Origin of the sequence: Halolamina sediminis, from assembly GCF_001282785.1 — an archaeon.
Taxonomy (GTDB): Archaea; Halobacteriota; Halobacteria; order Halobacteriales; family Haloferacaceae; genus Halolamina; species Halolamina sediminis.
In genome coordinates this window covers 2,437,626-2,547,331 of sequence record NZ_CVUA01000001.1, presented here as the reverse complement: position 1 = coordinate 2,547,331, position 109,706 = coordinate 2,437,626, and the positions used below count along the sequence as shown (strand labels likewise).

Here is a 109,706-nt window from a genome sequence, read left to right as displayed (position 1 = left end):
GCCGGTCGCGGAGCTTCACTGTAGCTCACCCCGGTTCTCGCCGTTGTTCGAGCGGCCGCTCCCGGCGCTCGACCGCCGCCGGAAGTAGTAGGCGAACAGCACCCCCGACAGCACGCCCGCCAGCGTCGCGGCGGTGAAATCCCACATCAGTGCCTCCTCGGCGTGGGGGCGGTCGAGAAAGCCGGTGGCGAGGTAGATGTCCGAGAGCCACTGTGCGACCGCCCAGATCCCCGCCGCCGCGGTGGTCGTGACGGCGACGAACACCACCGCGAACGTGTCGTTCATCCGGATCTGCGTGAACTGGTCCAGCAACACGGCGACGATCAACGCGACCGCGGCGACGGCGACGAACGTCATCACCCGTCCGGTGAGCGTCACCTCGCCGATCGAGCGCCCGGCAACGAACACCCGGCCGGCCATCGGCAGCGCCGCGAGCCCGAGCAGCTCCCACGGCAGCATCGCCCGCCAGTCCCGGGCGGCGGCCGCCGGCACCACCCCGAGCGCGACTACCACGAACACGAACCCGGCCCAGACGATCGCGCCCGTGATCAGTTCGATCGTCGCCGCGAGCAGGAGGAACCCGAGGACCGCCCACGCCAGCAGCGCGTTCCGCCGCTCCCCCTCGAGCAGCCCCAGTCCTCTGTCCATAGAGAGGAGTCCGGTGGCTCGGGCAAAACGTTTCGGACGCGGCGGGGTCGACACAACCCTTATTCACAGAGTCGTGCTATGATTACCCAGTATGGCCAGTTCGACGAGAGACAACCAAGACCACCCGGGCGAAATACGGCTGTGGCGCGAAGAGGACTGGTGGATCGCCACGGACGTCGAAACTGGTGTGACGACACAGGGCGAGTCACGAACGAGCGCGCTAGAGAATCTGGACGATGCGGTCGCGCTCCACGAAGGGGAAGCTGGTCGGGAGCCGACCGTCGAGGAGCTTCAGGAACTGGGTATCGACCCGGCCAAGAACACGACTGGTGACGAGGAACCGTCGGACGTACTTGATTGATGTCGAGGCGGACGTTTTCGGGAATGGAGGTCGTGAAGGTTTTAGTCAAGGCGGGTGGGTTCGAGTGGCGACGGACAACTGGTGATCACGCACAGCTGTACTACGAGCATCCAACCAACCAGGATGACCGCCGACACGTGACCGTTCCGCTACACGACGAACTACGAACAGGGACACTCCGGAGTATCGCTAAGAGTGCTGGTGCGGACGAGTTCGACGCGTTCTGTGAGTGGATCGACCGGAACGCATAGTTCGCTCCGTTAGTGGTGTCGATATTTTTCGTTGTCGAACTCTCCCGCGTCGGCCGGGGAAGGTAACCGTTAAACGTCGCCCGCCCGCTTTTCGGGACATGAGCGAAGCAGAAACGACTGGGGAGCGATCCTGCGTCTCCTGTGGCATCTCCGTCACGGGGACGAACGCGGCCCGGTTCAAGTGCCCCGACTGTGGCACCGTCATCTTCCGATGCGCGAAGTGCCGGAAGCAGAGCAACCTCTACGAGTGCCCGGACTGCGGGTTCAGGGGGCCGTAAGATGGGTGACGTCGCCGCCAAGATCAAGGTGATGCCGGAGAACCCCGAGATCGAACTCGACGATCTCGAGGACCGGCTCGAGGACGCACTGCCGGAGGGCGCGGAGATCCGCGGCTTCCAGCGTGACGACGTGGCCTTTGGCCTGACCGCGCTACTCCCGACGGTCGTCGTCCCCGACGACGCGGGCGGCACCGAGGCCGTCGAGGAGGCGTTCCGCGATGTCGAGGGCGTCGAGAGCATCAACGTCGAGTCTGTCGGCCGCCTCTAAGGCTACCGACGTTTCTCCGCCGTTCACTCGTTCCGTAGCGACAGCGCTGCTGGTCTCTCTCCCTAGCTCGCCTGCCGCTGCCCTACTCAGTCGGCCCTGTTGAAACCCATTTCCAGACACAACTGCCGGCTGAACAGCCGGCAGGTCGCTTGCGGGAATCGGTTAGTCGTCGTCGCTGCGATACGCGTCGCCACCGCGCTTTCGGATCCGTAACACGTAGAGGATCTGTTCGGTTCGGTCGGTACGACATCCGAGTCGGAACGGGCCTATTCGGAGCTTTTGATGCGGCGTCCCTTGCAGTGGTTCGAGATGCTCAGGCGGGTCTCGCCATTCGTCGGTCACGATCTCGTCGAGCTTGCTGGCGATCCGATCGCGCGCGTGGTCGTCCAGCCCGTCAAAATCACGCCGTGCAGTGTCCGTGAGTTCCCAGTCCCACTCACTCATCACTGTCGCGTGCTGTCTCCTCGAGACCGTAGGCGGCCTTCACGTCGTCGCTACTGTGGGTTCGCCCTTCACGGATCTCTGCTTCGCTGGTGAGCATCGCCTTCAGGTCCGCACGGGTGAATTTGGGATGCTTGAGCGCGTCCCGAAGCACGAACCGGATGAATTCGCTCCGGCTGTTGAACCCCTGTTCCTCCCACGTCGTATCGACGTCCTCGAGGAACGTCTCTGTCATCCGGATGTTCACCGTCGTTTTGTCAGGGGGAGACTCCGTTTCTGCCATACGTTGTGTTGAAATTGTGTATGAATAAGGATTACGGGGACAGTACTTCTGCCGGGCAGGCTCACCACAAGGTTCGCTGCTGGGGGTGTAACAGAGCCATCCAGTTCTATATTCCTGCCACTCGAACGGAACGCCAAAGTTGCCGGTCGGCGTTCCCCCGGCCATGACTATCGCCGTCGTCGTCGCCGCCGGTCAGGGAACGCGGATGCGCCCGCTCACCGAGACGCGCCCGAAACCGCTGCTCCCGGTCGCGGGCCAGTCGCTGCTCGAACACGTGCTCGACGCCTGTGCCGACGCGGTCGAACGCTACGTCGTCGTCGTCGGCTACGAGGGCGATCAGGTCCGCGACCGCATCGGCGAGGAGTACGCCGGCAGTCCGGTGGCGTACGTCACGCAGGACGAACAGCTCGGGACGGCCCACGCCGTCGAACAGGCCAGCAAGTACGTCGACGAGCGCTTCCTCGTGCTCAACGGCGACGTGGTGATCGACCCCGAACTCGTCACCGAACTCGCGGAGACGGCGGGGAGCGCGATGGCGGTCAAGCCCGTCGACGACCCGCGGAACTACGGCGTCGTCTCGCTCGACGGCACTCGGGTGACGAACGTCGTCGAGAAGCCTGCCGATCCGCCGACCGACCTTGCGAACCTCGGCATCTACGCGTTCGAGCCCGACGCGTTCGCGCATATCGAGGCGACCGAACTGAGTGAGCGCGGGGAGTACGAGATCACCGAGTCGCTGCAGCGCTACATCGACGCCGGCGGCGCCGTGACCGCCGTCGAGTACGACGGCCCGTGGCTGGACGTGGGGCGGCCGTGGGAGCTGCTCGAAGCGAACGAACACCTGCTCGACGGGCTGGAGCGCGATCTCCGTGGAACGGTCGAACCCCGTGCGACGCTCGACGGGCCGGTCGTCGTCGAGGAGGGTGCTCGCGTCCGCAACGGCGCGTACATCGAGGGACCGGTCGTCGTGCAGGCGGGCGCGGACGTGGGACCGAACGCGTACGTCCGCGGGGCGAGCGTGATCGGCCCTGACGTTCGCGTGGGGAACGCCGTCGAGGTGAAGAACTCCATCCTGATGGCCGACACCGCCTGTGGGCACCTCTCCTACGTCGGCGACTCGGTGCTCGGCGCCGACGTGAACTTCGGCGCGGGGACCACTGTCGCGAACCTCCGGCACGACGACGAGCACGTCCGGGTTCGAGTGAAAGGCGAGTCGATCGACACGGGACGGCGGAAGTTCGGCGTCGTCGTCGGCGACGGGGCGAAGACGGGGATCGATACGAGTCTCAACGCAGGTGTGAAGCTGGGGGCTGGAACGCGGACGAAACCGAACGAGACGGTGACGCGGGATCGGTTGGAGTAGCGGTATCGCCGAATTTCGTGTGCCAATTGGGTGAATAAGCGACTCCCACGGCGAGAATACGTCGGTTCTGTTTCTCGATCGCGTGCGAGCAACTACTGTCGGGCACGTCGTCGGCGTACTCGTCGAGCGCGAGTAGTCGGGACATACCCTGTGTTCGCGGATGAGGGTTCGGAAGACTTCGGCGTCCGACTTACACTCATCACCGAACTCCCGCTCTAGGTACTTGACTTGGGACTCGGTGATGTCCGCTCGCTTTTCGACCACAGTTTCACCACCATTACCGGCAGGAGTACGGCAGATGTGTGTTAAGTCTCGGCGACGCCGGGCTGTTGGAAGGTATCTCGTTTGATAGTTGTCCCGATGATGTTATATCGGGCAGGCACATCCGTTCTATTGGTCCCTGTACGGGGCCTTACCTACAACCCGGCAGTCCGGGGAATACCCCCGGCACTGTCTTTGGTAATTTGTCACATCGGGCAGTATTTTCGCTCGTGATAATTAAGCCATGCCCCTTATGTACTCCCACAAAGTAGGGAGAGTATACGCGGTGGTCGTGGGCTCGTCGATGTGCGGTATTATGCCCCTACTGCCGGGTTGCAAGGTCAATATGAAAGCGAAAATCAAAGCGATGTTAGAAGAGAAGCGTGGTGTCTCACCTGTCATAGGTGTTATCCTCATGGTTGCCATCACAGTGATTCTGGCAGCTGTGATCGGGACGTTCGTCCTGGGGCTGGGCGACAGTCTGAATCAGGCGCCGCAGAGCAGTGTGGGCGTCAGTGATTCGAGTACAGACTTCAGTGCTGGAACTGGCGCCACCGACGCGTTCGTCTTTTCTCACCAGCAAGGCGACGCGCTCGTTATGGGTGATCTGAGATTCGTTGTACGAAACGCTGACGGATCCAACGCAAAAAGTATCACAGGGACTAGTGGCGATCTGAGCCTGAATGGTGACGGCTCCGCACCTGCTGCGGATGATGAGTTCGGTGTGGGTGACACAATCACAATGCAGGATGACAAGAGTGTATCTGGCAGCCTGTCGTCTGGAACCACCTACACAGTTCAGGTGATCCACGTGCCGTCCGAAACGACGATTGTGTCGCAGGACGTCACGCTGCAGTAATACGGCACACCCACGCCGTTTTTCTTTATACACAAAACCCATACAGCCACAGCTATGCCCCCGCTCATCACTCCAAAAGCCCTCGCCCGGACGTACAACCACCCGAGCAAAGACCCGTGGACGGCCGTCGAACTCTACCGCGAAGCTGCCACGAAACCCGACGACTGGGGCGCCCAGCGCGTCGCGAGTGCGATCAATAGCGACCAATCGAACGACTTCGAGGGCATCTCCCGGAGCGAAGTCCGGGCGTGGGTGGACGACGACAGCAAGCCAGACGCCGCCCGTGCCGTCGACGTGGCACGCGAGCTTGGCTGGGATGCCGACGGCTGGACTGACACGACCGAGGCGCTCGCCGAGCTCGTGATCGGGGTCTACGCGTTCGGATCGATCGTCACCGAGAATTACGTGCCGTCATGGAGTCCCGACGATCCAGACAGTCAAGGCGCGATTGAGGATGCGCTGACGTGGGCGGGGGTCGGCTATCAGCACGTCGAGCGGGACGGCGACGCGCAAGCCGACGAGATCCGCCCGGGGCAGCAGAGCACAAAGCTCGGTCGCGTACTGGTCGTCGCCGGGGCGCCGATGGGTGACAAAAACGCCGACTCAGTGCATGGACTGCCGGACTGGGTTGCCGACGCGCCGATGGTGCTGAAGCTGAATCTCGCCGTGATACTTGTCCGTGGACGAGGCACAGAGTACGAGGGGAAAGGGACGCGAACGATCCAGACGGATCGCGGGCCGCAGTACTTCCGCGACGTGGCGCGGTTGATCGAGGACGTGACCGGAGAAACGGCGACCGCGAGCGAGCACGGCGTGACGATCTCGGCCGCTGCAGTTCGAGAGCTTGGGTTGCTTAGACCGACGCACTAAGCTAGTGGCTTAGACTACCACGCTAAGCAATCCGTCGCTCGCGGCAGGGCGCTGCGACTGCTTCAATCCGGAGTAGAAGCCTAGTAGCTGCCAATCTACACAAGCGGGGTGGAAACCCGTTAGTAGTGAGTAGATTTTTATCTCCGCTCATCCTACGATCAAACGCACGGCTCAGCCACCGCCACAACCACCGTGCACCCACACGAAAAATAGGGCGTCGAGCTTAGAACTCGACGCGGTCGAGAGCCGACGCGACTAGGTCGTGGACGATCGCGGCTGCGACGAGCGTGAACCCCGAAGGCCGGCCAGCCATCAGCAGGGTCACGCCGCCCGCCGCGATCGCCTTTTGGACTGACTTATCCATCAGTCGCTACCTTCTCAGGCAGCATTTGTTTGTGTTCCGTGGACCCGCATTAACCGCTTGGTTCCCGGGGTGTTTGGAGTAGTGCAACCGGGGTTACACTCTCGCAGATCCACGGCTCTAGACGTTCATTGCTTGATACTGCCCGGTTTCAGGCAGCATGTGGGGGTTGTGGAGCAGCATGTATAACCCTGACCGAACCCCGGTGAAAGTAAAGCCAGCCTCGCCGGCGTATTCGAGCCGATATCGAACTCTCGCTAAGCTAGTGGCTTAGACCAACACACTAAGCAACCCGCGCTTCCCGACGCGGCGCCGCGAGCGTCTCGTCGACGGCGATCCAGCCCTCGCCGGTCGGCTCGATCAGGTCGTTCTCGTCCAGTTTCTGCCGGTACTTCAGCGTCGTCGTCCGTGAGTGCGACCCCCAAGCTGTTGGTAGTGCTCGTGAATCTCGACCGGCTGCAGCGGCCCGTGCTCCCGGACCGCCCGATAGACGAGATGATGCTCACGGCCCAGGGACTCCAACTGCTGCTGTCGGATGCGCTCGTTCGCGCGTTGGAAACAGTCGTCGACGTCTTCGGACTCGACGGTTGTGTGGCCGCGCTCGATGCCGAGGTCGACCGCCGAGCGCAGGTCTTGGACGCCGAACCGCGCCGACCCTCGGCTTCGGCGATGATGCGTTCGAGCTGGGCGTCGTCGACGACGCCGCGTTTGAGCGCCACCTCACGACGCGCAGCGAGAATATCGAACAGCGCGGTCGCGTCGTAGGGGTCGAACTCCACGAGCTCCGCGAAGCGTAGTCGGTCGGCGTGATCGGGCACCTGGCCCAACGCGTTCGCTCGCTTGTGGCCGATCAGGATCAGCGAGAGCCACTCGGCGTCGGCGAGATTCGCGAGCAGTTCGGGGTCCTCCAGCGCGCCGATCCCGTCGAGGATCACCACAAACGGCTGCTCGCCGGCGGCGATCCACTCGGTGAGTTCGTTCGTGCTCGCGTTCGGGCGCGCGATCGACGTTGGGTGTTTGTCAGCGATCTTCTGGAGCGCCCCCCACCGCGTGTACGACGTGCAGGGGAGGTACATCCAGTCGACGCCCCACTCGCGAGCCTCTTTGAGGAGGAACTGCGCCGTCGACGTTTTGCCGACGCCGCTGGGGCCGATCTCCCACACCGAGCCAGCCGGCTCGCCCTCGGTCGCCGGTTCGAGCACGTCGCTGATCCGCTGGAGTTTCGGCTCCCGCCCCGGCATGGCGTTCGGGAGATAGTTCTCTTTCAGTTTGTCCGGGTCGATATTCATGGTTGTGTGGTGAATGGAGGGTGGATGAAGAACCGCTGCCGGCCCATACCGTCGCCGACGAACTCGGTGCATTGGAACCGATGGTCGCAAACCGTATCGCCTAACTGGAAGCGAGAGAGGTGCTCGCGAGCGGTGACAACGGCGGTGAACCCATTGGTGGGCCAAGCTCTCTCGCGAATTTGACCCCGATCTCGCCGCCGAACTGGCGACAGAATCGGCGGGAAGACCCACATGCAGGAAGAAATCCGCGAGTGGACGAAGTGAGCTACCTGTTCCGGTCGATCCACGAGCAAAACTCGTCGTAGTCCTCGATGTCGGCCCGTTGGACGATGTTGCGAAGCGTGCCGAAACTGATCTCGCCGTGCAGTGGGCCAGGCACGGAACGGCGTCGCTCTCGTGGTCGGCTAGTGGTCCCCAGTTTAGGACCCCGTGGTCGCTGTTGGTGCGCACCCAGTTTCAGATTCCGATGTTTACCATCATCTTCACGATCCCATATCGATGGAGTCACGCAGCGCCGTCCTCGAAAAACTCCGAATCTTCGATTGAGGCGTTTCATTGTCAGGAGACTACACCCCCAACTCGGCGATCTGGAAGCGTCGCTGGACTGCGTTCCTCCCGCTCTGCCTCTCGCTTTACACCACCAGCACGCCGCCGGCGATCGCGAGCACACCCAGCCCCACACAGACGCTCCAGAACGGGAGCTCGTCGACGATCCGCATCAGCGCGCCGATGGAGGCGTACCCCACGACGGCTGCCGCGCCGAGTGCGACCCCCGCGGCGACCAGCGACGTGTTCAGCCCCGTGTCGAGGTAGCCGAGCAGGCCCCCGCCGACGGAGGCCGGGATCGCGAGCAGGAACGAGAGCCGGAACGCCCGCGCCCCCTCGTGACCGCGGAGGAGCAGCGTCCCGGTCGTCATCCCGGAACGGGAGACGCCGGGGAGGATGGCGACGCCCTGTGCGACGCCGACGAGCACCGCGTCGAGGGGGGTCGGCGTCCGTGGATCCCCGACGAGATTCTGCGAGAGGTACTGGAACGCGCCGGTGAGCACCAGGAGGACGCCGACGAGCGCGACGAACAGCCCGCCGCCGAGCTCCGAGACGGCGTCGACGAGCGTCACGTAGGCCGCGATGCCGACGACGCCCGAGACGAGCGTCCCGATCCCGAGGAACGTGACCGTCGCGTACTCCCCCTCGGTGGCGTTGGTCGGCCGCCACGTCGGCAGCAGCGTGAGCACCGCCCAGATATCCTCCCGGTAGTATACCGTCGCGGCGAGGGCGGTCCCGAGGTGGAGAAACAGCGCGAATGCGACGCCCGCCTCCGGCGAGCGCCCGAGTGCGGAGAGGACGATCGTGATGTTGCCCTCGCTGGAGATCGGCAGCCACTCGAAGATGCCCTGCAGGATACCGACGACAAGGGCGACGACGAGGTCCCGAGCCATACAGCACGGCGGGACGGGGAGGCGTATGATCGTTCCGTTCTGTGCCAACCCCGAAACTGCGGGCATCGAAACAGTCACCTATCGCGCCCCGAGAGATAGGTCCATCATGGATGCTGTCGTTCTCGCGGCCGGGGAGGGCGAACGGCTGGCGCCGCTGACCGAGTCACGGCCCAAGCCGATGCTCCCCGCCGCGAACCGTCCGATCCTCTCGTACGTCTTCGATACGCTCGTCGACGCCGGCGTTGACTCGATCGCCGTCGTGATCGGCTACGAGCGCGACCACATTCGCGATCACTTCGGGAACACGTACCGGGATACGCCGCTCGAGTACGTCGTGCAGGAGAAGCAGTTGGGGAGCGGGCACGCACTGCTGCAGGCCCGCGACGCGGTCGATGGCCCGTTTCTCGTCCTCAATGGCGACCAGATCGTCGATCCGGGAATGGTCACCGACGTGCGGGACGCCTACGACCCCGCCCAGGAGGTCGGCGCGCTAGGCGTCATCGAACAGGCGGCTGTCGTCCGCTACAGCACCGTCTCGATCGCCGACGATGTCGTGACGACGGTCTCCGAGACCCCGGACGCCGACTCCGGCCTGGTAAACGCGGGCGTCTACGCGTTCGACGGGCGGATCTTCGACGCCATCGACGCGACGCCGCGGACCGACGGCGAACTCTCGCTGCCCGTGACGCTGGAACGAGTCGTCACCGACGACGCTGATGGGCGGCTGCGTGCGGTACGGACCGACGGCCTGTGGCTCGACGCGACGTACGCGTGGGACCTGCTCGCCGTCGCCGAACACCTCCTCGACGTCGAGTGGATCGAGGGTGTGACCGAGGACGAGGGCGTCTGGGTCGCCGACTCCGCGCAGGTGCACGACTCGGCCGTGCTTCGGGCACCGGTCGTCGTCGCCCCCGACGCGGTGGTCGGGCCGAACGCGGTGGTCGGGCCTGCAACGTCGCTCGGCCGGAACGCGACCGTCGGCGCGAACGCGACCATCTCCCGCTCGGTCCTCGACGTCGACACCCGCGTCGGGCCGAACTGCTCGCTGCACGAGGTCGTCACCGGCCGCGCGGTCGACATCGGCGCGGGGACCGTCGCACCGAGCGGTGCCGCGGACATCCCCGTCGCCGGGCAGGTCGTGGAGGGCCAGTCAGTCGGCGCGGTGCTCGCCGACCGCGTGACGGCTGCGGGCGACAACAGCTTCGCCCCGGGCGCGATCGTCGGCACCGACGCCTCGCTCGGCGTCGGCACGCACGTTGTCGGTCGCGTGTCCCGCGGCGCGGAGGTGGTGCGCTGATGTGCGGGATCATCGGCGCCGTCGGTCGCGGGGACGCGACGCTCGACACGCTGCTGGCCGGGCTCTCGAACCTCGAGTACCGCGGCTACGACTCCGCGGGCGTCGCCGTCTCGGGCGGGGAGCTGTCGGTCGCGAAGCGGTCGGGCGAGCTCGAGGCGCTCGAAACGGCGCTCGAAGGCGAATCGCTCCCCGGTACCGTCGGGATCGGGCACACGCGCTGGTCGACCCACGGGGCGCCGACCGACGAGAACGCTCACCCGCACACGGACTGCACGGACACTGTCGCCGTCGTCCACAACGGAATCATCGAGAACTACCAGTCGATCAAAGCGGAGCTCACTGCGTCGGGGCATACGTTCAGAAGTGAGACGGACACGGAGGTCGTCCCGCACCTGATCGAGACCTACCGCGCCGATGGAGCGTCCTTCGAGACGGCGTTCCGGCAGGCCGTGAGTCGGCTCGAAGGGAGCTACGCCATCGCGGCCGTGATCGAGGGGTCGGACACTGTCTACGCGGCGCGCAACGACTCGCCGCTAGTGCTCGGTGTCGCCGACGACGCGACGTACCTCGGCAGCGACGTCCCGGCGTTTCTGGAGTTCACGGATCGCGTGGTCTACCTCGAGGACGGCGAGGTGGCCGAACTCTCCCCCGACGGCTGGAGCGTGACGACGCTCGACGGCGAGCCCGTCGAGAAGGACGTCCGGACGGTCGACTGGGAGTCCGAGGAGACGGGCAAGAGCGGCTACGACCACTACATGCTCAAGGAGATCCACGAGCAGCCGCGGGCGCTCCGGCAGTGTCTGCAGGAGCGCGTCGACGAACTCTCCGGAACCGTGGATCTCGGTGACGATATCGCGACGGCAGTTCGGAGCGCCGAGTCGATCCAGCTCGTCGCCTGCGGGACCTCCTACCACGCGGCGCTGTACGCCGCGGAGCTGTTCCGCTCACAGGGCGTGCCCGCACAGGCGTTCATCGCCAGCGAGTACGTCACCTCGGCGCCGCCACACGACGAGGACACGCTCGTCGTCGGCATCACCCAGAGCGGGGAGACCGCTGACACGCTGAGCGCGCTCCGGGATGCTCAGCGCCGCGGCGTGGACACGCTCGCGGTGACGAACGTGGTCGGGAGTACCGCAGCGCGGGAGTGTGACGGCGTGCTGTACATTCGGTCGGGCCCCGAGATCGGCGTCGCTGCCACCAAGACGTTCTCCGCGCAGGTCGTCGCCGCGAACATGGTCGCGGCGGTGATGGGCAACGGCGGCACGAGCCACGAGTTCGTGAGCGCGCTGCGGGATCTGCCCGGGCAGGTGCAGACGGTGCTCGACGAGACCAACGCCGAGGCAGTGGCCGAGCGGTTCGTCGACTCGGACGCGTACTTCTTCATCGGCCGCGGCTACGACTACCCGGTCGCGATGGAGGGCGCGCTGAAGATGAAGGAGATCAGCTACAAGCACGCCGAGGGGTTCCCGGCCGGCGAGCTCAAACACGGGCCGCTGGCGCTGGTGACCGGGAACACGCCGGTCTTTGCTGTGGTGACCGGCGAGACGGGCTCGGAGAAGACCGTCGGGAACGTGAAGGAGGTCGAGGCGCGGAACGCGCCCGTGGTTGCAGTGACTGATGGACGGACTGACGTCGAGCGGTACGCGGACGAGGTGCTGGAGGTTCCGGAGACGGATCCGCGACTGGCGCCCGTGCTGGCGAACGTGCAACTGCAACTGGTCAGCTACCACGTCGCGAAGAAACTGGGTCGCAACATCGACAAACCGCGGAACCTCGCGAAGAGCGTGACGGTAGAGTAGTCGGGAGTTCCTGTCGGCGTCACTCGGAGCGGTTTCGACGCTCACGAAGCCGATCCATCGCTTCCTCGGTCTCGGCTTCCGATCAGCTTCGGAGATGGACACCCGCCAACCGTGCGTGTAGTGAATGTACAGAGCCTAGCACGCCCCAAGATTATTGTCTCGTTAGACGGAACGTGTACCGTATGACGAGACAAGAAGGCGGGCCCAACGAAACGGAGCAAGCAACCGTCGGGTTGCCGATCCCGGCTCCGGAGCCTAGCCTGTTCCGTCACACGGCTACCGACGATCTTCTCCAACTGCTGGTCGACAATCCCTACGAACAGTTCACGATCCGGGAGCTGAGTCGACTCACTGATAACGCGGCTCAGTCCGTGAAGCGGGCGGTCGACGTCCTCGAAGCCAACGGCGTCGTCGTCGCCGAGAGCGAGGGCAACCGCCGGCTCATCGGGATCAACCGAACTCGGGTGACGAAACCCGACGATCCCGTCCTTCGCATCCCGCAACCGGAGTTCCATCGCCCCGTTCGTGGGGCACTCGAACGAATCCGCGAGGGGTTGGGTGAGATTCAGGGCGTCCTCGTCTTCGGCAGCGTCGCCAGCGGGCAGGCCGACCGCCAGAGCGACATCGACCTCTGGGTGCTTGCTGACGACCGCGCCGACCAGCATCGCGCCAACGAACTCGCCAAAGAACTTGGACAGGAACGGTTCGACGGCGATCGTTACGAGTTCCAGATCCTCGTCGAGACGCCGGAGTCCGCTCGCAGCCACGCCGAGAACCTCGAAGACGTGTTCGTCGGCGCGATCACGCTGATGGACAGCGACACCCTTCGAGGCCTGAAGCACGAGGTGCTGAGCAATGCCTGACGAGCCCGACGATCTCGGTGACGCCATTGATCGGGCCGAGGATGCGTTCGCTGGGCAACTCGGCCGGCCGGACTACGAGGCGGGGCTCGATCCGAACGAACACGACGCCGACGTGATCCAGCTCCGGAAAGCGTGCCGGCTGCTCGACGCGTGTCGCCTCCTCCGCGAGCACGATGGCTACCACACGAGCGTCATCGAGATGTCCTTCGCGGCTATCGAGCGCACGTTCGAGTTCTACGCGCTCACTGCCTCGAACGACACGATCGACGACTTCCGCGAGGGACACGACCGTGCCTATGACCGCGGTGCAGAACTGAACCTCGTTTCGGAAGCGACGGCACGACGACTGAAGCAACTGTACCGCGACAATCGCGCCGCCGCGTACTACCGAGACACGGTGGCGGCTGCCCAGCAAGCCGAAGCGATGTTTGCTCTCGCGGTCGCCACCCACGACCACGTCACGGGGTTCGCACGGCTTTCGCACGAGTGCCTGTGCGGGCGCTGAGCACGACTGTCGGAGATATCTGGCTTATTGCTGCTCGTCGTCGGGCTCGCGTTTCCGCTCCCGTTCGTCGTCTGCGGGCGGCTCCGGCGGTTCGAGCAGCGCGATCAGGAGTTCGCCGACACGGGTCTCGGCAGCGCGTTCGCCGAGGGAGACAACGGCGTCGACGCCGCGTTTGAGCGTCGACGCGCGGTACCACGGTGCCGTCTTCTCGATCGCCCAGTCGAGGAGTTTGATGAACGGGCCGACCGTCCAAGTCTCGCGGAGGTCGATGACGATGACCTCCGGTTCAGGCTCGGCGGTCAGCCACCGGTAGAGCCAAGAGTTGCGGACGAACGTCGCCGTTCGGTCGCTAACCGCCTTTGCAGCGCCGACGACGCTGGAGTTGTCGATCACGCGGTTGACTCGCTCGAGCTGTGACGCGAGCGAGTCAGGGAGCCGCGAGTTCTTGGACATCTACGTTGAGAGTTCGGCAGGAGGAGTATGTCGGTTTCGGTACTGGAAGTCGTTAGCCGCCGACGCTGACGACCGTCGCCCGGACGGTGATCGTTCCGAGGTCGATGACGACTTCCGAGCCCTGTCGGATCGACTCGCCCTTGAACGTGAGCCCGGACGTCGTCTGGCGGACGCGGAGGTCGGCCGTGATCGTCACTTTTCGGTTGTACGGGTGGTCGACGACGTTGACGCTCCCGTCGTCCCCGGTGGTGACGATGAGCGAGGGTTCAGTCTCCACGCCGGTGATCTCGGCGATCGCCTCCCCGCCCGAGCGCTCGGCCATGCCCGGCAGGATGGCGTCGGCCATCACGTCGCGCACCTCGTACATCTGGAGCGTGACCGTGCGTTCGGTGACGGTGCCGCGCGGTTCGAGCGCGTCGAGGCGTTCGATCGCCCCGCCGAGTTCGTAGTTCCCGAAGTCGGCGGTGATCGCGTTGCCGCGCTGGATGGGCGTGCCGCCGAACCGCTCGCGCTCGCCGTGGGTCAGCGTCGACAGCGAGAGGCCGACGGCGACGCGTTTCCGGTCGGGGTTCCGCGTGGCGTAGGTGGTGACTGACTCGACTGTCGCCGTCTCGTAGCCGGCGACGGAGGACACGTCACCCTCGCGGATGCGCTCGGCGGTCTCCACGTCGACGACATCCTCGATCAGCACGTCGGCGCTGCCGCGTTCGAGACCAGTGCCGACGCGGTCGATCCGGCCGTTGAACGTGTACTCGTCAGCCGGGAGGGTGACCGTCTGCCCGCGTTGGACCGGCGCCCCGCCGAAGCGGCGTTCGCCGAGCTGGTGATGGGTGGTGAGGTTCGCCTCGACGATCACGCGCCGCTGGGTCGGATTGTTGGTCGCGTAGGCGGCGACGTCCTCCACGGTGGCGACGGTGCGGCCGGCGAGCCGGATCTGGTCGCCCTGGGTCACCTCGTCGGCGTTGGCGGCCGACATGGTGTCGCTGAGGACCACGGTCGTCTGTTCGGTCGTGAGGGAGTCGTTCCCGCCGACCGCGCGGATGCGGCCGCTGACCTGGTAGGTGCTCGTGGCGATGTCGAGCGCGCGCCCGAGGCGCGGGGGCGCGTCCGCGTAGTCGATGCTCTCGCCGCTTGCGAGGCCGCGGAGTTGCGCGCGGACGATGACTTGTGTCTGGTCGCCCTGCGGGGTGAGGTAGACGTCGGTGATCGTGAGCCGACTCTCCCCGCCAGCGTTGTGGGTGTCGCCCTCGTTGATGGCCGAGACGAGGTAGTCCGGCTGCGTGCCGAGGTCGAGGGTGACGTGGGTCGTGCCGACGTCCGGTTCTTCGGGGCCGGGTTGGAGGACGAACGCCGCGCCCGCGGCGACGACGGCGAGCACGAGCAGGACGACAAGGGCGTCGACGACGTTGACGACGCCGAAGAGGTTGCCGTCGTCGTCAAGGAGTTCCATAGAGTCGATCACCGGGCATGTTGGGCTTGAGTGGTCTGCAGAGCGGGAAAATGGTTCCGGAAGGGACGAGCGTCAGTCGTTGCGGTAGTAGGGGTTGGTTCGTTCGAGCTTATCTGTTAACTCCCCCACCGTACTCGCTCACGCTGGTTCGAGACGCCTCCGGCGTTTCATCATCACGAGGCGTGTCGCGTCTCTTGAACGGCCTCGCCGTTCGCTCCGTTGAGTGGTTTCGCGTGGACTCCCTTCCATTCGGTCACGTGCGACTCGTGAGAGCGGTCGCGGATCCTCGCGCTCACCGATACGTATCGACGGGGACGCCGTCGAACAGTGCGAAATCACGCGTGTTTTCGGTAACTACCGACGCGTTTCGCTCCTTGGCGACGGCGGCGATGAGGAGATCCCCCGCGAGCGCGTTGATCCGGTCTTCGTTGATGTCCGACTGCTGTCGAAGGTTCGCTTCCAGTTCGGCGGCGACGAAGGCGTGTTCGGCGTCAAACGGGACGAGTGTTACCCAGTCGAACGTGGTCAGAATCTCCGCCCGATCGAGTTTCCCCTGAAGTCGACGCCCGACCGCGATCTCTTTGAGGTTGAGCGTCGTCGTAAGAAACTCCTCGTCCTCGTGGCTCTCGAGGTAGTCGGCCGCGTCGTCCACGCCGCCCCAGTAGTGGATCAGGAACGTCGTATCAAGCAGTTTCATCCGTCTCCTCGTCGACGTTCGCGAGCGCATCGAGCGCGCACTGCTGGCGGTCTCCCAATCCTTGGCTCGTCCGGTCGCGAGACTCGGCGACCGCGTCTTCGAGCGCTTCCATCTCTCCCGTGGAGAGCGTGCCGAACCCCTCACGCCAGTCCGTGGTGGTCTCCTCGAGCAGGCGCTCGACGAGGTCGGTGAAGCTCTCGCTCTCTCGCTTGCGCGCTTTCAGCCGCTCGTAGGCGTCCTCCCGGAGGCCGATGGTCTTCGTCCCCATACGTTGTGTTTGTGTGTACAAACACAAATATTTGTTCCGGTGGAGGACCGATTCAGCCGGCACTATGCGTTCGAAACTCACCTGTCGCGGTAGTAGGGGAAGGTTCGTTTCAGGCCTTCCCGGAAGTCGAATTGAGTGATTTCGCTTACTCAGTCGTCGTTCTCGCGACGCTTCTCGCTCAGATGTTCCCAAATTTCGGTACAGCCTGCGCCATCTTCGACATCACTGAGGTGTTCGTCATCGCGTTCTTCATAGTTACTCATCTTGTGAGTAACTCTGTTCGAGGCTCGTATTAATCTATCGGTGATACGAGGTGCGCAGCGTGAGGAGTGGCGTTTTATTCGTGTACGCATCTGAAGGGGAGACAATGAGTGAAGATTCATCCGCGCTACTGTCGGCCCTCAACCTCACGGAGTACGAAGAACAGGCGCTCGAATCGCTTCTTATGCTGGGGCAGACAACCGCCCCGGACTTGTCAGAGGCGACCGGAATTCCGAAGGCACGTGTCTATGGTGTCCTTGACTCGCTAGCCGATAACGGGTATGTCAAAGTGATTCCTGGAAGGCCAAAACAATACCAACCGAAACCACCTGCGGAGATCCTCGACCGGGCAATCGAGTCGCGCCGGCAGGAGTTCGAATCGTATCGTCACGAACTTGAAGACATTCGGGAGGACTTCGTGGAGACGTTCCAGCCGCTATATGAATCTGCCAGCGAGGAAGTTACGCCCACGGAGGAGCTGTTCTACGTCGTTGATGTCGGCGAGCCTAGCGAGGAAGAGACGCGCCAGCTCTACCGGACTGCCGACAATCAGATCGACATCATCACGAAGAGCTTCGAGTATTTCGAAACGGTCGAGCCGACGTTGGTTGCAGCGCTCGAAGACGGATGTGATGTACGGATTCTATTCTTACATCCACAACATCTGTCTCCGGATAACCGAGATATCCAGCAGGAGATTGTCGAGTATATCAACGAGTCCTATCCGGCAGTAGAGACACGGTTCAGTGAGGGACTACTGCCGTGGCGGGGAACGATTATCGACCCGAGTATGGATTACGAATCGGGGGCGGCGATCATGCTCGTCGAGGAGAAGGATATCCCATTACACAAGCGCCAAGCGGCAGTTACGGAGAACGGATCGTTTGTCGCCGGACTCGAACGGTATTTCGAACTGCTGTGGACGTACGAGAGCGCTAGTTCGTATTCGTTTGAGGAGGATACCTAAGGGAACAGCGCGAATTATTCGTCGGAAGTACTGTCTTGAATGAGTGCCCGAATAGTTTCCTCAACGGTGTGCTTTGGCTCCCATCCGAGCTCGGACTCTGCCTGAGACGTGTCGACAGGGAATTCTGACACAAGCGTCTCATCGTCGCCACGCGGATTATCGACGAGTTCGACGGGAACGTGTTCCTCCCGCTCCTCGGCGGTGATGGCTTGGACAAGTTCAGCAACGGCCTGAACGCTGGGATCTTCATCGGACGCGATCTCAAACTTCTTGACTCCCGTTTCACCGTTATCGAGTTCTTCAAGGAGCTGTTCGGTACTACGGACGTAGGCCCGTGCGACATCGTCGACGTGGACGTAGTTTCGTGACTGCGTCCCCGGCTTGTAGACCGTGAGTGGGTCCCCATTGATCGCCCTACCGACGAAATAGTTGATTACGGTGCCCTTCGAGACTTCTTGGCCGTCGATTTCGTGTTCCCCGTAAAGGTTCGACTTGAGATAGAGATGAGCGGGGAACGCGTCCTCGGCGAGCCCTTCGATAGCGCGTTCTCCGAGCAGTTTCGTTCGGCCGTACCAGTTGAACGGGTCTCGTGGATCGTCGACCGTGATCGGGAAGCGCTCTGGATCCCCGAGGACGGCCATACTGAAGGGGAACACGAGCGCGGCGCCGGTCTTTCGACAGAACCACGCGACGTTGTTCGTGCCAGTGACGTTGACCTCGTAAGCGAGGTCCTGGTTTTGCTCGCAGTCGTCGACGCCGCTGATCGCAGCGAGGTGGAGAACGACGTCAGGGCCATCGAGTGCGGTCTCTAGTTCGCTGCGGTTCCGGATATCGACATGTTCGACGTCGACTTCGCCGATGCTGCGGATCTCCCCCAGATAGAAATTGTCGAGAGCAACGTACTCCCATTCCGGGTGACGGTCTGTGAGCAGTTTGACGACGCGACTCCCAATGTAGCCGGCGGCGCCCGTAATCGCGATTCGTGGCACTTGGTCAGTGTCGGTGTCGAACGAGGTCATGAATTGGTGATTTTCGATGGGGTGGTGAACTGATCAGCAAGCTCTCGGACGCCGGCCCGAAGTGAGTGTTCGAGTTCGAACCCTGTCTCGTTGAGCCGATCGAAGTTCACGTGGTAGGAGGGGCCGGGGTGTTCGTCCCGAAGATATGTGATTTCGAGGTCGTTGTTGACCTCATCTTGCACGACTTCGGCGATTTCTTTCACACGGTAGTTCTGATCGTCGGCGCCAACGTTGTACACGTCCTGTGGCCAGGCATCCGGGTTGAGGGCGGCGTGCTTGTATGCCCGTGCCGCGTCCGTGACGTGGATGAACGGTCGCCAGTTCTTGCCGTCCCCGTAGACGGTAAGCGGCCGATCCGTAAGTGCGCAGAACACGAAGTGGTTGACGACGAGGTTGAAACGAACACCGGGTGAGTAGCCGTAGTTCGTACTCATGCGAAGAGCGGTCGTGTCGAAGTCGTACTCCTCGGTTGCTTCAAGGACCCGCGTTTCGGCATCGTGTTTCGCTTCCGCGTACGGGTTCAACGGGTCGGGATCGGTGGTCTCATCGATTTCGGTGGTCGATGCACGCCCGTAGAGGTTACACGACGAGGCGAAGACGATGTTGTCGACGCCGAGTTTTCCGGCAGCACGAACGACGTTTTCGGTGCCATCGTAGTTGACGGCGAACGTCTCCTCACGCCGGTCGTGTGTACTGTCGGCACCCGTGATCGCAGCGAGGTGGATGACCGTGTCGACGTTCCGCATCGCGTTCTCGACGTCACCGTACTCGCGAACGTCACCACGCTGAAAATCGAGCCGATCACTGACACCAAGACCTGTGCCCGTGAGGTTTCGCGGGCTGCCCGCAGAGAGGTTGTCGAGGATCGTCACGGACTCGACCGTGTCTTGGCTCTCCGCAAGTAGTTGTGGGAGTAGCGCACTGCCGATATACCCACAACCGCCAGTCACTAGGAGACGCATATCACCGTCAAATGGGAGCCTCAGGGTAAAGGGTTCGAAAACCGAGTTTCGTTACTGAGCGGAAGGAGCGGCGTCGTCCTCCTCCTCTTCGAGACGATCTTCGAGGACGCCCGGGAGGAAGCGATCCTCGTGGGCTTCGATGACGTCGGCGTGATCTGTCAGCGTCGCGAAGACGTCCTGGATGCCATCCTCGAAGGTTTGAGACTGGCCGTCGATGAGGCTGGCGTAGCGGTCGTTCTCGATCTCCATCTTGTGGGTTTCGTCCTCGTCGCGGGGGTTCTCGAAGTGTTCGACGGCAACGTCGAGACCGTAGTCGTCGCCGACGTCGGCGATCGTGTTCGCGATCTCGACGATACTGATCGCGCGCGTGACCTGGTTGTAGACGACGTGGTCGCCCGGCCGGTCTTCGGGATCGTCGAGTGCGAGCTGGGCGAGCCCTTCGACGGCGTCTTCGAGACTGATGAACGGTTTGCGCTGTTCGCCCTTGCCGTAGACGGTGACGGGGTAGCCGGCGACGGCTTGAGCAGCGAATCGGTGGGCGACGGTACCGAAGTAGTAGTCGAAGTCGAACCGCGTGTTCAGGCGGTCGTCGGCGCGCGTCTCCTCCGTCTGCGTGCCGTAGACGATGGCGGTGCGGACGTCGCTGACGGGGATGTCGAACTGCTGGTGGGCGAGGCGCATATTCGCCGCGTCGTGGCTCTTGGTGAGGTGGTACCACGACCCCGCCATCGCGGGGAAGGGAACGTCGTCACGTTCGCCTTGGTTCTCCATAGTGGCGCCGCCCTCGGGGATGGGAAACTCGGGCGCGCCGTAGACCCCCGTGGTGGTGGTCTCGATGAAGTGGGTGTCCGTAAGGTCGTGTTCCTCGAGCCCCCAGAGGAGGTTACGCGTCGCCTGGAGGTTGTTGTGCTGGGTGTAGTTCGCGCGCTCGCCGTTGATCTGAGAGTACGGCGCCGAGGGTTGGGCGGCCGTGTGGACGACCGTGTCTGGTTCGTGGACGGCGAGGAGTTCGTCGACGAAGTCCTTGTTTGTGAGGTCGCCCTCCACGAACGAGAGGTTCGTGAGGCCGTGCGTCTCTTCGGCGGCGTCGAGGCGCGCCTCGATCGGCTGGACGGGGGTTGCGGATTTGGAGCCGATCTCGTCGACCCATTCGCGGCGTGCGAAGTTGTCGACGAGGAGCACGCGGTCGTCAGTTTGTTTGGCGATTCGGAGCGACGTGGGCCAGCCGATGTAGCCGTCGGCGCCGGTTATGAGGATCGTCATGGTTACTCAAGTAGTGAGTAACTGGCTTTGAGTAAATAAGTATGGGATTGTGGTGGAAGTTCAAGAGAGTATTATTTATTTGCAGAAGAGTGGGGGCGAGTTTTGAAAACCACAGAGAAACTTCAGGGAAGATCTAATACCAATATTGAATACTTTAGCAGACTATGGGCCTTGGGCCGGGTTGGATGTGAGACACCATCCTACAATTGTTACTTCCCGGTGTTTCGATACCTTACTAAAGATTCCAACACCCATCCCAGATGGCCTATCCCGGAATACTTAATCCACCGACTTTCGAATTCAAGTTGTATGGCCGAACGGGCACTATTCCTCACGCCGATATTTGAACCGTACGTTGGAGGAGCCGCCGTTCATTTTGATCAGTTGACACGAGGACTTATTGAAAATGAGACAATTAGCTTCTTTATCCTAATATCCGCGTACTCCCCAGAAGCACCAATCTATGAACCACGTCAAAACGGAATAATTCTCCGGGTTTTGTTTTCACCGAATAGTATCCATCGTGGCTGGTCGAAGCCAAAGATCATCGCAAACTACCTTATAGCAACTATTTTTTCTTTAGCTTCTATATTTTTATTCAATACTTCAATTATGCATACTCATACAAGAAACTATTTTTCTTGGGCAGTACGGGTAGCAAAGGCGGCAGGGGTAAGTGTGGTTGTCGACGGCCGTGACCTAGGGGCACCATCTTTTCCTGCGACAGGTGACGTTTTCGTCGCTATTTCCGACAACATCTACAATAAGGCCGACGACCGAGACGAGCGCCTCATCCGAATTCCGGTCGGAATTAATCCGAAAACCCTCTCAGTGAACTGTCAGGACGTGTCAACCCCGGCGGAGCCGTACTTCCTATTTGTTGGCGACATCACTGAGCGGAAGGGAGTTCCAGAATTGCTAGACGCATATGAGTCAGATCCTCGAGGCCGAAAACTTGTTTTGATAGGGGAACGCGTTAATGCAGATATAGATATTGAACGGCTTGATACGATCAGCTATCTAGGTCCACAGCCCCATAAGGAAGTCCTCTGTTATATTCGTGCTGCTGATATCGTCTTCCTCCCATCGAAGGAAGAGGGACTTCCTCGAGTGGTCCTCGAATCGGTGTTTCACGAAACACCAGTTGTCTGTCCACCCATCGTTCCGGAATTCCACCAACACCTTCCCGAGATGACGCTATCGGCCATCGATGCTAGTGAAATTCAGAATACGATAGACCGAATCCTCGACGAAGGTCTTGAACCGGACGAGTTCCCCATTAAAGAGCATTATGTATCAAACGTCGTCGATGAGTATTCATCACTATACAAATCCCTTTCTAGCCCCCCCGATACTTGACGAATCCCTCCAAACTACTGAGGGACTCGACGCGTGAATACCTGGCTGCTTTTATACTAACTGGCCCAATTTCTGATCGTGAAAGTGGCCATAGTCCGCGGACCGTTTCTCCGACCGAGTGGAGTCCGTCCTTGGGAGTATCTCCATGAGAATAGCCCTGAATTCGAGATTACAGCGTTTGCCAGCGATCCATCTCGGTTCGACACATCTTCTCTCGATATGCCTGTAGAGTCGCTCCCATGGTATGACGGGAAGCTATCTGCTCTCGGCCACGAACATTTCATTTATGACGCGTTTTGTAAGTTCAAACTCCCACGAGCCGTTCTTGGTGGTATTAAAGACCTTACTAATAAATACGATATCATCCATACGAGCGAAAATTTTAATCTATTCTCGGCACAGGCAGCCAGAGCATGTACCAACTCCGACACTGACTTTGTTTTCACTGCTGGCGAGAACATTCCATTTTATCCCCACAGCGTCCCGACGAGCTTTCATAAGTCATATGTGAACCAGCGAGCAGACGGGGCAACTGCGACGACGATACAGGGAAAGCGAGCGCTCATCCATGAGGGAGTACCTCACTCGGACATCAAGGTCGTACCGAACGCCTTAGACACCACCGAATTTGAACCGGATCCGACCACGGCAGCCGAAGTTGGATTACCAGAGATTTGTGATGAAGACTTCACATTCTTATTTGTACACCGGCTCTGTGAACAGAAGGGAACTCCGTATCTCGTTGAGGCATTTGAGCGGTTTCAGCGTGAGGCCTCCGAAGGGTCACTAATCCTCGTTGGTTCGGATTCTCTTGATAATGATAATATTCGCCAACGCATTCGAGATAACCCAGATATATATCATATAGAATATGTACCTTATGATGAGATTTCCGCTCTATATAATTTCTCTGATGTCTTTGTTCTCCCGAGCGTGACTGTCTGGTACAACGAAGAGCAGTTTGGAATGGCGCTTATCGAGGCGATGGCCTGTGGAACACCGTCAGTCGTTACGGATGTCGGCGGACTCCCACACGTTGCACAACATGGTGAAACTAGCCTCGTGGTCGATGAACGGTCTGTAAGTGCACTATACGAAGCGTTTTCTCGTCTGTATGAGGATGAGGAATTTAGAAGTGAACTCGCACGGGCATCACGTGAATTGGTTACGGAGAACTATGCGATTGATGTCGTAGCCGACCAGCTTCGTGACTTCTATGTGGACCATGTGGATGGGTGTAATTAATGAGCGTCTTACGGAAGACGGGGTCTGAAATCCTCCAACAGATCGAGCGAGCAAGAAGCACACTGGATACGTTCGTACATAGCCTTCGAAACCACGCCTTGCTTTCTCCAACGGTCATTCACGACTGCCCTATCTGTGATACCATGACTGCACGACTTCTCCGGTATCCACCGTTCGATACCCCTGGTAGGCAACTCCCAAGGCACATTAAGTATGAGTGCAAGGAGTGTAACCACGTGTCAGCTGAGTGGTTCCCAGATACCGATAAGTTGGGAGTACTCTACGAAGATTGTTATCCAAGCAAATCAGATTCGCCGAACCCTCGGATCCATTCTGAGGTTGAAATCATCAACCGTATCGTTAACCGTCTTGGTGACGGGGTTAACGTCCTTGATTTTTCATGCGGAGATAACTATCCGATACTCCAGAAGGATCTTGATGTTTCACTGCGTGCCTGCGACGTTCGAACCGGATACCCGTATGATGGTGACCGCTTTTTCAAATTTAACCCGGACTCGGAACCAGAGCAAACATTTCAAGCGATATTTTCAGTTGATGCGCTTGAACACGTTTCAGAACTTGAATCCACGTGGAGATACTTTAATCGTGCACTCACTATGGGAGGCCTCATGGCACACAGTTTTCCTACTGCGACAGCGTATCCTAAGGGTCATCACTTTTACCAGATACCATTTCATGCAAACCTATTCTCTGAAGAGTCGCTTGATCGGTGGGCAGAAAAGATGGGGTTCGCCTACACAGGGTCGGATCCACTCCCGAGCTCAGACGTAGGGTCGGTCCACTGGTTTAAAAAGGTAGGTGAGATCAAGTGATATTTCTCACAGGTGACGTGCATCAAGATATGGGGACCGATGAACAGGATCATCTTCCAGGGGATGAGCTTGATGCAGCGGTTCGCTATGCATCAATCCTTGAAGAGAATAATCTCGTTGGAACACTTTTTGTTACTGGACGGGCGATAAGAGATTACCCACAGAAAGCTAGACAATTAGCGAGGAACGAACACCTGGAAATTGGGGGACATACATGGTCTGCATTCAGGCCTAACTGGCTATACGACATAGGACAATATATTTCGGGGAGTCCATACGGACAAAAATATATTCAAAAAAGAGACATTTCTCGCACATTACAGTATTTGACATCTGATTTGGGTGTGACTCCCCGAAGTTGGCGAACCCACGCTTACCGTTCAGATGCAACAACGCGGAAATTGCTAGCCCAATCCTCTGTAGATGTGATTTCGGACCTTGTTGAACCCTCAGCACAGGTTCATAAATCTTCTATCTCAGATATTATTGAACTCCCTATTAGCACACTTCCCGATCATGAACACCTCATTCACGGTAATCGGACCCGAGAGGATGTAGATAAGTTAATAGAGAATGGATGGACGGACCCGTATACCTCAGAATCATATGAAATATCCGAATGGTGTAACATCATTCGCGACCAAATCATGAAGCGGGTCGATGCAGGCCGTACTGCAACGGTCTTAGCGCATCCGGTCTGTATGTCCGTTGCAGACGATTTTGAAGGGTTTACTTCTCTCTGTGAGTGGATCGCTGATCAAGATTATGAAACCGACTTTTGTAGAAATGCACCCAAGTATATTGATTATGATTATTAGTATCAAAATACAAATTAAACCACCTTGCCGACCACAATACTCGGTTATAGATAATGATGAGGGGCTGCTGGTCAGCTAATAGAGACGTTCAGTGTAACCGGCAATCTGATGGTAGACAGCTGAGTAGCGCGGCTAGTCTGATCCGAACAAACGACTGCGGAAACTTGTGACAGTAGTGGCCGACAACAGTGCGACGTTGAATTACAATCGTGAGACAAGAAGAAAGGCGTAATGAGGAGAAGGTTACTCTATTAAACGGCGGGAATCCGAGTGCCAACCAGCGGCCGATAGTCTAATGTCTAAACTTAGACCAACTCCACTTCCGACACGATGACCACCAATCAACAGTCGCTATTGACGACAATCCTCGGTGGTGCGGCGCTCGTGTTTGCCGGGACAGTCGTTTCAAAGGTCTCGGGATTCGCCGTTAAGTCTGTCCTCGCACACCAGTACGGTCCTGACGGTTTCGGGACACTGATGTTGGCGTACTCTACTGTCACGACAGTACTGTTTATCGGGAAACTCGGGTTTCCGACTGCACTTGCCCGTTACCTTCCGCAAACAGAAGATTGGGGCGAGCGGCGTAACTACATCGCCACGTCGATTGTAATTACACTGGCAGCCAGTGGGATGCTCAGCGGTACATTCTGGCTGGCGGCCGATAGAATCGCAACCGACATTTTTAACGACTCCTCTTTGAGTCCCTTTATCCGCGTTTTCGCCGTCGCCATCCCGTTTCTGGCACTAATTAATGTCATCTCAGGCGTGTACCGCGGAATGGTAAATGCTCGTTCGCGGACATTAATACAGGACGTACTCAAGCCACTGCTGAGACTGTCTCTAACAGGAGTCGTAGTCCTTAGCGGACTCCCCTTGCTGTGGGTGGCGAACGCGTGGCTCGCCACGTTTGTCGTAACTGCACTCGCTGCTATGCTGCTGTTGTACTCCGTAGAGCCGCGTGTCGTGGGATCACTCTCGCAGATCTCGCGAGTCAAGTATTTCAAATTCGCGTTCCCGTTGATGGTGACATCGGCGATGGGGACACTACTGGGCAACACAGACACGTTGCTCGTTGGGGGCCTATTGGGTACAGAGGCAGTCGGTATCTACGACGTGGCGTTCGCGCTAGGCGCACTGATTATTGCCATATACACAGCTTTTGGTTTCCTTTTCCTACCAGTATTCTCGGAACTCGCCAGCGAGGGTGATACCGACCAAATGAACCAAGTGTACAGTACAATCACAAAGTGGATGACTCTCCTCGTCGCGCCAGTATACCTGACCTTAGTCGGCCTTGCACCAACGGTCCTTGACGTGATGTTCGGACCAGAATTCATAGCGGGTCGCGTGGCGCTCGTCATCCTCCTCACAGGAATGTATCTCCGGACTGCAACTGGTCTCGGCGGACAAGCACTAACTGCAATCGGAAAGCCCAACGCCGTGATGGTTGGGAACATCGTCGGTGTCGTCGTTAATATTGTTCTCAACCTTATACTGATTCCAGCGTTCGGGCTAATCGGAGCTGCACTCGCGACGGCGACCGTCTCGGCCGGACTTGATGCTTCCTACTTTTTCTATCTCAACAGACGGTTCGATATCGGTCTGAAGGCCCGTGAGACCGCAGTACCACTTTTCGTTGGTGCGGCGTTCAGTATACCGTTGGTGGTAGTAGTGCGGAGACTGTCCGTAGCAGGGTTACTAAAATTACCACTTGTTGGTATTATCACCACAGTCGGGTTCCTCACAGCATTTCTCTACTTTGGACTCACAGAGAGAGATATTCAAACCTACAAGCAACTGCGAAGCAATCAGTGACTAACCATACCTGAGAACATCATTAGGGTACCATACACTCACGAGTAATGAATATCTACCCCACTACTCTGGCCCGCAGATAGCGAGCTACCATTTTCCATACCAGGGCAATTTTAATCTTGATATCTACCCTCGAAGTACGGTAGTTCTCGCCGAGTTCGGACTCCGGAATCGTCTGGGGTGAAATTGAGGGATCTCGGATACGACTAATCGCTTTGGGATATAGATGTTTAGACTCTTCGTACGCTGCCTCCTTCACCTCACGTGGTGTTATTAGGTCCGAGATGTCCACTCGGCGTTCGTAGACAAGTTCTCCGCCATCTAGTTTTTCAGTCAGTCGCTGAACCGTGAGAGTTATTTCCTTTTCATCGTGGAGGATCTGCCAGAGCCCTGGATAGCTACCTCGATACTTTCGTATGTTCCCCCAGTGGACGCTCAAGACACCTTGTTCAGTTGCATCTAGGATATCCCCCGTTAATATACCGAAATGATTTTGGATTATGATGTCACATTCTGAATTTATTTTATCTAATACATCGCATGGTATCTCTAGCCTGTACTTACCAACTTTCTTTGGTTCAACCTCAACCAGCTCAGGTTTATTATCAAATTGATCTGGTGTAACAGGGGATTTCTCAGCTGAGTTCGAGAATACCTTTTTTTTAAACGTATGATACACGTACTTTCTTATCAGAGATTCGTACGGCTGTTCTCGAGGAGTATCGTCGTCTACACACTTCTTCCTAACTATAAGACGAACTGACACATCGTCTTCTTGATTAATCAACCGCTCTATTGACGAATGGAACCACCCAGAAGATTCAGCATCGACAAGCAGGCAAATGTCCATATGTGGTCTGTTCGTCTTTGGTACAAATGTATGTCGCCCGCAGAAGGGATTCTAATGACGCCGAAGTAATTTATATCGGTGGCTAAGCTGGCTGTTATCAATAGATGCTGGAAGTAACCTCAGTTGAGGTCATAGAAACCAAGTCAACCGTAATCATAACAATTCTGTACTAGAAGTGTCTCAGGTCATTCCGTACTCCTATAAGTCTGAATAGTCTCCTCCGCAATTCGATCCCAGTTGAAACGTTCCGACTGTTCAGTAGCTAACCCAGATTCCGCAAGGTCTTGGGCGAGTTCAGGAGATAATATGAGTTCTTCGAGCGCTTTTGCTAGATCAGAGGGGGTGCTTTCACCTATAATATAGCCATCCTCCCGATGTTCGACAACATCAGTGAAACACGGCAAAGGCGACGTAATGACCGCGTTCTCAAATGCGCGCGCCAGATGGACCGCGCCGCTGGTGGTTCCAGAGAGGTACGGCAATACGACTATGTCCGCGTGGTCAAAGTATGCTGGAAGCTCTTTGTCAGGAATATACCCTGTGTCGACGTACACGTTGGGGTCCGACTTGAGCCGATTCACGGTCTCTTTCGCATCGGGATTGACAGGACCGGCGATCCACGTCGTGAACGATGTTTCGACTTCGGTCAGCGCTTCAGCGAAGATGTCGATCCCCTTGTGTCGTTTCGGGCCGAAAAACAGGACAACCGGTTCGTCGTCGATGGGAAGTGGTGGCTTAGCCTCCGGGTCCAAGTGGTCTCGGAAGAAGAGATAGTTCCCGTGTGGGAGTACCGTCGTCGGCGTCGAAACGCCGTTGGATCGAAGGTCTTCCTGTACATCCTCGGAATGGACGATTAGATGGTTACACGACTGTAGGTGGCGGTATGCGATTCGTTGCTCCCAGTCGGAGACATCACGTAGCCGTTCGGCTGTTACCTCATGGACCGTTCGGACAATTCGTGCACCAGCGATCTTTCCCAGAAGTGTTAGTACATACGTGTGATATTGGTTCCGGAAAACAGTATTAAAGTGGATGACGTCCGGTCGAGACATAATGAGATATACGGCGAACTGTACATGGTAGGATAGGGTAAAAAGTAGATTTGCTGCGAAGGAGTTCTTCGTACTAGTTGCCAGCGGTCTTATCGAGTGAGCGCCAGGAAATTTGGCATCATCATCTTCTCGAATAAAGAAAGTGTCTACCGAAGCGTCATCAACTTTGGAGAGCCCTGCGAGAAGATTCTGTGCATAGTGATAGTGTCCCATCTTTACGCCGTTCGTAATATATGAGATTTGCATCAGTATTGCCATCTTATTGACTATACAGTTAAAGAGTGTTCGGTGACTATTTATGGTGATCTGTATTCTTCACACGTAACATTATTCTTGGATATACCCAAGATCGCGTAGGTTTTCACGGACTACATCCTCTTCGACAGAAATAGATTCCACAGGATTTTCCGCATACGTGTCTCGTCTGCTTCCGTTGAGCACAAGCCACGGAACTTCTCGAAGTTTCTTGGACAAGGCATATTCTTTGTGTCCATAAATCCTACCGAAGATACCTTTAAAATCGCCTAAGGACTCAGAATGGTCAGATGTTATCACTGTCTTCCCTTCGATAGTATCGAGGAGCTTTTCCACATGCTCAAGAACCAAGCAGAGATTTTCTGCGTACACCTCACGAATCTCATCCTTGGAAATATACCCGTGTTTATACGCATGAAGTAGATTTATTTGGTCAGTGGTTGCCTCAGGATCTTCGTTATCGTTTCTCGCGTATGTGAATCGGACGTCATACTCTTCAGTTACTCTCTGCCGCAGGTCGTTAGCAAACTCACCGAGATATGGTGCATGTGGTTGCATGAAATGGACGGCAAGACGCTTATTGGGATGTTTCTCGTAAGTTTTCAGAGCGACATCGAGCGTTGTTTCGGGTAGCCATCCCTTATGGTGGTCGTGAGATTCGGAAAATGTTTTCACTACCTTGTATATAGAATCGTCATCAATTGCGCGGACATTCGGGTTGCCTGTGACATAAACAGTATCGTAATAACGGTTTCCTTTGAAATTGTTAAAAAAGAACTCAGCGCTTGACGCTCCTAATGAAGTCCGATAGGATAATTCCCCGTTGAACGGATGATATTGTTGGAAGAAGCCGGGGCGGCAAGCATCTAGAATAATGAGATTGTCCCAGTCTTCTTCCATAAAATTATCACCATCATATAAATTTTGAACTAATAAGGTCCTGAGAGACTGGTTTAGTTCATCCACTAATAAACTAGGATTCCGAATTGCATTTATCAGATTTCTGGTATTATATCGACTCCGCCTCATAGCTCAAATCTTGATTACGACACCCTATAAGTATGACTCATCCTCGGCGGCTTCATTATATGCTCCAACTTCATCAAGCACATTAAGAAATTCTTCAACCAACCGTTCTTGCGAGTAGTTCTCCACAACACGTCTCCGGCTGGCGGTTCCATAGGCTGCTCTTCGCTCTGGATCTGTAGTTAAGTCAAGTAGGTGCTGAGTGAACGCATCTGTAGATGAAGGTTCTTCAAGATAGCCAGTTTCACCAGGTACGACAGACTCTGTAATACCGCCAACATTACTCGCGACGACAGGAAGCCCGGTAGCCATCGCTTCCACGACAGTAATACAAAGCCCCTCCCGAATTGATGGCTGAAAATAGATATCCAAGTTTTCCAAAAACTCGGGAACACTGTCAACGAACCCTTCTAAAGTGACGTTACTGAGCGAATTCTCTTGTATACGTCGTTGAAGTTCGTCACGTTGTGGGCCACGCCCCGCGATACGGAACTCAATTGGTTCCTGCTTCAGGTTGGCAGCAATATCAAGAACAGCGTGCATGTTTTTTTGCGAGGTTAACCGGCCAACTGTGCCAATTGTAACCCGTTCTTTCGGACGATGGGTGACTGGGGAGTACTCACTAGGATCTATACCCGCAATTGGAACACGGCGGATTTTCTCAGCTGCTACTCCAGACTTAATAGCGCCAGACTTTGCTGCATTCGAATCAGCTAATACAGCTGTATCGAGGGGGGATAAAAGACCGAATAATCGCTGCCTTGTAGCGGTTTTGAGATTCTCGTTATGTCGCCAACTTAAAATAATGGGGACCCGTCGAAGAGTACCGAAAATGCGCCCGATTTGTGTCGCGTGATAGAGCGACGTTACAAGAACATCAGTCTCAGAGATTTCGTTCCAGACTGTCCGCAAACGAGTGATCTCAAGTGGTGACTCGATATCAAGATCCACCACTCGTACGTTCTCGGGTAGTTGTTCGACAATCCTACCGCCTCGAGTTGCCAGAGCAACAACGGTAACATCGAATTGGTCCGGTGGTAGCCCGGATAGGAGGCGGGCCATCCCTCGTTCTGCACCACCGACACTGAGCGTATTAATCAAATAGGTAACGTTCATGGCACTAATTTAGAAGACTCCGTGGTTGATGATTGTGCATATCCTAAGATGACTGCTGATAGAACTGAGAAGGCACTAATTCCAAAAATGGAATTTCCCTCAAATACCTGAATTACCAGCACAGATACTACTATTGAGTATTCTATGAAGTTTTCGCAAGTGGTTGCCGTTCGGAACCGATTCAACAGTGGTTTGATATTTATATATATGTATGTGAGGCCGCCGGCTATCCCACTCGCAGCGAATATTCTTATGTAACTATTGTGTGGGCCATACCCCTGCAGTATACTGGTTCGAATATAGGGAATCATCGAATCAGGGACATTGCCAATACCCCATCCAATCAATGGTTTGGTGATCCATGCCTGATAAGCTGCGGTCCATAATTCTGATCGATGGGTAAGACTGATATTTTGGATTATTGATGGACCTGGAACGAGCTTGAATTTTATTGATAACCCGAGGATCGCACTAACACCACCAAGTATAGTAGCTATTAATAAATATTTCCTATTGGAAACTCTATATATGGCAAATAGTATCGTTGCGACAACTAGAGATAGGATAGCAGTTCTTGATTGAGTAAAGTATACACCAGCGGAATTGATAATGAAAATGACTTTGGGTAGGTTACCACCATATGAATAATATTCCCAAAGAGCAGCAAGTGCTCCGAAGACCGCAATAGCGCCGAATGGGTTTGGATTAGCAAAGAATGACGTTAACCCATGTAATGATACTGAGGTCCCTAGGAGGTACGACTGTCCGGAATACGACGGCACTGGGCCAAATGATCCACCGAAAATAGCCGGGAATCCGATAAGAACGAAGAGTGCTGTAGTCTGAGAAAGTGATTTGAAAAAAACACGACGGGGTATATTTGCAGGTAGAATAAAAAAGTTGAATAATATTGCTAAAGGGAAAACCACGATTCGGATAACCGACTCAACACTAGGAGACATAACCACGCTGATCGCAAGTGAGACTAACAGTATCATAACTCCAACCATAACACGAAAATCTCCGATTAGTGAAAGATTGGTAGTGGTGTATAAGAAAACACACAACAGAATATATCCGACGATCGCGGATAGATAGCCAATAACCTCTGGGACTCTCATTTGGGTCATGAATATTGAGACAATAAAGATATATAAGCAAATATTGGGTATGACTTTTTCGAAGCCAGTTGAACGAGCCGTTTTCGAATACCCACTCATTTACTGTTTAGTTAGATACCGACAACATATGGAGGTTCCGAACTACTAGAACGGACATGATCAATTTTATAGTAGTTCTTAATAAGAGTTTTAAGACTAGACTGTCCTCGTAGGAAGTAGATCGGATCCGGTGATTAATAGTCACTTCGTGATATACTGACTAGTGATTGATTCAATTCTGTATAAGTTCTCTATGTATCGAGTCCCGCCAATAATGCTGAAAAGCGCTCCCGCACACTCCTGACGTGACCGGGTTACTATTCCAGTTGCCTCCGGAAACTGAGAAACGAAAGCCTCCCTCCGATAGAGATATTGTATCGGACACGATAACATATCAGTTAGAACAGCTGGGATACCTCAAATGAGTTCACATGAGATTCTACAGATAATCACCCGATCTGATTGGGGTGGTGCACCTCGTGTTGTCGAGTCGTTAGCAACCAATATTGACGATGTCACGGCCGTTGCCTGTGGTCCTGGCGGGCGATTAATTAACCGACTCAAAAAGCAGGGGGTACAGGTTCATGTTCAACCGTATTTACAGAGTACACCTCATCCAAAAGATGTACTCGCGTATCGAGACTTGCGGCAGCTTATCGCGGGAGGAGAGTTTGATCTCGTACACAGTCACAGCACAAAGGCAGGAGCACTTGCCCGCCTCGCAGCATCCAGGGTGGGGGTTCCAAGCGTTTTCACCGTCCATGGATGGGGATTTTACAACACTGAATACGGATCACTCCGTCCAATCGTAATTAAGGGAGAACGGTTCCTTGAGCGACGCACTGACGAAGTGGTCTGCGTATCTCGAAACGACCTCCGAGAGGGTAGGCGTCACGGAATTCTCTCTGAGGAGTCCGGAACCGTCATTCATAACGGGATTCCACCACTACAATATTCGTCTAATCGGAGCACTCTCTACGATGAATTCGAGATCGATCCAGACACACCAATTGTTGGCTCGATAGGAAGACTTGCGGCCCAAAAAGATCCGATAGCAATCCTCAAAACCGCGAAGCAGCTCAGAGATGACGGATACGAGATTGCAACTGTCCTCATCGGCAGCGGGCCGCTTAAGGACAAATGTATCCAATATGTCGACGAACACGGCTTAGATAGCGTCTATATGCCGGGATTCGTGGATAATGCGCTAGAATTTCTCCCGGACTTCGACGTGTTCTTGCTACCGTCACGGTTCGAGGGGTTCCCACTGACTATACTAGAGTGTCTACATGCAGGTGTACCCCTCGTCGCACACGATGTCGGTGGCGTCGCCGAGGCTATCGACGATGGGAAAACCGGTTTTGTCGTCCCTCCAGACGCGGACAACAGTCGTTTCGTTGGTCGAGTTGAAACACTCCTCAAACATCCGGAGCAACGACGAGAGATGGGAAAACGTGCACAACAGGTTGCCGTAGATCGTTTTACGGAAGACCGGATGGTCTCAGACTACCGGAGACTCTATGATTCGATCCTATAGAAGGGTTAGATTTGTGAGTCTTCTCGCAGTTAACCAACTTTCTGTTCTCCTCCGGGTGAGATAGCTGGCACCAACGTATTTCGATCGCTACCAATGCAGCCAAAACCCAGTCATTCGTCTTTGTGGCCGGGTTGAAGTACTTCCTCATTTCACCTTTAGAACTATCAAATAACTACTACTTCTGTTCGGTGGGGGCAAAGTCAATAACCCGCTTCTCTTTAGACATAGCCTCAACCGAAAGTCCACGCGATTTATCATTGACTCCAATTGCCTCCGCGAACCCGGCATCCTCGTTCCCGGGCACCGCATCCTGTACCTACCGCATCTGGGCGTATCTCAGTCCGAACTTCCTGGGCCCACTCCTCGCTATCCCGTCCAACCGATGGAACTGCTTCATCGCACACTGGTCAAGAATGGCTTCACTCTCGGCGTGTTCGAAGAACTCGTCGATCTCTGGTGAATTTAGCCCGAGCATCCCGCCGACCGAATTTCTCTTCGCGTTGAGCGCTTCGGCGACGCCGGCCCAGTCGTTCAGCGGTTCAGGAATGATGCCGATCCGGTCCCGTGCCTTCTCCACCGACTCACCACTAGACACAATCAGGCTAAATCTGGTTTAGTCCCGGACCGTACTCACCACATCCACCACCTTCCAAACCTGCCTGACGACGATCTTCACGTCCGACGTGAACGACTGCTCTTTCACGTACTGCAGATCGTACCGCAACTTCTCCACCGGGTTCGTACTCTTCACGTCGTTCACCTGCGCCAGCCCCGTCAACCCATGTTCACGAACCACCGCTTCCACCAGGTCCGCTCTTGGGCCTCCAACAGCGACTCCTCCTGCGTCCACACCGCTCGCGGACCGACCACAATCATATCCCCAACCAAGATCGACCAGAGCTGTGGGATCTCGTCGAGGTGCGTGCGCCGCAACACGCGCCCGACCCGAGTGATCTGTTCATTCTCCTCGTCCTCGACGGGTGTCGCCGACTCGCCATTGAGAGCTATCGACCCTTGAACACCTCGAACGTCTCGCCAAACACTGTCGTCCGTTCCTGCTTGTTGAGTACCTTGTCGACGGAACACTCGACACGATGGGTGAGGAAGTCGATGAACCATACTTCAGCGTTTGTTAATCGACGATCAACAGATGCGCTGACCGCTGACTACTGATCGTGGCGGATGTTTTTGTCGTCGCCAACCACAGCGATGCTACCGATGGGGCTGTACGACGACCTGCTCGTGGTTGACTGCCTCGAACTACCGAAGTTCCCCGATACCCGGAGTCCGACCGAGGTCGAGTAGCAGACGAAGCAGATCGGCCGCCCGGCGATGCAGCAGTACAAACTCACGTCGACGGGGCGATTACTGCGACGTGAACGGGAGTACCACGAGAAAACCGTCGAGGAGAAACACGAGGAGGCCACCGAGCAGGGCTTCGACTCCTGGGAAGCGTACATCTCGTTCTGCGAGGATGTGGATACCCACGACATCGTCCAGCGGGGAATCGGCGTCGGCGGCCCCGACGAGCAGACCGTCGACGAAGAGTTCTGGGTTGACCACAATATGCACGGCTCGTTCGAGGTTCACGGGAAACACGACGATATCGAAGACGGGCTCTACTGGTCGTACGAGGCACGGTTCACGCGTGGTGACCTCGACGCCATCGTCTTCCTCGGCGAGCGAGGTGGCGCCGAGCCGAGCGACTACAAACCGGATGAACCGACCCGCATTCAGTTTTGAGCTCCTTCGCTCTCACGGATCCCGCAGGACCTCCTGCATCGACGCCAGCAGTCCCTCTCACTACCGAGGGAAGCCTTAACCAACACTTGGGTGCAGATGGAGCAACCGTTGGTTAAACCCGGGTGAGAAAACGCTAGACCGAATGAAGTCCACGAGAGGTTCCTCGATCCATTCCGTCGTCGACTACTCGTCTGCTGAACCCCGCCGACCGTTCGTACTCTGTTGATCGTCGGCACCGGGTAGCGACGATGGTGCTTCCCCCGCCGGGTCGAAATCTATCACTTCCTTCTCCTTCGGCATCGCCTCAACGGTAATCCCGCGCCACTCCCCATCGACGCCGACCAATGCCTCTGCGAATCCGGCATCCTCGTTCCCGGGCACCGCGTCCTGTACGTATCGCATCTGGGCGTAGTTGAGCCCGAATTCTTGAGCCCACGCTTCGTCCATCCCGTCCAACCGATGGAACTGCTTCACCGCGCACTGGTCGAGAATCGCCTCACTCTCGGTGTGCTCGAAGAACTTGTCGACGGTCTGCGTCACAAGCCGAATCGAGAGGTTGTGATGGCGGTGATGCCGAAACACTGTCTCCAAGAACGCCAGACTCGCGGCGTCCTGCATCAGGTAGCGTGCTTCGTCGATGTAGAACACCACCTCCTTCTCGGACACTTTCGCACGCTCGTAGACCAGCGAGATTAACAACTGCATCGTCAGCGCCGTCCCACTATCCACACGCCCCTCCTGCTGCGCGAGATCCAGGTAGATCACCTTCTCGTCCCGAATGTCGAACTCGGACTCGGTTCCCAGGTTCGCGTGACGGCCACCTTCCTCGAACGGCCGGAGCTGATCAAGCAACCACGTCGCGTCCTCCTCGATTTTCGTCGCCTCTTCGTCAGCCCGGACGACGAAGTCCTCCGGTTCCTCGACCATGTCCTCAAACACGTCCAGCATATCCCGAATCGTCGGACTCTGATTCCCATGCGTCGAGATAACGTCAGTGATGCCCTTGCGCTTGTACGCGCGCTCGAGCCCGAGCTCCATTGTCGTCCGTCGATCTCCCAGCGAAATCCCCCGCAGCGCGAAGAAGTTCGTGAGAAAACTCATCGCGTCGTCGAGCTTCTCGTTGAACGGGCTCGCATCTTCCCCCATCGCCCGCTGCACACGCTCAGGCGTCTCCCGAATTTCGAGCGGATTCAGTCCGAGCGTCCCGCCAACCGTGATCCGCTTCGCGTCCAACGCTTCGGCGACGCCGGCCCAGTCGTTCAGCGGTTCGAGGATGACGCCGATCCGGTCGCGCACCTGCTCCATCGACCGGATGAAGTTCTGCTTGGAACTGAACGACTTCCCCGACCCGGTGTCGCCGACCGTGAACATCGCGTAGCCGTTGTCCCGCGCAAATGGATCGATCACGACTGGGCTCCGAGTATCTTTGTGCATCCCGAACTCGACGCCACCTTCCTCGAGGATCGTCGCGTTGTGCGGCGACGCCAGCAGCGCCCCGACGGCGCCACCGAGCACGATAGATTCCCGGCCAAACTCGTTCGCCCCGATCGGTGCCGCCGACTGCAGCGCTACCTCCTGCCGACAGATCGCCGTCTTCGGTGTGAGGTTCGCGGGCTCGTCCCGCAGCGTGCTCTTGACCTGCTGCACGTCGTCCTGTAGCGTCTCCCGATCATCGGCGCGCACCGTAACGAACACGGCCTGGTCGAACACACTTGCCCCATTCTCGACCGCCGTGTACGTCGCCACCGCCTCATCCGCCCGCTCTTGGAGATACGTACTCCGAACACTCTGTTCGAGGTCGGCATCCACCTGCAGGTCGTCGGCGATCTCCTGCAGTTCGTTGCGGGCCCGTTCCTGGTTCTTCGGTGTGATGTGGGCGGTTAGATCGAACTGCACGTCGGTCAGTTCGAACAGGTCGCTGAGGTAGCCATCACTCGGGTAGTCGGCGATGTAGAGCGTCGACGTCCACTGCTCGCCCACACAAGCAGCCCAAGTCTCCAACCCATTCTTTGACGGCGCCGTCGCGGTCTTGTGCGATTTGGCGATGCCTTCGAGGAGGTGGACACCAGCGTACCAGTTCACGACCAACCTGCTCAAGTGCCTCAACGGCCCAAATTCTGATCTTCTCGGTTCACTTGAACTGGTGGTGTGTCTCTCCGAGATATCGAACTCCCCGTTTCCGAAATCGCGATTTCCGAAATGAGGAATTCTTTCCCCGAGTCGGGGAACTGTAACTCACATCGGTGATAGCGTTTCAACCAACAATTCTCGGCAATTTCGGGAGGTACGTTGGTTAAACAGCCTTGCTGAACCACCAAAGCGCTTGTATACATCGAGTGCAATGTATACACCATGGGAACGATCTCCGCACGGGTACCCGACGAGTTAGAGGCAGAACTCGAGACGTATCTCGAAGACGAGAACCTCGACCGAAGCACGGCAGTTCGGAAACTCCTCACCGAAGGGCTCGACGAGTGGCGTCGCGAACAGGCCCTCGAGCGGCTCGCCAACGGAAAAATCTCGTTCAGCAAAGCGGCCGAGATGGCGGGGATGTCCGTCTGGGACTTTGCACAACTCGCCAAGGAGCGCGACATCACCTGGGTCGACGACGACCACGTCGACGGGGACCTCGAGGCGCTGTGAATGTGGGTGTTCGACGCGACGCCCCTCATCTATCTCGCGAAGACTGATCGACTCACGCTCGTCCAACACCTTGACGAGGAGTGCATTATCCCTAGTCGTGTCTACGACGAGGTGGTCGAAACCGGAATCGAAGAGGGGTATCCGGACGCTCGCCGTGTCGAACGGAGCGTCGATGCAGGCCACTTCGTGGTGCAACCGGTCGAATCGACGCCACTCTTCTCCCGGCTCCAGCAGAATCCCTCCCTCAGCGACGCAGACATCGCCGTGCTTGCGTATGCCGACGCACACGACGGGACTGCCGTGATGGACGAGACGTACGGTCGGGACGTTGCCGCCGCCGAAGGAATCACGACCAGAGGAACAGCGTATCTCGTGTTGAAACTCACAACGCAGGGGGCGATCAGCACTGACGACGCGCGAGATGTGATCGATTCGATGATCGAGGAAGGATGGTACTGTGCACCCGATGTCTACGCGAAGATCGCCCAGAAACTCGATTCGCTTCAAGACTGACCGCCGTTCCCGAAACCGTTACCGCAAGCACTCTCCAAAACCCTCCATCTCTATTGTGCGCCCCTTCCACGTCTCAGAAAATGATCAGCCGCCAGCCCGCGAAGGTCACTGACGCGACGATAGACATGGTTCGGAACGAACTGAACGGTTCTCTACAGACGTGAAGAAATTGATATCCTCCCGCCCCTGAAGGGATGGGCTTCCGTTCGCTACGTGTCAGTCCGACCGGCCTCACTACGTTCTTCGTCGGCGCCAGGCAGCGACGACCGTTCTTGCTCAGTCGGGTCAAAGTCAATCACTTGCTTCTCGTTGGGCATCGCCTCAACCTGAATCCCGCGCCATTCGCCATCCACCCCAATAAGCGCCTCCGCAAACCCCGCATCCTCATTCCCCGGCACCGCGTCCTGCACATACCGCATCTGGGCGTAGTTCAATCCGAACTCCTGGGCCCACTCTTCGTCCATCCCGTCCAACCGGTGGAACTGCTTCACCGCACACTGGTCAAGAATGGCCTCACTCTCGGCGTGTTCGAAGAACTCATCAACCGTCTGCGTCACGAGGCGAATCGAGAGGTCGTGATGTCGGTGGTGGCGAAACACCGTCTCAAGGAACGCGAGACTCGCGGCGTCCTGCATGAGATAACGAGCTTCGTCGATGTAGAAGACGACCTCCTTCTTCGAGACTTTCGCACGCTCGTAGACCAGTGAGATCAACAACTGCATCGTTAAGGCCGTCCCACTATCCACACTCCCCTCCTGCTGGGCTAAATCCAGATAGATGACCTTTTGATCGCGAATATCAAACTCTGAGGACTGTCCGAGATTCGAATGCCGCCCGGTTTCCTCGAAGGGACGGAGCTGGTCGAGCAACCACGTCGCGTCCTCTTTGAGCTTCTTCGCTTCCTCGTCGGCCCGCACGACGAACGCCTCGGGCTCGTCAACCATATCCTCGAAGACGTCCATCATGTCCCGAATAGTCGGACTCGGGTTGTCGTGCGTCGAGATATCGTCGGTGATGTCGTTGCGATTGTACGCGCGCTTGAGCCCGAGTTCCAGCGTCGTTCGTCGATCTCCAAGCGAGACCCCACGTAACGCGAAGAAGTTCGTCAGAAAACTCATCGCGTCGTCGAGTTTCTCGTTGAACGGACTGGCGTCCTCGCCCATCGCGCGCTGGACGCGCTCCGGCGTTTCCCGCAGTTCGAGGGGATTCAACCCGAGCGTCCCGCCGACAGTGATGCGTTTCGCATCGAGCGCTTCCGCGACACCTGCCCAATCGTTCAACGGTTCGAGGATGATGCCGATACGGCCCGTGCTCTGTTCGATCGACCGGATGAAATTCTGCTTGGAACTGAACGACTTCCCCGAGCCGGGATCGCCGACGGTGAACATCGCGTACCCGTTCTCCCTGTTGAACGGATCGATCACCACGGGGCTCCGCGTATCCTTGTGCATCCCGAACTCGACGCCACCTTCCTCCAGAATCGTTGCGTTGTGTGGCGCCGCCAGCAACGCCCCGACGGCGCCACCCAGCGCGATCGACTCGCGGCCGAACTCGTTCGCGCCGATCGGCGCCGCCGACTGCAGCGCCACGCCCTGCCGGCAGATCGCCGTCTTCGGCGTCAGGTTCGCCGGCTCGTCCCGCAGCGTGCTCTTCACCTGCTGCACGTCATCCTGTAGTGTTTCCCGATCGTCGGCGCGCACCGTCACGAACACACCCTGATCGAACACCCGAGCCCCGTTCTCGACGGCCGTATATGTCGCCGCCGCCTCGTCCGCCCGCTCCTGCAGGTACGAACTCCGCACGCTCTGCTCCAGATCGGCGTCCACCTGCAGGTCGTCGGCGATCTCCTGCAGTTCGGTCCGCGCGCGCTCCTGGTTCTTCGGCGTGATGTGGGCGGTTAGATCGAACTGCACGTCGGTCAGCTCGAACAGCTCGCTGAGGTAGCCGTCAGTGGGGTAGTCCGGATAGTCGGCGATGTACAGCGTCGACGTCCACTGGTCGCCGACACGGGCGGCACGGGTCTCCCACTCGATGGCGTCGGGTGCCGTGACGGTCTTGTGGGACTCGGCGATGTCGTCGAGCAGTTGGCCTTCGGCCTGCCCATCGGCGAGCGTCTCCTCGTCGAGGACCTCAGAGAAGTCGACTGTTTCCTCGTCGTTAGCGCGATACCGATCCCACAGCACCTTGCCACCGGCAACGACGGCGCTGACGAGCACCAGATAGAGCGCGGCCCCCTCGACGGTCGTCGGCGACGCAAGCCACTCTCGGAGCTGTCTCAAGACACCCGACTGGATGATCGCGCTACGCATCGCCTGGTCCTCCCGGCGCGAGTGGCCGACAACCGGCTGTTCACGAACAACCTCCGCAGCATCGCCGTAGTCGTCCTCGCGACCGTTCCAGAACGCCATGTTCAGGAGGAACAGCTCGACCGTGCTGAGGCGGCGGGCCGACCAGCTCGAGGCCTGCTGGATGAACTCTGTCCGCACGTCGGCAACCCGACTATCCAGCTCCTCGAACATCCGCGCCCGCCGCTCGACGTCGGTGAGGTCCTCGCGTCGGGTCACGAACGGCGTGAACAGCATACCGAGCACGGGAAGCTGCGTCAGTTTTTCGGCCGGCGTGGCCTCCTCCCGGTAGCGGTCGTACACGTCCAGCGGCGAGACCTCGACGCCGATGTAGTACTGCACCTGTTGGATCCCCCGTTCGCGCATTTCTTTCGGCCGCGTGTCCCGGTACTCCTCGAGGAGTTCTCGGAAGATCGGGTTGGCTTCGACGTCTTCGTCGTCGAGGCGGTCCTCGATCGTCTCGGTTAGCTGTTCCACCGGAAACGACCGGGTCGTCGCGTGGAACGTCAACTTCGCGTCGAGTTCCTTGTTCGCGAACGCCGCGCCGGCGTCCTGCAGTTGGGCCCAGTCCTCGGACATGGCGAAGTCCATGTTCCCCGGGTCGACCTCGATGAACGCCTCCATCGTCCCGTCGACGCGCTGTACCGCGCCGGCCCCGGGCCACGCCCGCTCGATGTTGGTGAGGTCCTGTGTCCGCTCGTCCGGTGTGAACGGCGTGTAGTTCGCGAGACCACCTTCGTTGCGCTCTGCCTCGTTGGTACTACTGTCGGCCTCCTCTGGGGCGCTAAACGTGGCCCTGGGGCGCTTGAGGTACTGGTATACGTCGGTCGTCCACGTCCATGCGTTCATGTGCTCGGGCGTGACGTAGACGACCGCCGTGCCGAACCCCGTGCCGGCGGCGATCAGGGGGAGTGCGAGTGATTCGACGCCGGTGAGACTGGCAAGGAACAAGCCCGCGATGGGGAACGCGATCAGGACGCCGACATCGCCCTCCTCGATGTTGAGGTAGGGAATACGGCTCTCCTCGCCGAACTGGTCCATGATGCGCCGTGCGGCTGCGTCGTTGTCTGAGCTCATGGATTAGTGGATCCCGCGATCGAAGTCCATCCCGTAATCGTTCGATTCGCTCCCACTCGGCTCGTTTTCAGTGCGACGGTAGGACGGCTCCCCATTCCCATCGCCGTCTTCACTTCGAGCAGCGGCTTTCTGGGCGACTGCTTGGCCCGCGGCGGCTTTGGGGCCCCATCGTGCGGCGGTCGTTGCGACGCTCGCGTTTCCGGCGTACGCACCGGCGGCGACGCCGCCGACGAGCGCTGCGCCGCGGGTGACACCGCTGAGGGCTTTCGCGGTCAGTGGAGTGGCGTACTTGAACGTCTGCCACGTGGCGTAGAGGGCGACGACGGGGAGGGAGACGGCGACGAGATACTGCAGGAACGGTGTGTTGGGCGAGAGGCCGCCCGTCGAGTAGACGATGTCGTACCCCTTGAACACGATCGCTGCCGGGAGTGGGAGGACGGTGAGCGGGACGAAGCGTTTCGCGAACCCGTGGCCGATACTCGACAGGATCGGGACGTTACCGTAAGCGACGGCGATGGCGATCGGCATCCCGTAGAGGTAGACGTAGAGCAAGATTTCGCGGATGTAGAGGAGCGCCTGCAGTGCCCACATGGAGATACCGCCGGCAAGAGCGAAGAGGAGGGAGAGGGCGGGATTGGTGATAGAGCCTCTCAAGAGATCCAGCATCAGATCGGTCAGTACCCCCACAGCGGGAAGGAGAGCAATCGTGAACCCGTCGACGAGGTAAAGCGATAGCGTTCCGACCCAGTACCACACGATAATCAGGAACGCACCAGTCCACGCATTCTTCTTGGTCTTCCGTGCCTCGTAGTTACTCCCGATATTGAAGATCCGGATTGCATGTCGCCCTTGGACACTCACCACGAGAAGGAGCAGCGCGATTAGCACGATTTCACCGCCGACAAGCGTGTCTTGGAGCTCAACCCACGGTTGGTTCGTTGGCTCTCCGAACACGAATGGCCCGTTGGTCCTCGGTGTCGGCGTTCCGAGCATTGCCTCCGAAAGGGTCTGATACCCTGATCGGAGCCCGTTCATGAACTGGCTAACAAGCCAATCGACGCTAGCCTTGATCCCCTCAAGGACGACATCAATCAGATCAACCATCGCTACACCTCCGTGACGGTTACATCACAATCGGTCATCTCTGTTGAGCTGGTATACTGGACATCGAACGTTTGAGTTGTATTGGAGGATTTGACGGCAGTCTCTAGGACGACTGTGAACTGGCCATTATTCCCATCTGGCGAGCATCCCATACCGTCCGGAGATTTTGATCCAAACGGAGCAGACGAACTATAGAGCTCAATTGTTTGGCCAGCTGGGATGAGTGCCCGGTCAGTTCTTTGCATGCCATTACTCCATGGATCTTCCGTAGGTCCAGGAACATCGCCGGAGAACACGAGTTCAGTTACTGTCTCTGGCCCAGTTCCCGTGTTCTCCACAGTCACGAATGCTTGACCGTTGACCAGCCGATTCGTCTCCGATTCCCCGTACACCTCCTCCCACGGTTTGTCTGGATGGTTCCGATACAGCCCCACTTCACGGATCTCGAGCTCAGGACGGATCTCCAGCGACGTTTCCGCGACCGTCTCCTCGCCGTCGACGCCGACGACGTCGTACTCACCGGGCGTGTACGCGGTCCGGAACTCGAAAGACACCTGCTTGGCGCCGGCGGCGACGTCGCGGGTCCCCCACAGTTCGCCGTTCGGTTTGATGAGGTTCACCTGCTCAACCGCTGTCTCGGCGGCGAGCTTGACGACCAGCGTCGTGCCGTCGACGCCAACCGCCTGAAACGGGCCGGCACTCGCCCGATTCTGCGCAGTCCTTGACTCGGTCCCCGGACCGGCTGGCCCATCATCCGCGGCACAGCCGCTGACACCGACGGTGGCGCCGATGACGAACGTTCGAAGCGCGGTGCGTCGATCGATGAGGGAGTTGTTGGAGGTCATTGGCTGTCGGAGTACCGCCCTGCAGGACTCAGCAACGCCAGTAGTCGACGCCCGGCGTAGAGCGCGACGACGAACGGAAGCAACTGCCAGCCCACCTCGAGCAGGAGCGCGACCCAGCCATCGAGCGTGGTGAGTGGATGCCACCGAACAGTCGCGGTATCGCCGACGTACGCGGACGACTGTGACACCCACGACTCCGGGTGATACCGCACCGTGTAGATTCCGGGCTGGTCAACCGTTACGACGGCGACGCCCGACGCATTCGTCTCGACGCGCTGGCCGGCGATGGTGATGTAGCCGGTGCGTTCCGGCCGCACGGTTGGGCCGTCGCGGGCACTGTCGTCGAGAACGATCGGCTCGCCCCTATCGGCAGTCCGGAGCGTCACGCGAACGCGCGCCCCAGACTGAGTCTGCTCCCGGATGGTCGCCGTCAGGTTGCTCCGGGTGAGCGGGCGCTCGAACCCGTCGTTCGGTTCGGTAATCGAGGCGTTCACTCCGCGGACGATACCGCCGATGTTGATCGCACCGGGATCGACACGAGCCGCCCGCACGGCGACACCGTAACTGGCCGTGTACGGGTGATGCACCACATCGATGGTGATGTTCTCGCCCAGCGTCGGCGCCGGCGACGCCGCGGTCGTCCCCCACGTCTCGAGGATGGTCGGCCCATCCCGGACTGGCTCCGCACGGGGGCCGATCCGCGAGGGGTAGGCGTGGACGAAGACGGGGACCGCATCCGAGGCAACCGTCTCCGTCGCCGTGCCGTTCGTTCGGGTGAGCGTGTCCCAACTCGTGTCGCGGGCCGTGTAGAACCGCCAGACGCCGCGAACGCGCGGTGACTCGTTCGCGGTGAGGGTGTACCCCTGCCACGGCCGCGTCTGGAAGACGGCGACGCCAGTGTCACCGTTGGCGTACTCGGCGTAGTAGACCGACGCCGAGAGGTCGTACACCTCAGCCGTCAGCGAGTCGCGAACGGTGAGCGTCTCGGTCCTGACCGTGGTGTTCGTTGCGGCCCCAGTCCCGTTATCGCGGACCGTGCCACGGAGCCGGACGTGGATCGTTGCTTCGAGCGTTACCGTCACCTGGCCATCGGTCCGAAGGTCGTACTGCAGCGTCGGCGTGTGGGTCCCGTTGCGGTCGACGATCGGCTCGCCGTCGCGGAGCAGTCGAACGGTCTCGATCTCGTGGCTCGCGATCGACCACTCGGTCGTCCCGGTGCCGCCCGGACTCGCGTTCGGGCGGCGAACGCGGTAGTCGACGAACCCGCGGAGCGTCCCGTTCGGCGCAAGGTACTGTACGGTCTCGTTCGGCGCGAGATGGCCCCGCGTCGACGGCTGGGCGGCGAAGATCGTCGCGTGGGCGTCGGCGATCAACGTCCCGTTTTTGAGGGTTGCGCCGCTGGGGGAGACCGACGTGGTCGGGCCGCCAGCATGGAGATCCGCGAAATCGTTGCGCGTCCAGGTTGCAGCTGTTGCTGGCGGCCGGGTGAATGTGATGTCGGTCCCGTTCGCGAGCTGCTGCATCGCCGTTCGCGACTCACCGTAGCGGCGGCGATACGCGGATTGGGCGGTGTAGTTGTCGGCGTCGCGGGACCACAACGTCGCGGACTCGTTCTCGGTGAGGCCGTTGTCGTCCGTCCCCGGCGCTGGGGGGTTCGCGGTCCCCACGGCGGCGACTCCTGCGGCGAGACACAGCACGGCGGTGACCACGACGGGGGCGCGTGGCGCCATGGGGAGTGGTGGCTACCAGGGGACGAGATTGACACACTCAGCCAGCGGGAGGCTCATCATCGAGCCGGCGACGGTGTACAGCGGGCCGAGGACGACGAGCACCACCGCGGACTTCATTGCCGAGCGCTTGTGGCGTTTGAAGCGCTCTTTCTGTTCGCGGTCGATGGTGAACATCTCGAGCAGCGAGTCGGCCTGCCACACAACGACGAGGCCGACGATCCCCAGCGCCGTCGTCAACTGGAAGAACCCCTCGATCATACTGGGGAGGTTGTCCGCGCTACAGACGGCATTGTCCTGGGCGACGACGGGCTCGACGGCGACCACGCTGAGGAGGACGACGGTGAGGGCTGCCTGCTTGATGAGCCGCCGGGTCGTCGATGTCTCGGAGGCGGGACACGGGGCAGGGTCATCGGGGGCAGTGTGCTGGGCCATCGTGATCACTCCGTGGGACTGTCGGCAGTGGGTGATTCGGGCTCTTCGTCGGCGACGAGTGCTGCCAGATCCGCAAACCGGTTGGTTTCCGTCGCGATCTCGTCCAGCGTGTACCCCTGCTCCTGCGCTCGCTCAAGGCAGTCGCGGAGCTCATCGCTGTCCACACCGCGAACGGCCATCTCCTCGCGGAGTGCACGCCGATAGAGGGCTGAGGCGTTGATGTGCTCGTGCCACTGGAGATACAGTTCATCGATCGGCTCGATGGTGACTGAGCGGGTGATCATGCATGTGGCGGTGGGTATGTGTTGGTTGAGTCTCGGTACGCGGTAACAATATACATAGTTGGAACTTATTTCTTTTCCCAAAACAGAAAACCAATCTCGGTTTGTCGAGAATCGATAGCTGAGAAAATCACGCGGTACAAATGCGCCACGACGTGAAGACGGACATGGGGCCGATCTAGGTGCTTGGCTCGGGCACAACGATTAACGACGCCAGACAGAACGCCTGACTGCGCGTCGATGCAATTCGAAATGAGTAAGGGGAAAATTCGTGCTCGATGTACGGTCACCGGGGGCGTCCAGATCGGGCGGCTCCCGGGTATCGTCCAACTCGATATGCTCGTCCCGATGGACCTCCTTGAGGACCGCGGACTCGACAGCCTCGTCAGCAAGTAGTACGGTATCTGATCCCATACGGGGTCAGAGGAGAGCTCCCAATTCCTCTGGCCCGAATAGCGACCAATTCTCGCCGATGTCGTCTGCAAGGCCATCGACGAATCCACTACGCGAGAATAGCGCGAACGATTCAGTCCGATTGGCTGGGCCCCAGCGAACATCGGCGGCTTTCTGAGTCAAAGAATCAACGAGTCCGTGACCGACTGGCTCTGTAGTCCACTTACACTCCCCAAAGAGGATTCGGTCGTCACTTGGCGCGAGACCGACGATATCGATCTCCTGTTCACCGTACCACCAGCGACCAATATCGGCATAGGGGGCGAGCTCACCCTGCCTGATCGCTTCCCAGACGGCTTCCTGACAGATATCCTCGAACGTTTTTGCGGCGTGATCGGCCAATCGAGGTGCGATCGTTCCCCCATACACCATCTCTGGTGCCTCCTCGATGCTCGAGCGGTTCGGCTCGACGAACCGAAACCAGAATCGGAGGAACTCGTCGGCGACGACGTACTGCGACCGTTTGGACTGCTTCGTCGACGCTGTGACTGGCGTTTCGCGAGTAATCAAGCGGAGACGCCGGAGTGTCTGGAGATACTTCGAGAGGGGCCCGGATCCGACCCCAGTCGCCCCAGCGATCTCGTTTGGCGTCGTGTGGCCGGTCGCGATCGCCTCGAGGATGCTCAGATACCGAGCGGGGCTCCGGAGTTCGGTCCGGAGCAAGAACGCCGGCTCGTTGTACAGCATCGCCGTCGGCGACAGGATTTCCTGTTTGATGTTCTCGGCGAGCGACCGGTCGTAGTCGAACTGAGTGAGGTACATTGCTGTCCCGCCGGTGACACTGTAGGACTGCACGGCGTCTTCGAACTCGTAGGAGATGACGGCCCGTGCATCACCGAAGGAGAACGGTTGGAGATCGATCTGTCCAGTCCGACGGCCATGCAACGGGCTTTCCTGACCGAGGATTTCCGACTCCATCGTACTCACACTGGACCCACACAGCACGAGCATCGAGTCGGTCCCCGAAAGCTGCTCGTCGATGAACGACTGGAAGTACGAAGGGAGTGATTCGTTCTCCGCCACTAGATAGGGGAACTCGTCGATAACGACGATAAGCCGCTTTTCTTGCAACTTCTCGGCGAGGTACGTGAGTGCATCCTCCCAGCCCGAGATCCGTGGGGGGCGTTCGTCGACGTGGGCGGCGATCTGCTCGACGAACTTCTCTCGCTGGCGCTGTTCGGATTCCTGTGCCGCGAGGAAGTAGATATGGGGCCGCTCCCTACAGAATTCCTTCAGGAGCGCCGTCTTCCCGATCCGGCGACGCCCGTAGACGACGAAGTACCCGGCCTCCCCCGATTCGTAGGCGGTCTCCAGCGCCTCGAGCTCCGCCTCTCTGTCGTAGAAGGTCATTATCTAGGTTATCATTACTGCGATAATGACTTGTGTGTTTCGCCCAGACGAACGGGTGCCCCGATTACGATGGAACGCTTGGAACCCAATATCGGTTGCGGCCATCCCCGGGGTGGTGAAGAATCGACTACCGCTTCAACTCCCTTTCTTTTGTTCCTCTTTCTATTCAATTCATCTTTCAAAAGTTCGTAAGTTGACGAACAGGGAGACTGTCTCCAGAACGCCGATGGCCCCTCTGCGGGCGCAGAAAACTTAACCAACAGAGCGGAAGGAATCCATCACTCTGTTGGTTAACTGAGAGAGGACGAGGATTCGCCCTCCAGAACGTCGATGAGTTCCTCGGCCGTCCGACTAATCCGCCCGAGCCGCTCGCGAACGACCTCGGGATCGTCCGACTTCCACGCGGCGAGGTAGAACGCCGACCCGCTCGTGTCGAGTCCGCAGTACCGCCCGATGACGTACGCGACCGCTTCGGCCTCGACTTCCCGCTTGGATCGCTCGGTGTCGTCGTCGACATCGAAGTGGAGCAGGGCGTGTGCGTACTCGTGAACCAACGTCGTTGCAAGGTCGGCCTCGTTCGCCCGATCACGCACCTCGATGCGCGGCTGGCCGTCGATGAGGCTCAGTTGCTCGCAGATGCCCTTTGCCTCGCCGTGGGTCCACTCCGCGTCCGGAACGATTCGGACCGTCACGCCGAGCTCGTCAGCGGCGGCAGTTAACTGGTCGACGAGATCGCCGGCCTCCCCCGTCGCTGCCGTGTCGAGGTCTGGAAGCGGTTCGCCCTCGGTCTGGGAAACGTCGAACACCGGCGCGGGCTGGAACCCGACGAGGCCCTCGGCCCACTCCTCGAGCGGCGTTTCGTCGTACTCACAGTCACTGTCCTCGTGATAGCTCGGCGAGTTCTCGCACTCGGGGCACCGTTTGGTGATGATCGGCGCCCAGATCCAGATGGCTGACTCGCCTTCCTGGACGTGCCGGTCGAACTCCTCCTGCCACGTCCGGTAGCCGGCGACTTTCGTCGCCTCGGGGCACTGCCGCTTGATCAGGAGCGTGTTGCGGTAGGAGTAGTCATGGAGCCGACTCTGGATATCGAGCCACTCCTGAAACTCCGCGCTGGCCTGCGCGTCGTCGACGCCGGCGACGAGGTTGTCGATCCACTGTTCGATCGTGCTGTGCATCTCGTCGTGCCGTGTGTCGGCCTCGTCGAAGCAGACCGATGCGTCACTGGTCGTGGACATCGTGTTCACCGAATCAAGTTCACGGCGACTGCGCCCGTTCAGCCCGCGCTGCACCCCTCAGGGGCGTTCAAAAACCGAGTCTGTCGGTTACCGGAGTTCGTGGCGGTCGTCCACCAAGCCAACCGTGACGAGGTACTCGCGGAACGCGTCGAAACGTGCAGAGTCACTGGGCTCGCCCGTTGCGAGATGCCGCGTCCACTCGATGGCCCACGTGAACGCGGGATCCGTGCCGCCCTTGCCGTGGAGGTACCACCACCGCGCCGCCTTGAGGACCACGAGTGGGTTCGTCGGTGGCTGGTCGTCGGTCAGTGCGAGCGTGATCGACTCGATCTTTGCCGGGACCTCATCCGGGGCAACGTCGCCGGAGTGGGTGTTCGACAGATCGATCGGGATCGAGTCGACCGAGATGTCGTCGTCGCATTGCTGATTCTGACTCATTGGGAGTCACCTTCGTGAGGACGCTCTCTGCGCCCTCGCCCATTCCCGGGGCAGAAAAACCGCGGTTCGCGATCAGATGGGTCGGGAAAGACAGTTCGGTGTTTTCGTCAGCCGGTCGGGGACTGATGCCCTGCAGGACCGGCACTTGCTGTCGATACATCGGTGGGCTCGTTCTCTTGAGGCCTTGAGATATGTTACTGCTGTACTTAGCGATTCAACTGGGGCATGGCAGTAGTATGGGAACTGTTCTATAACACCCTCTATCGACAGTACCCTTTTGACCCGAAGCGCCGAACCGGCTCCCATCCGATGGGACGCAAGCCCTCCACCAACGGTCAGGCGCGCGGCGACGAACGGCCCTGGAGCGCCAACGATGGGGCCCCCGAACTCAACCCCGACGAGGCCGCCATCTACGTCGACGGCCTCGCGAAGACGTTCGGAAGCGGCGAGGATGCCGTGACCGCGGTCGAGGACGTCTCCCTCGCGGTCGAGCCCGGTGAGGTGGTGGGGTTACTCGGGCCGAACGGCGCGGGCAAGACGACGACGATCAAGTCGATTCTCGGGCTGATTCTGCCCGATGCGGGAACGGTTCGCGTTCACGGGATCGACGTCCACGCCAACCCGCGAGCGGCCTACGAGCACGTCGACGCCATGCTGGAGGGGGCCCGCAACGACTACTGGCGGCTCACCGTCCGAGAGAACCTTCGCTACTTCGCCGCGATCAGGGGCCAGGATCCCGACGCCGTCACCGACCGTCACGCGGAACTGCTGGAACACCTCGACCTCGCGGCGAAAGCCGACACGGCAGTCCGGGATCTCTCGCGCGGGATGAAGCAGAAAGTGTCGCTGGCGAGCGTCCTCGCGGGCGACATCTCCGTCGCCTTCCTCGACGAACCCACGCTCGGGTTGGATATCGAGAGCTCGCTGAAGCTCCGGACCGAGCTCCACAGACTCGCCGAGGAGCGGGGGCTGACGCTGGTCATCTCCAGCCACGATATGGACGTTATCGAGGACGTCTGTGACCGCGTCGTCATCATGAACGAGGGGCAAGTGGTCGTCGATGACACCGTCGAGGACCTGCTGGCGGGGTTCGAGACGCGGGGGTACCGAATCACCGCCCGCAGCGGATCCGAGACGGCGCGTGCGGACCTCGAGGACCGCTTCGACCTGACCGACGTCCAGCACGCCGGCGACCGACTGCGCTTCGAGGTGGCCGCTGACACGGCGACGTTCTACCGCCTGACCGACGCGATGGAGACGCACGACCTCGATGTGGCGAGCGTGGAGACGGTCCAGCCGGATCTCGCCGAGGTGTTCGTCGAAATGACGAACGGCACTGCCGACCCGGATGGCGAAAGCGAGGGAGACGCGTCGCCGACCCGGGAGGCACCGGCCAACCGTTCGCCAGCGAGCGAGCGGGGTGACCGCAGATGACGGCTGCTGCCGGCGACGATCGAGGCGAGGGCGATGGGGCCAGCGGCACAGACGGGCCGTCCCAGTTCATCACTCCCGAGCGAACCGGGGGGTACTCCCACCTCCTGAAGGCCGTCATCTATCGCGACCTGTTGATCTGGGTTCGCTACCCGCTGAACGCGGCGCTGGGGATCTTCATGGGCGTGTTCTTCTTCGCGCTGATGTTCTACGGGGGGACGATGGTCGCCGGGCAGGCGTTCTCGGACTCCATCGAGGGGCTGATCGTCGGCTACTTCCTGTGGACGCTCGCCATCGGCGCCTACTCGGGCATCATGAACGACATCCAGTCCGAAGCGAGCTGGGGGACGCTGGAGCGGCACTTCATGACGCCGTTCGGCTTCGGGCCGGTCGTCGTCGCCAAATCCATCGCGATCGTCTTCCGGACGTTCATGACCTCCGCGGTGGTGCTGGTCGTGATGCTGCTCATCACCGGGACGACGCTCGACCTCAACCTCGTAACTGTGCTTCCGGTGGCGACGCTGACCATCGCAGGTGCGCTCGGGCTCGGCCTGGTGATGGGTGGCCTGAGCGTGCTCTACAAGCGCATCTCGAACGTGGCTAACCTCCTCCAGTTCGCGTTCATCGGCCTCATCTCGGCGCCCGTCTTCGACATCCCGTGGGCCCGATTCCTGCCGCTGGCCCAGGGGAGCGCGATGCTCCAGCGGGCCATGCGCGACGGCGTCCGCCTCTGGGAGTTCGACCCACTGACCATTGCCGTGCTCGTCGGGACGTCGGTTGGCTATCTGGCGCTGGGGTACGCTATCTTCGGCCTCACTACGCGGCGCGCTCGTCGCCTGGGCGTGCTCGGGGATTACTGACGGCCACGGGTCAAAGGGCGGCTCGATCAGTGTCTCACCGCAGCTGGTTGGTTGCCGCCGATGCTCTCGCCCCCGACAGCGGAGACGCGACGCAGTTGCCCGATATCGTCGCTAGTCGTCGGGTAGCCACTGCTCGATCTCGCCAGCCGTGAGCGTCCACGTCCCATCACCCCCCGTACATTCGAGTTGACTCACGATCTCGCGCTTGAACGCTTGGTAGTGCGACTGGGCGATTTCCGGATCGTCGGTGTAGTCGAGCAGGATCGCGAGGGCGAGTTGGGCGGGGCCGCTCCCTCCATATCCCCATTCGAAGCCCGAGGGGCTGTGGCTCACGATCTCGAGGCTCCGATCCGGCGTGAGTTCCGTCGCTCCGGGGTACGTCAGCACGCGGACGCCGTCCCGAACGCGCGTCCCCACGTACCGAACTTCGGTCTTCTCGGTCGTCGACTGTGCCGTCGTGGGCTCGTCGATCGTTCCACTCATAGTGGGTTGCGAGAGGCAACGCGAGCACTCCCGCACCCTTTCCTGGGGGTGAAAATCACGGCCCGCAGTCGCTGACGGCCTGCATCGCCATCGCGACCTCGAGGATCTTCGGGCGGATCGCGACGGCGACGCGATGCTTGCACGGGTCGTCGTCCCGCTCGTCGGCGGGACACGTACAGCTGACGGGGAGGCCGTCGACGACCGAGACACGGTACTCGTGCTTGGCCGGGTTGAGGTGGCTCTCGTTGCGAACGCGGACGTCGCCGGCCTGTAGCGAGAACGCGAAGGCTTCGTACTGGGCGCGTTTGCGCACGCGATTCGACGGGTCGAGTTCCGCGAGTGGTGGGTGCTCCATCCTGCGTGAAGGCGGGGTGCTGGTTTCGCCCATCCTGGCGAGGATGAGAAACAGGATCGCTACGCTAGGTGGGCAACATCTTCCGGCTCGTCGATGTCGTCGAACTCGCCACGCTCGACGGGTTCCCACTCCTCGCCGGGGGCTGGACTCCACCAGTCCACCTCGTAGGCTCCCGGTGCGCCGAGGATCTTCGCTCGCGCTGCGCCGTCAGGGAGGTCGCGTCGCAGTTTTTCGTCGACGTGGAGGTTCCACGTCGTGTCGGTGGTGAAGCGCGCGATGGCGGCGTCCTCGTGGCCGCGTGTCTCCAGTGGCTCCTGCAGTTCGACCTGCGTGTTGCAGTGCTTGCAGAACACCCCCTCGAAGGGGATGTGGCTGAACACCTCGTGTCCGCAGACCGGACACCAGAGGAAGTCGAACAGTGCCTCACTGTGGCGGTCAAGTACTTCCAAACTCATCAGTGAATCAGGCCCAAGCAGTCCGGGCCACCCCTCGTGCCCGGCCGAAAAACAGCGCCCAGCGGTCGCGAACAGATGATCAGGGGACCGATCGATGCGCTAATGCCACCTCACGGCGGGTTTGAGGCGCTATTCAGCTGGTCGGTGGCGTCGTCCTCGTACGCAGCCCGCCACATCGCATGAACTGCACGCGTCACGAGTGAGACCTCAGTGACATCGATACAAGATGGTTCGGCGTCCGTTGTCGCGGCCGCGGGCGGAGGATGGAAATGAATCTCTGGTGAGTGTGTGTTCGGGTGGCGCTCGAAGCGCCAGTTGACGCCGTCGCTATCGATGTAGTGGAACGAGTACATCCCGAGTTCGCTCCACTGGATATCGAGCCGGGCGCTCTCGGCGTCGCCGAGCCCATCGCTGAGACTGATCTGCAGTTCCGTGGGGGCGACGACGTCATCGTACGCCGTTTCGTCGACGAGCGGCTCGAGGTCGAGCCACAGGTCGCGAATCCGCTGGAGCGCCGGGAGATATATCGGCCCGAACTCGCCGGCACGGTCGTCGCCATTCATACAGCAAGCTGGTGGCTGGCCTCGTCGTAGGCGAGCGCGGCTTGGGCGATGGCGAGATTCTGCCGCGTCGTGCGCCACGCCGTGAGATCGTCCCACCCCTCTGTCTCGTCGCCGTCGAGTTGCTGGGCGAGTTCCTCCGGGGACACCACGTCGTACTGGTCTTCGTAGCGCCGGATCTCTGCCTTCATCTCCTGAATGCTGTCGAGCAACTCCGGCCGATCGACTTCTTCACGTAGCTCACGGATCCGGGACATCAAGATCCGGTCATTGTTGCGCTTGTACAGCGTTGCTTGGCCGTCCTGTTCCGTCTCGGCGAACCCGGTGTTCACGAGGGCCTTGCAGTGTCGACGCGCCGTCGGCTCGCTCACGAGCGCACGGTCGGCGATCTCGGCGGCCGACTGCCCGTCGTGGGTCTGTTCGACGATTTCGTACACTCGCTCGAACGGTGTCCTTTCGTCTTTCCAGTCCGTCTTGACCTGCTCGTTGACGTCCTCCCACGCCTCGATCATACTGGGTGCTACGTGGTTGAAACACAAATAGTTTCTTGAAGAAATTATCCGTTCCCCCAACGGTCGTGGCTGCGCGCGCAGCGACGCGAGGAGCGAGCACGGAGCGGTGGGTGGGGCGGTGGGGCTTGGGTCGGCCCGGCCCACAGCAAAAAAGGGAGCTGCGCCGACTGGCTATTCGTCCCACCACCGGCCGCGCTCCGGGAAGTGGATGACGCTCCACCCCGTCACGGCCACCGAGATCCGGCCCTCGTACCAGTTCGTGGCCGCTTCGTGGATGCGCACCCGCTCGCCTTCCTCGATCCACGGCGCGTCCGATGCCTTCCAGATCGTCACCTTCGTTTTTCCGCTCTCGTCCGCGATTAGCCCGACTTGCTGGATGGCCGGCGAATCACTGTCCCAGAGGGTTTTCACACGACCCTCGATCGTGACCGTGCCGCGATCGACGTCCTTGAGAGCGTCGATGGGCACCGAGCCGGTGGGCGCCGTCTGCAGCTCCTCGAACACCCGCACGACTGCACTCGGCATGTCCGCGCCGTCGACGACCGCTTCGGCCAGGCGTCGACTGATCGCCGCACGCGACCAGCCATCCACCCGCGTCGCGAGTCGGTTTGCCTCCGCGTTCACCGTCGCCAGTTCGTCCTGAGAGAGCTCCGCTCGGGGATCATCCCGTTCGGGGTCGGCCATCGGGTCCACGCTCGCGGCCCGCTTCTGGAACTCCCGCCGGCGCTGCTTGCTCCCTTGGGCGGCGATCGCTCGCGTGCGCTGCTCGCGACCGTCCTGCGTGCCCAGCTCGGCTTGGGCACTGATACGCTCCAGCTCGGCGTCTCGTCCCCGAATGCGCTCTTCCTGTTCGAGGGTGACACCGTGAATCCGGTCCTCGCTCGTGTCCGCGATCCCGTCCGGGTGGTTCGCATCCACCTTTGCCTGCGTCTCCTGCTCGACCGCCGCCTCGAACGCCGGCGTGTCGTCAACGAGCGGGACGCCGTCTGCATCGACCGCCTGACCGCCCGCTTTCTCGAATGCCTGTTCATCCACCGAAACGACCTTTCGATCTGAGTTCTTACTCGACATTGGAGTTCACTAACTCCGAAGGCGCTGACGCGCCGCCACCCGCGACCTGGATCGCGGGTTTCTCACGGACCGCCACTCACCAGCGACGCCGTCGACAACCGTGTCGACGGCTGCCGGCACCGAGGCGCCCGCGCCGCGCCTCCACGCCGGACTCCGTCCGGCGCGGCGCGGCGCCGACGACACCCCCTGACAAACAAGTGCGGGGGAGCAGCTCGAGGTGAGCGCGCGGTCACCGCCGTATACCCAGCCGGTCACCGCGGGTCGGCGCCGCGCCGATCCCCGTCCGTCGGCAGACGCAACGGCAGCGGCCGCGGCGCCGAGGCGGCACGGCCGGGGGGTATACGGTGGTGAACGGCCCCGCATACGGCCACATCGAGGGACGCAGAGGGGTGGGCCCCGCCGGACCCGTGCGGGGCCGGTCCCGCGCGAGCCTGTCCCGTCCGTCGCAGACGCAACGGAAACGCCTCGCGCGGCACGCCGGCCGCGGCCGGCACGCCCGCGGCAGCCCACCCCGTCGCGACCGAGTTCGAGCGCATGCCCGGCCGGCAGCGCAGCCGGTCCCGAGGAACGCCCGGACCCGGGGCGTCCCGGGGTGAGCACGGCGAACCCCGGTCGCGCCGGCAGCCCGGCGGCCACTCGGGACGAGGGCGACAGCCCGAGCGGCGAGCAGCCCGTCCCGGACCGCGCAGGCGGCCACGTCTGAACCGGCGTCCGTCGGCGCGACCGCGGTAGGGGAGCGCCGACGCAACGGCCGGTGAAGATGCAGTCGGCCCGGCGCCGGGCAAACCCGGTTGCGGGCCGAGCGCTCGCAGGCCCGCTGTCGGGTGCGACCGGTATCGGGCGACTGCACCTGGCCCGACCCGGTCCCGTGACCGTGCCCCGTCCGTCGCAGACGCAACGGCAGCGCGAAAGCCCGGGCCCGGCAGGACCGGTCGCTGCCGGCCGGAGCGCGCGCAACCCGAGGAGGCTCCCCCAAACGGACGCAAGAGACACACGTCGACATCGTCAGGGGCAGCGAGATCGAGTGACTCGTCCGTTCCGTCCGTCTGTCAATCGCCGTACCACCATCTCCGAGGCGCCCACCAGCCTAACCGACTCGATGGCGGGATTCCGCGCTCTCTTGGTTACTCCAGCTGACTGAGTTCTCCACGTCGTTCTCGATGCATGATGCCACCGACGAAGCGCCGGAGTTTCTCGACGAGTTCTGCCTCGGTGTCGTACGTATCGACGCGTAAGTCCCACCGGACTCGTGCGGATCGAATCATCGCACTCGTCACGTCGTCTTCGTGGACGAAGATCAATCGATCACCGTGCGTTTCAGAGAGTGCTTCGAGAATACTTCCGGCTTCCTCTCCGACACCGAAATTGTGCCCGAGGAAGGGAAGGACGAACGCCGTTGCATTGCTGCATCGCGTGAACTCGATACTTTGGGTTGCCGCATCCACCTCCTCGGTCGGGATATCGACGTCGAGCGCGAGGAAGGCGTTGACGCCCGGTGTCACCCGAAGTGATCCCTGGAATCGCCGTAGCAGTGCCTGAGCGGCGTCGATCTCGTCTTTGTTCTGGAACAGGCGACGAAGCGGCCCCGGCAAGTCGTCGATGGCGATGTCTTGACGCTCCTCCTCACTCAACACGTAGTTGAGGTTGAAGGATTTGTACGGCCCCATGATGTAGAAGAGAAACCGATCGTACGGGACGTGGCCTAACTGCGCGACGATCTGGTCACGTGTGATCTCGGCAGTCATGACCGCATAGATCACCCAAATATATTTAAAGAATGGTGTTTTTGAAGATACTTGGCTTGGGAACATCTAAGAGCCTCTCTCCCGTACCGATTCATACGATGGCGACGAACCCGACCCGATCGGTCGGCGGTGATCTCCCCGAGGACCCGGAGGACCTTCTCCCAGCGGACAGTGTTCTCAGCCTCGAGGAGTACCTCGAAATGCATGCCGCTGTCGGGCACCGAACACGGTATGAAATCCTCTACCGGCTCGTCCACAGCGGCGAGATGAGCCCGACAGAACTGGAAGCCGCCATGGATATCGACGACAGCACCCTCCACTACCACCTCAACAAACTCGTCGACGTCGGCCTCGTCGAAAAACGCCAACGGACCGAACGTGGGCAGGATGGCCTCTACACGTACTACCGCGCAACCGTCTACGGCGAAGTGACGCTTACCGACGGCGTCGACGAACTGATCCAGGGTGAACAGGAGTTCGAACGAATGTACGACAGCACGAGTGACACGTAGCGTCTATCTCCACTTCCAGCTCTGTTGAAACCTATTGGACCGGCACGATCTGTGGTAAAACAGCCGGGAAGTGAGATTACATATTGATTCCGATATTTCTACCAGTTCGAAGGGCTGTTGCGGTTGCTGTACGAGATACAAGGCGCATATCGGTTGCTTGTTGATTCCTATTGAGTCTATTCGCAATTACTAAAATCATTAAGTTCTTTTTCTGTAATTTTTGTTCCTTTGATCGGGAGCAGAAGATCTTTCGCAGTTTTATTCTGAGGCGGAATAATTATTTCATCATCTTTCATTTCTATAGTAGCCGTATCTGGTATGAACGAGTCTTGCATAGTATAGTCCCAATCTGCTCGCAGGTTACAACGGGGCAGACCACTCACGCGGCGGTCAGCACGTTTTTCGAGTTCTTTGAAATTAGTAGAACCGAACGAAAGTGAGGGGACAATTCGCCATAGATGTGCCAGAACTCCTTCCCAATCCTCGAATAATACTAACGCTCCGTCAGGAGTTTCAATAGCTACAATGTAGTGTTTTCCTGTGATATGGAGCTTGTAGCCGCCCTTCTGGATTTCTGTCGGACTCTTGTGCCAATTCTTCTTAGTAGTATGCGGTTTATTGTCGTCTGAACTGAACAGCCCCATAGACAGAACTTGCGTGGGAAATATATTATAACCTCGTACAGCTCCGCTAACCTCCTCCTCTACACTTACCGATCGGCCGCAAATCTGTAACGGGTTAAGAACTTCAACAGAGGCGCGGTGGAAGGGTTGCCAAGTCGTGATCTGCCGCTCGCTTCAGGACTCGTCGATGTCCAACTCGTCGAGTCCGGTCCCTGCCTCCTCGATGTCGTCGTGCTCGTGGACGACGGGCCGGAGCGCCTGGAGGATCATCTCCGCAGCCAGCGGTGAGATGTCCAGATCCTCGGCCATCAGCCGGTGGGTCACTTCCCCACGCTCCCGAGCAACCGCGTAGGGAAGCGCGGTCGCGAGGCCGGCGACGCCGTGGCGGTCGATGTAGGTGTCGATGTCGGCGTCCGTCTCGCGACGGCCGACGGCGTCGATGAGCACCGGCGTTATCGTGTACTCGCGGTCACCGGCGGCCGTCGTCACGGTTAGGTCGATCTCCCGGGCGGCGTACCGGCGTGGCTGTTCGTCGTCGGTGACGTCGACGACGCCGGCGTCGACGAGCCGGTTGACGTAGCTGTAGGCCGTCCCCTGGGCGAGTTCGAGGTCGTCCATCACGTCTTGGACGGTCGCCTCCCCCTCCCGAGCAAGGTACGCGTACAGCTGGGCGAGCTGTGGCTCCTCAAGGAGGTCCGCGACCGAGAGGAAGTCCTGGACGATGTCGCCGTCGGCGCGGTTTGAGGTGCGTGACACGATTCGGTCTTGATTACAGTTAACAGCGAAACAGTAACGAGTGTTTGGGTCACTCTACAGGCGTCGTAACGAGGGGCTCCTCGAGGTCGCGCGTCCAGTTATCGTGGAAAGCACCTAGATCGTCACGGTGACGGTTCAAGACTGGGTGGGAGGGTCACTCAGACTGGGCTGGCGCCCATCCGGGCCGGGTGACGTTCGTCGCGCCGGGATCGACGGCGACATCGATGGACGTCGTCGGTGATTCACCGCGGACGTACTTGGTCACGAGGTACTCACCCCAGGTCGCCGCACGGACGAACTGGAAGGTGACGTTCGAGTAGAGGAGTTGCTCAGTATCGGCGTCGACGTAGAGAACACCTGATGCTGACTCGACGTTGTACGCCGTCCGCCCTGACGCGAAATTGTGGGTGTTGTGCCACCCGCTCTGGGCTGTGTAGACGTCGACCGCACGGCTGTCGTACGTCGTCGTCCCGGTATGTTCGTACTCCGGATACTCGAGGACGCTCAGCAGGAGGCTACGGCCGCCGCCCGGGGGGTCTTCGTCCGTATCGACCACGACGGCAGTCATCGACTCGTTGTCTTGTCGCACCAGCCGCTCGTCCGCGCTGAGATGGAGCATTTGTTCGTACTGGGTTCTGGTCGCCGGTTTTGAGCGTGTCACGGAGCGGTTCTGGTGCCAGTACGTCGTGTACGTCACGTTCTCGAACGCGGCGGTGAGGAGGAGCTGCCCGTCGGGTTCGTCGGTGCGAATATCGTAGGTGACGAAATGGTTCCCGTTGGTCGAGAGCGACATGTGCGACGTGTACGATCCGTTCGGCTCAGCATCGTCGAACGGAGCCGCTGTCCCGGCAGACGCTGGGTGGTAGCCAACTAGGCCGTACAGGAGGGCAATGCCGATGACGACGACGCCGACGGCGATTTTGCGGTTCCGGTTCATAGCGTGTGGTTGGCCCCCCGCCGTGATAGATGTGACCAGAACCTACTGCATCGGTCAGTACGGGCAATGCCGTGGCTGAATCAGCGGGAAGTTCGTCCCGCCGAACTCGTCAGGGAGAAATCCGTCGACAGCGAGCACGGTTTCGGGATGTCGTACACGGCGGTGAAAATAGTCATTCCTCGGCCGAGAGTTCGAGATACGTTCCGAGCGCGTCGGCGACGGTCCGGACGAACGACTCCTCGAGACGACCCTGCCGCCGAACGATCGCGGCGTGCTTTGGCGACGCGACTGCCCACGGCGAGGCGTCGCTCTGCCTGGGTATCCCGCCCGCAGCCCAGTCGGCGTCGTCGAGGGGAATCTCCTCCTCGTGGGGCGTCGTCGTCACCGTGACCGTCATGTACTCCTCGTCCCCGAACGGATGGCTGTCGTTGTTGAGGATCGCCAGGGGAGCTACTCCTGTGCAGCGCTGGCGTTGACCATCGCCATCTGTCTGATTCGCCGGTCAGGGCTCCTCGAACAACGAGCGGGCCCGTTGGACGTAGCTGTTTGTGTCCCAGCTACGGGCATCGCTGATCGCTTCAAGGAGCCGCTGTGCATCGGCAGTTGCTAGCTGGCCAGTTCGAACGAGCACTGAGAGGAGCGTCGGCGTCGTGACAAGCCGGGTATCTGCGAGCGATGCGTGGATCAACCCCAGCTGGGTGAATTCATCACAAAGCAAGAGTTCGGCATCGACGTCGTTCGCGAGCGTGACGGCTGCGTTCTCGCCATCGTCAAGTGGAAACTCGGCATCAAGGGTAACGGACCGTGTCTCGACCGCTTCGGTTCAATCGAGGGCGATAGATGCAGCACGACCGTGCACGTCATCGTACGAGGCGATCTCCTGGAGTTCCTCGACGACCGCGATCGGGACGACAACCTCGTAGTGAGACAGGCAGATCGACAGCGGGTCTGGATCGTCGGTAGCGACAACCCCGAGGCTGACGAGCGCAGAGGCGTCTGCAACAAGCCTGGACATCTATGCGTCAGCGACCTCGTCGATGAACTCCTCGTCCAACTGCTGTTTCAACACCTGGAAATTCGCCGCTTCCTCGGCGCCGACGAGCGCTTTGAGTTGCTCGAAGGAGATCTCGTCGTCATAGTAGGCGGCCGCGATCTCCTGTGTGAGCGCGTCGTCGTGGGCCGCCTCCTGGAGGTACTCTCGGAGTGCGGTCACGAGGATATCCGTGCGATCCTCGCCGAGAACGTCCGCGAGCGCATCGGCGCGGTCGACGAGCCGATGGGGCGCCCGAAACTGGACGCGTTTCTTCTCGCTACTGATATGTGTACAGTGTGAGCTAACACACTTAGCCTTTACCGTGTGTACGTTGTGAGCCTGTGGAGGGGGCTTGGGGCTCACGCGTTCGCGGACGAGTGCCCGTTTCAGACATTCTCGGGGGTTCGAATCCAGAAAGTGCTCGTCGAAGTTACTCGCCCCACAGGGTTGCGATCCGGTCTTCGATCTCGTCGAGGACGAGCGTCACGACCTCGCGATGATCGGCAGGCCACGATGCATCGTCGCCAGGTGTCGGGGCGGTGGGCCATCCGCGGCGTCTGGCTTGGCCATACACGTCGTTGGCTAGTTTCGGATTCAATTCTTGTGTTGCGGAATAGTTTCCTGTACCGATGCATCGGCGTGGAGCCCGGCGAAACTGGCACTCGGATGGTGTCGCGCGCCGCTGGTGGCGGCCCAATAGCGGCGACGAGTGACGGCGTTCGGCAACGCAACGAGAGCCCGTTTTTTTCTCGCGCGCCACGTCAGCTACGGATGAACGAAGGCTCAGTTAGGTGTCGGCGGAATCGTCAGCAGCATCAGCGATCTCCGCAGCCACGTCCGTGACGTGCTGCTTGTGCGCTGCCGACATCTGGACGCTCTGGGCGGCCTCGAGTTGATCGTTGACGACCGCGTTCTGCTGGGGTCCCCATTTCTCTGGGGGTTCAGACTCGATATACGCCACCCAGCGTTTGATCGCGGCGATGCGCTGCTCGTGGTTGCGGGCGTGTTTCGCGTCCAGATCGTCAGGCACGTTTGAGTCGGGCATACTCGGCGTCGACCTCGAGTCGGTCTACCCACGTTTCGAGCCGAGAGACACTAAGGCTTTGCTCAAACAGGGTATACAGGTGGACAGCGTCTTCGAGGTCTTTCTGGGCACCGAGGTGCAGTTTGTACGCGATCTGGAGTTCGAGCGGCCCGATCGGGATTTCCGCCCCACCGATACGCGCGGTGATGGCGTTCTGCAGGGAGGCACGATCGAACTCGTCGCTAACAACCTTCAGTTCGAGATGTGGCGTTACTTGATCCTGTGGGGCAACCCAGATTGGATCGCCATGCGAGAGCATTTCGTCCAGCGCCGAAAGCGGCATCGCGGCACCCCAGAATCCCTCGGCGTCAAGCCTCGCAGCGAGTTGCTCGGCCGTTTCGGAATCTATCGCTTCGATGAGAACGTCGACATCTTCAGTCGAACGGGCACGCCCGGCGAGAATCGACACGTACCCAGCGATGAAGACGTGATCGATGCCGAAGTCAGTGAGGATCTCGGAGAACTCGATCGCCAGATCGTCAAGCCGGTTTGGCGCTCGGTCGACAACCAAGGTGTCGTTTCGTAGCTCGATACCGGTCATGGCTGTGCCTCTGTCCCCAGATGGGAAAACGGTTCGGCGATGCCAGCACGGTTCACACCCGTCGCTGCACGGTGGCAATCGGCGACGGAGTTGACCGCGTGGCGACCGCAACGTGTCTAGTTTGACGCTCACTCAACGACGGAGAGCAGCCTATCGCGATGATTCCGGACCGTCTCAACCGTTACTTCAGCCGCTGCTGCGGCATCAGCTTGCGTCAACGGCTCGTTGTTCGCACAGGCAGCCATGTACAGGCAGGCAGCAGCGAACCCAGCGGGATGCACGCCAGTCGTGACGCCGGCGTCGACGGCCTGTTCGGCAAGCTGCGCCGCTTGGCGTCGCACAGCGTCGGTACACCCCAACTCGGACGCCAGCCGTGGCACGAACTGCGGCGGCGCCATCGGCGACGTGGGGAGCTCGAGTGCCTCGTTCAGCACTTGGTAGGCGTTCTCGATACGTGCCTGCGCAACCTGGGCGACCGGCGCCACGTCGGTCATGAGTCGGGAGTGGCCGTTACAGCGACAGGCGGCGAAGACGCTCGCCGCTGCCATCGCCTCGATCGAGCGCCCCGGCAGCAGTCCGTCGTTCTGCGCCGTCCGGAACAGCTGACACGCCTGATCACGCACGGTGTCAGGCAGACCGAGTGCGCTCGCGATCCGCCGGATCTCCGTGAGGCCGTGGCCGAGGTTCCGGTCCTGTGTCGACTGCCACCGGCCGCGGGCGTGCTCCCGTCGCAGTCGGGCGAGCCGGCGACGCTTCTCCGGGTCGAGGTCGCGCCCGGCTGCGTCCTGGCCCGAACCGATCTGGGTCGAAAGGCCCCGATCGTGCCGAGCGGCAGTCAGCGGCGCGCCAGTCCGCTTTCGTTCGTCCTCGTCGTCGATGTGCCACTCCGGCCCGTGATCGATCGCTTGGTCGTCGATCACGAGGCCGCAGTCCTCACAGACGGTCTCGGCCGTGTTGGTCCGCACCTCTCCACCGCACTCCGGACACGGCGTGTTTGTCCCACACTGGACGTCCTCGTCGAAGCCGCGATCGTAGATGTTGCTCGTGGGCATTGGACTCACCTGCACGAGGTCGCGTCACGTCGGCGCGCCCCGCACCCCTCCCAGGGGCCGAAAAACTGCGGCGTGCTGATCGCCGGTCGTGTCGGCCGCGATAACTGAACGCGGGGATTCGGGAAAGAATATACATCTGAGCAGGCGTAATTAGGTGCCGAATCAGCCGACTACCTCGACGTGTGGCAGGATAGAGCCATGGTCCCGAACGAATTCACGACCGAACGGTCGTATCTCCGTGTCCAGCCGAGTGACGACCCGCTTCGCGCCGAGCAGGTGCCACGGGCGATCGCCCAACTGCACCGAACGACGGGCGGGGAAGATCCGCCGACGTACGAGTGGCTGTTCGCCGCGACTGGTGCCGCCAACAGCACGGGCGACCGCCACATCGTGTGGTACGTGGGCTGTGACGGCCCACTTGCCCCCGTCAAACGGACGCTCCGACAAACACTCCCGGATTCGGTCGACCTCGTCGAGACCGACACGACGTATCGCGCAGCCGTCGATGCGCCGCCGCTCCCCGACCCGGATGACGACTCGGGGGCACCTGACTGGGACGTCGCCGCCGTCGAGTGGAAGGGAGTTGGGGATCGACCGGCCGACTGGCAGTGTCCGCTCCCCGCGCTCCCAGCGTTCGCCGTCGGCGATACGCCACAGACAGACAAGGCGGCGGCCGGCAACTGGCCGCTCGCGAGCCTGCTCGACGCGCTGGCGACCAGTGATGCGCCCGCGCTCGTCCAACTGCTGGTGACGCCGCGGCCCGACTGGCACGCGGCGAAGCAGGACCGCAGCATCGATCTCGAACTCAATAGCGACCTGCGGCGCAACGCGCTGCTGCAGTCACTCCTTGGCTCGTCGGGCTCGGCCGACACGGACACGGCGACAAACGGGGCCGACGACCCCACGACGGACACGTCGATCGCCCCAGCGAACCGACGGCGGATCGAGGCGCTCGAAACGGTCGACGCCCGCCGATCGTTTACCGTCAACGCCCGGGCAGTCGCCCTCGACAGTGACGCCGCCAACGCGACCCAAACGATCCAGTCGGTGGCGACGGGGTTCGAGGCTATTCGCGGCGACGACTATCGGATCACGCCAACGCAGTACGAGTACGGCGCCGATGCGGCCCACGATCAGTTCACGGCTCTCTGCCAGCGTACGACCCACCAGTCGCCGACACGCTTCACCCACGTCATCCCGGGCACGACGAACGCGAGCCCGGCCATCGTCGCCGATCCAGGCGCTGTCGCGGCACTCTGTCTCGTGAACGGCCCGGCACTGGGTCCCGCGGCCAGCCGGGCGCTCGAACCGACACCAACCGACCGCACGGGGATCGAACTCCCGCCGCGGACCGTCCTCGACCGCTATCTCGACCAGTCGGGAATGACGGTCGGTCACCCGAAAACGGCCGACCGAGAACCGCTCGACGCAACGCTGTCGTTGCCGCCGTCGATCCAGCCACTGCATACCGCGTTGTTCGGGGCGACCGGCGCCGGCAAAACCGTGGTCGGCCAGACGATGCACCTGACGAACCACGGGGCGACCGACGGTGCCACGATCTATATCGACGCGAAAGGCGACGACGCCCCGGTCGAGTACGCCCGCGGTCAGTTCGCCCGGGACGGTGATTTAGACGACGTCTACTACTTCGACTGCACCGAGTACCTGCCCGCGCTGCCGTTCCTCACGATCGAACCGCTGCTCGAGGCGGGCTTGGACCGCGAGTGGGCCGTCAATACGGTCGCCGAACACTACATCGACCTGCTGGCGGCGGCGATGGGCCACGAGCAGTTCTACAGCGCGGAGGCGGCCGTCGAGGTGATCCAGCAGCTCGTCCGCGCGCTGTTCGACCCCGTCCACGGCGCCGACAGCATCAGTCAGCAGGAGCTGCTAGCGGCCGCCGCGCAGTTCCACGAGACCGGCAACCCACCGCCGGTTTCCGACGGTGCGCTCCACCAGAAGCTCGCGAGCACGGCTGCCAACGCCCCGACGACGTTCGACACCATCATGAGCGCCGTCACCCGGCGGATCGGCATCGCCACGAACGACACCCGGCTCGCCCCGCTGTTCGAGGCCCAGCACGACACGGCGACGTTCGATCTCCGCAGCGCCCTCGATGAGGACTGCGTCATCGTGTTCGACCTGCGGGGCTACGGCGACCGCTCGCGGACGCTGCTGGCGATCGCGATCCTCTCCCAGCTCTGGCGCGCCCTCCAACGACGGCAGGCCCTCGGCACGGCGACCGATCACCCGCTCGTGAACTGCTACATCGAGGAGGCGGCCGAGTTGGCGATGACGGGCATCCTCGACACGCTGCTCTCGCAGGGCCGGGCGTTCGGTCTCGCGCTCACGCTCGCGATGCAGTTCCCCGAGCAGCTCAGAGAGTCCCACCCACGAGTGTACGCGGAGTTGCTCAACGACGTGGGCACCATCATCACGGGCCCCGTCGGCGTCGATCGTCGGCTGGCCGAGCGCCTCGCAACGAGTGACGCCGACGCGGACGCGGTCGCGGACCGGCTTCGCGACCTCCAGCGTGGGGAGTGGTTGGTCCGTCCCGCAGCCCCGTTCGCTGACCGCCACCCCCGGCCGTTCACGGTGACGTCGCCGTCGCTCCCCGCTGGCCACCCGGAGAGTGACAGCCCGCTCACCGGCGCTCGTGAGGCGGCCTTCAGGGAGGCGTTCGACGACGCGAAAAGTCGGACCCGGCAGGAAGTGGGCGTCGCCGTGGGACGTACAGCCAGCGGGAGTACGGATCCTGCGGCTGTGGAGGGGCCGATCGAAGGATCGGTCGCCGGGCTCGCGGCGGCGACCGCTACGATCCCGCATACGGAGCGGTTCCCCGACTGCCTCTCCTACATCGACGAACCGCCGTACCCGATCGTCTGTGACACGTGTGAGACCCGCTACGCGGCCACGCCTGAGGGGATGCGCCGGGCGATCGCGTGCCACCACTCGCTCGACGCCGTCGACCGGGCCGCCATCCCCATCTGCTCGCTCGATCTCCAGCTCACGAGTGGGGAACGCGCGGCCAGCCCGTACAGCGATGCCCAGCTCCGACTGCTCGCGGCCGTCTACATGGCCCACCAGCAGCGCTTCGACGCCCAGCTGGAGTACGACACCGTCTGGGACTCGATGACCAACCTGGAGGCCTACGTCGGGATCGACACCGACGAGGTGCAGGAGCTGTTGGATGACGGGCTCTTGCGCGTCGACTGTCGCCGTCCCCACAAGCTGTACACAGTGACGCCCGACGGGCGGGACGCGATCGGCGTGGGGCATCGCGAGGGGATCGCCTACGGCGACGGGACGGGCGATCTCTCCGAGTCGAGTCTCCATGTCGCGATGGTCGCCGTCGGCGCCCGGTTGCTCGCGGAGGAGTTCGTCGACCCTGACGACCAGCCCGGGACGCGTGTCGAATGCTACTACGGCGTCGATGACGGGCGGTTGGATGCCGCCGTGTTGGACGCCGATGATGCCGTCGTGGCGGCGCTTGAGGCGGAGCGGATCAACAACGACCGGCGGGAGGCGATTCCTGCAGACTTCGACAAGATGGCGGCCTGTGACCCGGAGGCCGCGTGGTGGCTGGTCAAGACCCGCGGCGACGGGCACGAAGTGTTGCGGGCGCTCAACGATCCGCCTGATGGTGAGTCGCGGGTCCCGCGAACGTACAGTGAGAACATGGCGCCCCGCGAGTACCGAATTGATACGTCGGGGTTGACGGCCGTGTACACGTTCGAGTACGCACGGGATACGCTCCTCGGTGCGGACCCGCCGAGGTAGACTGCCCGTTCGGTGGGCATCGGCACCGAACTCAGAACTACAGAGACGGAATCGTCCGCAAGAACAGTGTTGCTGGCGTTTCGAGTCACCAGGCAGGGTGTGCGTTACCGACGAGGGTGGCCAGAGCTGTGCGTCTACATGGCTACCGTATCGGCGTGGAGTGGCTAGCTGAACGCCTCCGAGGAGTGATCAGCGATCGAGGTGTCGTGTTCAGTGTCGACGAACCGCCTGCAGGCGTCGGTGTGTAGTAACAGCCTGGGCCTATCCATCTCGCGAGTAGGACTGGGTGGCGTGGGTGGCGTCGACGCCTCGATCGAGACGGGCGGGTACTGAACGTACTCCTTACGCCTGACGTCGACGTCTCGCGGGCCCGCGTTGGACCGCTGTCCCGTCACACTGTGGTCGATCGAGGGATTGGTGCTCCGCTCTGCATCGACGTCGCTGTCGCGCCACGCGGTTGGGGCCAGTGATGATCCGACTCCCACACGGCATGGTTGCCCACTGCTGTTCGATCGCCCCTACTTCATCGACGCCACCGGTGGACGGCCTACACGCGCTTGTTCACGCCTGTTTCCGGACTGTACACTCTCTGTAGTACTGACGACGACGGAGCCTCGTTGGCCGATGCCGAATCAGTCAGTGAGCTCCACGTCCCACACTGCCACGAGAATTGAGAGGGTCTGTCCCCCGCCGACGAGCGTGATCGCGGCGAGGACCAGCGAACTGCCGGGAAGCAAGAACAGGAGCGCTCCAAGGCCAGCCAATCCCGCCGCCAGCATATACCGTCGGTCAAGGCCGTCGGCGCCGCCCCCGCGACGTGCGGTCGGCAGAAGAGCGAGTGTCGGGAGGAGCATCCAGCCGAATACGGCAAATTGAGTACCGAGTGGCTCCCCTGTTGCGACCCCGTACGCCCCCGCGAGCGTCACGGGAATTCCGGCGACGATGACGGCGAGCCACACCCGTAAGACCGGGTCGGTTCGCATCTCCCCCCACGAGAGGCCGGCGAAGGCGATCAGGAGCGTGGTTATCACGATGTGGCCAACGAGGACAGTGTGTGCGGTGAGCAGTTCCGTGTGGGCAGCGGCGGCGAACACCCACGCCAGCGGGACGAGTGCTGCGGGAGCGGTCGCGCGGAGCCGACGGAGCATACCCGCTAGTGAGACCCGGTTGGCAAAGCCAGTTTGGTGGGTGGCCCTCGGCGGCACAGAGGTCTATGTCGACAGGTAGGTGTTCCCTCTCGTTTGTTTCAGGGGTTTCGGCTTCCCCTGCTATTTTGACGACCAAACTCAGTCAGTTCCGAACTGTTTTCACCAGGTCGACACACACCTTCCATACCTGTCTCACCACAATCTTCACGTCTAGCGTGAACGACTGTTCTTTCACGTACTGCAGATCGCACCGCAGTTTTTCCTCCGGATTCGTACTCTTCACGTCGTTCACTTGCGCCAACCCAGTCAACCCAGGCTTCACAAACCACCGCTTCCGCCAGGACCGCTCTTGTGCCTCCAGCAGCGACTCCTCCTCGGTCCACACCGCCCGCGGACCAACTACACTCATGTCCCCCACCAGGATCGACCAGAGCTGGGGGATCTCGTCGAGATGCGTGCGCCGTAGCACACGCCCGACTCGAGTGATGCGGTCGTTCTCTTCGTCCTCAACGGGCGTCGCCGACTCGCCCTCGGGCACCATCGACCGAAACTTGAACACGTCGAACGTTTCACCGAACACCGCCGTCCGCTCCTGCTTGTACAGCACTGACCCACCATCATCCAGCTTGATCGCTACCACGATCCCGAGGATCACCGGGCTCAACAGCACCAACCCCGCAACCGAGAACGCCACGTCGAACCCCCGTTTCAACACGTAATCCTGCACGTCCCACGGCTCCACATCCACGTCCACCAGCGTACCCACGTCCGTGCCCGAGGTCAGCACCTGGTCCGCGTGGTCCCGGTGCACTTTCGCGTCGACGCCGTGCTCGAAACACGCGTCGAGCGCGCCGAAGAACTCCGCCCGGTCGGTATGCTCGAACGCTAACACCACCGTGTCCACGTCGTACTCGACGAGCACGTCCTCGATTCGGGAGAGTCCGCCGAGTCGATCCAGACTCGCGACGCCGCCGTCGGCGATCGCTGGCGTCGATACCGCTCCCTCGATCGTGTCAAACGCGACCGTCGGGCAGAGATACCCCAGCACCGGCACATCGATATCGGGAGCGAGGTGTTCGATCTCCGCGGGATCGTCGCCAACGATGATCGCCCGCTCCGGGTCGCTTGACGGCGTGCGCCGCATCCAGACGAACCACGCCGGAAGCGTGGTCAGCAACACCGGCGCCACCGCAAGCAACGTCAGGCGCGGGAGTCGGTAGGTGTAGTCGAAGTACCCGATCGCCGCCAGCGCCAGCAGGCCGACGAGCACGCGCTTCTGGGCGAGCACGACGGCGTCGAGGATCCGCCGTGGGCGTGGCTTGTACAGGGGCAGCAACGCCGCCATCACGACGACGACCGTCGTCGCGATCTCCATCAGCCCCTCGACGGTTCCGGGTGGGCTCGTGGAGAGGCGGCGCAACAACGGCACTGCCGCCAACACCATCTGTGCGGATGGGCTGTTCACGACGCTGACGGCGATCGCCGTAATGACTGCGACCCCCAGCGCGCTCCGGACCCGGTACCGCCAGCCCCCGTTCATTACGTAGCTATCAGACGTTACGAAGGATAAACACACCGACTACGTTAGCTGCCGCCTACCCGCCGTCAACGCGAACGGACTGTCCGGACTCCACGGCCTCCTCAGAAACAGTCACTTCCTCCCCGGTGATCTCGTAGCTCCCGGGATACGGCACACGCACCGAGTAGTTCCCCGAGGCGTCAGCCGTCGTCGTCCGACTGTACGTAACCTCCCGTCCTGCAACGTCGACGGTCGTGGTCGCCGTCACCGTCGCATTCGGTTCGGCCGAGCCGGTCACCGTCGCCCCCGGAACCAGCGTGAACACCTTCATCGACCTGTCGTCGCTGGCCCACACCGCGCGGTAATGTCCCGTCCCGTTCCCCCAATCGTGCAGTCGGCTGTACATCGTCTCCTCGCCGACGTCCGATAGCCCGCTATGGCGATCAACGACAACGAACCCGACTCGCCCGTTGAGCCGCTGGTACCACTCCGACGCGTTCGGTGACGCGAGGAAGTCCTCGTAGTTCGACTGGGCGAACCCGTACCCTCGCGACTCTCCGCTGACGATCGCGTTATACATCCGGCTGTCGCCCCACTGGCTGAACACGTAGTTCTGCGGGTACTCCCAGCCCTGCTCAGTTGCGTACTCGTCCATGAACGTCGCCGCCTCGTAGCTCTCGTCGCTCACCATGAGGGTCGTGGTCCGCGCGGGACTGATCACGGCCCCGAGCCCGCCGACGAGCAGTACGATGAAGCCGATGGCGACGACCGTGTCGCGGTTCGGCAGCGGGATCGCCGGTAGTTCGGGCGAGTGATCACTCCAAGAATCCCGGCCCTCGGCAGCGACCATCGCCGGCGGCACGGTGGCGCCCGTGACCGCACTCAGGTGCACAACGGCGACGCCTGCAAACACCGACGCGAAGAGCGCGAGCTGCCCCGCGAACCGGACCTGCAGGAGTGCGAGCAGTAAGAACACCCCGCCGTAGCTCCCGACGAGTAGCCAGATCGGGTTGTTCCGCTGCCAGCCACCGACGAGACTCCACGCGAGATACGGCAGCGCGAAGAACAGACTTAGCCCGAAGAAGAAGAATGGGCCAACGACAGTCCCGTACTGCGTCCCGAACAGCGAGGCCGTCTCGGCGATCCCTTCGACTGAGCCGGCCTGCACGAGTCGATCCAACTCCTTCGTGAACTCCGCCCCAAACTCCGGAACCACGGTGTACGCGACGGCGAACACGACGCCGCCGGCCACCGCAACCGAGCCGGCTGTCAGTCGCGCAGAGAGCCCACGCCGATTGGCAAGCTCACCGACCCCGAGCACCGCAGCCAGCCCAGCCGCGAGCAGCAGCGGCGTCGCGACGATGTAGAACTCCTGCCAGTTGAGCGCCGTGTGCACGGCGACGGCGAGCACCCCGCCCAGCCCAACGGCGACAACCAGCGGAAGATCTACGAGCGGTGACTCGCCGGCGTCGACGGCGGCCGTTGCTCGTACGATACTGTATAGTGCCAGCGGGAGCAGGAGAACTGGGCCGGCGTTCCACGCAAGCACCTGCCCGGCGACGCCGACGGCGACGACGCCGCCCAGCGCGAGCGTCCACGGCGTCACGATCCCTCGATGTGTCGCCTCCTCCGTCGAGGTACGCTGCAGGAGCGCGACGGCGGCGACGGCGGTGACCGCGAGCCAGACGTAGTCGAACGCGTGGTGGTCGGCGAAGCCGATCGCCGTCCGGTAGGCGTGGACCGGCGTCACAGCGAGGATAACGACGCTCGCGACGCCGATGCGCCGGTCTTCGGTCAACTGCACCGCCAGGACGTAGACGAGCGCGGCCGTCACGAGCCCGGCGACGACAGGGTACCACGCGAGGACGAGGTCCGCGGTTTCGACGGTCCCGCCCAGCAACTTCGTCGCGGCGAGCAGCGTCGCGGTCAGCAGTGGCTCGCCGAGGAGTATCGAGTCGGGAAGCGAGGTGACAGTTGCCCCCTGTTCCAGTGACTGGAGGAGCAAGTAGCGGTACGCGTACGGATCATTCCCCAGCAACACGACGTGCTCGCTTCGGAACACCGACGGGAACGCGACCAGTCGGACGGCGACGACGAACGCGAGCGCGGCGGCGAGTGCGAGGCCGACGCGCCGGGGCGGCAGATCGAGGTCGAACTCCAGCGACGGCTCGGCGTCGTCCGCAGTCGACTGGATCTCCTCGCCGTCGAGCGCTGCCTGCACCGCGTCCCGATCGGCGACCCGGTACTCGCCGTCGACTTTCTCGACGATCCCGCGGGAGACGAGCTCGCCGAACGTCCCCGAGTCGATCGGGATATCGTCGAACGTCCACGTCTCGGTGTCGGCGTCGACGTCGAGCACGGCCCGGAGGTCGTCGTCGACGCCAGGGCGTTCCGAACGGAGGGTCGCGGTCGCCTCCCGCACGTCGCTCATTGGCCAAAGGGATTCAGCCGCGGCGTATAAACCTCCCTTTCACGCGAGCGATCAGTCGGACCGATACGCAGTCGGGAGGTTTTTGCGGGGCGGGCGAGGGGTTCGGCCCATGCGGCAGTTCCGTGTTCCGTTGTTCCCCCGAGTCGTCCGCGCCGCGGGCGTCCTCGTCGTCGTCGCGGTGATCTTCTACTTCTCGCTTCTCGACAGCGTTTCGTCCCCACCGACACCGTCTCCGTGGTGGGATAAGCAGCTCCACCTCCTCGCGTACGCTGGCCTCTCCGCGGCGGCGGTGTACGCGACGACGAAGTGGCGCCGACGGTCGGTTCGCCGTGGCGTCGCAGTGCTGCTCGTCGTGTTCGCCTACGGTCTCGGGATCGAACTCGTGCAAGGTCAACTCGCCAACCGGTATTTCGGGTTCGGTGACCTGCTCGCGAACGCTGTCGGTGCACTCGTCGGCGGCCTCTGGCTGGCGGCGGAGCGCTACGTCCAGTACCGCCGGGTCCCGAAGCCCACGTAGCCGACCCCCGACTCAGTCCCGGAACTCCTCGGCGAGATACACGCCGAGCACGCCGCCGACCGTCGAGAGCGCGATGGTTGTAACGGCGACGAACAGGACGCCCAGCAGCAGGATCACGATCCCGCCGGCGAACGCGTCGCCGAAGCCGAGGAAGGCGAACAGGAAGCCGCCGAACAGGAGCACCACGCCCGCCATCGGGATCGCGGCGAACACGCCCGAGAGCGCGCCGACGCGGGCGCCGTCCCGGCGTTCGAGGTAGCCCGCGGTCGCGCCGCCCAGCAGCGCCGAGACGCCGAGGAAGGAGAGACACACCGTGACTGCCGCCCCGACCACCGCGTTCACGTAGGTGTTGTCGGTCGCCATACGGGCCGTTCGAGCGAGGGGAGCAAAAACCATCGGGGGTCCGGCGACGCCAGTGCGACGGCCACCCCGTTTATGTATCCGCTCGTCGAACAGTAGCGTGATGGTCCACAAGAAGATCACCCTGATCGGATCGAGCGACGAGAGCTTCGACGCCGCGGCCGACGACGCGATCGACCGTGCGGAGGACACGCTGGACAACGTGAAGTGGGTCGAGGTGAAGGAGCTCGGCGTCGAGCTCGCGAGCGTCGACGACCGGCAGTATCAGGCCGAGGTCGAAGTCGCATTCGAACTGCAAGGCTAATTCCCAGTCACGTCCTTTTTCAGATATCTGGCTTCGATAGCGGTAGTTCGAACGCCAAGCCACCATCATCGACGCCCGAAGTCGTTTGGTACGGCATCGCTTAACCACAAGCTGTGCCTTCGTCCCGCTCAGGTGAAAAGGGGCTGTAGAACACCGATTGGGAAGCCACTATCCGCGGTGAAGCAGCCGGGAAATCGGGTTGTGAAACCACCGATCTTGCATGCTTCACGCAGTCTGTGTGAATTGAGACGGCCATTGGCCTATACTCCCGCTGTGAGCAGCATCCGAAGGACTGCCGCGTACAATGGCTTTCGGGCTAGAAATAATATGTATACTATCCTACGATATGGGATTTATGGAAAATACCTCAAACGGCCAATATTCTTTTCCAGGTTGATTGAGATGTTTTGGATATGTCGGAAATGCATGAGCAACAGCTATCAGCGGGGGAATACCCATGACCCGGAAACGTCACTCACGGCTTGCAGCAGCATTAGCTATCCTACTTCTCCTTGGGGCAGGAGCAACTATCGTTCTGGCTGCGTCTGATCCAAGTATTGTAGCAGATCCAAACCGAGTTAATGAGACTAACGTAACATATACCGTTACAATCACTGTTGGGTCACAAAGTAGTTCGATGAACGGTGTTGGGATAAACTTGAGTAACGCGAACTCTGACGTGAGCAACGTCGGTAATGAGGATATTTTGACGATCGGGATTGATCGCGATAACGACCAATCCGGGGCAAACGTCGATACCAACGTATCGGATGACCTCGATAGTGTCAGTTCAGATGGAGGGATTCTAACACTCAACTTGGGGGGGTCGTATTCTCTGTACGAGGGCGATGAGGTCGTTGTGGTTTTTGACGATGTGCAAAATCCAGCATCAGCAGGTACGTACGCTGTCCCATTAGACATTAACCCCCAAAGCAGCGGTGGCGAAGCAACTGGACAGCTCCAGATAACGTCTGACACGCCGACTGCAACGCCGACGGCAACACCAACGCCGACGGCAACGGTGACACCAACGCCGACAGCAACACCGACGGCAACGGTAACAGCAACACCGACGGCAACGGTAACACCAACACCGACGGCAACACCAATGCCGACGGCAACACCGACGGCAACGGCGACGCCGACGCCAACGCCGACGGCAACGGCGACACAAACACCAACACCGACGGCAACGGCGACACCAACACCAACGCCGACGGCAACGGCGACGCCGACGCCAACACCGACGGCAACGGCGACGCCGACGCCAACACCGACTACAACGCCGACGACAACGGGGACACCGACACCAACGCCAACATCGACTACAACGCCGACGACAACGGGGACACCGACGGCAACACCGGCAGCGACGTCGAAACCGACCGACACCCCGCGTGATGACGGCTTCGAGGATGACACTGACGAAGACAAATTGTCGGTTTCGGATACAGAAGCAACGACCCCACTGGCAACCGCCACACCGACTTCAACAGACCCCCCGGCTTCATTTGGAACTCAGACTTCGACAACTACGGCAACACCAACTGTGACAGCTACGTCATCATCAACGACTCCTCCAACTCCCGCAGCAGACATGGCTGACGGAACGCCCTGCACCACTGAGAGAGATACTGCAGGAATCGGTACCGGCTGGCTGTTTAGTCTACTCCTGATCCTTCTCTTTACTACGGTGGTTAGCTACTATCGCTACGCGAGTTAATCCCGCGATCCGAACTTCTTTCGGTCATCATAATTCACGTGAATCTACCAGTGCAGTGTGCTCCGACGGCTTCTTGCCTATCCACCGGTTTCACCCGACTACTCGATGGTTCGTCTGCTTCACTACTCCGATATCGAGAACCTCTTCGACGACGCCGAGCGGGCGGGCCGCTTCGCCGGCCGGATCCGCGAACTCGACGGCGACGACGCGCTCGTGGTCGGCACCGGCGACAACAGCGCCCCCGGCGTGGTGTCGCTCGCGGCCAGCGGGCGGCAGGTGCTCGACTTCGCCGACGCGATCGACACCGTCGCGGACACGTTCGGCAATCACGACTTCGACTACGGCCCCGGCGCGACCCGCGAGCTCGTCGCCGACAGCCCGTTCACCTGGGTCAGCGCCAACGCCCGCGACGAGGACGGCGAGCGCTTCGGCGCCGCGGAAGGCGTGGTGCCGTGGACGATCGCCGAGGCCGACGGCGAGCGCGTCGGCTTCTTCGGGCTGACTGATCCCACGACCGACTCGATCAACCCCCAGGCGGCGCCGCTCACGTTCACCGACCCCTACGAGGCCGCCGAGCAGGCGGTCGACGAACTCCGCGCCGAGGGCGTCGACTACGTCGTCGCGCTCTCCCATCTCGGCGGCGGCGACGACAAACTCGCCCGCCGGGTCGACGTGGACGCGATCCTCGGCGGCCACGTCCACAGCGTCCGCACCGAGCACGTCGACGGAACGCTCTGTACGCGGCCGGGCGTCAACGGCCACGAGTTCGTCGAGGTCGAACTCGGCGACAACGGGACTGCGGCGGCCCGGGGCGACGGCGGCGTCGCCACGAGCGCACGCGTCATCGACCCCAGCGAGGGCCCCGTGCACGAAGACCTGACCGACGTACTCGAGCGCCGGCGGGAGGCTGCCGGCCTCACCGAGACGGTCGCGACCGTCGCGGAGCCGCTCGACCGCACCGACGAGACCACGTTCGGCGGCGAGTCACGGATCGGCAACTTCGTCGCCGACGCCTACCGCGCCGCGGCCGACGCGGACGTGGGGCTCCAGAACGGCGGCGGGATCCGGGAGGGGCCGCCGCTACAGGGAGAGGTGACGCTCGCGGATCTGGTGAGCGTGCTCCCCTTCGAGGAGCCCGTGGTCGTCGTCGAACTGACGGGGAGAGAGCTGCTGGAGACGTTCAGCGAGGCCGACGGCGCCGAGCTCGACTTCGGCGAACCCCACTGGTGGCACGCCCACATCAGCGGCGCCAGCCTGCGCTGGGACGAGGACGCGGGCGAACTGCTCGACGCCCGCGTCGACGGGGAGCCGATCGACCCCGACCGACGCTACACGGTCGCGACCGCGGAGTACCTGCTCCACTCCGACCACGAGTTCCCGACGATCGAGCAGCGCCACCGCGCGGGCGAGGTCGGGATCCAGCACGACGTGCTCGCCGACCACGCCCGCGACGGCGGCCTCGGCGTCGAGATCGAGGGTCGGATGACGTTCGAGTCCTAGCCTCCGCGAAGGGGTACGCATTTGTCCGCCGCCGTCGGAGTTGTTCCCATGACGCTGGTCGTCGTCCCGGTTCGGTACCCGCTCTCGAAACACTCCACGGCGACGCTGGGGGAGGCAGCCCGGATCGCCGAGGAGCGCGACGCCGACCTGACGGTGCTCCACGTCGATCTCTACCAGGAGAACCGGAACGTGAGCCGTGCCGACCTCAAGCGGGAGGTCGAGTCAAAGCTCGGCTCGATCGACCGGGCGCGCTACGTCGTCCGCCAGGGGTTCCTCGTCGAGGAGACGATCATGGAGGAGGTGGCCGACGAGGACGCCGACGTGGTGGTGATCGGCTCGAAACAGGCCGGCCGCTGGCGGAAGATGCTGAACCGGCTGTTCGAGTCGCCCGACGTGGGCCGGTATCTGGAGGAGCAGCTCGACTGCACCGTCATCACGGTCTCGGCGGAAGGGGAGACGGCACAGTAGGCGGGCGTGGCCGGAAGGGTAAACGTCGACGTGCCGAACGTTTTTGGGACCGCCGCGCGGCGTCAGTACTACAGCCCCGTTATGGACAACCCCATCGACAAGTACGTCGCGACGGCCCTCCGGTCGTACACGGTTCTCGCGATCGTCGCCCTGCTGATCGGCGCGACGGTCGCCGCGCCGTTCGCCGCGGGCGTGGTGAGCAGCGAACCCGACCGAATCGCCGTCGTCAGCATCGACGAGACGATCACCGGTGCGACCGCACAGGACACGATCAGCCGGCTCCGCCAGCTCCGCACCGACGGCTCCGTCAAGGCGGTCGTGCTGCGGATCTCGAGTCCCGGCGGCAGCGCGGCCGCCAGCGAGAAGCTGTATCTCGCGGTCAACCGCCTCGCCGACGAGAAGCCGGTAGTCACGAGTGTCGGCCAGTACGCCGCCTCCGGCGCGTACTACACCGCGGTCCCGAGCGAGGAGATCTACGTGACGCCGGCGAGCATCGTCGGCCACGTCGGCGTGATCGGCACGGCGCCAAGTGATGGCCTCAGCGCGCAGTCGACCACCGGCGCCGACAAGGCCCACCGCGGGATGACCCGCGACCAGTACTTCGCCGCGCTCGAATCGATGAAACGCGCCTTCGTCGGCGCGGTGTTGAACGAACGCGGCGACCGGCTGAACGTCTCCAGAGCGACCGTCGCGGAGGCGTCGGCGTACCACGGCGGCCGCGCGATCCAGACCGGCTACGCCGACGAGATCGGCGGTCTCGAGAGCGCGATCGCCGGCGCCGCCGAAGAGGCCGGCCTCTCGAACTACCAGGTCGACTACTACAACCCCGCCCAGCTGGCGTCGATCGCCAGCCTGCTCGGCGCCGAGAACGGCAGCGTCGCGGGACAGACCGCGCCGTACACCCACCGCGGGGTCGACTCGATCCACTTCCTCATGATCTACGGCACGCCCGACGGGATCGACGCGAACACCACGGCCGCACGGGAGGTGACCGCCAATGCCTGATCTGGGGACGCTCGCCCGCGTCGTGTTCTTCCTCTTCGTCGTCGTGCTCGCGGGGGCCGTCGGCGGCCTGACCGCCGGCGGTGCCGGCTCGGTGTCGATCGACGGCGACGTCGACGCGCCGTCGTTCAACGCCGACGACTCGGTCGCGACGGTGCCCGAGCAGTCCGGCGAACTCAGCATGTCCGCCGACGCCGAGGGCGCGGAGATCGTCATCGACACGGCCCACAGCGCGAGCATCGACCGCGAGGCGCTTGCACCGATCGTGACGACGCTGACCGAGAACGGCGCGACCGTGCGCTACCACGTCGGGCCTCGTCAGGGTGGGCAGCCGCTCAACGACTCGCTCAGTGATGCCGACGCGCTCGTCGTCCTCGGCGGCGGGAGCAGCTACACCGACGCCCAGCTCGACGGCCTGCGTGGGTTCACCGACGCCGGCGGCCGCGTGCTGGTGATGGACGAGCCCGAGAAGGCGGGCGGCGTGACCGCCCTGCTCGGCCTCGCGACCGGCGGCAGCAGTGTGCCGAGCCCGCTCGCGCCGATGCTCTCGCAGTACGGGCTGGCGTACGACAACGGCTACCTCTACACGCAGGGCGAGGAGACGCTGAACTACCGCGCGGTCGCCGGGACGCCGACCGGCGACGCCGACCTGACGGCGGGCGTCGACCGCGCGGTCTTCTACGAGGCGACGCCCGTGACCGGCGGCGAGACGGTGCTGGCCGCCGAAGAGACGACCCTCTCCCAGACCCGGCGTGAGGGGAGCTACGGCGTCGTCGCCCGCTCGGGTAACGTCGTCGCCGTCGGCGACACCAGCGTCGTGACACAGGAGTTCCTCTACCAGGCGGACAACGAACAGCTGGTCGGGAACCTGCTCGACTTCCTCGTCAGCGGCGAGAAATCCCCGGCGAACGCCCCGAACGGTGAGAGTTCGGGCGGTGGGTCAGGCACCTGAGTGGGTCCTGACACGCGACTCTCTCGACAGGGACGCGACTGCTGCGCCCCGAAGTTGAAGTAGGGGAACGGGACCACTCTCGCTCGGATGTGGCCCGCGACCCTCGGTTCTCGGACGCTCGCGGATCTCGGAGCCGCGGTTGCGGTCGGCGCCGGCGTCGCGGGCGTCCCCTTGGGACCCGGGGTCGAGTCGATCGTCCTCCTGCCCGTGCTGCTCGCGACCCTCGCCGGCTGCCTGCTCGGCACCTGCTCGGGGCTGGTGCCAGGACTGCACGCCAACAACTTCGCGCTGCTGCTGGCGGGTGCGGCGCCGAGCGTCCCGCTCGACCCGCTGGCCCTCGGCGCCGCGATGCTCGCCGCCGGCGTCGTCCACACGTTCCTCGACATCGTCCCCTCGCTCGCGCTGGGGGTGCCCGACGGCGCGATGGCGGCGGCCGCGCTCCCCGGCCACCAACTGGTGCTCCGCGGGCGGGGGCGGGAGGCGCTACGACTCTCCGCGCTGGGCTCCGGTGCGGCGGTCGCCGTGGCGACGCTGCTGGCGTTCCCGGTGACGTGGGCGATGGTTCGCCTGGCACCCCTGTTGACCGAGTGGTTCCCCGTGGTCGCCGCCGCGGTGCTCGCCGTCCTGCTCGCGACCGAACCCTCACACAGCGCGCGGCTGGCCGGGCTACTCGCGTTCGCGGCAGCGACGGCGCTCGGCGCCGTCACGCTCGGCCTCTCGCTGTCGGGGCCGATCGCGGGCGGCGTGCTCGCGCCGCTGTTCGGCGGGCTGTTCGGCGCGCCCGTGCTGCTGGACGCGCTCCACGGCGGTGGCGTCCCCGAGCAGGACGACGCCGCGCTCGCGATCCCGCCGCTCGATCTCGGGATCTCGGCGGCCGCGGGCGGGCTCTCCGGGGCGGCGGTGGGCTACCTCCCGGGCGTCTCGGCAGGCGTCGCGGCGACGATCTCGCTGCCCGCCGTGCCGGCCCGGAGCGACCTCCGGGGGTTCGTCGTCGCGACCAGCGGCGCGAACAGTTCGACCGCCGTCTTCGCCCTGTTCGCACTGGTCGCGCTCGGCGCGCCCCGCTCGGGCGTGCTCGTGGCGGTCGACGACGCCGGCGTGCCGCTCTCGCTGTCGGTGCTCCTCCCGGTGGTGATCGTCGCGGCCGCGGTCGGGTTCGTTCTCGTCGGCGTGCTGGGTGACGCGGCGTTTCGGGCAGTCTCGCGGCTGGATCAGCGACGGCTGGCGCTCGCGGTGCTCTGTCTGCTCGTCGGGCTCTCGGCGCTGTTCGCGGGGCTCGCCGGGATCGCGGTGTTCTCGATCGCGACGCTGGTGGGGCTGCTCGCGGTCCGGATCGGCGCGCGCCGGGTGTACCTCATGGGGGTGTTGCTCGGCCCGCTGGCGCTCGGTCTCTAGAGCGCGACGTACGCGACGGCGTAGGCGGCGCCTGCGAACGTCACCGCCGCCAGCCCCGTGAGCGCGGCGCCGACGGCGTCAGGCCGCTCGACCGTGACATCCGGGACCCGGACGCGGGGCGCGGCGCCGATCATCCCCACCGAGAGCACGGAGAACACGAACGGGTAGGAGAAATCCAGCGTCGGCGCGGGGATCGCCAGCGCGGCCAGCGCGTAACCGGCGCCGGCGACCGCCCGGAAGTCGATCGCCTCGCGGATCGGCCGCTCCAGCAGCCACATCGCGACCAGCAGGCCGGCCCAGATGGCGGCGAGCTCGACGCCGAACGCGCCGAGTAAGTGGAGCGTCGGATCGGCCGAGAGTGCGACGCGCTCGGTCACCAGCGGCGCCGAGAGCGGGTAGAGGAACGCGGGCGGCTCGCCGGTCGCGAGGTCGCCGAACGGGTGGGAGAGCAGGCCGACGAGTGCGACGGCGAACGTCGCCCGCGCGCCGAACGTGGCGTACCGCCCGACCCCTTCGGCAACGAGGGCGGCAGCGATCACGAACACGCCCATCACCGCGCCGCCGAGCGTGCCGCTGACGACGGCTGCGACGGCGGTTAGCCCCGCACCGAGCAGGACGGCGACGCCGAGCCACGGGCGGGAGCGCTCCCGCCGGCCGTGGAGCCACGCCGCTCCGAGCGCGGCGGCGACGGGTGCGACCAGCAGCGAGTGGGTGATCGTGCGGTGGACCGCGGTACTGGCCGCCCAGAACGACTCGACGGTCCCCATCACGCCGCCCCCGGCGCCGACGAGGCCGACCAGCGCGTACACCATATCGACGTCGGGCACCGCGGCGAATGCGGCGGCGACGAGGCCGAGACGGAGGCCGACCCCGCGGTCGGTCAGCAGCGCTGCTGCTCCACCGACGAGCGCGAACGCCAGCAGCGCGTGACCGACGAACATTACCTGACCTTCGGAGTTGGTCGTGATAAGCCTCTCGGCACCCGCGCTACCGAGTCACACGGTCGGTTCGTCCCCGTCCGTTGCCGCGGACTCGGGATCCTCGTCGAGTCGGGTCCATTTCTTCTCGATTTCGGCGTTGCTCCGGACCACGGTGTCGCCGTTCTCGTCGTCGAACCGTGTCTTCCGGAGTTCGATGGCGCGAACGGTTCCGGTTACGTCGCCGGCTTTCACACGGTCACCGGGCATGAAGTCCGGGTCGCGCAACAGATAGACGCCGGCGACGGCGTCGGCGATCATGCTCGACAGCGAGTAGGAGACGCCGAGTGCGAGGAAGCCGGCGGCGGTCCCCATCGACGCGGCGATCTGGTCGAGCCCGACGATCGAGAGGAAGGAGAGGCCGATCCCGAACCAGAGGAACGCGGCGACGACGGTGCTGACGAACTGTCGGTACACGTCGGACTCCTTCGGGAGCACGCGGCGGAGCGCGACCCCGACGATCACCATCACGACTTTCGCGAGCACTGCCGCGATTAGCAGGAAGACGATCCCCGAGAGGACCCGCGGGATCGCGCCCGCGATCCCGTCGACGAACCGATTGATCCCGTCCTGAACGACCCCGAACTGGAGCGACAGCATGGGCTATCCCTTGCGGGTCGAGCGTAAAAATGTGGGAGCCGAGGCCACCTCGGGACCGCCCCTCGACGACTGAGGATCAGGCCGCTCGGTGGACTTCGTACTCCCCCTCGTCGTCGACGCCGATGATTGCCCACTCGCCGTCGGGGGCCTGTTCGTTGAGGTGGTCGTCGAGCTCGTCTACGCATTCGGTCCACGTCACGAGGCATTCGAGGCCGTACTCCGCGTCGAGGGCGCCCGGTCGGGCGGCGTCCTCGGCACAAAGTGTCCGTACCCGGACGGACCGCCACTTCCGCTCCGCGACGAACTCCGGTCCGTCGCCGGAGACGGCGTAGCCGAGGCGTTCGAAGACGCTCCGTGCTTCCTCGTTCGGTGGGACCGTACGCACCATGCAGGTGAGCGTTCGACTGCCACCCTGTTAAGTGTGCGGGTAGTTACCACAAGACGAACGTCGCCCCGATCGAGGTGGGGTCCCTGCAGGGCGGTCGACCGGAGCGGGTCGCACACCCCCGAAACGTTGATAACTATGTGTGTCTTTGACACGGGTGACGATGCCAGACACGAAAACCGGTCGCGAACGGAAAGGGCGGAACAAGCGTCGACAGCTGGAGCACCGCCTCGCCTCCCGAGACGTGGAGACGGAGTTCGACGACGACCTCCCCGAGCCCGACGCGGCCGACGCCGAATACCTAGCGGATCCGGACGGGGGTGATGGGCTCGAGAACTGATCGAGCGTCGCGCCGATCACCCGTCTCCTCTCGTGCTTGCGGTTCTCGCCGTCTCTCGGTTCCTCAGCCGACGTTGTCCACCTCCTCAGCTGTGCCTGTCGACGTTGGTGTCTCGGCACGTGCTTGGTGGCACTCGACACTCTCCGTTCGTTCCCGGCGTTCTCACTCCGGCCAGTTACCCTGCCTACGCAGTACATAAAGGCGGCAAATCCCGACTCGGTGTGCCATGCTACTACGACACACGATTCTCCTCGTTCCGGTCGCTCTCTGTCGGTTTGTCCGGCGAGCGTGGGTCGCTGACAGCGTCGCTCGTTCCGGCACCAACGACAGATTTATATAGAACCACGGACAATCTGTCGTTGAACATGAGTCAACGACAGCGAGGCGGAGGCCAGCCGATGATCATCATGGGCGAGGACTCCCAGCGAGTGAAGGACAAGGACGCACAGGAGTACAACATCTCCGCGGCGCGCGCGGTGGCCGAGGCGGTACGCTCCACGCTCGGCCCGAAAGGGATGGACAAGATGCTCGTCGACTCGATGGGCGACGTCACCATCACGAACGACGGCGTCACCATCCTCGAGGAGATGGACATCGACAACCCGACGGCCGAGATGATCGTCGAAGTCGCCGAGACCCAGGAGGAGGAGGCCGGCGACGGGACGACCACGGCCGTCGCGATCGCGGGCGAGCTCCTGAAGAACGCCGAGGAGCTCCTCGAACAGGACATCCACCCCACCGCCGTCATCAAGGGGTTCCACCTCGCGAGCGAGCAGGCCCGCGAGGAGATCGAGGACATCTCGCGTGAGATCGACCCGACCGACACCGAGCTGCTCGCGAAGGTCGCCGAGACATCGATGACCGGCAAGGGCGCGGAGCTCGACAAGGAGCATCTCGCCCAGCTCATCGTCGACGCCGTCGAGGCCGTCACCGTCGAGGCCGAGGACGGCAGCCACGTCGTCGACCTCGCGAACCTCAACATCGAGACCCAGAAGGGCCGCGGCGTCTCCGAGAGCGACCTGCTCAACGGTGCGGTCGTCTCGAAGGACCCCGTCCACGACAACATGCCGAGCGAGGTCGCGGACGCCGACACGCTGCTGCTCGACGCGGCCATCGAGGTCGACGAGGCCGACGTGGACACCAACGTCTCCATCGACTCGCCCGACCAGCTCCAGTCGTTCCTCGATCAGGAGGAGCAGGAGCTCCGCGACAAGGTCGACGCGATCGTCGAGACCGGCGCGGACGTGGTGTTCTGCCAGAAGGGCATCGACGACCTCGCCCAGCACTACCTCGCGAAGGAGGGCATCCTCGCGGTCCGCCGCGTGAAGTCCTCGGACATCGGCTTCCTGAAGAACGTGCTCGGCGGCAACGTCGTGAGCACGTTCGACGGCCTGAGCAGCAACGACCTCGGCCACGGCTCGGTCAGCCGTGACGAGGGCGACGAGATGTTCTACGTCGAGGGCGACGACTCCCACGGCGTCACGCTCCTGCTGCGGGGCTCCACCGACCACGTCGTCGACGAACTCGAGCGCGGCGTCGAGGACGCGCTGGACGTCGTCGCGACGACCGTCTCCGACGGCCGCGTGGTCGCCGGCGGCGGCGCGATCGAGGTCGAGCTCGCCAGCCGCCTGCGCGAGTACGCCGACAGCGTCACCGGCCGCGAGCAGCTGGCCGTCGAGGCGTTCGCGGACTCGCTCGAACTCGTCCCGCGCGTGCTCGCCGAGAACGCCGGGCTGGACTCCATCGACACGCTGGTCGACCTGCGCGCCGCCCACGAGAGCGGCGACCAGACGGCCGGCCTGAACGTGTTCAGCGGCGAGGTCGAGGACACCTACGAGGCCGGTGTCGTCGAGCCCGCCCACGCCAAGGAGCAGGCGGTCTCCAGTGCCACCGAGGCCGCGAACCTCGTGCTCAAAATCGACGACATCATCGCCGCGGGCGACCTCTCGACCTCGGGCGACGAGGACGAAGGCGGCCCCGGCGGCGGCATGGGCGGTATGGGCGGTATGGGCGGCATGGGCGGCGCTATGTGAAGTACGGCGAGTAGCTAACTTCACCCCCATACCCGCCGACCCGCGTACCGCTCCGTCGATCACTTTTCGCGTTTTTACTGCCCAGTTACTCACCGTGAACGAGCGAAGCGAGTGAGCGGGCCAAGAGCCGACCAGCGAGGGACGGCTTTGCCGTCCCTCGGGCCGTGCGGTCGACGTGTGGGCCGCCCGCAGACAAAGGGAGGCTCGCAGGCTTTTGGTCGAGCTTTTGCAAGGGCCCTCCGGGGCCCGCAGCAAAAGGTCGGTCCGCAGAAAGCACTTACCCCGAACCACCCAAACCTCGACCGATGCCCTCCAGACGCGCGTATCTCGGGACCCTCGCAGCCGCGGGGCTCGCCGGCTGTCTCGGCGAGTCTCCGGGAACGGGGAGCGACACGGACAGCCCGACGGCCACCACCGCGCCCGGGACGGTCGCGCCCGAGGTGTTCGTCGAAGCCGCGGCGGTCCAGTACGCCTACCGCCACATCGAGAACGTCGACTGGAACGGGATCCAGCCCGCGGACGGCCAGTTCGTGTTCGTTACCGTCGACGCGCGGCCGGCCGACTCCGTCCCCGACCGGTCGGCGTTCTCGCTCGTCGCCGACGGCGAGCAGTACGAACCCGCCGAGGTCAAGCGCTGGAAGGCCGTCGACCTCGACGTGCCCGGGAGCGCGTACGCCCCCGACCGCGAGGGCGCGGATCCCCGGGGCTGGCTCGCCTTCGAGACGCCCGCCGAACTCGGCTCGTTGCCGACGCTCCGGCTCGACCGCGACCCCGCGCCGGCGGAGTGGGAGCTCGACACCGACCTCGCGACCTCGCCGCCGCCCGCGTGGGAGTGGTCGGTCGACACCCCCGGCACGGTCGCACCCAACACGACGTTCGACATCGCGATCACCGCCGAGAACGTCGGCGACGGGCCGGGGGCGTTCCGCGGCGCGGTGAACTTCTCGTACCCGCTGTACGCGCCGGCGGGGTTCGACATCCCACTCGACGCCGGGCAGTCCGGCACCGAGACCGTCGAGGCGGAGGTCCGAGACGCCGACCCGGGCCGGGAGATCGAGTACGACGTCCGGACGCCCGTCGGGGAGACGACCGTGACCGTCACCGTCGAGAGCGACGCGACGGACACCGGGACTGCGTGAGCACGGACCCCGCGCGCTTTTGCCGACCGCCGCCCCACTCCGGCTATGGAGGAGGCCACCCACGACGAGCTGGCCGGGATCGTCGACCTGTTCGACGCGCTGACCCGCGAGGAGTTGGAGCAGGCGCTGGTCGAGGTCGCCTACCGCCGCGGCGCCGACGTGCGCGAGGACGCCGTCTCGGCGGCCGTCGCCGAGGCGATCCGGGAGTACTACCTCGTCGAACTCCCCGCCGACGCCGTCGAGGGGGAGATCGACGGCGACGAGGCGCTGATCGTCGGCCCCGTCGCGTTCCCGATGCTGCCCGACGAGGGCGAGGACCTGCCCCACATCCTCGACGTGCCCGAACGGTCGGTCGACCGCGCGACTGCGGCCGAACACGCCGCCGAGCGCCTGCGTGGGGAGGCCGCGACGGCCGTCGACGAGGGTGACGAGGAGCGGGTCGCGACGCTGGCCGACGTGACCTACGACGTGGAGGCGTGGGGCCCGGTCGAGCTCCGGGAGACCCGCGAGCGCCTGCTCGCACTCGGGGAGTGAGACCGACGAAGCGTTTTTGACCGACTACCGCCGACAGTGAGATATGCAACTGTCGGGGCTCGGCAGCTACGAGCCGGTCACGGTCGCCGACGCGGAGCGCTGGGCCAGCGTGCTCGCGCCGGTGGTCCAGCGCGACGGCGAGCCCTGGCTGCTGTTCATCAAGCGGGCCGACCACCTCGGCTCCCACCCCGGCCAGATGGCGTTCCCCGGCGGCGGTCACGAGCCGTTCGACACGGATCTGACCGCGACCGCCCGCCGTGAGGCGTTCGAGGAGATCGGCCTCCCGCAGTCCGACCCCTCGATCGTCGGCCGACTCGACGACACCACGACGACCTCCGGCTACGCGATCCGCCCGTTCGTCGCGGAAGTGCCCGACCGCGAGTACGAGCCCGACGACCGTGAGGTCGCCGAGATCGCGACGCTGCCCGTCTCGGCGCTGACCGACCCCGCGAACTACGAGTCCGAGCGCCGGGAGCGCCCCGAGTTGGGCGACGTCCGCGTCCACTACTTCAACGTCGGCGACTACACCGTCTGGGGCGTGACGGGACGGATGCTGGTGCAGTTGCTCGAACTCACCACCGACTGGCGGGCGCCGGAGAGCCCCGACCGTGTCGTCGACGCCGAGGCCGAGTTCCCGGTGTAACCAGCCACGGCGCGCGACCGACCGCGCGCTCCGTCGCGCGGTCCCGGAGCCGATGCCGTGGCTGTGTGTAGAGCAATCACGGCGCGCGACCGGCCGGCGTAGACGAGAGCGTCGCTCTCGTCTGCCAACCAGAACGCGTCGCGTTCTGGTGACGCCTCCGTGCGCCGGCCGCGGAGACGATGCCGCGGCTGTGTGTAGACCAATCACGGCGCGCGACCGACCGCGCGCTCCGTCGCGCGGTCCCGGAGCCGATGCCGTGACTTGTGTGAGACAAGCCCACCTTTGTCCCTACGGAGCGTTCAAGCGCTCTCGCCACCTTTCTGAGGTATGCACACCCGACGGAGTTTCCTCGCCAGCGCCTCACTGTTGCCCCTCGCGGGCTGTCTCTCGGCGCCGTCCGCCGGGACGCCGACGAGCGGCCTGCCGGGAGGGAATGATTCCGCGGGCAAAACACGACCCGAGGGCACGGGCGGGCCGGCGGTCACCCTCGCGAGCGTCGACGACGAGCCCGATTTCCCGCTCGATATCGAGGTCACGGTCACCGAGCCGGTCGCGACCGAGGACCACCCGCCGGGGCTGGCGGTCGAAATCACGAACGAGGGCGACGAGACGGTCGCGATCGGCGAGGCCCGCGCGGCGGTGTTCGAGTATCAGTACTCCGAGGGTGGCTATCTCGCTCTACTGCCGGCCGACGGGGAGTACGCCGCCGAGCCCGGCTGCTGGCGGCTGACCGAGGGCGTGGGGACCACCGACGACTACCTGACGGTCACACTCGAACCGGGGGCGAGCCACGCGTCCGACCTCGAACTGTACGCCGCCGGCGTCGAAGCGGACGCCTGCCTCCCGGTCGGCGAACACCGCTTCGCGACGACGATCGCCCGCTACCCCGACCCCGACGACCTCGGTGCCGGCGAGTCGGTCGACTGGGGGTTCTCGGTGCTGCTGGAGTGACGACACGCTTATGCCGTTGACCACGATACGGGAGAGTGCATGGCCGCACAGGCGATGGATCGCGTTCCGCGATTCTAAATCCGCGCAGTTCTCGTACAGCTACCGCACCACCAACGAGCGCCAGCTATGACTACACCCGACACCACACAGCCCGACAGCACCGCCCAGCGAACGACCGAGAACAGTGCCGTCGGGCCGTTCCCGCGTGTCGGTATCGACGCGGTCGCGCTCAAGCCCACCGAGGTCGATCTCGCCCGCGCGACCGAGCTCGCGGCGTCGACGCTGGTCGTCGACTACGAGGGCCGCGAGGCGTTCCCCGGCACGGAGACGCTCCGGGCGCTGGCCGACACCGCCGAGGTGCGCGTCACCACGCCCGTCCGCGCGGACGGGCTCGATCCGCTGGGCGACGACTCGCTGTCGGCGTCGATCCCCGATGGGGTCGGCCGCGTGCTCGTCGCGGGCAACGGCGCCTACCTCACCGAGGCGGAGGGCCAGCGTGCGGTCGCGCCGCGGCTCGGCGAGGCGACCGACCGTTTCTCCGACGCCTGGGTCGGCACCGAGGGCGTCGAACGGATCGCGCTCGCGACCGGCGCGACCCAGTTCGAACTGCTCTCGCGCTCGACGGAGCGGGACGTCCGCGCGCTGCGGGCCGCCGGCTTCGACGGCGACCTCGCGGTGTACGCGCCAACCGTCCTGAGCGACGACGAGGACGCCATCCTCGACGCCGTCGGCGCGTACGTCTCCCGGCGTGCGCCCGTCCGGCGCGCGCTGCCCGACGAGTACGAGACGGACGCGGCGGCGACCGGCCGCGCCCGCGAGGTGTTGCTGGCGGCGAGCACGGACTTCGCGATCGTCGGTGACGAGGAGACGGTCCGGGGTCGCGTCGAGGGACTCCACGGGGCGGGTGTCGACACGGTCGTCGGCTACCCCGCGCGGGGGCTGGACGAACTGCTCGGGTAGCCCCTACACGATCCCCAGTTCGGCGAACAGTAGACAGATCACGGCGACGTTGTACAGCCCGTGGACCGCGACAGGCACCAGCAGCGCCGCCGTCCGCTCGTAGAGCCAGCCGAGCACGAGGCCGATCCCCAGCCAGACCGGGATCGACACCACGCCCGACTCGGGGTTGGCGAGGAGGTTCGGCAGGTGGACCAGCGTGAACAGCACCGCGCTCCAGCCGATCGCGCCTCGGGCGGAGAACGACTGCCGGAGGTAGCCCTGAATCACCCCACGGAACAGGTACTCCTCGGCCGGCCCCACCGCGAACAGCATCGCGGGGATCACGAACGCCAGTACCGCGACGGAGAGCTCCTCGGGCGTCGAGACGGCGGTTGCGGGGTCGATACCGAGCAGCGAGCCGACCGCGAACGCGATTCGGTTGAACACGACGAGGACGGCCGTGGTGCCGACGATCAGCGCGACGTCGCGGGCGCCCGGTCGCCCGAGCCAGTCGACGACGAGATCGCGCCCGTCGTCGGTCCGGCGGAACGCGTAGCCGACGACGACGAACCCGACTTCCGAGGCCACGAGCGCCACGGCGACGAGCACGGGGACCGCCGCGTCGGGGTTCGTCCCCGCGCCGACGAGTGCGCCGCCGACCGTGCCGAACAGGCCGGTGACGCCGCTCACGGCGAGCCCCCCGACCGCGAGCGTGAGCGCGATCACGAGCGCGATTGGCGGGCTCGGGCTGTCGGTCATACTCGGGAGGTCGGTCGGCCGCACAATCAATCCGACGCCGGCCGCGCCCCCGGCGTTTAAGGCGGCACGACCGGAAGCTGTGGTTCAATGGAGGTTCGCGACGCGGTCGAGCGCGACGCGGCGGCGATGGCTGCCCTGACCGACGCGCCGGAGCCCGTGCTCCGGAACGTGATCCACGAGCGGAGCGTCCGCGTGCTGGTCGAGGACGGCGACGCGGCAGCCGACTCCGAGGACGCGGCGCTCCGGGGCTTCGTGAGCTTCGACGCCCGCGAGGACGCGGTGTTCGTCACCCAGTTCGGCGGGGACCGCGACGCCTGCGAGCGCCTGCTCGCGGAGCCGCTGGGTTTCGCCCGCGCCGAGGGGCTGCCCGTCGAACTGGTGCTCCGGGAGGGCGACGACGCGATGCGGGCCGCGGCGGAGGCGATCGGGTTCGAGGCCGCCGGCTCGGGCCCGCGGTTCCGCGGCGAGTCCACCCGGACGTACCGCCACGAGGAGTAGGGGAGAACGGCCGGGACGCCCGCGTTCAAGTGCCCCCGGCTCCGAGAGTGTGGCCGTGACCCGGACGTCCGACGAGGAGCACCTGTTCCGTGGCTACTCGGGGCGGCTGCTGCTCGTCGTCTCGCTGGGCTGGGCGCTGCTGCAGGCCGGCCGGCTGAGCATCTCGCCGCTGCTGCCGGCCATCGAGACGGACTTGGGTATCGGCAGCGGCGCCGCCGGCTTCGCCGTCACGGTCGTCTGGGGGACGTACGCGGTCCTCCAGTACCCCAGCGGGCGTCTCTCGGACCGGCTCTCCCGGACGACGCTGCTGGTCGCCGGGCTCGTACTCGCGGCCGTGGGATTTCTCACGCTCTCGGCGGCGCCGACGTACCTCGCGTTCCTGTTCGGCGCGGTCGTGATCGGCGTCGGCGTCGGGCTCTTCCCCACGCCGGCGCGGGGGCTCGTGTCGGACCTGTTCGTCGTCAAGCGGGGTCGCGCGTTCGGCCTCCACACCGCCTCGGGCGACGTGGGCGGGATCCTCGCGGCCGGCATCGGGACGGTCGTGATCGCGGTGGCGACGTGGCGGGCGGCCTTTGCCCCGGTCGCGGCCGCGCTGCTGCTGATCGCGCTGCTACTCCACGTCTGGAGCGAGGAGGGGTACGAGCTCGCGTCGGTCGATCTGGCGGTCGGCGACACGTTCCGGCGGATCCTAGGAATCCCGCGGCTGCGCTGGCTGCTCGTCGCCTACGCGCTGTACGCGTTCACCTGGCAGTCGGCGACCAGCTTCCTCCCTACCTACCTCCAGGCGAAGGAGCTCTCGCCGGTCGTCGCGAACGCGTCGCTCGCGGTGCTGTTCGTCGTCGGCGCCGCCGTGAAACCGCTGGCCGGCGGTCTGGGCGACCACGTCCCGCGGGGGCTGCTCGCGCCGGCCGTGCTGGTCGTCGCCGCCGCCGCGCTGGTCGGCCTCGTCGTCGCCTCGACGCCCGTCGTCGCGCTGGGGAGCGTCGCCGTCTTCGCCGCGGGGTTGCTCGCGTACCCGCCGGTGATGCAGGCGTACCTGATGGACTCGTTCCCCGGCGACAGCATGGGCGGCGATCTGGGCGCGATGCGCAGCGTCTACATCGGGATCGGCTCGCTGGGCGCGACGTACGTCGGCGTCGTCGGCCAGTACGTCGACTTCGACACCGCGTTCGTCGGGCTGGTGGGCTGTCTGCTGGTGAGCAGCGCGGTGATCGTGTTTCGTGGCCGGGAGTGATTCGCGTTCGTGGTTTCGTCCGTTGACTTCTGAGACGGCGACTGCGACCGCAACAGCATCTTGTTTGTAGACCACTTGTGACCGCAGGGCGCCGGACACGAGGTCCGGCGCAGCACCGAGTCCCCACCCCTCCCCCCGCCGGCGCCACACTGGCGCCGGCGAGGCGTCCACCGCTACCGCCACCGCAGCCGGCGGTGGCGCGCGACGTGAGCGCGACGGCGCGAACGAGCGCGCGAGGTCCTCGCGAGTGAAACGAGCGAGGGCACGAGGGAGCTTTGCTCCCTCGGAGGACGAACGAGCGAACGGACGTGAGCGAGTGAGTCGGCTGGGGAGGTGTATGGGCTGTGCGGGGCGGTGCGGTCACAAGTGGTCTACGAGCGAGGTGCTGTTCGCGGCTGCTGTCCCGACGTGGAAATCAAGCGAGCTGCTGCTCGCGGTCGCAGTCTCGACGTCGACCGAACCAACGACCCACCCAAGAAATCCGAGTAAGAACCGACTACCTATCGACGGTTATCGCTCCCCGAGCGGCACCCACTCCGCGTCCTTCGCACCCGTGTACTTCGCCCGTGGCCGCATGATGCGGTTGTCCTCGACCTGTTCGAGCACGTGGGCCACCCAGCCGCCGACGCGGCTCATCGCGAAGATCGGGGTGAACATGTCGACCGGGATGCCGAGCTGGTAGTACACCGTCCCGGAGTAGAAGTCGACGTTCGGCGCCAGCCCCTTCTCGGCGAAGTTCTGCTCCTCGACGAGGTACTGCTCGATCTCGTTGGCGTGGTCGTACCACTTCTTCTCGCCGGAGGCGTCGCCGAGGTCGCGGGACTTCTCCTCGAGAATCACCGCCCGTGGGTCCTTCACGTTGTACACGCGGTGGCCGAAGCCGGGGATCTTCCGGCCCTGTTCGAGCGCGGCCTTCGCCCACTCGACCGAGCCCTTGTCGGAGCGGTCGACCTCGATCAGCGTCTCCATCACGTCCTGATTCGCGCCGCCGTGGAGCGGGCCCGACAGCGCGCCGACGCCGCCGGCGACCGCGGAGTACGTGTCCGCGAGCGTCGAGGCGATCACCATCGACGTGAACGTCGAAGCGTTCAGCCCGTGATCGGCGTGGAGGATCAGCGCCATGTCCAGCGTCTCCTCGGCCACCTCGTCGGGCTCTTCGCCGGTCAGCATGTAGAGGAAGTTCGCGGCGTGGCTCAGCCCCTCGCGCGGCGAGAGTGGCTCCTCGCCGTCGCGCAGGCGCTGGTAGGCCGCGAGGATCGTCGGGATCTTGGCGGTGATCCGCCGACCCTGTCGGAGCCGGGCAGCCTGATCCTCGGGATCGGCGTCGGGTTCGGGGGCGCTCGCGGAGAGCATCGACACCGCGGTCCGGAGTGCGGCCATCGGCGACTCGTCAGTCGCGGCGAGATCGGCGAGCACGGAGCGCACCTCGTCGCCGACGGCGCGCTCCTCGGCCATCGTCGCCGTGAACTCCGAGAGCTCGTCGGCTGTCGGTAGCGAGCCGTGCCAGAGCAGGTAGAGTACTTCCTCGTAGCTGGCCTCGGCCGCCAGCGTCTCGATGTCGTGGCCGCGGTAGATCAGCCGCCCTTCGTCCCCGTCGATGAAGCTGAGTTCTGACTCCGCGACGACGACACCCTCCAGACCTTTCTGAACCTCTCCTGACATAGGCTACGGGTTCGGCCGGTCGACGAAAAAGCGTTGCCGTTCCGGCCGCTCAGGTGTAGAATCCGTTCTCGCTCCCGTTGCGGGCCGACAACCCTTATCCCCCGTCCCGCTGAACCGCCGGGCATGCCCGACGTCGAGTACGAGCCGGTCAGCGTGAAAGCGGTGCTGTCCGAGATGAAAGACACCGCGGAGCTGCTCATCGACCTCTCCTACTCCGCGGTGCTGTCGGGCAGCGACGAACTGGCCGAGGAGGTGCTCGCTCTCGAAGAACGGATGGACGTGCTCCAGCTGCAGGCCCGGATGAGCGTGCTGATGGCCGCCCGCAGCCCCGAGGACGCCGAGCAGCTGGCGCCCGTGCTGGGCGTCGTCGGCGCCGCCGAGAAGATCGCCGACGCCGCCGGCGACATCGCGAAGATCGTCCTCGAGGACATCGGCCTCCCGGAAGCGATGCGGGCGGCGATCCCCGAAGCGACCGAGGCGCTCGTCCGGACGTCCGTCGCGGCCGACTCCGAGTACGCCGGCCGGACGCTGGGCGAGATCAACATGGAGACCGCACGCGGCGTCCGCGTCATCGCGGTCCGCCGAGCCAGCGAGACGGGCAAGCGGGCGTGGATCACCAACCCCGACAGGGAGACCGAGCTCCGCGCCGGCGACGTGCTCTTGCTCCGCGGCCTCGACGAGGGGCTGGCCGCGGTGTACGAGGCGGCGACCGGCGAGGCGTACGACCCGCCCGAGCCCACGGCGTCGCCGATCGAGGACCTCGAACGCGCGGTCGGCTCGATCGTCACGATGAAGAACACCAGCGAGCTCGCGGTCGATCTCGCCTACGGTTCGGTGCTGTTCGACAGCGAGGCCGTCGCCGAGGAGGTCGTCGAGCTCGAGGCCGAGGTGGATGCACTCAAGTCCCGGCTGGAGGCGTGGACGCTCCGTGCGGCCAGTCGCGTCGACGACCCCATCGAGCTCCGGGGGCTGGTCCACCTCGCGGCCGCGACGGAGGAGATCAGCGATGCCGCACTGGAGATCAGCGAGGGGGTGCTCCGCGGGCTGGACGCCCACCCCGTCGTCGCCGCCGCCGTCGAGGAGAGCGACGAGGTGATCGTCCGCCTCGCGGTCGCCGCGGACGCCGAGATCGCGGGTCACACGCTGGGCGACCTCGAACTCGGCACCGAGACGGGGAGTCGCGTGATCGCGGTCCGCCGACCGGGCGCGGAGACCGAGTGGGTGGTCTCCCCCGACGCCGACACCCGACTCTCGGCGGGCGACGTGCTCGTCGCGAAGGGGACGCGGGCGGGCACCGAGCGGCTCTCGGCGATGGCCGGCGATCCGCGGGAGTTCGACGCGTAGCTACGTCTCCGATCGGACGAGCCCGACCAACGAGACGAGCGTCAGCAGCGTCGTCACCAGCAGCGCTGCCGCCGACGCGAGAACGAACGAAAGCAGCAGGAACCAGCCCGTCTCCCCGAGCAGAGGGAACTCCCGGGTGCCCGCGAACGGTCCCGCGACGCGGGTGAGGCGGAACACGTACGCCAGCACGGCCAGCGCGACCCCGGCGGCGGCGCCGACGGCGGCGTTCCGCCGGACCGACAGCGCGTCGAGCAGCGGCGCGACAGACGGTTCGGGCGACTCCTCGCTCATCGTTTTCGGTTGGCACTGGCGGGGTTTATCGGCGTCGCTCCGGGGTCAGGAGTCGAGTCGGTCGCCCAGCTCCCTGCCCGCCCGGGCCGCGGTTCGTGCCACGCGGAGCGGTTCGGGCCGGCCCCCCTCCGGCGTAAACCCCCGGACGAGCTGTGCGGCCTCGCAGTTCGGTTCGAGTGACGGCAGGTCGCCGTCGCCCGGATCCGTCGTCGCAGCCGGCGTGTCGACGCCGACCCCGCGCACGAACACCTGCTCGTCGTTGACCGACAGCGAGCGCCGCGGCGGGAGCGACTCGTAGGCGTCGAGCCGCCACGCCCTGGCCTCGCCGTCGAACTGCTCACGGATCGCGGGCGCGAGCCCGGGGCTGGCTTCGAACGAGATCGAGAGCGTGGGCAGCCCCGTCTCGGCGTAAATGTGGGGCAGATCGAGAACGTTGAACCACGCGGGGGCGACCCCCGCGAGCAGCAGGATCGACACGTCGGGTCTGTCGATGCGATCGACCAGTGCGACCGTCGCGGCGGTTGCGTCGTCGCCACCGACGCTGCAACGCTCGAAGGCGAGCCCGTCGACCGCGCGGTCGGCGCGGACCACGGCGCCCGCGCAGGTCGAGACGGTCTCGCCGTCGGAAAAGGCGACCCCGAGTGCGCGTCGGCCCGGCCTAATCGTCCTTGATGTCCTGGAGCCGGTCCAGGAGTTCGTCGTTGGAGGCTCCGTTGTCGAACTCGACGGAGCCCTCGTGGGATCCGCCGTCGGCGTCGACCGCGTCGTCGCCGTCGTTCATGTCGAGCTGCTGATTCTCCTGCTCGGATTCATCGTAGCTCCCGAAGCCCATTACATCTAAACTTTGTGGCTGAGTATGGATAAACGCTTGGGCGTTCAGTATTGGTACCATACCACAGGGTTTGCCGGGGATTTATCGCCCGAACAGTCAACCTACCGAGTATGAGTACGACGCTCGCGGCGACGTTCGCCGACGCTCTCGACGGCATCGGCGTGGGATCGACGCGGACGACGGCGGCGGAGTTCCCGGACGCGCTGGTGGGTGCTATCGAGGGGCCGGCGGTCGGGACGCCGCTCCCGTTCGACGGCGTCTCGCTCGACGATGCCGAGGTGACCGTGCCGCCGACGCCCGACCAACTCCGGACGGCGACGACAGGAGTCACCCCCGTCTTCGGCGGTGTCGCCGAGTACGGCTCCGTCGTCGTCGAGTCGCGGCCGGCGGGCGACGAACTGGTCGCGCTCTACCCCGAGCGCCACGTCGCGGTTCTCCGGGAGAGCGACCTCGTCGCTGGCGTCGACGACGTGACCGATACCCTCCGAGAACGGTTCACGTCGGGCCGGGACAGCGCGGTCCTCGCGACGGGGGTCAGTGCGACCGCGGACATGGGCGCCACCGTCGAGGGGGTTCACGGGCCGCGGGACGTGCACGTTCTCCTGCTCTCGGACCGATGAGTGCCGACAACGAGAGCCGGGCCGAGCGCATCCGGCGACTGCTCGACACCGAGGGCCCGACGGTCAAGCGGAACGCCCAGGGGTTCAACGAGGGGCGCTACGCCGCGATGGCGGACGTCGACGGTGAGCGACTCCGGACAGCAGCTCGCGAGATCAAGGAGGACGCCATCGAACGCCTGCCGGAACTGATCGAGACGGTCCGGGAGTCAGTCGAGGCGAACGGCGGCACGGTGTACCTCGCCGACGACGCCGCCGACGCGAACGAGCACATCGCCGAGGTCTGTGGCGACGCCGACAGCCTCGTGAAGTCGAAGTCGATGACGACGGAGGAACTCGACGTCAACGAGCATCTCGCCGCGGCGGGCGTGGACGTGACCGAGACCGACCTCGGCGAGTTCGTTCTGCAGGTCGCCGACGAGGCGCCCTCCCACCTGATTGCGCCGGGATTTCACAAGTCGACCGACGAGATCGCGGCCCTGTTCGACGCCCGGTTCGACCCCGACGAACCGCTCGAAACGCCCGAGGAACTCACTGCGTTCGCCCGCGATCACCTCGGCGAGCGCATCCGCGAGGCCGACGTGGGGATGACCGGCGCGAACTTCGTGCTGGCCGACAGCGGCACCATCACGCTTGTCACGAACGAGGGCAACGCGCGCAAGTGCGCGGTCACGCCCGACACGCACGTCGCCGTCGCGGGCGTGGAGAAGCTGCTTCCCTCGATCGACGAGCTCGGACCGATGATCGAACTGCTGGCCCGGAGTGCGACGGGACAGGACATCGCGCAGTACGTCTCGCTGCTGACGCCGCCCACACAGTCGCCGACGATCGACTTCGACTCGAACGAACCGATCGGCGGCGGGCAAGACGATCGGGCGTTCCACCTCGTCCTGATCGACAACGGCCGCTTCGAGATGCGCGAGGACGAGGACCTGCGGGAGACGCTGTACTGCGTGCGCTGTGGCGCCTGTAGCAACGCCTGTGCGAACTTCCAGCACGTCGGCGGCCACGCGTTCGGCGGCGACACCTACACCGGCGGCATCGCGACGGGTTGGGAGGCCGGCACTGGCGAGGACGCGATCGACCCCGGGGCCACGGCGGCGTTCAACGATCTCTGTACCGGCTGTTCACGGTGTGTGAACGCCTGCCCGGTCAAAATCGACGTGCCGTGGATCAACACCGTCGTCCGGGACCGCCGCAACCGCGGTGCCGACCCGGACGCCGTCGACAGCCTGGTCGACGGGCTCGTCCCGGATTCCGAGTCGGCGGGGATGGACTGGGGGAAGCGCGCGTTCGGCAACGTCGACACGCTCGCGCGTCTGGGGAGCGCAACTGCGCCGGTCTCGAACTGGCTCGCCGACAGCGGGCCGGTTCGGTCGCTGCTGGAACGCGGGCTCGGCATCGACGCGCGGCGTGCCCTCCCCGAGTTTCAGCGTGAGACACTCCGCGACTGGGGTCAACACCGAACCCCTGCCGTCGAATCGCCCCGGACCGACCGCGAGGTGGTACTCGTCCCGGACGTGTTCACCAACCACGTCGACGTTGACCGGGGGAAGGCGGCGGTCCGAACGCTCGAAGCGCTGGGCGTGCCGGTTCAAGTCGCGGGCGTGACCGGGACCGGCCGCGCACCGTTCTCACAGGGGATGCTCGCCACCGCCCGCGAGCGGGCCGAGTCGGTCGCCGACGCGCTGGAACCGCACCTCGACGCCGGTCGGGACGTGGTCGTCGTCGAACCCTCGGACCTCGCGATGATCCGCGCGGAGTACGAGAAGCTCCTGTCCGGCGAGCGCGCGGAGAAACTGGCTTCGGGGAGCTTCGAGGTGCTGGAGTACGTGTACGGGCTGTTGGCGAACGGCGTCGATCCCGCTCCGCTCACCCGGGGAGGTGGCGAGCAACTGACCTACCACGCCCACTGCCAGCAGCGCACGCTCGGCCTCGACGCCCACACAGAGGCGGTGCTGGGCAGGCTCGGGTACGACGTGGCGATGACCGACGCGGAGTGTTGTGGGATGGCAGGCAGTTTCGGCTACAAGGCCGACTACTACGAACTCAGCGTCGCCGTCGGCGAGTCGCTCGCGGAGGAGGTGCGGGATGCGGACGGTGACGACGCCGACTGTCGGGTCGTCGCGAGCGGCACCTCCTGCGAGGAGCAACTGACCGACCTGCTCGACCGGCCGGCGACCCATCCGGTGGAACTGCTTGATCCGGCGCGGGAGCCAGCAAACGAGTAAATCCGCGACTCGACGCCGTCGGCCGCCGATCGTTGTCGGCCGCCGACGCCGGCGTTTTACTCCGCGCGGCCCAAGCGAGTGTATGGACCCAGTCAACGTCACCGCCGACGCAGAGCAGTTCACCGCGAACGTCTACCTCGTCGACGGCGAAGTCACGACATTGGTCGATGCCGGTGCGATGCCCGGCGTCGTCGACGAGAGCCACGAGCACGTCGACGAGATCGACCGCGTCGTCCTCACCCACCAGCACGGCGACCACGTCGAGCAGTTGGACGCGGTGCTCGACGCGTTCGACGCCGACCTGTTCGCGTACGACGACCACCCGGATCGGACGCACGCGATCGACGACGGCGACACCGTCGAGATCGGCGACGAGACCCACGAGGTGGTGTACACGCCGGGTCACGCCGACGACCACGTCGCGTTCGTCGGCGAGTCGGCGCTGTTCAGCGGCGACGTGGTAGTGTACAACGACGGCGCGTTCGACGACGGCAGCTTCGGCCGCACCGACCACCCGACCGGCGACCGCGAGCGGCTGATCGAGAGCCTGCGATCGATCCTCGACCGACTGCCCGACTCGGTCGAGGGGATGTACGCCGGCCACGGCGACCCGTTCGAGGCGGACGACGAGTCGGTGCGGACCGTGATCGAGCGTGCGCTGGAGCGGGCCGAGCGGCGGGAGCCGAAGTACCCCGACGAGTAGCGCGGCTGTCGAGGGCTGCGGACGGAGAAGGGGAACGCGTCGTCAGGCCGAGCGCGGCTCCTTGGCCTTGGGTCGGAGCTTCCCGTAGCCACACTTCCGGCACTCCTCGGCGCGCTGGGGGTTCCGCGCGTTACAACGCATGCAGATCTGTTTGTCGAGGATGCGTTTCTCCGCTTCTTCGAACTTAGCCATACGCGTGGGTTCTCTCGGCGGGCGTTTAACGCTTACCTTGCGGGCCGAGGCCGCTGTTCGGGGCGCTCTCCCGCCTCACGACCGTCTTGCCGGCGGCTGGCTGGCTGCTCGCGACGCGAGAGAAAGATCGGCGTCCGGTTAGGCGGCCTGCTGGCCCTGCTGGGCCCGGTTGAGCGCCTCTTCGAGCTCGTCGCGCTGGGTGACGCCGACGAACCGCTCGACGACGCCGTCGTCGTTCTCGATCACCAGCGTCGGGAGCGAGCGGACGGAGTACTCGTTTGCGGTCTCCTGGTCGGCGTCGACGTCGATCTTCTCGAACTCAACGTCGCCGAACTCCGCTTCGAGCTCTTCTAGGATCGGGTCCTGGGTCTTACACGGGCCACACCAGTCGGCGTAGAAGTCCTTCAGTCGGACAGTCATGCGTGGGCCGGAGTTGGCCGTGCCAGCGCATAAGCGTTCCGCCGGCGGTAGATCGCGGCTACTCCCGTGCTCGCGGGCGTTGCTCCCGCTTGCTTCGTGCTCACGGCTCGCGTTCGCTCACCGTTCGCTCCCGAGGCGGTTTGCCGCGGCGCGATCGCGCCGCGTTTTCCCGCCTCGCTCCGGAAGCTTTAGGCGGCTCACGTCCGGACGTGGCTGTATGAGCAGTAACGACGGCGGACTGATGTCCAGCGCGGGGCTGGTCCGCTACTTCGACGCCGAGGACCGCAACGCCATCCGGATGGACCCCCGTACCGTCGTCGCCGCCGGGACGCTGTTCGGGATCCTCGTGCTGGTCCTTCGCGCCGCGTTCTGAGCCGGGCCGAACGTACCCTTTTTGCGCGCCGCCCGCCCACCTCCAGCCATGCAAGCAGGCGTCATCGCGGTCCAGGGCGACGTGAGTGAACACGCCGCCGCCATCGAGCGCGCCGCCGAGGCCCACGGCGAGGCAGCCGACGTGGTCGAAATCCGCCAGTCCGGCACCGTTCCCGACTGCGACGTGCTTCTGATGCCCGGCGGCGAGTCGACCGCCATCTCCCGACTGCTCGCCCGCGAAGGGATCGACGAGGAGATCCGCGACCACGTCGCGGCCGGGAAGCCCGTGCTCGCGACCTGTGCCGGCCTGATCGTCGCCTCGACCGACGCCAACGACGACCGCGTCGACACGCTCGACCTGCTCGACGTGACCGTCGACCGCAACGCGTTCGGTCGGCAGAAGGACTCCTTCGAGGCCCCGCTCGACGTGGAGGGGCTCGACTCGCCGTTCCCGGCGGTGTTCATCCGGGCGCCCCTGATCGACGCAGTCGGTGACGGGTCGGGTGCGCCGATCAACGACGGCGGTTCCGTCGAGGTGCTCGCGCGCTGGGACGGCGACCCCGTCGCGGTCCGACAGGGCCCCGTCGTCGGCACGTCGTTCCACCCCGAACTCACCGCCGACTCCCGCATCCACGACCTCGCGTTCTTCGAGACCGTCGAGGTGAGCGGCCAGTGAGCGACTCCGGGGACGCGCTCGACGCCGACACCATCGACGCTCTGTTCGAGACGATCGAGCAGCGCAAGCGCGACCTGCCGGAGGGGAGCTACACCGCCTCGCTGTTCACTCACGAGAAGGGGGAGAACGCCGTGCTGGAGAAGCTGGGCGAGGAGTCGACGGAGCTGATCCTGGCGGCGAAAGACGACGACGGCGAGGAGCTGGCCGCCGAGAGCGCGGACTTCCTCTATCACCTGCTGGTGCTGCTCTCGATGAAGGGAATGGAGCCGGACGATCTGCGCGCGGAGCTAGAGTCGCGGTTTTAGCACGGTCGGCTCGGATGGGTCTCTTCCCCGTTCCGAACTCCTCGTGACCCCCCGTCACGCCGGTGTGTGCTCGAACGGTTACCCGGATAATCGGTAACATACCAACTGATACGGACGTGCGAGCATATCCCAGTAATGGGCGAGTGTTTCAACTGCGACGCTTCTGCGTCCGATCGCTACACGCTGATTCTCGAAGGCTCGACCGTACTGGCGGACGTGCTGATCTGCGGCGAGTGTTCCGCGGATTTCCAGACTGTCGAGTGGATCGAATTCGATGGACGGTCGAACCCCGCGAACCGCACTCGCTGACCACCGACTCGGCGAGCATCGACGAAATCTCGCGACTGTGACTCACTCGCCAGCGAGGAGAGCGTCGACGAGCGCACCGACGACGACCGTCCCGCCGTACGTCGGAATGAGTCCCAGCGCGTCGAGGAAGATCGGCACGAACAGGAACAGCAGGAGATCGGAGAGCAGCTGCATCACGGGCGAGGCGTTCGGTAGCGGCTCGAACACGCCCTCCCCGACCAGAACGAGGCCGAGTTCGAACAGGTAGAATGGGACGGGGAGCGCGAGTAGTCCCACGAGCGCGCTGACGAGTGCCCCACGGGTCGGCGACTTCTCCCCACCGAGGCGCCCCCAGAGCAGCCGCGCGAGGGCTGCCCTACCGAAGAACCCGCCGACGACGAACACCTACAACAGCCCCGGCGGCGCGGCGAACCCTTGCCCGGCGAGCAGGTCTCGAACGGGCGCGGACAGAATGAACAGGAGCGCGAACCCGCCACCTGCAGCCCCGAACGTCAGCGTGGGCTGTCGACGGAGGCGTTCCAGTACCGGTCGATCCATGCTCGTACGGTGGCGAACGACGGAGATAACGCTGTCTACCGGTTCGTTCGACGGTTCTACACGCCCCGGCACCTCGACACCCACCTCGGGCCGCGTTCAGCCGGCCGACTACTTCAGTTCCAGTCCCAGATCGTGTAGCCCGTCGTTGTGCATCGCGACGTTCACCAGCAGCGGCGTGAGCGACTCGACCTCCGCGGCGTTCACGAGCCCGCCGGCGTCGAGTGCGCGCAGCCCCTCGACCCCCTCGGCGATGTCGGTCACGATCCCCTTCGCGTCGTCGTCCTCGCCGACGACGAACGTGTCGACGCCCAACTCGGCGTCGAGGTTCGCCAGCCGGCCGGCCGCGAGGTTGTGGAACGCGCCGACGAGGTGGACCCCCTCCGGCACCGCGCTCGCGGCGTGTTCGGTGACGCTGCCGGCGGGCGGCGGTGCGTAGTGGAAACCGTCGTCGTCACGGTCCATCCCCGTCGCCGGCGAGACCACGATGTCGCCCTCGTCGAGGTCGCCGGCGACGTGTTCGATCGTGTCGTCGACGTAGTACGGCGGGACCGCGACGATCACGACGTCCGCGAGCGTCGTCACGTCCTCGTTGGCGCCGCCCTCGATCGTCGTCTCCACGCCGCGGGAGTCGAGTTCGGTCTCGTACTCTGCGGCCTTCGTTTCGGCCTTCTCGGCGTCGCGGGAGCCGATCAGCACGTTGTGGCTCGTGTGGTAGGCGAAGCGCAGCGCGAGCCCCTCGCCGATGTCGCCCGTGCCGCCAAGGATCGCGATATCCATACCCGAGACTCCGGTCGGTCGCGACGTAAGGATTGCGCGAGCGGCCCTCGGCCGCGGCGTCGCCGCGAGCCTCAGTCCAGCAGGTCGGGCAGGTCGTTCACCGAGTCGATCACCGCCGCCGCGCCCGCGGCCTCGTACTTCTGCCGGCCCGAATCGCCAGTCAGCCCGCCAGTCAGGACGCCGACGCCGTGGTACGTCCGGGACGGGTCTTCCTCGGCGGCGTTCACGGCGGTTCGCACGTCGTCCAGCGTGTCGCCGACGAAGGCGACCGAATCGGCGTCGAACCGCTCCGCCAGCGTCGTCAGCGCGTGGGGGTGGGGTTTCCCCGCCGCCCAGTCGTCCATCGTGAACCGGTGCTCCTCGGGCACCGAGAGCCCGGCGCGTTCGAGCGCGATATCCGCTTCGGCGGCGGGTCTCCCGGTCAGGACGCCGACAGAGACCCCCGACTGCAGTCGCTCGATCGTCCCCGACTCGACGAGCACCGGCTCGTCGTGGATGTACCCCGGGGCCTCGAAGGGGGGTTCTTCGCCCTCGATATCGCGGTACAGTTCCGTTCCGAGGTAGAGCGCCTGGAACGTCTCCCGGACGCTCTCGGGGTCCCACTCGGCCTCGACGGCGTCGGGGTCGAACCCCTCGGGCGTCGCGGCCTCGCGCAGAACCGCGCGGGCGGCCGCGAGCCCCCCTTTGTCGTGGGCAGCAATGGCGTCGGTGAAGTCGGCGGCGTCCCCCTCGTAGCCCGCCTCCCGGGCGAGCACGAACAGCGTCGCCGCATCGGTGAGCTCCCAGTCGTTGTTGAAGCCGCCGGCGTCCTTGAAGCGCTGGATCGTCGCGCGCTCGATCGTCCCGCCGTGGCGTCGCTGCACCGTCTCGATGATCGCCCGCCGGTAGGAGTCGGCCACGTCGACGAGCACCCCGTCGACATCCAGAACGACCGCGTCAGCGTGCATACCCCCGATCCGACCCCGGGCGGAAAGGCGTTTGCGGCTCGCGCCGGCGTCAGCGACTCCCCCGGGGAGTTCCGTCGCGCGTCGTGGCGGTGTAGAGCGTCAGGCGCGGCGTGTCGCCGCCGCCAAGCGTCTCGCGCTCGACGGGGATCGACGGCGCCTCGTAGCCCAGCGTGGTGAACCGAAACGTCGCGCCGACCGCCGCCGCGAGATCCCGGATCGGTCGGTGGAGTTCGGCCGGGCAGTTGAGTGCGTACACGGTGTCGACGCGGTGGAACGCGTCGGGCTCGTCGACGGCCGTCACGTCCTCGACGCGGAAGCGGACTCCCTCGGGGGCGGCGACGGGGCGAACGTCCGTCGCGCGCACGTCGATGCCGGCGTCGACCAGGCGGGCCGCGACGCCGGTTCGATCGCCGATCCCGACCTCCAGCACGCGCTCTTCGCCCCGGAGCCGTCTGACGATCAGTGGGTCGGTTTTCCGTGACATGCCGAGGGTTTATGCTGATCCTCGGCATGAGTGGAGATATGCGCGTCGACATCGTTCCAGTCGGGTCGGTCCCCAGCCGTGCCAAACGCGAGGCGTCAGAGGCGCTGCGGACCGTCTACGACTGCGAGGTCGGCGTTCGGAGCGAGCAGACGATCCCCGAGGACGCGTTCGATCGCGGCCGGAGCCAGTACCGCGCCGAGCGCTTCATCGAGGTCGCGAGCGACGCCGGCAATGGTGAGAAGAACATCGCCATCACGACGGAGGACCTCTACTACCGCCAGCGGAACTACGTGTTCGGGCTCGCTTACCTCAACGGCCGCGGCTCGGTCATCTCCACGCACCGACTCAACACCTCCTCCGACGGCGGCATCTCGAACAAGCCTACCTCGGAGGTGTTCGCCGACCGCATCCGGAAGGAGGTCGTCCACGAGATGGGCCACAACTTCGGGCTGGAACACTGTGACAACAGCAAATGCGTGATGTCGTTCTCCCCGACGGTGCGGGAGGTCGACGTGAAGGAGGAGAACCTCTGTGGCTCCTGTTCGCGGCTGCTCGGGTAGACCGCTTCCGCCCCTCCGTCGTCGGCGTCGCCCACATGGGTGCTTCGTCATGCTTTTGAGAACGCGGCACCGACATCTCGGGCATGAGCGCAGACGAGGACAAGTATCCCGCCGAATCCGGGCGTCGGCGGTTCGTCAAGGGGGTCGTCGGTGGCGCGGGGCTGGCCGCCGTCGGCATGACCGGCGCGGTCGGCATCAACTCCGCGACCCAATCCCCCGGTGAGGGGGGTGGCTCGACGACCGCGATGGCCATCGAGAACACCGCAGGTCCCGCGCCGCGCGGGATGCCCCAGATCCCCGTCGAGATCGACGACGAGGGGTATCTGAAGGGCGTCTGGCCCGAGGTCGAGGAGGTCGAACAGGGTGGCCGAACGATCGAGGTCGCCTCGACCGAGATGGGCGGCCAGACGTACTCCTCGGAGTGGTTCCAGTACTGCGGCGTCGAGTCCTACGAGGGGATCGTCCCAAGCTACGACTCCGAGAACTTTTTCCGCTCGATCGCCGGCCCCGACTACGACTGGCAGAGCGAGGAGCTCGAGGAGGGTGACCGACTCAACGTCGACATGTTCGAGGACTACGAGAGCTGGGGCAACGGGATCGGCGAGGCCGGCCTCGGCAAGCCCGCGACCGGTCGCTGGCGCTCGGAGGGCACCGAGAACACGATCCCGATCCAGGTGATCCGGAGCCCGGTCATCGAGGAGATCGCCAACGGGAACACCGACGCCAGCCAGTCGATCGTGAACTGGCTCCAGGCCAGCACCGAGCAGGGGTTCCTCGCGTGGCTCAACAAGTGTACCCACTTCTGCTGTGTCCCCGGCTACAAGCAGAACGCCTCTTCGGCCTCCTTCGGCGGCGAGGACGGCGTCTACTGCGCCTGCCACCAGTCCGTCTACGACCCGTTCAGCATCGTCGAGACGCTGTTCGTCGCTCGACCGCGGCCCGACTGATTCCCGTGGTCGACGAGTTCGAGGACGAGGCGGACGCTGCTGACGACGCTGCGAGCGACACGGACGACCGGGAGTTCGCCCAGCGGGTCGAGGACGCCCGCGATCTGCTCGACGAGGACGCCACCGCCCTCTACGTCGGCGTCGTCCGCGACGGCCGGGAGGTCGACTCCACGTTCGCCCAGCGGGCCGACGACGCCCAGCAGGAGGGGATGCAGGCGCTCTCGCTGCTAGCTTCTCACATCCGGCTGGTCTCCGACGAGGCCGGCGTCGACTACACGACCGTGGCCGGCGACGCCGTCACGCTCGCCGAGCAGTTGGACGAGCACGAGTAGGGCGGCGTCGATAGACGGGACTTTTGTTCACACGCCCACGAGTGCGGGCACGGACTGTCACCCGCGAGCGCGGGGTCCACACCATGAGCGAGTTCGACATCATCCCACCCGAGGCGATCGAGTCAGGCGCCGCGACGGACGCCTACTTCGACCGGACGACCGAGACGCTCTCCCACGCGGGACGGAACCCCAACGTCGTCGCGGAGGTGACTGCCGACCAGTTCCCGACCGGCGAGTTCGAACTGCTCGCGGGGCTGAAAGACGCCGCCCACCTGCTGGAAGGGCTGCCGATCGACGCCGACGCGCTGCCGGAGGGAACGCTGTTCGACGGCGGCCCCGTCTGCCGGATCGAGGGGAGCTACCTCGACTTCGCGCGCTACGAGACCGCGCTGCTGGGCTTTCTCTCCCACGCATCGGCGGTCGCGACCAACGCACTCCGCGCCCGCCGGGCCGCGCCGGCGTCGACCGTGTTGAGCTTCGGCACCCGGCACGTCCACCCCTCGATCGGCGCGATGGTCGAGCGCTCCGCGCTGCTCGGCGGGCTCGACGGGATCTCGAACGTCGCCGCGGGCGAGGTGCTCGGCCGCGAGGCCGGCGGGACGATGCCCCACGCACTGCTGATCTGCTTCGGCCGCGGGAACCAGGAGTCGGCGTGGCGCGCGTTCGACGAGGCGGTCGCCCCCGACGTGCCGCGCGTGACGCTGTGTGACACTTACTCCGACGAGGTCGACGAGGTGCTCCGCGCGGTCGAGACGCTGGGTGACGACCTCGACAGCGTCCGTCTCGACACCACTGGCTCCCGACGGGGAGATTTCCGCCACATCGTCCGCGAGGTTCAGTGGGAGCTCGACGCCCGTGGCCACGGGGACGTTGACGTGTTCGTCAGCGGCGGGATCGACCCGGCGAGCATCCGCCACCTCCGCGACGTCGTCGACGGGTTCGGCGTCGGCGGCTACGTCAGCAACGCCGACCCGATCGACTTCGCACTGGACATCGTCGAAGTCGACGGCGAGCCCGCCGCCAAGCGCGGGAAGCTCTCGGGAACGAAACAGGTCTACCGAACTGACGACGGCGGCCACCACGTCGCGCTCGCCGACTGCGGCGCCGACGGCGAGGCGCTGCTGGAACCGCTGCTCCGGGACGGCGAACTCGTCCGGGAGTTCGATGTCGACGCGGCGGCCGATCGTGCGCTCGCCGACGCCGAGCACGTCGGTTTCCCGCGGGACTGAGCCGCGACGCGGGAAGTGCCGCCGAAGCTGGCAGTAACTTTATGGTATCGTAGTTACACGCTTGGCCCGTACCATGGGGCTATTTAGCACGGACTGTGAGTACTGCGGCGGCAGCGGCGCCGACGAGACGTGTAACGGCTGCGGGTTGGCGGTCCACTACGACTGCGCCCGGGAGAAGGGACACCTGCAGGTGAAACAGGAGAGCGGCGGGCTCCTGAGTTCGGGGACGACGTACTACCGCTGGAACTGCCCGAACTGCGGGCGCGTCAAGGAGGGGCAGGCGTAGTCGCGGTCGACTCCGAGCGCGGAGCGTTACGAGCCGCCGCTGACCGGCGGGAACAGCGCGAGCTCGTCGCCCGTCTCGACGGTCGCGTCCGCGTCGACGTTCTCCCCGTTCTTGAGAAGGTTGACGTGCTCCTGGAGCTCGCCGTCCTCGTTCAGTGCCCGGTCCCGGAGCGCCGGCTTCGTCGTCAGGAGCGCGTCGAGCGCGTCGTCGACGGTCGCGCCGGCGTCGACGTCGACCGTGACGGTGCGCTCGCCGGCGGCCTCGGCGAGATCAGCGAAGAGCTTCCACTGCATGGTCGGGGGTGGGCGACGGGCGGAAAAGAGGGTTGTGGGTATCCTCTCCGATTCGGAGGCGTGATTCGACTCGTGCCCATGACCCTGAGTTGCAGCCAGCCGTAGAATATGGTTTAAAACGTTGGACGTTGATTCCCGATCAGTACACCCCCTACAGAGTCGATACAGAACTGCCCACTACACGCTCAACCCCCCAGTTTGTAATCGCTGAGCCGCCGGGAAGCCGTCTCGGGAGTAGTCCACTCAGCGGTCGCATACTCCGAACTCAGCCGAAACGGTGTGTGCAGATTGCGGACTCGTCATCGACGAAGAAGACGATCGATGAACCGCTCCACCGCCGTTTATGCCCCGTCTCCGTGTAGGTGCGGTATGCACAAAAGCCGGGTCGGAAGGGACCGACTCGAATCGCTCCGTGAAGCCCTTGTCGTGACCGGTGAGTGGGACCGGCTGGACGTGATCGCGCCGTTTCGCGGCGCCCCGTTCACATCGATTCCTGCAGGGACGGAAGCGGATGTCGAGGCAGCCGTCGAGCGGGCCGAGGCGGCACAAGCGTCGTGGGCCGGCCGTCCGGTGGCTGAGCGGGCGGCCGTTCTGGAGCGATATGCCGACCGGGTGCTCGATGCACAGGACGAGCTACTCGATGTCGCGCAGTTGGAAACGGGGAAGACCCGGCGAGACGCCTTCGAGGAAGTGCTCGACGTCGTCCAGACAGCCACCCATTACGCCGATGCCGGCCCGGAACTGCTCGAGAGCGAGCGTCGTCGTGGGGCCATCCCGGGGCTGACGAAGACCACGGTTCACCGTCGGCCGAAGGGAGTAGCCGGCTTCATTTCGCCGTGGAACTATCCGGTCACGCTGTCGGTTTCTGACGCACTGCCGGCGCTGCTCGCGGGCAACGCCGTGGTGTTGAAACCCGCCGAGGAGACCACCCACACGGCGCTTCTGGCTCGCCAGCTGCTCGTCGACGCTGGCCTCCCGCCGGAGGTGTTTCAGGTCGTGTCCGGGAGGGGTGAACGGCTGGGGGCCGAACTCGTCGACCGCGTCGACTACGTCTGTTTCACCGGCTCGACCGAGGCCGGGCGGAGTGTCGCCGAACGCGCGGGGCGTGCGCTCATCGACTGCTCGCTCGAACTCGGGGGAAAGAACCCGCTGCTGGTCCTCGACGACGCTGACCCGGAGAAGGCC

General features: G+C 63.3%; 116 protein-coding genes and 8 pseudogenes (2 of these 124 cut by a window edge). 55 read left to right on the top strand and 69 right to left on the bottom strand.

Features of this window, described 5'->3' with window-relative positions:
- Nucleotides 1-19 carry the start of a DUF2238 domain-containing protein gene (locus tag BN1959_RS12805; protein ID WP_053949016.1) on the bottom strand. It extends 647 nt beyond the left edge of the window, so 19 of the gene's 666 nt are visible here — the first part of the coding sequence; the start codon lies at nt 17-19; its stop codon lies off the left edge, out of view.
- Nucleotides 16-648, bottom strand: coding sequence for a hypothetical protein (locus BN1959_RS12800; protein ID WP_053949015.1), 633 nt, complete (start codon nt 646-648; stop codon nt 16-18). Before BN1959_RS12800 ends, BN1959_RS12805 begins: the two co-directional genes overlap by 4 nt.
- 91 nt (nt 649-739) lie before the next feature.
- Between BN1959_RS12800 and BN1959_RS12795 the strand changes: the two genes are divergently transcribed.
- From BN1959_RS12795 to BN1959_RS12780, 4 genes are all read left to right on the top strand, one after another.
- Entirely contained in the window at nt 740-1,009 is a 270-nt protein-coding gene (locus BN1959_RS12795) for a type II toxin-antitoxin system HicB family antitoxin (RefSeq protein ID WP_053949014.1), read from the top strand.
- Nucleotides 1,009-1,260 carry a type II toxin-antitoxin system HicA family toxin gene (locus BN1959_RS12790; RefSeq protein WP_053949013.1) on the top strand — a complete coding sequence of 84 codons (252 nt, stop codon included), beginning with the start codon at nt 1,009-1,011 and terminating at the stop codon, nt 1,258-1,260. The genes BN1959_RS12795 and BN1959_RS12790 overlap by 1 nt, the downstream gene beginning before the upstream one ends.
- Before the next feature lie 98 nt (nt 1,261-1,358).
- Complete coding sequence (locus BN1959_RS12785; RefSeq protein ID WP_053949012.1) at nt 1,359-1,538, top strand: HVO_2753 family zinc finger protein; 180 nt, start codon at nt 1,359-1,361, stop codon at nt 1,536-1,538.
- Nucleotide 1,539: 1 nt separating this feature from the next.
- Nucleotides 1,540-1,806: an elongation factor 1-beta gene (locus tag BN1959_RS12780; RefSeq protein WP_053949011.1), complete on the top strand. Its 267-nt coding sequence runs from the start codon at nt 1,540-1,542 to the stop codon at nt 1,804-1,806.
- A 162-nt stretch (nt 1,807-1,968) separates the two neighbouring features.
- Here the strand turns inward: BN1959_RS12780 and BN1959_RS12775 are convergent, their stop codons facing one another.
- Entirely contained in the window at nt 1,969-2,250 is a 282-nt protein-coding gene (locus tag BN1959_RS12775) for a type II toxin-antitoxin system RelE family toxin (RefSeq protein WP_053949010.1), read from the bottom strand.
- Nucleotides 2,243-2,530: a ribbon-helix-helix domain-containing protein gene (locus BN1959_RS12770; protein ID WP_053949009.1), complete on the bottom strand. Its 288-nt coding sequence runs from the start codon at nt 2,528-2,530 to the stop codon at nt 2,243-2,245. The genes BN1959_RS12775 and BN1959_RS12770 overlap by 8 nt, the downstream gene beginning before the upstream one ends.
- A 163-nt stretch (nt 2,531-2,693) precedes the next feature.
- Here BN1959_RS12770 and glmU point away from each other — a divergent pair, with 163 nt between their 5' ends.
- From glmU to BN1959_RS12755, 3 genes are all read left to right on the top strand, one after another.
- On the top strand, nt 2,694-3,893 hold the full coding sequence (gene glmU, locus BN1959_RS12765; protein WP_053949008.1) for a bifunctional sugar-1-phosphate nucleotidylyltransferase/acetyltransferase: 1,200 nt from the start codon (nt 2,694-2,696) through the stop codon (nt 3,891-3,893).
- A 607-nt stretch (nt 3,894-4,500) separates the two neighbouring features.
- Entirely contained in the window at nt 4,501-5,013 is a 513-nt protein-coding gene (locus BN1959_RS12760) for a type IV pilin (protein WP_053949401.1), read from the top strand.
- Between the two features lie 54 nt (nt 5,014-5,067).
- Entirely contained in the window at nt 5,068-5,883 is an 816-nt protein-coding gene (locus tag BN1959_RS12755) for a hypothetical protein (protein WP_053949007.1), read from the top strand.
- Nucleotides 5,884-6,106: 223 nt separating this feature from the next.
- On the opposite strand, the gene BN1959_RS14850 is transcribed toward BN1959_RS12755, so the two are convergent.
- The 3 genes from BN1959_RS14850 to BN1959_RS12740 form a co-directional block, all read right to left on the bottom strand.
- Nucleotides 6,107-6,247 carry a hypothetical protein gene (locus BN1959_RS14850; RefSeq protein WP_154018285.1) on the bottom strand — a complete coding sequence of 47 codons (141 nt, stop codon included), beginning with the start codon at nt 6,245-6,247 and terminating at the stop codon, nt 6,107-6,109.
- Nucleotides 6,248-6,501: 254 nt separating this feature from the next.
- On the bottom strand, nt 6,502-7,533 hold the full coding sequence (locus tag BN1959_RS12750; RefSeq protein ID WP_053949006.1) for an AAA family ATPase: 1,032 nt from the start codon (nt 7,531-7,533) through the stop codon (nt 6,502-6,504).
- 632 nt (nt 7,534-8,165) lie between these two features.
- Nucleotides 8,166-8,972, bottom strand: coding sequence for an undecaprenyl-diphosphate phosphatase (locus tag BN1959_RS12740; protein WP_053949005.1), 807 nt, complete (start codon nt 8,970-8,972; stop codon nt 8,166-8,168).
- A 106-nt stretch (nt 8,973-9,078) separates the two neighbouring features.
- Here BN1959_RS12740 and BN1959_RS12735 point away from each other — a divergent pair, with 106 nt between their 5' ends.
- The 4 genes from BN1959_RS12735 (at nt 9,079) to BN1959_RS12720 (ending at nt 13,436) form a co-directional block, all read left to right on the top strand.
- Nucleotides 9,079-10,269: a sugar phosphate nucleotidyltransferase gene (locus BN1959_RS12735; protein ID WP_053949004.1), complete on the top strand. Its 1,191-nt coding sequence runs from the start codon at nt 9,079-9,081 to the stop codon at nt 10,267-10,269.
- On the top strand, nt 10,269-12,068 hold the full coding sequence (gene glmS, locus BN1959_RS12730; protein WP_053949003.1) for a glutamine--fructose-6-phosphate transaminase (isomerizing): 1,800 nt from the start codon (nt 10,269-10,271) through the stop codon (nt 12,066-12,068). Before BN1959_RS12735 ends, glmS begins: the two co-directional genes overlap by 1 nt.
- Nucleotides 12,069-12,250: 182 nt before the next feature.
- Nucleotides 12,251-12,931: a nucleotidyltransferase domain-containing protein gene (locus BN1959_RS12725; RefSeq protein ID WP_053949002.1), complete on the top strand. Its 681-nt coding sequence runs from the start codon at nt 12,251-12,253 to the stop codon at nt 12,929-12,931.
- On the top strand, nt 12,924-13,436 hold the full coding sequence (locus BN1959_RS12720) for a hypothetical protein (protein ID WP_053949001.1): 513 nt from the start codon (nt 12,924-12,926) through the stop codon (nt 13,434-13,436). Before BN1959_RS12725 ends, BN1959_RS12720 begins: the two co-directional genes overlap by 8 nt.
- A 24-nt stretch (nt 13,437-13,460) precedes the next feature.
- On the opposite strand, the gene BN1959_RS14845 is transcribed toward BN1959_RS12720, so the two are convergent.
- The 4 genes from BN1959_RS14845 to BN1959_RS12700 all read right to left on the bottom strand — a co-directional run bounded on the left by BN1959_RS14845 (nt 13,461) and on the right by BN1959_RS12700 (nt 16,304).
- Nucleotides 13,461-13,889: a hypothetical protein gene (locus tag BN1959_RS14845; protein WP_053949000.1), complete on the bottom strand. Its 429-nt coding sequence runs from the start codon at nt 13,887-13,889 to the stop codon at nt 13,461-13,463.
- A gap of 52 nt (nt 13,890-13,941) precedes the next feature.
- Nucleotides 13,942-15,339, bottom strand: coding sequence for a DUF4330 domain-containing protein (locus tag BN1959_RS12710; RefSeq protein ID WP_053948999.1), 1,398 nt, complete (start codon nt 15,337-15,339; stop codon nt 13,942-13,944).
- A 292-nt stretch (nt 15,340-15,631) separates the two neighbouring features.
- Nucleotides 15,632-16,036 (bottom strand): PIN domain-containing protein, encoded by a 405-nt coding sequence (locus BN1959_RS12705; protein WP_053948998.1) that lies wholly within the window; start codon nt 16,034-16,036, stop codon nt 15,632-15,634.
- A complete protein-coding gene (locus BN1959_RS12700) occupies nt 16,023-16,304 on the bottom strand; it encodes an antitoxin VapB family protein (RefSeq protein WP_053948997.1) in 282 nt (93 codons plus the stop codon). The genes BN1959_RS12705 and BN1959_RS12700 overlap by 14 nt, the downstream gene beginning before the upstream one ends.
- 367 nt (nt 16,305-16,671) lie before the next feature.
- On the opposite strand from BN1959_RS12700, the gene BN1959_RS12695 reads away from it, so the two are divergent.
- Nucleotides 16,672-17,532, top strand: a complete 861-nt coding sequence (locus BN1959_RS12695; protein ID WP_053948996.1) for a TrmB family transcriptional regulator — start codon at nt 16,672-16,674, stop codon at nt 17,530-17,532.
- A 14-nt stretch (nt 17,533-17,546) separates the two neighbouring features.
- On the opposite strand, the gene BN1959_RS12690 is transcribed toward BN1959_RS12695, so the two are convergent.
- From BN1959_RS12690 to BN1959_RS12680, 3 genes are read right to left on the bottom strand one after another with little or no spacing between them, the layout of a single operon-like run.
- A complete protein-coding gene (locus tag BN1959_RS12690; protein ID WP_053948995.1) occupies nt 17,547-18,551 on the bottom strand; it encodes an NAD-dependent epimerase/dehydratase family protein in 1,005 nt (334 codons plus the stop codon).
- Complete coding sequence (locus BN1959_RS12685) at nt 18,548-19,513, bottom strand: NAD-dependent epimerase/dehydratase family protein (RefSeq protein WP_053948994.1); 966 nt, start codon at nt 19,511-19,513, stop codon at nt 18,548-18,550. Before BN1959_RS12685 ends, BN1959_RS12690 begins: the two co-directional genes overlap by 4 nt.
- Before the next feature lie 51 nt (nt 19,514-19,564).
- Nucleotides 19,565-20,776, bottom strand: a complete 1,212-nt coding sequence (locus BN1959_RS12680; RefSeq protein ID WP_053948993.1) for an NAD-dependent epimerase/dehydratase family protein — start codon at nt 20,774-20,776, stop codon at nt 19,565-19,567.
- A 309-nt stretch (nt 20,777-21,085) separates the two neighbouring features.
- Here BN1959_RS12680 and BN1959_RS14525 point away from each other — a divergent pair, with 309 nt between their 5' ends.
- From BN1959_RS14525 to BN1959_RS12675, 5 genes are all read left to right on the top strand, one after another.
- Nucleotides 21,086-22,135 (top strand): glycosyltransferase family 4 protein, encoded by a 1,050-nt coding sequence (locus BN1959_RS14525; RefSeq protein ID WP_079978692.1) that lies wholly within the window; start codon nt 21,086-21,088, stop codon nt 22,133-22,135.
- 219 nt (nt 22,136-22,354) lie between these two features.
- The gene (locus tag BN1959_RS14520; RefSeq protein ID WP_079978691.1) at nt 22,355-23,380 is read left to right on the top strand and encodes a glycosyltransferase family 4 protein; all 1,026 of its coding nucleotides are present in this window, start codon (nt 22,355-22,357) and stop codon (nt 23,378-23,380) included.
- 143 nt (nt 23,381-23,523) lie between these two features.
- Nucleotides 23,524-24,213 carry a methyltransferase domain-containing protein gene (locus BN1959_RS14840; protein WP_161803751.1) on the top strand — a complete coding sequence of 230 codons (690 nt, stop codon included), beginning with the start codon at nt 23,524-23,526 and terminating at the stop codon, nt 24,211-24,213.
- 29 nt (nt 24,214-24,242) lie between these two features.
- On the top strand, nt 24,243-25,031 hold the full coding sequence (locus BN1959_RS14515; protein WP_079978690.1) for a polysaccharide deacetylase family protein: 789 nt from the start codon (nt 24,243-24,245) through the stop codon (nt 25,029-25,031).
- A 330-nt stretch (nt 25,032-25,361) separates the two neighbouring features.
- Complete coding sequence (locus BN1959_RS12675) at nt 25,362-26,846, top strand: flippase (RefSeq protein WP_053948992.1); 1,485 nt, start codon at nt 25,362-25,364, stop codon at nt 26,844-26,846.
- A gap of 55 nt (nt 26,847-26,901) precedes the next feature.
- On the opposite strand, the gene BN1959_RS14510 is transcribed toward BN1959_RS12675, so the two are convergent.
- The 5 genes from BN1959_RS14510 to BN1959_RS14495 form a co-directional block, all read right to left on the bottom strand.
- Nucleotides 26,902-27,696: a formyltransferase family protein gene (locus tag BN1959_RS14510; RefSeq protein WP_079978689.1), complete on the bottom strand. Its 795-nt coding sequence runs from the start codon at nt 27,694-27,696 to the stop codon at nt 26,902-26,904.
- Between the two features lie 185 nt (nt 27,697-27,881).
- Nucleotides 27,882-29,006 (bottom strand): glycosyltransferase family 4 protein, encoded by a 1,125-nt coding sequence (locus tag BN1959_RS14505; protein ID WP_079978688.1) that lies wholly within the window; start codon nt 29,004-29,006, stop codon nt 27,882-27,884.
- Nucleotides 29,007-29,075: 69 nt separating this feature from the next.
- A complete protein-coding gene (locus BN1959_RS14835) occupies nt 29,076-29,969 on the bottom strand; it encodes a hypothetical protein (RefSeq protein WP_154018282.1) in 894 nt (297 codons plus the stop codon).
- A gap of 87 nt (nt 29,970-30,056) precedes the next feature.
- Nucleotides 30,057-31,145, bottom strand: coding sequence for a glycosyltransferase (locus tag BN1959_RS14500; protein ID WP_079978687.1), 1,089 nt, complete (start codon nt 31,143-31,145; stop codon nt 30,057-30,059).
- Nucleotides 31,142-32,266 (bottom strand): O-antigen ligase family protein, encoded by a 1,125-nt coding sequence (locus BN1959_RS14495; protein WP_161803750.1) that lies wholly within the window; start codon nt 32,264-32,266, stop codon nt 31,142-31,144. The genes BN1959_RS14500 and BN1959_RS14495 overlap by 4 nt, the downstream gene beginning before the upstream one ends.
- Before the next feature lie 460 nt (nt 32,267-32,726).
- On the opposite strand from BN1959_RS14495, the gene BN1959_RS14490 reads away from it, so the two are divergent.
- A complete protein-coding gene (locus BN1959_RS14490; RefSeq protein WP_079978685.1) occupies nt 32,727-33,842 on the top strand; it encodes a glycosyltransferase family 4 protein in 1,116 nt (371 codons plus the stop codon).
- Between the two features lie 175 nt (nt 33,843-34,017).
- Here BN1959_RS14490 and BN1959_RS14830 read toward each other — a convergent pair.
- Nucleotides 34,018-34,293: pseudogene (locus BN1959_RS14830) on the bottom strand (VirB4 family type IV secretion system protein); the annotation flags it as partial.
- 162 nt (nt 34,294-34,455) lie between these two features.
- A pseudogene (locus BN1959_RS15440) lies at nt 34,456-34,912 on the bottom strand (sugar transferase); the annotation flags it as partial.
- 262 nt (nt 34,913-35,174) lie between these two features.
- On the opposite strand from BN1959_RS15440, the gene BN1959_RS12660 reads away from it, so the two are divergent.
- Nucleotides 35,175-35,585 (top strand): hypothetical protein, encoded by a 411-nt coding sequence (locus BN1959_RS12660; RefSeq protein WP_237560341.1) that lies wholly within the window; start codon nt 35,175-35,177, stop codon nt 35,583-35,585.
- Nucleotides 35,586-35,768: 183 nt separating this feature from the next.
- On the opposite strand, the pseudogene BN1959_RS12655 reads toward BN1959_RS12660, so the two are convergent.
- Nucleotides 35,769-37,643, bottom strand: a pseudogene (locus tag BN1959_RS12655) (VirB4 family type IV secretion system protein); the annotation flags it as partial.
- Nucleotides 37,644-37,937: 294 nt separating this feature from the next.
- Between BN1959_RS12655 and BN1959_RS12650 the strand changes: the two are divergent.
- The gene (locus tag BN1959_RS12650; RefSeq protein WP_053948990.1) at nt 37,938-38,228 is read left to right on the top strand and encodes a UPF0175 family protein; all 291 of its coding nucleotides are present in this window, start codon (nt 37,938-37,940) and stop codon (nt 38,226-38,228) included.
- Nucleotides 38,229-38,741, top strand: a complete 513-nt coding sequence (locus tag BN1959_RS12645; protein ID WP_053948989.1) for a DUF3368 domain-containing protein — start codon at nt 38,229-38,231, stop codon at nt 38,739-38,741.
- A 239-nt stretch (nt 38,742-38,980) separates the two neighbouring features.
- Here BN1959_RS12645 and BN1959_RS12640 read toward each other — a convergent pair.
- From BN1959_RS12640 to BN1959_RS12615, 7 genes and pseudogenes are all read right to left on the bottom strand, one after another.
- Nucleotides 38,981-41,050, bottom strand: a pseudogene (locus tag BN1959_RS12640) (VirB4 family type IV secretion system protein); the annotation flags it as partial.
- 6 nt (nt 41,051-41,056) lie between these two features.
- A pseudogene (locus BN1959_RS14485) lies at nt 41,057-42,163 on the bottom strand (hypothetical protein); the annotation flags it as partial.
- Between the two features lie 3 nt (nt 42,164-42,166).
- A complete protein-coding gene (locus BN1959_RS12635; protein WP_053948988.1) occupies nt 42,167-43,267 on the bottom strand; it encodes a hypothetical protein in 1,101 nt (366 codons plus the stop codon).
- Between the two features lie 2 nt (nt 43,268-43,269).
- Nucleotides 43,270-44,112, bottom strand: a complete 843-nt coding sequence (locus BN1959_RS14480) for a hypothetical protein (RefSeq protein ID WP_079978684.1) — start codon at nt 44,110-44,112, stop codon at nt 43,270-43,272.
- Nucleotides 44,109-45,842 (bottom strand): hypothetical protein, encoded by a 1,734-nt coding sequence (locus BN1959_RS12625; protein WP_053948986.1) that lies wholly within the window; start codon nt 45,840-45,842, stop codon nt 44,109-44,111. The genes BN1959_RS14480 and BN1959_RS12625 overlap by 4 nt, the downstream gene beginning before the upstream one ends.
- Before the next feature lie 12 nt (nt 45,843-45,854).
- On the bottom strand, nt 45,855-46,274 hold the full coding sequence (locus BN1959_RS12620; protein WP_053949399.1) for a hypothetical protein: 420 nt from the start codon (nt 46,272-46,274) through the stop codon (nt 45,855-45,857).
- Nucleotides 46,275-46,279: 5 nt separating this feature from the next.
- Nucleotides 46,280-46,558 (bottom strand): hypothetical protein, encoded by a 279-nt coding sequence (locus tag BN1959_RS12615; RefSeq protein ID WP_053948985.1) that lies wholly within the window; start codon nt 46,556-46,558, stop codon nt 46,280-46,282.
- A gap of 149 nt (nt 46,559-46,707) precedes the next feature.
- On the opposite strand from BN1959_RS12615, the pseudogene BN1959_RS14475 reads away from it, so the two are divergent.
- Nucleotides 46,708-46,951: pseudogene (locus BN1959_RS14475) on the top strand (acetamidase/formamidase family protein); the annotation flags it as partial.
- A gap of 24 nt (nt 46,952-46,975) precedes the next feature.
- Here the strand turns inward: BN1959_RS14475 and BN1959_RS12610 are convergent.
- The 3 genes from BN1959_RS12610 to BN1959_RS12600 form a co-directional block, all read right to left on the bottom strand.
- On the bottom strand, nt 46,976-48,358 hold the full coding sequence (locus BN1959_RS12610) for an ATP-binding protein (RefSeq protein WP_053948984.1): 1,383 nt from the start codon (nt 48,356-48,358) through the stop codon (nt 46,976-46,978).
- Between the two features lie 290 nt (nt 48,359-48,648).
- Nucleotides 48,649-49,596, bottom strand: coding sequence for a hypothetical protein (locus tag BN1959_RS12605; protein WP_053949398.1), 948 nt, complete (start codon nt 49,594-49,596; stop codon nt 48,649-48,651).
- 87 nt (nt 49,597-49,683) lie between these two features.
- The gene (locus BN1959_RS12600; RefSeq protein ID WP_053948983.1) at nt 49,684-50,034 is read right to left on the bottom strand and encodes a hypothetical protein; all 351 of its coding nucleotides are present in this window, start codon (nt 50,032-50,034) and stop codon (nt 49,684-49,686) included.
- A 309-nt stretch (nt 50,035-50,343) separates the two neighbouring features.
- Between BN1959_RS12600 and BN1959_RS12595 the strand changes: the two genes are divergently transcribed.
- The gene (locus tag BN1959_RS12595) at nt 50,344-51,468 is read left to right on the top strand and encodes an ABC transporter ATP-binding protein (protein ID WP_079978683.1); all 1,125 of its coding nucleotides are present in this window, start codon (nt 50,344-50,346) and stop codon (nt 51,466-51,468) included.
- Nucleotides 51,465-52,325, top strand: a complete 861-nt coding sequence (locus BN1959_RS12590; protein ID WP_053948982.1) for an ABC transporter permease — start codon at nt 51,465-51,467, stop codon at nt 52,323-52,325. Before BN1959_RS12595 ends, BN1959_RS12590 begins: the two co-directional genes overlap by 4 nt.
- 111 nt (nt 52,326-52,436) lie before the next feature.
- On the opposite strand, the gene BN1959_RS12585 is transcribed toward BN1959_RS12590, so the two are convergent.
- The 7 genes and pseudogenes from BN1959_RS12585 to BN1959_RS12555 all read right to left on the bottom strand — a co-directional run bounded on the left by BN1959_RS12585 (nt 52,437) and on the right by BN1959_RS12555 (nt 57,506).
- Nucleotides 52,437-52,808 carry a DUF6166 domain-containing protein gene (locus BN1959_RS12585; protein WP_053948981.1) on the bottom strand — a complete coding sequence of 124 codons (372 nt, stop codon included), beginning with the start codon at nt 52,806-52,808 and terminating at the stop codon, nt 52,437-52,439.
- Between the two features lie 61 nt (nt 52,809-52,869).
- Nucleotides 52,870-53,163, bottom strand: a pseudogene (locus tag BN1959_RS12580) (SWIM zinc finger family protein); the annotation flags it as partial.
- A gap of 59 nt (nt 53,164-53,222) precedes the next feature.
- Nucleotides 53,223-53,618 carry a DUF7567 family protein gene (locus tag BN1959_RS12575; protein WP_053948979.1) on the bottom strand — a complete coding sequence of 132 codons (396 nt, stop codon included), beginning with the start codon at nt 53,616-53,618 and terminating at the stop codon, nt 53,223-53,225.
- Nucleotides 53,619-53,728: 110 nt separating this feature from the next.
- Nucleotides 53,729-54,181, bottom strand: a complete 453-nt coding sequence (locus BN1959_RS12570) for a hypothetical protein (RefSeq protein WP_053948978.1) — start codon at nt 54,179-54,181, stop codon at nt 53,729-53,731.
- Entirely contained in the window at nt 54,178-54,690 is a 513-nt protein-coding gene (locus tag BN1959_RS12565) for a winged helix-turn-helix domain-containing protein (RefSeq protein ID WP_053948977.1), read from the bottom strand. Before BN1959_RS12565 ends, BN1959_RS12570 begins: the two co-directional genes overlap by 4 nt.
- 171 nt (nt 54,691-54,861) lie before the next feature.
- Entirely contained in the window at nt 54,862-55,761 is a 900-nt protein-coding gene (locus BN1959_RS12560) for a DNA-binding protein (RefSeq protein WP_053948976.1), read from the bottom strand.
- Nucleotides 55,762-56,885: 1,124 nt separating this feature from the next.
- Nucleotides 56,886-57,506, bottom strand: coding sequence for a DUF7509 family protein (locus tag BN1959_RS12555; protein ID WP_053948975.1), 621 nt, complete (start codon nt 57,504-57,506; stop codon nt 56,886-56,888).
- Between the two features lie 98 nt (nt 57,507-57,604).
- Here BN1959_RS12555 and BN1959_RS12550 point away from each other — a divergent pair, with 98 nt between their 5' ends.
- On the top strand, nt 57,605-58,018 hold the full coding sequence (locus tag BN1959_RS12550) for an ArsR/SmtB family transcription factor (RefSeq protein ID WP_053948974.1): 414 nt from the start codon (nt 57,605-57,607) through the stop codon (nt 58,016-58,018).
- Nucleotides 58,019-58,194: 176 nt separating this feature from the next.
- Here BN1959_RS12550 and BN1959_RS14825 read toward each other — a convergent pair whose 3' ends face one another.
- The 9 genes and pseudogenes from BN1959_RS14825 to BN1959_RS12510 form a co-directional block, all read right to left on the bottom strand.
- Entirely contained in the window at nt 58,195-58,662 is a 468-nt protein-coding gene (locus tag BN1959_RS14825; RefSeq protein ID WP_154018281.1) for a hypothetical protein, read from the bottom strand.
- A 153-nt stretch (nt 58,663-58,815) separates the two neighbouring features.
- The gene (locus BN1959_RS12545; protein ID WP_053948973.1) at nt 58,816-59,397 is read right to left on the bottom strand and encodes a DUF7437 domain-containing protein; all 582 of its coding nucleotides are present in this window, start codon (nt 59,395-59,397) and stop codon (nt 58,816-58,818) included.
- Between the two features lie 154 nt (nt 59,398-59,551).
- Nucleotides 59,552-60,334, bottom strand: a complete 783-nt coding sequence (locus BN1959_RS12540) for a hypothetical protein (protein ID WP_053948972.1) — start codon at nt 60,332-60,334, stop codon at nt 59,552-59,554.
- Nucleotides 60,335-60,506: 172 nt separating this feature from the next.
- Entirely contained in the window at nt 60,507-60,731 is a 225-nt protein-coding gene (locus tag BN1959_RS12535) for a hypothetical protein (protein WP_237560339.1), read from the bottom strand.
- A 105-nt stretch (nt 60,732-60,836) separates the two neighbouring features.
- Nucleotides 60,837-61,349 (bottom strand): annotated as a pseudogene (locus BN1959_RS15275) (hypothetical protein).
- Complete coding sequence (locus tag BN1959_RS15270) at nt 61,350-61,652, bottom strand: hypothetical protein (RefSeq protein ID WP_053949397.1); 303 nt, start codon at nt 61,650-61,652, stop codon at nt 61,350-61,352.
- A 502-nt stretch (nt 61,653-62,154) separates the two neighbouring features.
- Nucleotides 62,155-62,412 carry a hypothetical protein gene (locus tag BN1959_RS12520; protein WP_053948971.1) on the bottom strand — a complete coding sequence of 86 codons (258 nt, stop codon included), beginning with the start codon at nt 62,410-62,412 and terminating at the stop codon, nt 62,155-62,157.
- The gene (locus BN1959_RS12515) at nt 62,390-62,992 is read right to left on the bottom strand and encodes a hypothetical protein (protein WP_053948970.1); all 603 of its coding nucleotides are present in this window, start codon (nt 62,990-62,992) and stop codon (nt 62,390-62,392) included. Before BN1959_RS12515 ends, BN1959_RS12520 begins: the two co-directional genes overlap by 23 nt.
- 128 nt (nt 62,993-63,120) lie before the next feature.
- Nucleotides 63,121-64,044, bottom strand: a complete 924-nt coding sequence (locus BN1959_RS12510; protein ID WP_053948969.1) for a transcription initiation factor IIB — start codon at nt 64,042-64,044, stop codon at nt 63,121-63,123.
- Nucleotides 64,045-64,242: 198 nt separating this feature from the next.
- Here BN1959_RS12510 and BN1959_RS12505 point away from each other — a divergent pair, with 198 nt between their 5' ends.
- Nucleotides 64,243-67,824 (top strand): type IV secretory system conjugative DNA transfer family protein, encoded by a 3,582-nt coding sequence (locus BN1959_RS12505; protein ID WP_053948968.1) that lies wholly within the window; start codon nt 64,243-64,245, stop codon nt 67,822-67,824.
- A 632-nt stretch (nt 67,825-68,456) separates the two neighbouring features.
- Here the strand turns inward: BN1959_RS12505 and BN1959_RS12500 are convergent.
- The 3 genes from BN1959_RS12500 to BN1959_RS12490 all read right to left on the bottom strand — a co-directional run bounded on the left by BN1959_RS12500 (nt 68,457) and on the right by BN1959_RS12490 (nt 72,922).
- Entirely contained in the window at nt 68,457-68,972 is a 516-nt protein-coding gene (locus BN1959_RS12500; protein ID WP_053948967.1) for a hypothetical protein, read from the bottom strand.
- A gap of 142 nt (nt 68,973-69,114) precedes the next feature.
- Nucleotides 69,115-70,512 (bottom strand): sugar transferase, encoded by a 1,398-nt coding sequence (locus BN1959_RS12495; protein WP_053948966.1) that lies wholly within the window; start codon nt 70,510-70,512, stop codon nt 69,115-69,117.
- 55 nt (nt 70,513-70,567) lie between these two features.
- Nucleotides 70,568-72,922: a hypothetical protein gene (locus tag BN1959_RS12490; RefSeq protein ID WP_053948965.1), complete on the bottom strand. Its 2,355-nt coding sequence runs from the start codon at nt 72,920-72,922 to the stop codon at nt 70,568-70,570.
- A 109-nt stretch (nt 72,923-73,031) separates the two neighbouring features.
- Here BN1959_RS12490 and BN1959_RS12485 point away from each other — a divergent pair, with 109 nt between their 5' ends.
- Nucleotides 73,032-73,439, top strand: coding sequence for a VanZ family protein (locus BN1959_RS12485; RefSeq protein WP_053948964.1), 408 nt, complete (start codon nt 73,032-73,034; stop codon nt 73,437-73,439).
- A 12-nt stretch (nt 73,440-73,451) separates the two neighbouring features.
- On the opposite strand, the gene BN1959_RS12480 is transcribed toward BN1959_RS12485, so the two are convergent.
- Nucleotides 73,452-73,802, bottom strand: coding sequence for a DUF5518 domain-containing protein (locus BN1959_RS12480; protein ID WP_053948963.1), 351 nt, complete (start codon nt 73,800-73,802; stop codon nt 73,452-73,454).
- A gap of 100 nt (nt 73,803-73,902) precedes the next feature.
- Between BN1959_RS12480 and BN1959_RS12475 the strand changes: the two genes are divergently transcribed.
- Entirely contained in the window at nt 73,903-74,103 is a 201-nt protein-coding gene (locus tag BN1959_RS12475) for a dodecin (RefSeq protein ID WP_053948962.1), read from the top strand.
- A 471-nt stretch (nt 74,104-74,574) separates the two neighbouring features.
- Here the strand turns inward: BN1959_RS12475 and BN1959_RS14820 are convergent, their stop codons facing one another.
- Entirely contained in the window at nt 74,575-75,525 is a 951-nt protein-coding gene (locus BN1959_RS14820) for a hypothetical protein (protein ID WP_154018280.1), read from the bottom strand.
- A gap of 406 nt (nt 75,526-75,931) precedes the next feature.
- On the opposite strand from BN1959_RS14820, the gene BN1959_RS12465 reads away from it, so the two are divergent.
- From BN1959_RS12465 to BN1959_RS12445, 5 genes are all read left to right on the top strand, one after another.
- On the top strand, nt 75,932-77,326 hold the full coding sequence (locus tag BN1959_RS12465; protein ID WP_053948960.1) for a bifunctional metallophosphatase/5'-nucleotidase: 1,395 nt from the start codon (nt 75,932-75,934) through the stop codon (nt 77,324-77,326).
- A 48-nt stretch (nt 77,327-77,374) separates the two neighbouring features.
- Entirely contained in the window at nt 77,375-77,794 is a 420-nt protein-coding gene (locus tag BN1959_RS12460; protein ID WP_053948959.1) for a universal stress protein, read from the top strand.
- A gap of 81 nt (nt 77,795-77,875) precedes the next feature.
- Entirely contained in the window at nt 77,876-78,799 is a 924-nt protein-coding gene (locus tag BN1959_RS12455; RefSeq protein WP_053948958.1) for a S49 family peptidase, read from the top strand.
- Nucleotides 78,792-79,748: a DUF4350 domain-containing protein gene (locus BN1959_RS12450; RefSeq protein ID WP_053948957.1), complete on the top strand. Its 957-nt coding sequence runs from the start codon at nt 78,792-78,794 to the stop codon at nt 79,746-79,748. Before BN1959_RS12455 ends, BN1959_RS12450 begins: the two co-directional genes overlap by 8 nt.
- A gap of 87 nt (nt 79,749-79,835) precedes the next feature.
- Nucleotides 79,836-81,143, top strand: coding sequence for a tripartite tricarboxylate transporter permease (locus BN1959_RS12445; protein ID WP_079978682.1), 1,308 nt, complete (start codon nt 79,836-79,838; stop codon nt 81,141-81,143).
- Here the strand turns inward: BN1959_RS12445 and BN1959_RS12440 are convergent.
- From BN1959_RS12440 to BN1959_RS12430, 3 genes are all read right to left on the bottom strand, one after another.
- Complete coding sequence (locus BN1959_RS12440; protein ID WP_053948956.1) at nt 81,140-82,084, bottom strand: metal-dependent hydrolase; 945 nt, start codon at nt 82,082-82,084, stop codon at nt 81,140-81,142. The genes BN1959_RS12445 and BN1959_RS12440 overlap by 4 nt on opposite strands.
- 54 nt (nt 82,085-82,138) lie before the next feature.
- Nucleotides 82,139-82,720, bottom strand: coding sequence for a mechanosensitive ion channel domain-containing protein (locus BN1959_RS12435; protein ID WP_053948955.1), 582 nt, complete (start codon nt 82,718-82,720; stop codon nt 82,139-82,141).
- A 76-nt stretch (nt 82,721-82,796) separates the two neighbouring features.
- On the bottom strand, nt 82,797-83,108 hold the full coding sequence (locus BN1959_RS12430) for a DUF7116 family protein (protein WP_053948954.1): 312 nt from the start codon (nt 83,106-83,108) through the stop codon (nt 82,797-82,799).
- Nucleotides 83,109-83,268: 160 nt separating this feature from the next.
- On the opposite strand from BN1959_RS12430, the gene BN1959_RS15110 reads away from it, so the two are divergent.
- The 7 genes from BN1959_RS15110 (at nt 83,269) to BN1959_RS12400 (ending at nt 89,705) form a co-directional block, all read left to right on the top strand.
- On the top strand, nt 83,269-83,445 hold the full coding sequence (locus tag BN1959_RS15110) for a hypothetical protein (RefSeq protein WP_202594684.1): 177 nt from the start codon (nt 83,269-83,271) through the stop codon (nt 83,443-83,445).
- Between the two features lie 365 nt (nt 83,446-83,810).
- Nucleotides 83,811-85,478, top strand: a complete 1,668-nt coding sequence (gene thsB / locus BN1959_RS12425) for a thermosome subunit beta (RefSeq protein WP_079978681.1) — start codon at nt 83,811-83,813, stop codon at nt 85,476-85,478.
- A gap of 305 nt (nt 85,479-85,783) precedes the next feature.
- On the top strand, nt 85,784-86,617 hold the full coding sequence (locus tag BN1959_RS12420; protein WP_053948952.1) for a hypothetical protein: 834 nt from the start codon (nt 85,784-85,786) through the stop codon (nt 86,615-86,617).
- Between the two features lie 45 nt (nt 86,618-86,662).
- Nucleotides 86,663-87,151, top strand: coding sequence for a DUF7109 family protein (locus BN1959_RS12415; protein ID WP_053948951.1), 489 nt, complete (start codon nt 86,663-86,665; stop codon nt 87,149-87,151).
- 43 nt (nt 87,152-87,194) lie between these two features.
- Nucleotides 87,195-87,794, top strand: a complete 600-nt coding sequence (locus BN1959_RS12410; protein WP_053948950.1) for an NUDIX hydrolase — start codon at nt 87,195-87,197, stop codon at nt 87,792-87,794.
- Nucleotides 87,795-88,121: 327 nt separating this feature from the next.
- Complete coding sequence (locus BN1959_RS12405; RefSeq protein ID WP_053948949.1) at nt 88,122-88,745, top strand: hypothetical protein; 624 nt, start codon at nt 88,122-88,124, stop codon at nt 88,743-88,745.
- A 126-nt stretch (nt 88,746-88,871) separates the two neighbouring features.
- Nucleotides 88,872-89,705, top strand: a complete 834-nt coding sequence (locus BN1959_RS12400; protein ID WP_237560338.1) for a DUF7388 family protein — start codon at nt 88,872-88,874, stop codon at nt 89,703-89,705.
- A 3-nt stretch (nt 89,706-89,708) separates the two neighbouring features.
- Here the strand turns inward: BN1959_RS12400 and BN1959_RS12395 are convergent, their stop codons facing one another.
- Nucleotides 89,709-90,443, bottom strand: coding sequence for a CPBP family intramembrane glutamic endopeptidase (locus BN1959_RS12395; protein WP_053948948.1), 735 nt, complete (start codon nt 90,441-90,443; stop codon nt 89,709-89,711).
- 87 nt (nt 90,444-90,530) lie between these two features.
- Between BN1959_RS12395 and BN1959_RS12390 the strand changes: the two genes are divergently transcribed.
- On the top strand, nt 90,531-90,941 hold the full coding sequence (locus BN1959_RS12390) for a hypothetical protein (RefSeq protein WP_053948947.1): 411 nt from the start codon (nt 90,531-90,533) through the stop codon (nt 90,939-90,941).
- Nucleotides 90,942-90,996: 55 nt separating this feature from the next.
- Complete coding sequence (locus BN1959_RS12385; RefSeq protein ID WP_053949394.1) at nt 90,997-92,175, top strand: MFS transporter; 1,179 nt, start codon at nt 90,997-90,999, stop codon at nt 92,173-92,175.
- A 510-nt stretch (nt 92,176-92,685) separates the two neighbouring features.
- Here BN1959_RS12385 and citZ read toward each other — a convergent pair.
- A complete protein-coding gene (gene citZ, locus BN1959_RS12380) occupies nt 92,686-93,837 on the bottom strand; it encodes a citrate synthase (RefSeq protein ID WP_053948946.1) in 1,152 nt (383 codons plus the stop codon).
- 123 nt (nt 93,838-93,960) lie between these two features.
- Here citZ and BN1959_RS12375 point away from each other — a divergent pair, with 123 nt between their 5' ends.
- The gene (locus tag BN1959_RS12375) at nt 93,961-95,181 is read left to right on the top strand and encodes a potassium channel family protein (RefSeq protein WP_053948945.1); all 1,221 of its coding nucleotides are present in this window, start codon (nt 93,961-93,963) and stop codon (nt 95,179-95,181) included.
- On the opposite strand, the gene BN1959_RS12370 is transcribed toward BN1959_RS12375, so the two are convergent.
- The 3 genes from BN1959_RS12370 to BN1959_RS12360 are packed head-to-tail and all read right to left on the bottom strand — an operon-like array spanning nt 95,182 to nt 96,304.
- A complete protein-coding gene (locus BN1959_RS12370; RefSeq protein WP_053948944.1) occupies nt 95,182-95,472 on the bottom strand; it encodes a DUF7536 family protein in 291 nt (96 codons plus the stop codon). It abuts the gene before it with no gap.
- A gap of 45 nt (nt 95,473-95,517) precedes the next feature.
- Nucleotides 95,518-96,135, bottom strand: coding sequence for an endonuclease dU (locus BN1959_RS12365; protein WP_053948943.1), 618 nt, complete (start codon nt 96,133-96,135; stop codon nt 95,518-95,520).
- The gene (locus BN1959_RS12360; protein WP_053948942.1) at nt 96,131-96,304 is read right to left on the bottom strand and encodes a DUF5786 family protein; all 174 of its coding nucleotides are present in this window, start codon (nt 96,302-96,304) and stop codon (nt 96,131-96,133) included. The genes BN1959_RS12365 and BN1959_RS12360 overlap by 5 nt, the downstream gene beginning before the upstream one ends.
- A gap of 110 nt (nt 96,305-96,414) precedes the next feature.
- On the opposite strand from BN1959_RS12360, the gene BN1959_RS12355 reads away from it, so the two are divergent.
- The 3 genes from BN1959_RS12355 (at nt 96,415) to BN1959_RS12345 (ending at nt 99,855) form a co-directional block, all read left to right on the top strand.
- The gene (locus BN1959_RS12355; RefSeq protein ID WP_053948941.1) at nt 96,415-96,924 is read left to right on the top strand and encodes an LUD domain-containing protein; all 510 of its coding nucleotides are present in this window, start codon (nt 96,415-96,417) and stop codon (nt 96,922-96,924) included.
- The gene (locus BN1959_RS12350; RefSeq protein ID WP_053948940.1) at nt 96,921-99,152 is read left to right on the top strand and encodes an LUD domain-containing protein; all 2,232 of its coding nucleotides are present in this window, start codon (nt 96,921-96,923) and stop codon (nt 99,150-99,152) included. Before BN1959_RS12355 ends, BN1959_RS12350 begins: the two co-directional genes overlap by 4 nt.
- 82 nt (nt 99,153-99,234) lie before the next feature.
- A complete protein-coding gene (locus BN1959_RS12345) occupies nt 99,235-99,855 on the top strand; it encodes an MBL fold metallo-hydrolase (RefSeq protein WP_053948939.1) in 621 nt (206 codons plus the stop codon).
- 42 nt (nt 99,856-99,897) lie between these two features.
- On the opposite strand, the gene BN1959_RS12340 is transcribed toward BN1959_RS12345, so the two are convergent.
- Together BN1959_RS12340 and BN1959_RS12335 are read right to left on the bottom strand one after the other, a co-directional pair.
- Complete coding sequence (locus tag BN1959_RS12340; protein WP_053948938.1) at nt 99,898-100,047, bottom strand: 50S ribosomal protein L40e; 150 nt, start codon at nt 100,045-100,047, stop codon at nt 99,898-99,900.
- A 138-nt stretch (nt 100,048-100,185) separates the two neighbouring features.
- The gene (locus tag BN1959_RS12335; protein ID WP_053948937.1) at nt 100,186-100,467 is read right to left on the bottom strand and encodes a thioredoxin domain-containing protein; all 282 of its coding nucleotides are present in this window, start codon (nt 100,465-100,467) and stop codon (nt 100,186-100,188) included.
- Between the two features lie 217 nt (nt 100,468-100,684).
- On the opposite strand from BN1959_RS12335, the gene BN1959_RS12330 reads away from it, so the two are divergent.
- The 3 genes from BN1959_RS12330 to hisE are packed head-to-tail and all read left to right on the top strand — an operon-like array spanning nt 100,685 to nt 101,820.
- Nucleotides 100,685-100,840 carry a preprotein translocase subunit Sec61beta gene (locus BN1959_RS12330; RefSeq protein WP_053948936.1) on the top strand — a complete coding sequence of 52 codons (156 nt, stop codon included), beginning with the start codon at nt 100,685-100,687 and terminating at the stop codon, nt 100,838-100,840.
- 48 nt (nt 100,841-100,888) lie between these two features.
- On the top strand, nt 100,889-101,515 hold the full coding sequence (pdxT, locus tag BN1959_RS12325) for a pyridoxal 5'-phosphate synthase glutaminase subunit PdxT (protein WP_053948935.1): 627 nt from the start codon (nt 100,889-100,891) through the stop codon (nt 101,513-101,515).
- A complete protein-coding gene (gene hisE / locus BN1959_RS12320; protein WP_053948934.1) occupies nt 101,512-101,820 on the top strand; it encodes a phosphoribosyl-ATP diphosphatase in 309 nt (102 codons plus the stop codon). Before pdxT ends, hisE begins: the two co-directional genes overlap by 4 nt.
- A 351-nt stretch (nt 101,821-102,171) precedes the next feature.
- On the opposite strand, the gene BN1959_RS12315 is transcribed toward hisE, so the two are convergent.
- The 5 genes from BN1959_RS12315 to BN1959_RS12300 form a co-directional block, all read right to left on the bottom strand.
- Complete coding sequence (locus tag BN1959_RS12315; protein WP_237560336.1) at nt 102,172-102,513, bottom strand: hypothetical protein; 342 nt, start codon at nt 102,511-102,513, stop codon at nt 102,172-102,174.
- Nucleotides 102,514-102,666 (bottom strand): hypothetical protein, encoded by a 153-nt coding sequence (locus BN1959_RS15265; RefSeq protein WP_237560335.1) that lies wholly within the window; start codon nt 102,664-102,666, stop codon nt 102,514-102,516.
- Nucleotides 102,667-102,774: 108 nt separating this feature from the next.
- Entirely contained in the window at nt 102,775-103,443 is a 669-nt protein-coding gene (gene npdG, locus BN1959_RS12310; RefSeq protein WP_053948933.1) for an NADPH-dependent F420 reductase, read from the bottom strand.
- A gap of 71 nt (nt 103,444-103,514) precedes the next feature.
- Nucleotides 103,515-104,390, bottom strand: a complete 876-nt coding sequence (locus BN1959_RS12305; protein ID WP_053948932.1) for a TIGR01548 family HAD-type hydrolase — start codon at nt 104,388-104,390, stop codon at nt 103,515-103,517.
- A 49-nt stretch (nt 104,391-104,439) separates the two neighbouring features.
- On the bottom strand, nt 104,440-104,874 hold the full coding sequence (locus BN1959_RS12300) for a UPF0146 family protein (RefSeq protein WP_053948931.1): 435 nt from the start codon (nt 104,872-104,874) through the stop codon (nt 104,440-104,442).
- A gap of 38 nt (nt 104,875-104,912) precedes the next feature.
- Between BN1959_RS12300 and BN1959_RS12295 the strand changes: the two genes are divergently transcribed.
- The 5 genes from BN1959_RS12295 to BN1959_RS12275 all read left to right on the top strand — a co-directional run bounded on the left by BN1959_RS12295 (nt 104,913) and on the right by BN1959_RS12275 (nt 108,228).
- Complete coding sequence (locus BN1959_RS12295) at nt 104,913-105,434, top strand: archaemetzincin family Zn-dependent metalloprotease (RefSeq protein WP_053948930.1); 522 nt, start codon at nt 104,913-104,915, stop codon at nt 105,432-105,434.
- Between the two features lie 83 nt (nt 105,435-105,517).
- Nucleotides 105,518-106,381 carry a cytochrome b gene (locus BN1959_RS12290; protein ID WP_053948929.1) on the top strand — a complete coding sequence of 288 codons (864 nt, stop codon included), beginning with the start codon at nt 105,518-105,520 and terminating at the stop codon, nt 106,379-106,381.
- A gap of 5 nt (nt 106,382-106,386) precedes the next feature.
- Nucleotides 106,387-106,713, top strand: a complete 327-nt coding sequence (locus tag BN1959_RS12285) for a hypothetical protein (RefSeq protein ID WP_053948928.1) — start codon at nt 106,387-106,389, stop codon at nt 106,711-106,713.
- Nucleotides 106,714-106,796: 83 nt separating this feature from the next.
- Nucleotides 106,797-107,942 (top strand): nicotinate phosphoribosyltransferase, encoded by a 1,146-nt coding sequence (locus BN1959_RS12280; RefSeq protein ID WP_053948927.1) that lies wholly within the window; start codon nt 106,797-106,799, stop codon nt 107,940-107,942.
- 73 nt (nt 107,943-108,015) lie between these two features.
- Entirely contained in the window at nt 108,016-108,228 is a 213-nt protein-coding gene (locus BN1959_RS12275; RefSeq protein ID WP_053948926.1) for a hypothetical protein, read from the top strand.
- Nucleotides 108,229-108,254: 26 nt separating this feature from the next.
- Here the strand turns inward: BN1959_RS12275 and BN1959_RS12270 are convergent, their stop codons facing one another.
- Nucleotides 108,255-108,521, bottom strand: coding sequence for a ubiquitin-like small modifier protein 1 (locus tag BN1959_RS12270; protein WP_053948925.1), 267 nt, complete (start codon nt 108,519-108,521; stop codon nt 108,255-108,257).
- Between the two features lie 369 nt (nt 108,522-108,890).
- Between BN1959_RS12270 and BN1959_RS12265 the strand changes: the two genes are divergently transcribed.
- Nucleotides 108,891-109,706: the 5' portion of a succinic semialdehyde dehydrogenase gene (locus tag BN1959_RS12265; RefSeq protein ID WP_053948924.1), read on the top strand. 741 nt of this gene lie beyond the right edge of the window; only the first 816 of its 1,557 coding nucleotides appear in the window; the start codon lies at nt 108,891-108,893; the stop codon falls past the right edge of the window.

Excerpts from the sequence above, each read along its gene's own strand:
- BN1959_RS12800 (WP_053949015.1), bottom strand. The coding sequence starts at position 648 with ATGGACAGAGGACTGGGGCTGCTCGAGGGGGAGCGGCGGAACGCGCTG.
- BN1959_RS12795 (WP_053949014.1), top strand. The coding sequence starts at position 740 with ATGGCCAGTTCGACGAGAGACAACCAAGACCACCCGGGCGAAATACGG.
- BN1959_RS12790 (WP_053949013.1), top strand. The coding sequence starts at position 1,009 with ATGTCGAGGCGGACGTTTTCGGGAATGGAGGTCGTGAAGGTTTTAGTC.
- BN1959_RS12785 (WP_053949012.1), top strand. The coding sequence starts at position 1,359 with ATGAGCGAAGCAGAAACGACTGGGGAGCGATCCTGCGTCTCCTGTGGC.
- BN1959_RS12780 (WP_053949011.1), top strand. The coding sequence starts at position 1,540 with ATGGGTGACGTCGCCGCCAAGATCAAGGTGATGCCGGAGAACCCCGAG.
- BN1959_RS12775 (WP_053949010.1), bottom strand. The coding sequence starts at position 2,250 with ATGAGTGAGTGGGACTGGGAACTCACGGACACTGCACGGCGTGATTTT.
- BN1959_RS12770 (WP_053949009.1), bottom strand. The coding sequence starts at position 2,530 with ATGGCAGAAACGGAGTCTCCCCCTGACAAAACGACGGTGAACATCCGG.
- glmU (WP_053949008.1), top strand. The coding sequence starts at position 2,694 with ATGACTATCGCCGTCGTCGTCGCCGCCGGTCAGGGAACGCGGATGCGC.
- BN1959_RS12760 (WP_053949401.1), top strand. The coding sequence starts at position 4,501 with ATGAAAGCGAAAATCAAAGCGATGTTAGAAGAGAAGCGTGGTGTCTCA.
- BN1959_RS12755 (WP_053949007.1), top strand. The coding sequence starts at position 5,068 with ATGCCCCCGCTCATCACTCCAAAAGCCCTCGCCCGGACGTACAACCAC.
- BN1959_RS14850 (WP_154018285.1), bottom strand. The coding sequence starts at position 6,247 with ATGGATAAGTCAGTCCAAAAGGCGATCGCGGCGGGCGGCGTGACCCTG.
- BN1959_RS12750 (WP_053949006.1), bottom strand. The coding sequence starts at position 7,533 with ATGAATATCGACCCGGACAAACTGAAAGAGAACTATCTCCCGAACGCC.
- BN1959_RS12740 (WP_053949005.1), bottom strand. The coding sequence starts at position 8,972 with ATGGCTCGGGACCTCGTCGTCGCCCTTGTCGTCGGTATCCTGCAGGGC.
- BN1959_RS12735 (WP_053949004.1), top strand. The coding sequence starts at position 9,079 with ATGGATGCTGTCGTTCTCGCGGCCGGGGAGGGCGAACGGCTGGCGCCG.
- glmS (WP_053949003.1), top strand. The coding sequence starts at position 10,269 with ATGTGCGGGATCATCGGCGCCGTCGGTCGCGGGGACGCGACGCTCGAC.
- BN1959_RS12725 (WP_053949002.1), top strand. The coding sequence starts at position 12,251 with ATGACGAGACAAGAAGGCGGGCCCAACGAAACGGAGCAAGCAACCGTC.
- BN1959_RS12720 (WP_053949001.1), top strand. The coding sequence starts at position 12,924 with ATGCCTGACGAGCCCGACGATCTCGGTGACGCCATTGATCGGGCCGAG.
- BN1959_RS14845 (WP_053949000.1), bottom strand. The coding sequence starts at position 13,889 with ATGTCCAAGAACTCGCGGCTCCCTGACTCGCTCGCGTCACAGCTCGAG.
- BN1959_RS12710 (WP_053948999.1), bottom strand. The coding sequence starts at position 15,339 with ATGGAACTCCTTGACGACGACGGCAACCTCTTCGGCGTCGTCAACGTC.
- BN1959_RS12705 (WP_053948998.1), bottom strand. The coding sequence starts at position 16,036 with ATGAAACTGCTTGATACGACGTTCCTGATCCACTACTGGGGCGGCGTG.
- BN1959_RS12700 (WP_053948997.1), bottom strand. The coding sequence starts at position 16,304 with ATGGGGACGAAGACCATCGGCCTCCGGGAGGACGCCTACGAGCGGCTG.
- BN1959_RS12695 (WP_053948996.1), top strand. The coding sequence starts at position 16,672 with ATGAGTGAAGATTCATCCGCGCTACTGTCGGCCCTCAACCTCACGGAG.
- BN1959_RS12690 (WP_053948995.1), bottom strand. The coding sequence starts at position 18,551 with ATGACCTCGTTCGACACCGACACTGACCAAGTGCCACGAATCGCGATT.
- BN1959_RS12685 (WP_053948994.1), bottom strand. The coding sequence starts at position 19,513 with ATGCGTCTCCTAGTGACTGGCGGTTGTGGGTATATCGGCAGTGCGCTA.
- BN1959_RS12680 (WP_053948993.1), bottom strand. The coding sequence starts at position 20,776 with ATGACGATCCTCATAACCGGCGCCGACGGCTACATCGGCTGGCCCACG.
- BN1959_RS14525 (WP_079978692.1), top strand. The coding sequence starts at position 21,086 with ATGGCCGAACGGGCACTATTCCTCACGCCGATATTTGAACCGTACGTT.
- BN1959_RS14520 (WP_079978691.1), top strand. The coding sequence starts at position 22,355 with ATGCCTGTAGAGTCGCTCCCATGGTATGACGGGAAGCTATCTGCTCTC.
- BN1959_RS14840 (WP_161803751.1), top strand. The coding sequence starts at position 23,524 with ATGACTGCACGACTTCTCCGGTATCCACCGTTCGATACCCCTGGTAGG.
- BN1959_RS14515 (WP_079978690.1), top strand. The coding sequence starts at position 24,243 with ATGGGGACCGATGAACAGGATCATCTTCCAGGGGATGAGCTTGATGCA.
- BN1959_RS12675 (WP_053948992.1), top strand. The coding sequence starts at position 25,362 with ATGACCACCAATCAACAGTCGCTATTGACGACAATCCTCGGTGGTGCG.
- BN1959_RS14510 (WP_079978689.1), bottom strand. The coding sequence starts at position 27,696 with ATGGACATTTGCCTGCTTGTCGATGCTGAATCTTCTGGGTGGTTCCAT.
- BN1959_RS14505 (WP_079978688.1), bottom strand. The coding sequence starts at position 29,006 with ATGGCAATACTGATGCAAATCTCATATATTACGAACGGCGTAAAGATG.
- BN1959_RS14500 (WP_079978687.1), bottom strand. The coding sequence starts at position 31,145 with ATGAACGTTACCTATTTGATTAATACGCTCAGTGTCGGTGGTGCAGAA.
- BN1959_RS14495 (WP_161803750.1), bottom strand. The coding sequence starts at position 32,266 with ATGAGAGTCCCAGAGGTTATTGGCTATCTATCCGCGATCGTCGGATAT.
- BN1959_RS14490 (WP_079978685.1), top strand. The coding sequence starts at position 32,727 with ATGAGTTCACATGAGATTCTACAGATAATCACCCGATCTGATTGGGGT.
- BN1959_RS12660 (WP_237560341.1), top strand. The coding sequence starts at position 35,175 with ATGCAGCAGTACAAACTCACGTCGACGGGGCGATTACTGCGACGTGAA.
- BN1959_RS12650 (WP_053948990.1), top strand. The coding sequence starts at position 37,938 with ATGGGAACGATCTCCGCACGGGTACCCGACGAGTTAGAGGCAGAACTC.
- BN1959_RS12645 (WP_053948989.1), top strand. The coding sequence starts at position 38,229 with ATGTGGGTGTTCGACGCGACGCCCCTCATCTATCTCGCGAAGACTGAT.
- BN1959_RS12635 (WP_053948988.1), bottom strand. The coding sequence starts at position 43,267 with ATGGTTGATCTGATTGATGTCGTCCTTGAGGGGATCAAGGCTAGCGTC.
- BN1959_RS14480 (WP_079978684.1), bottom strand. The coding sequence starts at position 44,112 with ATGACCTCCAACAACTCCCTCATCGATCGACGCACCGCGCTTCGAACG.
- BN1959_RS12625 (WP_053948986.1), bottom strand. The coding sequence starts at position 45,842 with ATGGCGCCACGCGCCCCCGTCGTGGTCACCGCCGTGCTGTGTCTCGCC.
- BN1959_RS12620 (WP_053949399.1), bottom strand. The coding sequence starts at position 46,274 with ATGGCCCAGCACACTGCCCCCGATGACCCTGCCCCGTGTCCCGCCTCC.
- BN1959_RS12615 (WP_053948985.1), bottom strand. The coding sequence starts at position 46,558 with ATGATCACCCGCTCAGTCACCATCGAGCCGATCGATGAACTGTATCTC.
- BN1959_RS12610 (WP_053948984.1), bottom strand. The coding sequence starts at position 48,358 with ATGACCTTCTACGACAGAGAGGCGGAGCTCGAGGCGCTGGAGACCGCC.
- BN1959_RS12605 (WP_053949398.1), bottom strand. The coding sequence starts at position 49,596 with ATGTCCACGACCAGTGACGCATCGGTCTGCTTCGACGAGGCCGACACA.
- BN1959_RS12600 (WP_053948983.1), bottom strand. The coding sequence starts at position 50,034 with ATGAGTCAGAATCAGCAATGCGACGACGACATCTCGGTCGACTCGATC.
- BN1959_RS12595 (WP_079978683.1), top strand. The coding sequence starts at position 50,344 with ATGGGACGCAAGCCCTCCACCAACGGTCAGGCGCGCGGCGACGAACGG.
- BN1959_RS12590 (WP_053948982.1), top strand. The coding sequence starts at position 51,465 with ATGACGGCTGCTGCCGGCGACGATCGAGGCGAGGGCGATGGGGCCAGC.
- BN1959_RS12585 (WP_053948981.1), bottom strand. The coding sequence starts at position 52,808 with ATGAGTGGAACGATCGACGAGCCCACGACGGCACAGTCGACGACCGAG.
- BN1959_RS12575 (WP_053948979.1), bottom strand. The coding sequence starts at position 53,618 with ATGAGTTTGGAAGTACTTGACCGCCACAGTGAGGCACTGTTCGACTTC.
- BN1959_RS12570 (WP_053948978.1), bottom strand. The coding sequence starts at position 54,181 with ATGAATGGCGACGACCGTGCCGGCGAGTTCGGGCCGATATATCTCCCG.
- BN1959_RS12565 (WP_053948977.1), bottom strand. The coding sequence starts at position 54,690 with ATGATCGAGGCGTGGGAGGACGTCAACGAGCAGGTCAAGACGGACTGG.
- BN1959_RS12560 (WP_053948976.1), bottom strand. The coding sequence starts at position 55,761 with ATGTCGAGTAAGAACTCAGATCGAAAGGTCGTTTCGGTGGATGAACAG.
- BN1959_RS12555 (WP_053948975.1), bottom strand. The coding sequence starts at position 57,506 with ATGACTGCCGAGATCACACGTGACCAGATCGTCGCGCAGTTAGGCCAC.
- BN1959_RS12550 (WP_053948974.1), top strand. The coding sequence starts at position 57,605 with ATGGCGACGAACCCGACCCGATCGGTCGGCGGTGATCTCCCCGAGGAC.
- BN1959_RS14825 (WP_154018281.1), bottom strand. The coding sequence starts at position 58,662 with ATGGGGCTGTTCAGTTCAGACGACAATAAACCGCATACTACTAAGAAG.
- BN1959_RS12540 (WP_053948972.1), bottom strand. The coding sequence starts at position 60,334 with ATGAACCGGAACCGCAAAATCGCCGTCGGCGTCGTCGTCATCGGCATT.
- BN1959_RS12535 (WP_237560339.1), bottom strand. The coding sequence starts at position 60,731 with ATGACGGTCACGGTGACGACGACGCCCCACGAGGAGGAGATTCCCCTC.
- BN1959_RS12520 (WP_053948971.1), bottom strand. The coding sequence starts at position 62,412 with ATGCCCGACTCAAACGTGCCTGACGATCTGGACGCGAAACACGCCCGC.
- BN1959_RS12515 (WP_053948970.1), bottom strand. The coding sequence starts at position 62,992 with ATGACCGGTATCGAGCTACGAAACGACACCTTGGTTGTCGACCGAGCG.
- BN1959_RS12510 (WP_053948969.1), bottom strand. The coding sequence starts at position 64,044 with ATGCCCACGAGCAACATCTACGATCGCGGCTTCGACGAGGACGTCCAG.
- BN1959_RS12505 (WP_053948968.1), top strand. The coding sequence starts at position 64,243 with ATGGTCCCGAACGAATTCACGACCGAACGGTCGTATCTCCGTGTCCAG.
- BN1959_RS12500 (WP_053948967.1), bottom strand. The coding sequence starts at position 68,972 with ATGCTCCGTCGGCTCCGCGCGACCGCTCCCGCAGCACTCGTCCCGCTG.
- BN1959_RS12495 (WP_053948966.1), bottom strand. The coding sequence starts at position 70,512 with ATGAACGGGGGCTGGCGGTACCGGGTCCGGAGCGCGCTGGGGGTCGCA.
- BN1959_RS12490 (WP_053948965.1), bottom strand. The coding sequence starts at position 72,922 with ATGAGCGACGTGCGGGAGGCGACCGCGACCCTCCGTTCGGAACGCCCT.
- BN1959_RS12485 (WP_053948964.1), top strand. The coding sequence starts at position 73,032 with ATGCGGCAGTTCCGTGTTCCGTTGTTCCCCCGAGTCGTCCGCGCCGCG.
- BN1959_RS12480 (WP_053948963.1), bottom strand. The coding sequence starts at position 73,802 with ATGGCGACCGACAACACCTACGTGAACGCGGTGGTCGGGGCGGCAGTC.
- BN1959_RS12475 (WP_053948962.1), top strand. The coding sequence starts at position 73,903 with ATGGTCCACAAGAAGATCACCCTGATCGGATCGAGCGACGAGAGCTTC.
- BN1959_RS12465 (WP_053948960.1), top strand. The coding sequence starts at position 75,932 with ATGGTTCGTCTGCTTCACTACTCCGATATCGAGAACCTCTTCGACGAC.
- BN1959_RS12460 (WP_053948959.1), top strand. The coding sequence starts at position 77,375 with ATGACGCTGGTCGTCGTCCCGGTTCGGTACCCGCTCTCGAAACACTCC.
- BN1959_RS12455 (WP_053948958.1), top strand. The coding sequence starts at position 77,876 with ATGGACAACCCCATCGACAAGTACGTCGCGACGGCCCTCCGGTCGTAC.
- BN1959_RS12450 (WP_053948957.1), top strand. The coding sequence starts at position 78,792 with ATGCCTGATCTGGGGACGCTCGCCCGCGTCGTGTTCTTCCTCTTCGTC.
- BN1959_RS12445 (WP_079978682.1), top strand. The coding sequence starts at position 79,836 with ATGTGGCCCGCGACCCTCGGTTCTCGGACGCTCGCGGATCTCGGAGCC.
- BN1959_RS12440 (WP_053948956.1), bottom strand. The coding sequence starts at position 82,084 with ATGTTCGTCGGTCACGCGCTGCTGGCGTTCGCGCTCGTCGGTGGAGCA.
- BN1959_RS12435 (WP_053948955.1), bottom strand. The coding sequence starts at position 82,720 with ATGCTGTCGCTCCAGTTCGGGGTCGTTCAGGACGGGATCAATCGGTTC.
- BN1959_RS12430 (WP_053948954.1), bottom strand. The coding sequence starts at position 83,108 with ATGGTGCGTACGGTCCCACCGAACGAGGAAGCACGGAGCGTCTTCGAA.
- BN1959_RS15110 (WP_202594684.1), top strand. The coding sequence starts at position 83,269 with ATGCCAGACACGAAAACCGGTCGCGAACGGAAAGGGCGGAACAAGCGT.
- thsB (WP_079978681.1), top strand. The coding sequence starts at position 83,811 with ATGAGTCAACGACAGCGAGGCGGAGGCCAGCCGATGATCATCATGGGC.
- BN1959_RS12420 (WP_053948952.1), top strand. The coding sequence starts at position 85,784 with ATGCCCTCCAGACGCGCGTATCTCGGGACCCTCGCAGCCGCGGGGCTC.
- BN1959_RS12415 (WP_053948951.1), top strand. The coding sequence starts at position 86,663 with ATGGAGGAGGCCACCCACGACGAGCTGGCCGGGATCGTCGACCTGTTC.
- BN1959_RS12410 (WP_053948950.1), top strand. The coding sequence starts at position 87,195 with ATGCAACTGTCGGGGCTCGGCAGCTACGAGCCGGTCACGGTCGCCGAC.
- BN1959_RS12405 (WP_053948949.1), top strand. The coding sequence starts at position 88,122 with ATGCACACCCGACGGAGTTTCCTCGCCAGCGCCTCACTGTTGCCCCTC.
- BN1959_RS12400 (WP_237560338.1), top strand. The coding sequence starts at position 88,872 with ATGACTACACCCGACACCACACAGCCCGACAGCACCGCCCAGCGAACG.
- BN1959_RS12395 (WP_053948948.1), bottom strand. The coding sequence starts at position 90,443 with ATGACCGACAGCCCGAGCCCGCCAATCGCGCTCGTGATCGCGCTCACG.
- BN1959_RS12390 (WP_053948947.1), top strand. The coding sequence starts at position 90,531 with ATGGAGGTTCGCGACGCGGTCGAGCGCGACGCGGCGGCGATGGCTGCC.
- citZ (WP_053948946.1), bottom strand. The coding sequence starts at position 93,837 with ATGTCAGGAGAGGTTCAGAAAGGTCTGGAGGGTGTCGTCGTCGCGGAG.
- BN1959_RS12375 (WP_053948945.1), top strand. The coding sequence starts at position 93,961 with ATGCCCGACGTCGAGTACGAGCCGGTCAGCGTGAAAGCGGTGCTGTCC.
- BN1959_RS12370 (WP_053948944.1), bottom strand. The coding sequence starts at position 95,472 with ATGAGCGAGGAGTCGCCCGAACCGTCTGTCGCGCCGCTGCTCGACGCG.
- BN1959_RS12360 (WP_053948942.1), bottom strand. The coding sequence starts at position 96,304 with ATGGGCTTCGGGAGCTACGATGAATCCGAGCAGGAGAATCAGCAGCTC.
- BN1959_RS12355 (WP_053948941.1), top strand. The coding sequence starts at position 96,415 with ATGAGTACGACGCTCGCGGCGACGTTCGCCGACGCTCTCGACGGCATC.
- BN1959_RS12350 (WP_053948940.1), top strand. The coding sequence starts at position 96,921 with ATGAGTGCCGACAACGAGAGCCGGGCCGAGCGCATCCGGCGACTGCTC.
- BN1959_RS12345 (WP_053948939.1), top strand. The coding sequence starts at position 99,235 with ATGGACCCAGTCAACGTCACCGCCGACGCAGAGCAGTTCACCGCGAAC.
- BN1959_RS12340 (WP_053948938.1), bottom strand. The coding sequence starts at position 100,047 with ATGGCTAAGTTCGAAGAAGCGGAGAAACGCATCCTCGACAAACAGATC.
- BN1959_RS12335 (WP_053948937.1), bottom strand. The coding sequence starts at position 100,467 with ATGACTGTCCGACTGAAGGACTTCTACGCCGACTGGTGTGGCCCGTGT.
- BN1959_RS12330 (WP_053948936.1), top strand. The coding sequence starts at position 100,685 with ATGAGCAGTAACGACGGCGGACTGATGTCCAGCGCGGGGCTGGTCCGC.
- pdxT (WP_053948935.1), top strand. The coding sequence starts at position 100,889 with ATGCAAGCAGGCGTCATCGCGGTCCAGGGCGACGTGAGTGAACACGCC.
- BN1959_RS15265 (WP_237560335.1), bottom strand. The coding sequence starts at position 102,666 with ATGGATCGACCGGTACTGGAACGCCTCCGTCGACAGCCCACGCTGACG.
- npdG (WP_053948933.1), bottom strand. The coding sequence starts at position 103,443 with ATGGATATCGCGATCCTTGGCGGCACGGGCGACATCGGCGAGGGGCTC.
- BN1959_RS12305 (WP_053948932.1), bottom strand. The coding sequence starts at position 104,390 with ATGCACGCTGACGCGGTCGTTCTGGATGTCGACGGGGTGCTCGTCGAC.
- BN1959_RS12300 (WP_053948931.1), bottom strand. The coding sequence starts at position 104,874 with ATGTCACGGAAAACCGACCCACTGATCGTCAGACGGCTCCGGGGCGAA.
- BN1959_RS12295 (WP_053948930.1), top strand. The coding sequence starts at position 104,913 with ATGCGCGTCGACATCGTTCCAGTCGGGTCGGTCCCCAGCCGTGCCAAA.
- BN1959_RS12290 (WP_053948929.1), top strand. The coding sequence starts at position 105,518 with ATGAGCGCAGACGAGGACAAGTATCCCGCCGAATCCGGGCGTCGGCGG.
- BN1959_RS12280 (WP_053948927.1), top strand. The coding sequence starts at position 106,797 with ATGAGCGAGTTCGACATCATCCCACCCGAGGCGATCGAGTCAGGCGCC.
- BN1959_RS12275 (WP_053948926.1), top strand. The coding sequence starts at position 108,016 with ATGGGGCTATTTAGCACGGACTGTGAGTACTGCGGCGGCAGCGGCGCC.
- BN1959_RS12270 (WP_053948925.1), bottom strand. The coding sequence starts at position 108,521 with ATGCAGTGGAAGCTCTTCGCTGATCTCGCCGAGGCCGCCGGCGAGCGC.